This is a genomic window from Aquimarina algiphila, from assembly GCF_947494415.1.
Classification (GTDB): Bacteria; Bacteroidota; Bacteroidia; order Flavobacteriales; family Flavobacteriaceae; genus Aquimarina; species Aquimarina algiphila.
Map to the genome: position 1 here is coordinate 173,014 of NZ_CANLVC010000001.1, position 115,343 is coordinate 288,356.

Here is a 115,343-nt window from a genome sequence, read left to right on the forward strand (position 1 = left end):
TCTTATCTGCAACCAGATTTACAATATCACTTCCGTATTTAAAGTTTTTTGTTTTCCATTTATCTAATGTGGCAAAACTAGTTCCTGCATAATTTGCCTCATATCCAAGAACTCGATCAAGCTCCAGAGGGTGTCCTACAGATTCATGTATTGTTAATCCTAAATGATTAGGTTCTAAAACAAGGTCATATTTACCAGCGTCTACAGATTTGGCAGTAAGTCTTTCTTTGGCTTGTTTTGCTGCCATGGTAGCATCTTCTACCATATCATAACTTCCTCTATATAATTTTAGGCCAGCTGGGCCTTCAAGTTTTTCTGAATCTAAACCATCCATATATTCATACCCCATTCCCATCGGAGCACTCATTGCCTGACGTGATTTAAATTTGTTCGAAGCCCGATCTATAGCAGTAACTGTAAATGTTGGCCAAATACGATGTACATCCTGATCGATATAAGATCCTTCTGTAGAAGCAAAATACTTCTGTTCATTTACCATGAATAAACCAGAATTCACAAAGTTTGCTCCATTTTTTAATGCTGCTGCGTTAGCACTTAATAATAAATCTACCTTTTCTGAAATAGGAACTTCTTTGAAATCTTTCTTTATTGGCGTTTTCCAAGAAACCTCTCCATGAGAAGCTACCGGAGCTAACTTTACCGGTACTTTTTGAATTTTTGAATTGGCCTTTGCAATTGCTACTGCTTGATCTGTAGCTTTTTTAATCCCTTTTTCAGAAACTTCATTGGTAGAAGCAAATCCCCAAGTACCATTTGCAATTACACGAATTCCTATACCAAAGGATTCTGTATTAACAACATTCTGTACTTTATCTTCTCTTGTAAAAACATATTGATTTAAATATCTTCCGATTCGAGCATCGGCATAAGTCGCTCCTAAAGATTTTGCAGTATTAAGAGCTATATCTGCCATTCTTTTTTTGATTGCTATATCCATTCCCGGATGTAGTAATGCTTCTGCGGAAATATCATTTCCTAAGAGCAGGGATGGCATCATTAAAGCGCCTGCTCCTAATCCCGCGTATTGAACAAAGTCTCTTCGTTTCATATAAGCTTCCTTTTTTGATTGAGTGAATATTAGTTTATTATTAGTAAGATTCTTTATGATTACCTTAAAGAATTCTGTATATAATCTTTATTATAAAATTAAAAATAGTAGTACCCCCAAAGCTCCATCATCACTATTTTACCAACTTTTTTCAACATATAATTATTCATTGAAGTACTATTAAAATGACCTTTTTCAAGAAACATAACGTGTACATTTCAAAATACAGATCATTCTATATAATTCAATAAAAACCATTTAATACCAAGAAAAAGATAATTGTTTTATCTTTTTATAATTAGTATTGCACTAAAAATAGAAAAATTATATCAAATAACAATAATCATCAAAAACGCTTAAAGAAGGATTGTTTTTAAGTTTATCAGTATAAAATCAATAAAAAAACAAAATTAAATCACTCAAAAACAGATACTTAAATAAAAAAAAGTAAATATCACAGTGAATACATTTATAAAAGTACATGAATAAATCACGATGTACGGGCAAGGCTAAACTTTTGTTAAACTTTTGTACTCTTAATCTGACAAAACACATATCAAATTTGGCTTATAAAGTTTAAACAAAGTCAGGAGATGATTTACTTTGAATTAATTATTGATCAATAATTACACATTTAAAGAGTATTAAATAAGAGTTTTATAAGGCGTAAAAACCGAAATAATTAAGAAGCATTAACCTAACAACTAAAGATTATTCTTTATTTCCAATAGCAAATCGAATTAAAATCTCGTGGGTCCCTCTGGAAACATTTGCTATTTCATTTTCTAAAGAACCTTCATAAGCATAACCAAAATGCAGCCAATTTTGAATCTTTATGGTAGCAAAAGCACTAAACGCATTATCAGTTCTATAAGCTGCTCCTAGTTCGAATTTATTATAAAACAAAAAACCTCCAGTAAAATCAACCGAAAAAGGGGCTGTATCGACATATCTTAATAATACTGAAGGTCGAAATTCTATATTGTTACTTAATTTAAGATTATAACCGGCCATCCCATAAAAATGGGAACGCTCTGTAGCTGTTGTAACTATTCCAGACTCATCATCAATCCTATCATTATTTAACAATCTTGGAACAGAAATAGATAAAAACCAATCTTCATGTTTTAGATATCCACCAATCCCAATATTGGGGTTAAACTCATTAACATTTGATAATAAAGGGTCCTCTGTAGCTCCAAATGTGAGTAGTCCATTTGTATTTACATCATAAGAATTCCCCCCTGCTTTTAGCCCTAGAAAAAGATTTATTCGCTCATTTAACGGTAATTTATATGAAAAATCAATATAGATCCCCGTTTGCTTTTCTATAAAAGTTTGATCATTTACTACTGAAAGTCCAAGTCCCATGTTTTTACCTATGTTAGTATCAAAAGAAAGGCTCTGTGACTCTGGAGCACCTTGAACGCTTGACCACTGACTACGAATATTTGTAGTAAATTGTATATGACCTTCTGATCCTGCATTAGCAGGGTTTAGCACATTTTTATTATATCTATAAAGTGTATAATATGGTTCCTGTTGTGCATATACTCCCGTTATTGTTAAGAAGAGTAAAATGATTACTATATATATCTGTAGTTTCATGTTTTTGATAGATTGATTGTGTGCTTACTTTTTTTGAATTAATAATTTATATATAACCATCCATCCAAAGGTTTAACCCCATTCTTTAGGTCAACGATAAAATAATAAGAGCCTTGAGGTAGTTGATCACTTTTAGACTTGTATACTCCGTTCCAGTCATTTTGATATCCTTGTTTAGCAAATACTTCTTTACCCCAACGGTTATATACTTTTACAGCCGAATTTGGAAATTCTTCTATATCCTTAATAACCCAGGTATCATTTATACCATCATTATTTGGAGTCATAGCCTGCGCAATCGAAGTTTTTGAAATGGTCGGAGCTATATTATCTAAAACAATAGTTTCCTGATCATTTGCCTGGTTACCAGCTATATCGGTTACCTCAACATCTATGATAATACTTCCTTCTACAAACCCACTTATATCGACATCTGTTGCTATCCAGCTACCATCAGACTCTACAATAGCTGTTGTAGTCACAGAATTTGTACCGTCAGAAAAAGTAACCGTTACCATTTGTCCTTCTTCTACACTTATAGTTGTTCCGGTAATGGTTACATCCTTATCCTCGATATCATTAACAATATCATCCCCTTCTATAGGTGTAATAATATCAACACTTGGAAAATTTATGAGTACAGTTACAGTGGACATATCTGTAGTACAACTGGTTATCATATAATCAAAACTATAAGCCCCGGCAACTAAACCTGAGGTATCTAAAGTTCCGGCGCTTGAATCAAAATTAGTACCGGGAATACTTCCTGTAGTATCCAAACTCCATACCCCCCCAGTATCTGGCGCCCCCAACAGGCTAGAAAATAGATCAATCACTATATCCGGATTGTTAGTATTAATCGTATTATTATTCCCTGCGCTTCTTTCGGTTTGCACGGAAACGGTCACCGATGTTGTCGAATTGACTACACAAGGAGCTATTGGATTCACTGTATAATCAAATGTGTAAACACCCTCTGTTGCTGGATTATACGTTCCCATACCAGAATTAAAATCACTTCCTGGATTGTTTAGTGATAATGCAGAAACACTCCAAGATCCTGTTTCCTCACCAGAAAGTAAATCATTAAGATTGATAACGGTACCTCCAGTACAAGCATATAGATCAGTTTCAGTTCCTGAATTTGGCTTGTCAATCACTGTGATTTGTACAACATCTTCTGCACTACATCCTACCCCATTATCCATCTGTATTCTATACCAAGTTGTACTAGTAGGTGATACACTTGGTGTTATCGTTCCATTTTCAAAAGGACCACTCCAGGGTCCCGTTGATCCCGTTGTGCTATATGACCATTCATATCCTCCTGTATTACCTATACCAATGTTATTTTGTAAGTTGATAGTAATAGCATTTTCTATCGCTACGGATGGTGGTGGAGTAAAAGGTAGCTCATAAATTGTAGCCGTATTAGAAAAACAAGAATCATCTTTGATTGGTACATTAACAGCTCCACTATCATAAGTTACTATAGTTCCAGCTCCATTATTAAAAACCATAGTTACAGAGCTTATTTCTCCATCATCCAAATCCTGACAATCGTATATTTGTACTTTCCAACCTCCCCGGCTAATGTCATACCCTTCTACTGAAGACATGGTTATTGGTGTAGGACCAAAACCTCCAGAAAATGTTGCACAATTCACATTGTTATTAGAAGGGTTAGTATAATATGCATTATAGGTTCCTGTCAATGCTGGACCTGTCAAGGAACATCCATTATCTCTAGAAAACTTACAAATATCAAAAAACGGCAGTGTAGGAATAATTGTTGTATCATTAGTAAATGTTAAATTTTGTGCATTGGAAGACCCATAGCATGGACTTCCTCGTTCACTTACACCCAATCGAACAGTTACCATACCATCTGGAGATATTAAAGCATATCCTAGATCAGAAATATAGGTATGCGCAATATCAAAAGTAACAGAAAAAATAGTTGATGATGTAACTATAGTAGGAGTGTTTACAGGATCATAATACGTATATGATAAATTTAATCCTGTTCCTGATCCTATTAGACTTACTGCATCTCCATTACAAATAGTTTGTGAGGTTCCAGCATCTGCGGTGAGATTAGAATTCCATATCCAGGCTCTACCCTCTGTTATAGTTCCTGCATCATCTCTTATAATGAGATATCCCCCATCAGCCAAGTTTGTTTGTATTGGTGTAGAGTTTATCGCAAAGGGTACATATGAATTCGTAGCTTCATCAAAAAGGTACCAGTGATATTTTGCTCCTACTACTGTTGGACAACTTAATTCTCCATTATTTCCAGGGGTATCAAAAATATAGATTGGATCATCAGAGCCCGAAGAAAATGTAGCATCTGTGTATTCGGTCATTATAAAACCGCAAGAAGAAGGTGATGTTATTTCTAATTCTTTAGCATCTACAATAATAAGCACGACCTTAACGGATGACCCGTTACAAGGAGTTGTCCCAGTTACTTCATATCTAAACTCATAAGTGCCTGTTGTTAACGTAGTAATATCAACAACACTACCTGTAAGAGCAGCAGTTCCATCAACATCAATCCATGTACCACCAGCATCTTGAGAACCATCCAATCCATTTATTAAATCGGTTGAAGTATCAGTGCTCAAAACCACGATAGGACCTGATACTTTTCCTGAATTTGAAGCATTCACTAAACTTAAATTCCCTGTTGCAGCAATAGATGAATTTCCATAAATGTCAAATACAATGATTTCAATAGCTCTAGCCATGGTTGTATTTGGGTTTGTGGCCTTATTAATATAATATAATTCACTAATTATATCTTGAAAATCACTAGTCGTTGCACTATTTATATTTGTTGCGATTAAAGTACTGGTTCCATTTCCCGTGATTTGGATGTCTTGAAAATTTGCAGGTATTGATAATTCTTCAAAACCAGTATCCTGCATATTTGTAAGATTAACTTCTATTCGCTCAATCCCATGAGGTGCATTTACAATAATATCAGAACCCTCAAAAGGTTTCGCTCCGCTAGTACAAATAGTCCCATTAAAATCAATCCCTCCAGCTCCTGTAGAATTATTACTATCTAATCTAACCCAGGGATTTGGTGCTAAATCTAGCGTAAATGGTTCTCCAGAAACAACCTCTACGGGATCTGCAACATAATATTCAACCGATAAAGTAGTCAGTGCAATATTGCTTTCTACCGTCCAATAGGTTCCTGCTGTAGTGATAGTACTATTAGAACCAATATGAATCTGCGAAGTATTATTATTACTTACAAAATGACCAATCTGTCCTCCTGTAATACTCCCTGAAAATAATACCCCCGTATCTGGACTTGATATTTTAATATTTTCTGTTCTTATGAATTCACTATGCTCTTGCGAACTTAAAATAACCTGAACGGGTTCACTAAATGTATACGTATATGTATTACCCGAGACCCCAATGGTAGCTCTGCTATTATTAAAACTATTCCCTAAAATTAAACCTGGGGGAACAGCATTAATCTCTTCACTCACAGTTGCTGAACCTGATTGGGTAATATCTACTGTAATCAATGAAGTGCCATCTGCATTGGCAGATAAACTACTGGTTTGAAAATCGTTTTCTGGTAAAGTACCAGATAGAGTTCCCCAAGTGCTTATTATCTGTGCAGATACACTAGATGAAATCAATATCAAAAAAAATAGCATTGATATTATGTTTCTTTTTTCTGTATAGAATTGAGTATTAGTTTTCATTAATAATTATTTTGATGTGAGTTGCTCTCCATTAATTTTGATGAATATGTTTTTTGAACCAGATGTTATGTGAAGTACCAAAGATATAGGTGTGTGCATGTTGAATTCCGGGCAATCTTTGTTGAAAATCTGCCAATTCTAAGGTTTCCCCTTTTAGATCATATGGTTTTTGTTATGTATCTATCTTCTCCTAATTAATTCATCAAAATAAAACCTGATTGATCAATACCTTAACTTACCCCCCTTGTATTCTAATATCCAATAGTAACTCCCAATAGTATCCCTATAATTACGAATCAAATTTGTGTAATTAATAGACCTGTAAAAAAATAAATGAGTGAATAGATCAATTCTTTTAGTGAATGCCTATTAATTATGAGTAAAGCGAATTGTAGGTAAGAAATTTAAGAAACTTCTCTTCCGAAAATATGAGGTTTACCATATCAAATTCCAGACAATCTCTGTTGAAAAGTTGCCAATTTTAAAGTATCTCTATGTAATCTGTTCGATTCATTATACCTTGTAAAACCATAACAAGTATCTATTGATGATAAGAATCATAATCATTTTATTGTTTTTAATAACCACAAGCATTGCTAAAGGGCAGGCGTCTATAGAAATGTTATCTATTAGTGTTCATGAAGGGGATATTTCATCTAAAGATACTTTAGAAAATTTAGAATGGGAGTCTTTACAAGGGTTTGATACTATGGATAGCACAATCCCAGTATATTGGTTAAAAATAAGACATAAAGAATCCACAAATGATTCAATAAAAAGCGGTGTGCTTTTACTTTCAAATTTGTTTGACCACGTAGAATCCTATAATAGTCCTCATTCTGATTCTGTTATTGCTATTACGGGAAAACTAGTGGAATACCAAGAGCGATCCATTGTTAGAGGAATTAATAAAAATGCATTACCTCTTAATTTTAATGATACAGAAACATTATATATCAAATTGACATGTATTCGAACTGAAGCATTGCTTAAACGCTCTCTAACTGACTTAGAATATATTTCCCAAAAGGATTTTGATGAATATTTCATTAGGACTCATACTTTTTTTGTCCTATTTACAGGAATGGAAATACTTATTTTCCTGATTTTTTTATTCCTTATCTATATAAAACCAACAAAGGATAATATTTACTATGCTTTTATGGTTATTGTAAGTTTATCAGAAGTTATTATCCGCAATAAAGTTTTTGACTCTATTTGGGGGTTAAGTGGTCCATTCCTTGCTAAAATTGAATTTTGTCTTGTGATATTAATGCTCTATAGTTTTTCTGCTTTTATTGCGCATTACCTCGAGATACAGAAATACTCTAAATTTTGGTACAGAATAATGGCATGGCCATATATTCTTTTGGGTATTCCTGTATATCTGTATTCAGATTATCCATTTCTTAGTGATTTAAATAATTTTTATTTCCTGATGACTATCATTGGAGCTTCGGTTTGTCTTATCAAATTTCGAAAACAAAACCCTCATAGAGCTAATGTCTTTTTAATAGCTATTAGTCCAATTGTCTTAAACGGAATTTTAATAATTATGGCATGGAAGAAAATTATACCACACAATTTTTGGACACTTAACAGCTTGTTTCTAACTCTACTTTTTAGAGATGTTATTTTTATGATTGACCTGGTTTGGGGCTTTTTTCAAGATAAATCCTTAATTGCCATCAAAGAAATAGAAGTCAGTCAGCTTCAGGAAGAAAAAAAACAACTCAAAAAAATTGAGGAACTTAAAACCACTTTTTTCAATAATGTTTCTCACGAATTAAGAACACCACTTACCCTACTTTTGGGTCCATTAGAAAGTGTATTAAACAAAGGAAAACTAAATAAGGAAACAGAACAGGAATTAAAAATGTCTATGAAAAATGGAAAATACCTGTTGCAACTCGTTAATGAGATATTAGATTTATCTAAACTGGATCATGGACAATTAAGCATTATTAAGAAAAAACAAGATGTTATTCCTATTTTAAAAGGTATTATTGAATCTTTTAAAAAGTATGCTGCCGAAAATAAGCAAACGATCTATATCACGCATTCATCTGCACAAATATTTATAGATACTGATAGAGATATGTTTGAAAAAATGATGATCAACTTAGTATCAAATGCGATCAAATATAGCAAATCAACTGGAGAAATTCATATAACGGTAAAAGAGCACAAAGAATCGGTATCGATTACTGTGATTGACTCAGGAATTGGTATAGCTCCTTCTGACATAGAAGCTATTTTTAAAAGATATTATCAGGTGGATGGCAAGGAGTCTGTAAGCGGTACCGGAATTGGTTTAGCTATTGTCAAAGAATTCATTGAACTACATGAGGGTTCTGTAACAGTACAAAGTACTATAGGAAAAGGATCTTCGTTTGAGTTGAATTTTCCTGTAACATCAGATTCAAATCAATTGGATAAGCATATCATTCCATATGCAGTTAATCATACAGAATCTATTGATGTAAACAAATCATCAATCTTACTTGTAGAAGATAACCTCGATATGAGGCAATACCTAGAACGTCACTTAACCGAATATAATCTGTATCAGGCGGCTAACGGACACGAGGCATTAAGTCTCTTAAAATCTATCCAAAAACCAGACCTTATCATTACCGATTATATGATGCCCGTTATGGATGGAGTAGAATTTATTAAGAAACTAAAATCAGATGAAGATTTTTTAATGATTCCTTTAATTTTCTTAACCGCACGCACACTACAAAATGATAAAATTGAGGTATTACATATGGGAGTGGATGATTATATTATCAAACCATTTGATATGACAGAACTAAAACTACGTATCGATATTTCTCTCAAAAATTCTTTAAATCAAAAGAAAAGTATGCTGTCTACTATTGATAAGTTTTCATTATCAGAGATGGCACAATTCAAAAAAGAATTAGATACTTACATTATTACCAATATATCTAACACCAAACTAAGTAACATCGATCTTGCTTATCATTTCTCAATCAGTGAACGTAGTCTAATCAGAAAAATTAAATCTGCAACAGGGCAAACCCCAGCTGCTTATATCAGAGAAATTCGTCTACAATCGGCAAAGCGTAAGATTGAATACAATGAAAGAGCCAGTATAAGTGAAATTGCCCATGAGTTGGGTATGAGTAACCTTCCTCACTTTACTCAGGCATTTAAAAAAAGATTTGGAAAACTACCTTCTGAATATTTTAGAAAAGATGACTAGTCTTAAACTTTTGACCTTACCACGTAACATCTGCTCATAAATCCTTCATCTCTTTTTGTAACAAGATTATTTTCTCTCTAACTGACTGCATAGAAAAGATAAATAGGTTATCTACATCCAAAATCTAACTCTTGCTTATAATCGAGCACTTTGATTTTCAACCAAATATCCGCGAAAATCACGTATAAACACCTACGCATTACACCATAGCTATTTTCTACATTTGAGTTAACATTAATATATTCTAATTTAAACTTTTAAAATCATGGCACAAGAAAAACAACTAGTATCAATGGCACAGCAATTTACGGGCTTGCCTATGGATGACCTTATTGGTGGTCCATTAAATGCCGCAGCAAAAGCTAATTCTGCAATGGCATTAACTCAAACTCGATTTATGCTCGACACCTGTTTTTCATTTGACGATACCACAAAAGGGTATAGTCCAATAATGATTAATATGTCGCTTACCAGAGGAGTTATCATTCCAAGTGAAGAACCAAATGCTGCACCAGACATTAAGCCTATCACAACAAAGTTTGATTTACCAATTCTTACTGTAATACCTTTAAACTCATTAGCAGTGGATAATGTAGACATTAACTTCGAAATGGAAGTGAAATCAAGCTATGGAGAAGAGACCAGTGAAACTCAGGAAACAAAAATAGCTGCAGAAGCTAGTTGGGAAGTTAAAGCAGGTTGGGGTCCTGTTTCGGCCACAATCAAAGGAAGTGCTAGTTATGACAGTAGTGACAGCTCAAGTTTTAGCTCTCATTATGAAAAAAGTAACTCTGCTAAATACACAGTGAAAGTTCATGCTGGCCAGCTACCTCTTCCTAAAGGAGTTAATACCATTATTGAAGCATTTACCAAGGCAATAGAACCCTATGAAATGCCTCAAGAAAAACCTTAATAATTAAGTAGTAATCGATAAAATAAGATGTCTATTCTTATTTTATCGATTTCACTTCTCTAAACACAACAAAATGGCGAAAAAACCTAAAAAAGAAAACCAATATGATTTTACAGGTTCATTGATAAATGAACTTATATCTCAACCATTGGTTGCTGTTGCCAAAGCACAATCTAAAATGGCAGAGGAGCAAATAAGATCACTCCTGGATAATTGTTTTCATTATAATGGAAAACATTATAAACCAAAAATGCTGAAGATGTCGGTTACAAGAGGAGTATTAGAGACCGGAGATGCTATTAATTCAGAACCAGAAATTCAACAGATAACTACATACTTTAGTCTTCCATTGGTTACAATATTCCCATTCAGTCCATTAGGTGTAGAAACGGTTAATATTGATTTTAATATTGATGTCACTTCTCAATATAGTGTCGATGAAGATTGGAATCATGATGACTTTTCAGAAGAGAATACTTCAGATATTAACTGGACAAAAAAAAATCCTTCTGTAGAAATGTTAGGTAAAATAGCTCCTAAAAATAATATGCTTAAGAATACAGATACTAACATTAACACATATGAAAGCAATGATCTAAATGCAGCGTATTCTATAGGCGTAACTGCTGGTACTTTACCTCTTACAAAAGGGCTTCTAACGATCATTGATGTGTATACAAAAGCTATTGAACCTTTAGAAATGCCACTGGATAAAAATTAATATTGTAAAACAAACAAAATGATCAACGAACAAAAAATACCATGTCCCGTTTGTCAGGGTCAAATTCCATTCGATATAACCTCTCTTTTACAAGGTGTAAAATTTGCTTGCCCCTCATGTCAATCTGTTGTGGCTTTATCTCCTGAAAGTATTGATGAAACTAGAAATGCAATAGAAAAATATGAAGAACTTAAGCAGGCAGGAGCTAAACTAAAAAATAAATCTTATGATAAATTTTGATCAATTCATAAAAGCAATTAACGATGCTACGCTTTCTGCTAACTCGGCATTAATGGATGAAAATCTAAAAGTGATAGATCGATATTTTGAAAGTTCTGGTGGGACCGAACTAATTACAGGTTCTCTTGATGACGCATTACATGCAGCAAAAAAAATTCTCAGAAAAAAACGTCCTACCAAAGAAGAGTTAGAAGAAGCAATGCAAACTTTTGCTGATGCAAAAGAGGCACTCCAGGATGACAAGGGTATTTCTAAAACAAAAACATCTAATGCACTAAAGCCAAAAACAGTAGTGGTTCAGTATCCAGAACAAACTTCTAGCGGAGTTGTAATGAAGAATGTACATGTGCCCTTAATTGCATTAATACCTATTTCTTCATCTCAGATATCAGAGGTTCGTTTTAAAACAAATCTGGAGATTTTAGTAGAAAATGATGATTTAAAAGTTAGTTTCCCTACAAAAGACACAGAAGCTAATACTGAAAACAATACTCAATTACAAACCAGTAGTTTAGAAATCATTATGCAACCACAAAAAAGTCCTGAAGGACTTAAAAGTTTAATTCAGGGATATGAGAAAGTACTAAGAGCGCAGATTCCTAATTAAATAACTTTATTTTGGTTTTAGAATATTGCAAAAGGAAAATTAAGAAATGCCTTGCATGGTAAGTAACGTGGTGCCCCAAACTATTACTGAAGAAAAGAATATCCCCACGGTATTTGCCATAAAAGCTTTTCTTTTTTTGATTTTAAATAAGTATGATGCAATACTGCCTGCATATACTCCAGTTCCTGGTAATGGAATCATCACAAAAAACAGAAGACCCCAAAAGCCATATTTTTGAATTTTTTCACCAGATCCTACTTTGGCTTTTCGAGCAACATATATTGCGGCTTTTTTATAATAATGCCATCGTAATAAATAACTATTTACCTTTTCTAAAAAAAATATCATTAAAGGAAAAACAAGAACATTGGCAAGAAAACATACTACAAAAACCAAGTAAATGTTTACTCCATTGAACATTCCATATGGAATCCCAACTTTAGCTTCCCCAAAAGGAGAAATGCTCCATAAAATAGCTATAATAATATCCTGAATCACAAATTTACTTTTCTAAGAGAGCGCAAAGTTAATGTTCTAAATGATTCACACTTCATTTAAAATCATAAAAAACGTTTAAATTGTCAATTTTAGGGCATAATTCAACAATAAAAACAAAAATTAAGGAAAAAAGAACCCTATAAATTAGTTTATAGGGTTCTTTTTTACAAATATTAGAATTTAAAATTTATATCCTACTCCAAAACCAAATAACCATGGATTAATATCCACATCTGCTCCAACAGTAGCTCCCAATGCATTAGTCGCATTTACAGTTACATCGGTCTGAAGGAATAGTTTTTTCACATCAACATTTAAAAACCATTTGTCATCTAATGCATAATCCAATCCTGCTTGTAAAGCAAAACCAACACTATTATCATAATCTATATCATCTGCTATTGGTCCTTCATCCACCCCATAAAAAATAGTATAATTTATACCAGTTCCCAGGTATGGTTTAAACGCTCCCCCTGTAAAATGATATTGCACTGTTAATGTTGGTGGTAATAACCATACATCACCTAAGTCAATATTTCCAACCGCAGTAGAAATTGCTTCTACCTCATGTTTTGTTGTAGCCAAAATAAGTTCTGCCGCCCAATGTTCTGTAAAAAAGTAAGTAAAATCCAATTCTGGGACAAATGTAGTAGATATATCTACATCCCCTCCAATGGCATCAATAGAAGCACTTTCATCAGGAGCTACTGCTACCCCTCTAAGTCTTACTTGCCATCTACTAAAATTATTGGTTTCATCTGCTCCTTTTTCTTGTGAATAGGAAGAAAAAGATGCTACCAAACTAACGAATAAAATAACTCCAATTTTTCTCATTACCGTTCTAATTTAAATGATTTAATACAAAGGTAATTTCGAGTAAAAAAGTAAATTATGACGAATATCATATTTACATTTTTAGCCAGTAAATAGAGGCAAATAATCCGGTATTTACACCTATTAAAATTACTATGATTTATATCATTTTTAAACAAATCGATTTTGAATAGTTTTCGAAAATAATTTCAATTAAGCTATGTAACCTTTGTTACTGATAAGAAGATTTTGAAGTTTTACTTTTATCAAAAAAACAACATAATGTTTGGTAGAGGTTCAAAAATATACAGCATACTATTTTTAAAATGTCCCAGGTGTCATAAAGGAGAATTTTTAGAAGCCAATCCTTATAATTTAGGAAACTTTAATAAGGTAAAAGAAAAATGCCCTAAGTGTGAACTAAAATATAGTTTAGAACCAAGTTTTTACTATGGTTCAATGTATGTTTCATATGGTGTGGGAATTGCAATTAGTGTAGCTGTCTATATTTTGATAAGACTATTAAATCTTGATGTAACTCCTATGATCATTTTTGTAAGTATTGTTACTACTTTATTTGTTTTAATGCCATATATAGGGGCTATATCAAAATCTATATGGGCTAATTTTTTCTTCAATTATGATGAATCTGTTTCTAAACAAATAACACCAAAATCTAATAAATGATCCAGGAACTAAAAATAAGTTATGGGCATCTATTTGAAGATGCTTTGATAAATGACATATTACACGTTGGAACTTTTAAAGAGGTTCCAGCTGGATATAAGTTAATGGAAATTGGGGATTATGTTAGAGGAATGCCATTACTCGTATCAGGAGCAATTAAAGTACTTCGAGAAGATAAAGAAGGAGATGAATTACTATTATATTATCTGGAACAAGGAGATACGTGTTCAATGACAATGACATGTTGTATGGGACAAACCAAAAGTGAAATTCGCGCTATAGCAGAAACAGATACTAAACTTATTATGATTCCAATTAGAAAAATGGAAGAATGGACGGCAAAATATAAATCCTGGAGAAATTTTGTTTTTGAAAGTTATCATCATCGTTTAAATGAACTTCTCCAAACGTTGGACAGTATTGCATTTGATAGAATGGATGAACGTCTTATAAATTACTTAAGAGAAAAAGCTAGAATTAATAAAGAAGATATTATTCATAATACACATCAAGAAATTGCATATGAACTTCATAGTTCTAGAGTAGTAATATCTAGGTTACTTAAAAAATTAGAACAGATTAATAAGATCGAATTGTATCGAAATCATATCAAAATCCTTGATCTATCATAAGTTCATTACTAACAATACCAATAAAAAACACTCAATACCTTATGGATATAAACTTTTGATTAGATGTTAAAACAATACTTTCCAATTTTTCAGTGGCTTTCCACTTATAAAAAAACATACATATCTGGTGATGTCGCTGCAGGTATCACTGTTGGGATTATGTTAATTCCGCAAGGAATGGCTTATGCAATGATTGCTGGCCTGCCTCCTGTATTTGGGTTATATGCTGCATTAATCCCTCAAATTGTTTATGCAATACTAGGAACCTCTCGTCAATTGGCAGTCGGCCCTGTAGCTATGGATTCTTTATTAGTTGCTTCTGGACTAGGTGCTCTTGCATTATCAAGCATTGAAGAATACATTGCAATGGCTATTTTTCTTGCTCTTTTTATGGGAAGCATACAGCTTCTTCTGGGGGTGCTTAGAATGGGTTTTTTGGTAAATTTCTTATCTAAACCTGTAATAAGTGGATTTACATCTGCAGCAGCGATTATAATAGGATTAAGTCAGCTAAAGCATCTTTTAGGCACTGAAATTGAACGCAGTAATCAAGTACATATTCTTTTAAAAAATGCTTTAGACACTATTGATCAAATCAACATATATACTTTAATAATTGGAGTTATTGCAATTATACTTATTAAAAGTATTAAAAAAATAAATCAAAAAATGCCGGCAGCTTTGATTGTTGTCATTCTAGGAATTACAGCTATCTATAGTACTGACTTGAGTGATTCGGGAGTAAAAATAGTAGGAACTATTCCGCAAGGATTACCTGCGTTTGAAATACCATCTATTCAATACTCCAAGATTCCTGAACTCGTTCCTATTGCTCTAACTTTGGCACTTATCGCTTTCATGGAAGCAATATCTGTTGCTAAAGCTGTAGAAGAAAAACATAGCGATTATGAAATAGATGCCAATCAGGAATTAATTGCATTGGGAACATCTAATATTATAGGATCTCTTTTCCAATCATATCCTACTACTGGTGGTTTCTCAAGAACGGCAGTAAATGAACAAGCCGGAGCTAGAACAGGAATCGCAGCTATTGTTAGCGTAATTATTGTAGGAGCTACCCTCCTATTTCTAACACCCTTATTTTATTTTTTACCTAATGCGATACTTGCATCTATCATTATGGTAGCAGTCTTTGGGTTAATTGATACAAAATATCCTATTCAATTATTTAAAAATAGAAAAGATGAGTTTGCGCTATTGATTATTACATTTTTAATTACGCTTACTGTCGGAATCAAAGAGGGAATATTACTTGGAGTTCTGATTTCTTTATTGTTATTAGTTTATAGGATTTCAAAGCCACATATCGCAATACTGGGAAAAGTAAAAAACACTAATTATTTCAGAAATATTGATCGTTTTGGTTCTGATGTAGAGGTCTCAGAAGAACTTCTCATCATTCGTTTTGATGCACAACTCTATTTTGGAAATAAAGAATACTTCAAAAATGAACTTCACCGTCATATGGCTCAAAAAGGAAATAACCTTAAAACAATAATTCTTAATGCAGAATCCATTAATTACATTGACAGTAGTGCTATGCACATGTTACAACAGTTAATTAAAGACCTTAAAAGCAATCAAATACAATTTTTAATCGCTGGTGCCATAGGACCAGCAAGAGACATCATATTCAGCAGTGGGTTAATTAACATGATAGGAAGAGAACATCTTTTTGTAAAAACATATGAAGCTTATGATCATCATATCCATGCAAAACAAAAAACAGCTATTCAGAAAAAAATAGCGTTTCAAACCAAAGAAACATCTGTAACCTAAGTAGCTGTAAACAAGAAATATCAAAGTTAGCTTTATAGCATTAAACCTTAAAGAAAACAATTATGAAAGTAGAACAAATTTATACCGGATGCCTGGCACAAGGCGCTTATTATATCGAAAGTAATGGTGAAGTCGCTATTATAGATCCATTAAGAGAAGTAAAACCTTATCTTAAAAGAGCAAAACTTGATGATGCCAAAATCAAATATATCTTTGAAACTCATTTTCATGCTGATTTTGTAAGTGGCCATATCACACTTGCCAAGGAAACAAAGGCCTCTATTGTCTATGGACCAAATGCAAACCCAGCTTTTGAGGCGATTATTGCAAAAGATGGTCAAGAGTTTAAATTAGGAGATTGTATCATTAAAGTACTTCATACTCCTGGACATACCATGGAAAGTACAACATACCTTTTAAGAGATGCTAATGGTAAAGATTATGCCATTTTTAGTGGGGACACGCTCTTTTTAGGTGATGTAGGGCGTCCTGACCTAGCCCAAAAGGCAGCTCATATGACTAAAGAACAATTAGCAGAAACATTATACGATAGTCTTCGTACTAAAATAATGCCTTTATCAGATGATGTTATCGTGTATCCAGCTCATGGTGCTGGATCTGCTTGTGGTAAAAACATGATGAAAGAAACGGTAGATACATTAGGAAATCAAAAACAAGTGAACTATGCACTTCGTGCAGATATGAGTAAAGAAGAATTCGTTAAAGAAGTGACCGAGGGACTGTTACCTCCACCAAAATATTTTCCGTTAAATGTAAAATTGAATAAAGAAGGGTATGATGATATTGATATTGTTTTAGAAAGAGGAACAACTGCTTTATCACCAAAAGCTTTTGAAGCATTAGCTAATGAGACCGGAGCAATTGTATTAGATGTGCGTCGTCCACATGATTTTGCCAAAGGTCATATTCCTCGTTCTATCTTCATAGGATTAGACGGAAGTTTTGCTCCCTGGGTAGGTGCGTTAATTGTAGATGTAAAACAGCCGATTCTACTTGTAACTCCAAAAGGTTCTGAAGAAGAAACTATTACGAGACTTTCGAGAGTTGGTTTTGACAATACTCTTGGATATCTAGAAGGTGGATTTGATGCCTGGAGACAGGCAGCAATGGAATATGATACGGTTAGTACTATATCCGTAGATATTTTAAAGAAAATATTGGACGAAGAAAACATTCCCATTTTTGATGTTCGCAAAGAAAGTGAATACATTTCTGAACATATTGAAAATGCAAAAAATACACCACTAGATTTTCTTAATGAGCATTTAGTAGAATTCCCAAAAGACACATCTTTTTACATTCATTGTGCAGGAGGATATAGAAGCATGATTGCTTCTTCCATTCTTAAAAGTAGAGGGATCCACAATGTTATTGATATTTCGGGTGGTTTTGAAGCGATCAAAAATTCTGATATAGATATTACAGACCATGTATGTCCCACAACATTAAAATAGTTTCCAATTCCATTTAGATTTTTAGTTGGTTAGTAAAAAGAGTTGTCTTTAGAGATGACTCTTTTTTTATATAAAAATGCTCCAATGTAACCCATGTTACTGTATTACATAATAATGAGAATTAACTTTACTAAAAAATAAAAACCATGGATATATTAGACGAAAAAAAAATAACTATCCCCAGAATTGGTGATGATGCTCCAGATTTTGAAGCACTCACAACAAAAGGTAAAATAAAGTTCTCTGAATATGCTAAAGATCAATGGATAATCATGTTTTCTCATCCAGCAGATTTCACACCGGTATGTACTACAGAAATGAGTGGATTTGCAATAAGAAAGAAAGAGTTTGACGCTTTAAATACTGAACTTATAGGGTTAAGTATTGATAGTATTCACTCTCATTTGGGATGGGTAAACAATGTAAGAGAAAAAACAGGAGTGTATTTTGACTTTCCTATTATCGCAGATTTGGATATGAAAGTTTCAAAATTATATGGGATGCTTCAACCAAATGAAAGTGAGACTGCTGCTGTACGTGCTGTATTTTTTATTGACCCAGCAAAAAAGATACGTTTAATCATGTATTACCCATTAAATGTTGGAAGAAATATGGATGAAATTCTGAGGTCTTTAGAAGCTCTTCAAACATCAGACAAGTATAAAGTAGCTATGCCATTAGATTGGAAACAAGGAGATAAGGTGATTATCCCACCTCCAAAAACTTTAGAAGAAATGGAAGCCCGTATTAATGACGATTCTATTGAAAAAATAGATTTCTATCTCGCGAAAAAGGATATTTAATTCTAAAAAGGATCACAAAACAAATTTATTATTTAAAGGAGAAGGTGATATGTTATTAATGATCATCTTCTTCCTTATATCCAATATCTAATAATATAATCATGTCAATTTTTAATTTCATTTTTAAAAAATCCAATTCAAAATCTAGTGCTATTAAAATACTTGATGTTTCTTTTTTTAAAAAAGAAATAACAGAAAACAAAGATGCCCAATTAGTAGATGTTAGAACACCGAAAGAATATAACACAAGTCATATTAAAAATGCTATCAATATAAATTATTTTGAAAGAGATACGTTTCAATCTCTATTTCAAAAATTGAATAAACAAGAACCCATTTATATATACTGTAGATCTGGAAACCGAAGTCGTAAAGCTGCAAAACAATTATCTGATATGGGATTTGTGGAAATTAAAGATTTAAAAGGTGGCTATCTAAACTGGAAATAATTCAATATCGATGAGTTCTTCTTCTGACTAAAATATATTGAAGAAAACAAACATTTCTTTGCTTTGTGTAACATGAGTTACATAAATAACAAAAAGATGAAGGTATTTTTAACAAATTAGTTAAAAGAAGAACCAAATGAAATCACATCATCAAATTCTCATTATTGGAGGAGGTACTGCTGGAATAATGACAGCTGCACGCTTACTCAAAAAAGATAAAAACTTAGATATTGCAATTATAGAACCTGCAGATACTCATTATTATCAACCTGCCTGGACTTTGGTAGGTGCAGGAGATTATGATTACAAAAAAACAGCAAAACCCATGGCAGATATAATGCCTGATCATGTACAATGGATTAAGGATTATGCAACTGCTTTTGCTCCTGAAAGCAATATAATTTCTACAAAATCAAATGGAAACATTACATATGATTTCTTAGTGGTAGCTCCTGGATTAGTTATGGAACCTTCTATGATTGATGGTTTAAAAGAAGGTCTGGACAAAGGAATTGTTTGTAGTAATTACACAGATCCAGAGCATACCTGGGAAGTACTCAAAAATTTTAAAGGAGGTAACGCTGTATTTACTCAACCTACAACTCCTATTAAATGTGGTGGAGCACCACAAAAAATTGCATACCTGGCTGCTGATTATTTTAAAAAGCATAATCTTACTCATAAATCCAATGTCATTTTTGCTACACCTGGTTCAGTAATTTTTGGTGTAAAACCTATAAGAGAAACGTTAATGAAAGTTATAGGTCGTTATGGGATACATTTTAAGCCTTTTTATGCTCCGCATAAAATAGATTCTGAGAATAAAATTATCTATTTCAAACATGTAGATCCAGATGAAAATAAATGTGTTATTAATGAGGATCCTGCTATTGGAGAACTTGCTATAGAAGAGAACATTATTAAAATTCCATTCGATATGTTGCATATCGCTCCTCCACAAGTAGCTCCTAAATTCATAAGAGATTCTAGCTTGGTTAATACTAGTGGTTGGTTAGATGTTAATCATCATTCTCTTCAACATAACAAATACTCTAATATATTTGGACTTGGTGATGTAGCTGGACTTCCTACTGCAAAAACTGGAGCTGCTATTAGAAAACAAGCTCCCGTAGTAGTTGATAATATTCTTAAACTTATAAAACATCAGGAGGCATCTAATAAAAATTATAAGGGGTATTCTTCATGTCCTTTAGTAACTGGTTATGGCAAAATGACATTAGCAGAATTTGATTATGATAGTAATTTTACTCCAGATCCAAAATTAAAACGAATGTTAATCTTTAACAGTGCAAAAGAGCATTGGAGATTGTACATGTTTAAAAAAGTTATGCTACCCTATTTATACTGGAATAAAATGTTAAAAGGACAAGATGTGTAAGGTTTCTTTTTCATGTTAACATCAATAAAAAGTGTATTGATAAATAGTAGTTTACATTTCGATTTGACTTCCAATAATTACATCTTTTTCATTCTTTGGATGCTCTGGAAACGTATTGGCAATCAAAGAAATTTTTTTATTCTTTAGCCACATTAAATTCTAATCAGATTTGATCAGGAAATCTTTTATTAGAATGATTTATCTCTATTCTAACTACATAATAGACGTCAATAAATAATATTATAGAATATTTTATACCAATTTAGAGATGTAATGTCGTATTAAAGGCGATGTTATTTTCAGTTATAAAAACACTGTGATTGTATTGCATAGCTTAGCTATGAAATATATGGATAAGGCATTTATAGCTGAAAAGAATGAGATGACATGGGACATTATATCTCTAAATTAGTGTTAATCCTGCTAGAACAACTTGTTTCTCTATTTCTTAGATATAAGTTCAAATTTTTCTAACAGGAAGGCTATTCTTTTCTATAAATCTTTCCTCGGCATGAAGAGTCCCAGAACCCAATTCTCTAATAAATTAAAGAAAGTTCTACAAAAATAGATATCACAGTTTATAGGTAAATTTTTGTTCTTCTTTCGCAATTAGCTACAATGGATTTTCTATCAATTTATTTTATTTTCAAAATGATAAGAAGGACAGATCCAACAGATTAAGTTAGGTCTGACTCCTATGATGTTTTAGTGATATTACGCTGCTCTGATATTGATAAGAAAATCTGTAATTGGTATAAACCACAATACATAATTTTTTTTTATGCTATATATAATAAATATAAATAAAAATATATGCGTATAATTTTGTAAATTATTAGGATAAAATGATGCTTGACAACTCTTAAAAATTAGATCATGAAAACGTATAATTTCTTTTTATTAATTGCAATACTAATAATATTCTGCAATTGTGCAGTAATAAGACCTGGAGAAGCTGGGGTAAAACAAACTTTAGGAAAATTCTCTAATAAGGTATCCACACAAGGTACCATATTATATAATCCTTTCATCAGTAAAGTAATCAAAGAATCCACCCAAACGAATAACATAAAACTGATCTTAAGCTTGCCCAGTAAAGAAGGATTAAGTGTGAATTCTGAAATTTCAATCTTATACCGTTTACAACAAGATAAAATACCAACTGTTTTAGAAAATTTAGGTCAGGGTTATGAATCTATTATTACTAGTATTTTTAGGTCGGCCTCTTCTGATGTTTGTGCTCAGTTTTTTGCGAAAGATATGCATTCGGGAATGCGAGCAAAAATTGAAGATGAAATAAAATCAAAAATGACAGTGAACCTACAAAAACAAGGAGACGGAATAGAGCTTATAGCTGTTTTAATGAAAAGTATTCAGTTACCCAGAGGACTGGCTGGTTCTATAGAAAGAAAATTACAAGCAGAACAGGATGCTATGCGAATGGAATTTGTAATACAACAAGCAAAACTTGAAGCTAACAGAAAAATAATTGATGCAGAAGGAGAGCGGGATGCTCAAAAGATATTGTCAGAAGGATTAACACAAGAAATTATAAAAATTAGAACTATAGAGGCTTTTAATGAACTATCGAGATCTAACAACAGTAAAGTTATCATTACCGATGGTAAAACCCCTCTTTTAATCGAAACTGATGATTAATTCTCTAGGGCATATTCTTAAAACCTAAAGCCTCTATAGTATGATACCCAAAGTGCTATTTAATACAACGTATTTTATCAACCTTAAACAGTATATACATGAAATTAATAGACGAAGCATTAGCATTCGAAAGTAAGAAAATTGGTCATATGAGTACTAGTGATAGAGTATCTGCATCCAGAGAAGCTAAGGCATTAGTTCTTAAAATCAATGAAATTTATAAGATTACTAAAGACCCTAAACTTATGGAGATCATGAAAACAATTACCGTAAAAAAACGTAAAATCGAAAAACGTTTAAAAGGTCTACTGAACTCAGCTTAACATTTTAGATTTTCCTCTTTTCTTTAATGTAGTCGGGATATTGATGATGTTTTGTATACTCCCGGCTGCATTAATTAAGATTGCTCTATCTCAAAAGTTTATGCTATATAAGATAACACAGACAAGAAAAAGAATCTGTGTGAAAAAGTCAATTTTTAATTTTTTCTAGCTTTTGATTTTTATTTCGAAAATAAGCGATAACAGCAATCGTAACCATAAATAAAGCTAATATATATACAAAATCAGGAATGGGTATCGGATCCCCTGCTGCATAGCTATGAAGACCTGATAAATAATAATTCACACCAAAAGAAGTCATAATAATAGACCAAAATGCAAATGTACTGGCAACATTGAGCGTATAGCGATTCTGCAATCCACGAATAAATCGTAAATGTAATACAACTGCATATACTATAATACTTATTAGAGCCCAGGTCTCTTTTGGATCCCATGCCCAATATCTACCCCAAGATTCATTAGCCCAAACACCTCCTAAAAATGTGCCAATAGCTAATACAAACAATCCTATTGTCATAGAAATTTCATTAATATAAGTAAGCTCTTTAATACGAATATCAATTGGCACCTTTGTTTTTTCCGTTTTAATAATCATAAGTATTAATGCCATTAATCCCAAAATAGCCGATAATGCTAAAGGCGCATAACTACTAACAATGGTTGCCACATGTATTTTTAACCAATACGATTTTAAAACAGGCATTAAGTTCGTGATTTCAGGGTTTAACCAATCCAGATAACTTACAAATAATAGTGCTCCAGAAAATAGCGTAGATAATGGTAATGCAAAATCCGATTTTCTAAAAGTCATCAATCCACAAAGCATTAAAACCCATGATACAAAAACCAACATTTCATAACCATTACTCCAAGGTGCATGTTGAGCTACAAACCATCTTAATAAAATATTCCCGGTAAAAAACAAAAAACTTATTAATGAAATGAGAATTAGCGTATTCCATAAAAATTCTATAGCTCTATTATTGGCAAAAATTTTGACAATTGCTATTATTAATAATATACCACCCAGAGTAAAGAAAACCTGAAAAAGCCAAAAATTAAGATTCAGTTCATTGTACCATAACTCGGCAGCTACTCTTTTATCACTAGGAATAATATCTTTCCCTAATACATCTTGATATGTTTTTATATATGAAAGCTTATCTGTAGCAGCTTCCCATCTCTTTGAAACAATATCTTGAAAATAAGCGGGGATAATAGTTTGTACAAACTTACCGTCTTCAGCAGGGAAATCTCTAAAATGATGCGTATAACTATGCCAGGTATTATTATCATCATTACTATTAGGAAAGATTTTTAAATAGTTTCCGCTAAAAACATTAAATAAAATATTGAAACGTTCATCTACTTTTATAACTTCTTTATCAAATTCGTTACGTTCTGCAGGTTTTTTAAGATTAGCTTTTTCTACCACTTCTGATAAAATATACGCTCCTTTTTCATCCAACAGTCCATTAAAAGGTATTAATCCATCTTTACTAATAGATAAAGGTTTAAATAATACTCCCCCTTTTTGTTGGTCTATCTTTATTAATGGAATTTGCTGCCAGGTATTCGGATCTACATGCATTGCCAAAAATGCCTGGTTGGCATTCATATGTATCTCTATTTCATTAGTAGAATACTTAAAATATGGTTTTCGTGAAATTTTTCTTAGAAATTCTGAAGCAAGAGTGTTTATAGGTTTGATACGTCCATCTAGGTCTTGTACCATTAATCGGCCAAAAAGTTCTGCATGATAAGTGTCAATTTGTTGTTGTTTGACAAATTGTTTAATATCTGGATCTGTGGTGTTTGCAATAGAGGAACCGGTAACTAAAAGAAAAACAAATATCGGTGCTACCTGATGTTGCTTTAATTTTTTTAACTTTTGATTGATCATTTTAAACCTGGAATTCTTTCCAAACAGTGTAAAAAACATACCTAACCCCATACATAAATAACCCAGATATGTGACCCATGTCCCTATAACATCATGATTTACAGAAAGTACAGTTCCTAATTCATCTGTATCATAACTTGCCTGAAAAAATCGATAACCTTTGTAATCCAACACATTATTCATAAAGATTCGATACGGTATTTCTTCTTCATTATCCATAATGGTTACTTCACTCGCATATGCCGAAGGGCTAATCGAACCAGGGTATCTATCTAATTGAAAATCATCAAGGTGTAACAAAAAAGGAATTTGTTGTGCCTCTGCTCCATAGGAGAGTTCTATAGCCAACCCATTTAATTCAACTTGATGAATAGTTGGTAAAAATCCTTCACGATATAACAACGATACTTCTTTTATTTGATTAGCAACCTCAACATTAACTATCAATGCATCATCTTTGGTTTTGTCATTATTTTTTGGTTTTTCAGATTCACTTACCAAGGATATCGTTGCTTTGGGATGAAAAGAAAGAGGAACAAAAGAGGCATCTCCATCACGATATAAAGTTCGCAAGGTCAGTCGTTGCAAACTATCCTTTTTGATTCTCCCTGCGGTTTGAGAAGCCATAATAAAGAAATCCAGATCTCGGGGAGATTGTACACTAAAATCACCATCTTTCTCTATAATATTAATAATTCCTTCTTCATCACTATTATATCCAACTTTATGATGGTGTTCACCAATGCTTTCTACTTCTCCCCTTTCTAGGAAAACCGTTTCTCTTCCATTTCCAGATGAAACTACCAATTGTAAGAGTGCCTTTCCTCCTTCTACATCGTCCACTATTTTAGGGACAGCATCAGCAACAAACGTATTATGAAAAATCCGAATCGGAATATTGTCAAAATTTGTTTCAATCACAAAATCATTATTACCAATAGGAGAAAAATTTAATTGTTTTCGAACTACTCTTGTTTTACTTCCATCAGAGATATGTAGTTGCAGGTAATTACTATCCGAAATGATAACATTAGAAGCACTTCCTTCTCTTATACGCATAATACCACTATAGGAAGTATACCGTGTTATTCCGGCACCTAAAAGAATAACAATAAAAGCAATATGAAACAATAGAATGGACCATTTTTCTTTTCTCCATAGCTTGTATTTGTAAATATTAGTCCCAAAACAAATACCAAGTCCTATCATCACCAATTCAAACCACCATGAGTCGTAAATAATTTTCCATGCTGTAGATGTACCAAAATCATTTTCTACAAAAGTTGCAGTAGCCATTGCGATTGCAAATATGAGTAATAGTAAAACTGCCAATGCGGGAGAGGCAAAAAAGCGATATAATTTGTGCATCATGGGTGATTTTTGAAAAAGAAAGATACCTTCATAAATATTTTTTTCTCAGAAGGTATCTTATTTATAAAAGCTTATGTTTTATTGTTTTATTTTTCTTGCGTAGAGACAGTCTTAACATCTAGCTTTGCTTCTCTGGCTTTTGCTTCCTCTAACCATTTTGGTAACAAAGTTTTTTTGAATTCTTCTTTTTCTGCTTCTAATTTTTCTATATCAAGACCTATAAAAGCCTGTGCTTTTTCTTTTGATGATATATCAGGCATTTCTACGGGTTTGTTATGTCCTAAATCAGCTAAGAGGCGTGCTAATTTTACTCTGGCTTCTTGCGCTATATTCAATCCTCCACCAATAACCCGGGCAGTTTCTACCGGAGAATGAAAAGAAGCTCCATGAGAAGCTGCTGAATAATCCCAACGCCATTGTGCATGACGAATATCTATCAAAATAGCTTTCATCTGTTCTTCAGTAGCTCCAAGATCCCATGCTTTTTTAGCTTCTATATGTGCTTTTACTAAAAGATCTTCTAATTTTAGACGGGTTTCTGTAGACTTTTGTTGGCGCTCAAACACATTTGCCATTAATTTACTTCCCTCTTCTCTATGGCATACCTGACAAGCATTAGCCATATTATTTAATGGAGATTGGATATGATGATCGGTAAATTTTTGTCCTCCTTCACTTTTATAGGGCATATGACAATCTGCACAAGAAACACCTCGATCTGCATGAACCCCAGTAATGTAAGTTTCATAACCTGGATGCTGTGCTTTTAACATAGGAGTTTTACTTATTTTATGTGTCCAGTCTTTAAACTCCAGATCATCATAATATTTCTCCATATCTTCTACTGCCATTCCATTTTTCCAAGGAAATACAAGATAAGGAGTCCCTTCTTTCCCTGGTAAGTTTTTATTGAAATAGTATTCAACATGACATTGGGCACACACCAAAGAACGCATTTCTTGATGTGTTGCATTATTAATGTCCTTACCCATAGCATCAAAGGCTTCTACTAACGCAGGACGAGTAATACGAAGTTTCATGCTTTTGGGGTCATGACAATCTGCGCAACCAATATTATTTACAATTTCTGGGCCTTTATCGGCCCATTTCCCTTGATAAAACTCTTCAATTCCTATTTCGTTCATCAATCGCGGCACATCGGGACTTTTACAAGTCCAGCATGTAGCAGGCATTGGACCATCTCCTTTCCCTTTCGGGCCTCCAGTTCTTAATGTATTATGAATATCCTCAATTGCATAAGAATGACCACGTCCTTGATTATAATCTTTAGAAAAACCATAACCTGCAAATAATACGACTAAGCGAGGATCTTCTTCAAGCATATCTCGCATAGCAGAACCTCCCTGAAAGCTAGAAAAAGTTGTGTCTGCGGTTTGTAGAAAAGATTGATATTCTTTTTGATAATTTTCACCCCAAACTGCATTTCGAGCTTCATTTTCATTGATATCTACCTTTGGCACGTATTTATACTTTGCTTCACTCTTCCTATCAATAATACTCGAAGCAAGAAGTCCTAATAAAAAAACTACGATAACGGTAACAATAAATAATACTTTATTTTTCATAATTTATGGTCAGTATTTATTTTTCTTCGATTTCTTTTTGCAACCAATCCGGGATCACAGTCTCAACCTGATCTGTTGGTAATGGGGCAATATTATATTTGATCGTTGAAATCCCATGGCTGCGTCCATGCGGAATCTCACGATGGCAACTCCAACATTGTCTATCGGTTCGATTAGATGCATGACCATCTATCCATCCATCATATTTGGTTTGTGTTACTTGTTGAACATGACAACGAATACAATTATTCTGTACAACTTCCTGAGATGCTTCTCGCATAAAAATGACATCTGGCTCTGCCCGTAATGTAAATATAGAAGCATGATACAAACCATCCTTTGCTTTAAAATAATACATATTAAAGATATTATCATGAGGTACATGACAATCATTACATGATGCCCATTCACGGTGAGAACTATGCATCCAACTATTATACACAGGGGTCATTACATGACAATTAACACAAGCTTGAGGATCATCAGACATATAAGATACAACCTCTGCTTCTTTTGCCATAAACAGGCCTAACCCCAAAAGGATAGCGATAAGAAAGACAGCTGTCGTACGCCATCTGGATTTTTTGTTTGGTAATATTTTGTCTTGAAGTGCCAATTTTTATAAGAATTATGTAATCAAAAAATTAAAACTTTGTACTTTGAACCATTAATATATTAATTAATTTCTTTACTTATATTCATTTTTTCTCATTAAAACGTAATTTCCCAGTCTCGATTCCAATAGCGGTTTTGGCAAGTATTGTGAAAACAAAAGCACCAAGTGCCCAAATACCTATAGTAACTCCAATCTCTATTCCGGTAGGCATATATTCTGCAATTTTACCATATGGCCCAGGAATAAATCCAGGAACAATTAATCCAAACCCTTTCTCTATCCAAATTGCAATAAATAGAATAAAACAACAAAAATATAATACCTTAAAATTGTTACGCAGTTTACCAAATGTAAGTAAGATAGTAGCCAGAACGTTTAACGGAATAGCGGTCCATATCCATGGTAATAAGGCAGTTTTACCTTCCAAACCAAAAAATAAATAATAAGCACTTTCACTATGATGAGTGGGAGCATAAAATTCTTTAAATAATTCTGACACCAACATAATGAGATTGATTTGTGCTGCTACAGTAACAATCATTGCTATTTTCTTGATCGTTTTATCTTCGATTTTAAATGCCGTAAATGTTCTTATAACCGCTAATACAAGAATGATTAATGCTGGTCCCGCAGCAAATGCTGAAGCCAAAAAACGGGGACCTAATAATGCATTATTCCAAAAAGGACGAGCCTGTAATCCCTGATATAAAAAAGCAGTTACCAAATGGATTCCCACAGCCCAAAATACTGACATGATTGCTCCGGGAACATATACTTTGGGATTCGCGTCTTTTCCCTGATAATGTCTAAATAATATATATAGAGGAATACTTATATTAATAAACAAATATCCATTAAGAACAATCACATCCCAGGTAAGCATCGAATTAGGAAAATTAAAAACTCCTATCCCAGGTATCATATGCCATAAAACAGATGGGCCTCCCATATCTGCTACGACAAAGGCCAAACACATAATCAAGGCCGCTACTGCCAAACCTTCTCCTATAAGTACAGCTTGCTTAAAGTCAATATCTTTAAGTACATATGTTGGCATCACCAACATTACAGCTGCAGCAGCAACACCTACCAAAAAAGTAAAATTAGAAATATATAATCCCCAACTCACTCTATCTGTCATTCCTGTAACACTCAACCCTTCCTCTATTTGTATCGAATAACAATACATCCCAACTAACATCACAAAAGTCAAAAAAGCCATCCAAAAATGGTATTTTTTTGACCCTTTGGTAATAGTATCCAGGCTATCTTTAATTAAACTTCCAAAAACTTTGAGTGTCTTCATACTAACTATTTTTTTGGCGTTCCCTTCATTCTTCAGGTCGGGCTATACACGCTACATGGTAGCTTGTTCCTATCCCTTACGCGAGCTTATCTTTTTATTATTAATCCATAAAGTACCAGAACTTAGGTTCTGTACCGAGATCTTCTTTTAACCTAAACACTTTTTTATTTTCTAATACCCATCGTATAGTACTATTTGGATCTAATAAATTCCCGAAAATTCTTGCTCCCGTTGGGCAGGCCTCAACACAAGCAGGATCTTTACCAGATCTCGAACGTTGTACACAAAACGTGCATTTCTCCATGACTCCTTTTTTACGCATTCTATTTCCCAGATAGTGTTGATCTTTATTTACCTCTTCTTCAGGAACCTCGGGAGTGCTCCAATTAAATCGACGTCCATCATAAGGGCAAGCCGCCATGCAATACCTACACCCTACACACCAATCATAATCTACTACTACCAATCCATCATCTTCTCGCCATGTTGCTTGTACAGGACACACCTCTACACAAGGAGGGTTATCACAATGAAAACATTGCGTACCCATATAAAAATGACCTTCGGCAGGGACTTCGTGATAATAATTATCATCAGCTTCATTAAACTTAAATCCTTCTCCGTCTTTCATTTCATGAATACGGATATATTGCATTTCTGAGTTACGATCCTGATTGTTTTCTTCCACACAAGCATTTACACAATCCATATATCCTTGGCATTTAGAGATGTTAAATGCATATCCAAACAATACATCTTTTACTGCATCTGTGGATTTCATGGTTATAGTTGAATTTTTGCGCAGTTCATAGGACCGCACCAAACGATTTACCGTAGCATTTCGCTCCTCATCTGTCATTAATTTATAGTTTCCTTTAAACTGCTCTTCCCAATCTATTTGTGCTTTTTCTTTTGTATCCTCTCCAGTAGTGACACTACAAGATGTACTTACCGCTCCAGCTCCTATAAGCAAACTAGCGGTTAATTTTCTAAAAGCGGTACGACGATCCATTTGCACATCAAAAACCTGATCGAAACCATCTTTTTTACGTTCATTACCAATAGAAGCTTCAACTGCTGCTTTAAAAAATTCCTCATCATTAATCTCGGGTTCAGTATGAGAACCACATCCTCCTGAAGTGCTTCCACAACCACAAGATGTTTTTACAGGAGCTGGTTCGTTTACCTGAGAACTACAACCTCCCGAAGAACTTCCACAACCACAAGGTGATTCAGAGGTCTGTCTAATTGCACTATTTAAATTCAATTTAAAATATTTTCCAATCCCACTCATAATTTAAATTTTTATTATAATCACTCTAAAGTGATACTGGATTATTCTCTTTCTTTTACTTTTTGTGTATTAAATCTCGACGGCCATCTGGATTCTATATGTGGCTTATGTGGATTGTGGCAATTTACACAGGTCATCGCAGCTCTTGGGTTAGCCCACCCTCCTATATTCTTACCATGAGCACCACCTTTCCAATCCTCAAATTGTTGGGTATGACATTGACTACATAATTGATAACTTCTATTAAAATCAATCGCATTGCCTGTAAGGCTTTGTAAATTATCCATATCATTACCATTATGGCAAGTAGCACAATTCATAGTTGTTGTATTAGCATGCACTAATTCGATATCCCAATGTGCTTTTTTAAAATCTGCTCCCTTAATTTGTTCTAAAGGTTTAGAATGACATTCTGTACAAGCATAAGAAGTAATTTGACTTTTACGATCCGGAATTAAAAATGTATGCTTTCCTTCTGTAATTTCGACAGTCTTCATATCTCCTATATATGTTTCAGAAGAAATAGGAATACCATGATAATCTTTACTTTCTTCTTCTATTTTATCAGTGAGGCTATGATACTCTCCTTCTCCTCCATGCTTACAAGAAAACTGCATAAAAATGAACATGCAAACCAGAAGATATATATAATATTGTCTATTCATTTTGATGGGTATTAGTTCTTGTAAAAATTTCTGTATCTACAAGCTCACGAATATCGGGTACGTGACATTGGCGACAGTTTATTCTTTCAGGATGTGTAACTCTGATCTCTTTTGGCGCAGCAGGACCAGCATGACAGGACAGGCAATTCTCCCTCATCTGGATATCATGCGGCATCATTGGCGGACTGCCCGGCAAAGCACTATTTACACCTACTTTGGGAGGATGTATTTCTGCAAAATTAGTGTCTGTAAAAAGTGTCTGTGTATTTTGAGCTACATGACATTGTCGACAATTGATCAACTCGGGATGCGGAGTTACAGGAGCGTATGCATTAAATTTCTCTACAAATCCACCATTTTGATGACACTGTAAACAAGCTTTTCCGCCGATACCTCTTTCGCCTTTTAGTAACTCATGAGGAATACTTGGCGGCGCACCTGGATATGCCCGGTTATCATAATATGTAGCTAAACTACGTTGATGTTCTTCATCAATGGGCATATTAAGATATTCTAAAGCAAATTCTGATCGCGCAAATACCCCTTTTTCTGAAGGAATGGTAGAAACAGGAACTTCTTCAGCAATTGGAATATATGCTTCTTCTAATCCTTTTTTATAGCTAAAATTCCAGATCACTATAAAAGCTATGAATAAAAGTATAAACAATGATATGATACCTAGTCTCTTTTTCATAGCCTATGCTTTTTCGACTTTAACAGCACACTTTTTATAGTCAGGTTCTTTAGAAATTGGACAAAAAGCATCTAAAGTAACATCGTTAATCATCATGTTTTCATCAAAGAAAGGAACAAATACCTGCCCCTTGGTTGGCAAACCTCTTTCATTTATCGAAGCCGGTAATATACAAGACCCTCTGCGTGAAGTCACTTTTATATTTTCTCCATTTCTTATTCCCAATGCTTTTGCATCTTCTGGATGAAACTCTGCATAAGCACTCGGCATAGCTTTATGCAGTACAGGAATCCTACGTGTCATAGACCCTGTATGCCAATGTTCAATAACCCTTCCTGTATTCAACCAAAAAGGGTATGCGGCATCCGGGACTTCTGGAGCAGGTTCATAGGGTCGTTGCCAGATTACTGCTTTTCCATCTGGTTTCCCATAGAAATGAAAATCTTCTCCATTAGAACATGCCGGATCATATTTGGCATTGAAACGCCACTGTGTAGATTTTCCGTTTACATATGGCCATATGACTCCGGATTCTTTTTTCAGCACTTCCAGAGGAGCCATTCCGTGTTTTGCTCCTTCATGAAACTGTCTGTATTCATTATAAATTTCTTCAACATGATTTTCTTCACTGTAAGGAAATAAATCACCATATCCCATTCGTTTTGCAACTTCAATCGTCATCCATGCATCTGGTGTTGTTTCTCCCGGACCATCAACCATTTTGTCCCAATGTTGTGTTCTGCGCTCAGAATTCCCATACAATCCACTTTTTTCAATATGCCAGGATGCTGGTAAAATGACATCTGCCACATCAGAAGTTGGTGTGGGAAAAACATCAGAAACGACTACAAAACAAGAGTCTTTTTCCATACCAGGACGATACCTACTTGTCTTTGGTAATGAAACCAGTGGATTAGTAACTTGTGTCCAAATAAATCTAATATCTCCTCGATCAACTGCTCTGAACATTTCTGTTGCATGATAGGTCGGTTTAGCAGGAATACGTTCATAAGGTACTTTCCATATTTTTGCAGCCAAACGTCTGTGTTTTTCATTCGTTACCACTCCTTTTGGTAATTTATGGGTAAACGTACCCACTTCTCTTGCTGTACCACAAGCAGAAGGTTGACCAGTTAATGAAAATGGCCCATTTCCTGGTTGTGAAATTTTTCCGGTAAGTAAATGTATATTATACACTAAGTTGTTGATCCAGGTTCCTCTGGTATGTTGATTCATTCCCATACACCAATAGGAAACCACTTTTTTATTTGGATCTCCATATATTGCTGCCAAATACTTAATGTCTTTTACAGATACTTTGGAATATTTTGCTACTTTTTCTGGAGTATAATCTTTTAAAAACTCTTTGTATGCTTCAAAATCTATTGTTGAGGGCTTGTCATTAAACTTATAATTATCTTCTAAGCCATATCCCATATTAGTTAGCCCTTTACTAAAGTTACAATGCTTTTCTACAAAAGAGTTATTTACCCATCCATTATTTATAATTTCATAACAAATAGCATTAGCTACTGCCAAATCTGTCTGAGGTTCGAATAATATTGATCTATTAGATGCTGTGCTGGAACGCGTTGTTCTTGTTGCAAAATCAATGATTTGAGCCCCTCTTCTACTCTTTTGTTCTAACATTCTGGAGAATAACACGGGGTGCATTTCTGCCATATTATTTCCCCATGTGATAAAATAATCTGCATGATCTATATCCTCATAACATCCCATAGGTTCATCAGCCCCAAAAGTGGTTAAAAAACCAGCTACTGCACTTGCCATACATAGACGAGCATTACAATCCAGGTTATTGGTTCCTATGGCGCCTTTCATCAATTTAGATGCCACATATCCCTCTGGAATTGTAGATTGCCCAGAAGTATACATAGCAACAGCATCTTTACCATGCTCTTGAATAGTTTCTTTCATTTTATTAGCTACAATATCCAAAGCTTCATTAAGGGGAGTCTTTACATATTGACCATTTTTCTTCACCAATGCATGAGTAAGTCTATCTTTTGATTGAATACACATCGTTTGATGATACCCTTTTACACAAAGCAATCCTTTATTGACCGAAGAGTTAGGATCTCCTTTTACCGCTACTGCTTTTCCATTTTCGGTACCCACCAAAATACCACAACCTACACCACAAAAACGACAAGGTCCCTTTTTCCAGTCCAGATTAGCTCCATTAGGTATCCCTTCTTCTTGCTCATCTGCAAATAAAATCCCAGGAAACATTGTAGCCGCAGCTGTCATTGCAGACAACATTGCCATTTTTTTAATAAAATTTCGTCTGTCGGTAAGTATAGAATTGTACATATGCTATTTATCTTTAGGAGTATTAAATCCAGAAACCATTGCTAATAATTTCAGGCTTGAGATGGTTTCTAGTTTCTTAGTTAGAATATCCTCTTCGTATTCGTCTGCGGTATCTGTGACCAGAACAAGAATATCTTTATTTTCTGCGGGAAGTACTTCACACTTTTCTAATGTCGAAAGTGCAGTGATGAGTTCGTCTTTTTTTCCTTGGTGCGGATGTGCTAAATAACTTTTGATTGGCATGGTGGTATCGTTAGTGGTTTAGCCAAATCAAGATTTTAGGGTAGTATTCCAATAGTAAATGTAAAATTTAATCAACACCACTACCTTTTCTTATGATGATTTGTGATTAGTAAGATACAAAAATCGTGGTTTCATTAATACTAAAAACTGACATTTATCATATGTCTAGATTTTATAGTTTATTAAAAGTGATAGACCAATGTACCTTTTTTAATAGCTATGAAATTATATAAGAAGAAGTAAAACTCAATTATCAATTCGGGTCACAAAAATCTTAGAAGACAGTAAATCATATTTTATTCATTGAACTTAAATGATAATAAACTATCAATTTCAGATTAGTATTTTTAACTATTAAATACATCTCTAACGTTAGAACATTATCTCCTTAAAAATACAAACAATGAAAAACATATTTTATGTTATCCTCCTATGCTTTGCAAGCATTTGTCAAGCTCAGGATTTATCTCAGCTTTATGAAAAAGTAAATCCAGCAGTGGTGGTAATCTTTACTCAAGAAGCGAAATTAAAATCTGAGGGTAGCATTACCAAAACAGTTACTTCTGAAGGATTAGGATCTGGTTTTATGGTTTCAGAATCCGAAATCATTACTGCATCACACGTTGTTGATGCTGCCGAAATATTAAGAGTTAAATTTATTGATGGAGAAGTACGATCTGCAAAAGTGATTTCTACTTTCAAATCAGCAGATGTTGCCTTAATCAAACTAGATACACCCAAAAAGGATGCTATAACGGTAAACTTTGGAGACTCTGATCAAGTAAAAATAGGAGAACAGGTTTTTATTGTTGGCGCTCCATTTGGTTATAGTCATTCACTTTCTTCAGGTTATGTGAGCGGAATTATTAAGAACAAACTAGGGGCTAATCCATTTACTCAATCTGAGTTTATTCAAACAGATGCTGCCATTAATACTGGTAACTCTGGAGGCCCCATGTTTAATATGAAAGGTGAAGTAATTGGTGTAGTAAGCCAAATCCTTACCAAATCAGGAGGTTTTGAAGGTATTGGGTTCGCTGCGACTGCAAATATCACTAAAAATCTTATTGCAAACAATAGAACTCCTTGGTTAGGTTTTGATGCATACCCTCTTACCGGGAAGACTAAGCGATTATTCAATGTGCCTCAAAATAGTGGTCTACTGGTACAGCGTGTTGTTTTTGGATCTGTATTGTACAAAATGGGGTTATTAGGAGGTGATACCGAAGTTGTAATTGATGGACAAAAGCTAATCATTGGAGGTGATATTATTCTCGCTTTTAATGATGTAATATTTGATCTTACCGATGATTCTTTGGTAAAACTTGGTGAATTGGGCAAAAACTTAAAAACTACAGATGTCTTAGAACTAAAAGTACTACGTGATGGAAAAATTATAACTTTGAAAAAAGAGTAAACCCTATTTCGAATCTAACAGAAATTAATTGCATGCAAATACGTAGTTATAATTCATTAAAAATACTAGCTATTCTCTTTTTGCTGATTTCTAGCAATAGCATAAGTGGTCAGAAAAAAGAAAATGACACCATTGTATCTCCATTTCGTAAAGGAAAATGGCTTACGGGTTTATCGGGTACGATTAATTCAAGTACCATTGAATTAAGAAACACTAATGAAACTACAACCACCAACGAATATGGGATTAATCTCACTACCGGAAAATTTATAAAAAATCGTTTTTTAGTAGGAATCACAATTGCCGCTAACAGGAGCAATAACTCAGGAATTGTTGAGAGAACTACAGAGAATCTATTTATAGGTCCTTTAGTTTCATATTACCTCTCAAAGGTAGAGCGGGGATCACTTTTTTTTCAGGTATCTCCCGGATATGTACGTTACAGGGATAATACTCGGATAGAACAAACCAGTGGTTTTGTAGAAGAATTAGGTGAAGGAAGTGGTTTTGGAACACTACTCGGAGTTGGGTATTCTTATGCCTTTTTTGATCTAGTCACCTTTGATATCGGACTAAAAACCAACCTGTTATGGATCAATATCGATCAAGAATCAGCTCCAGCAAACACTATTATTTCAGAAGATATTTTTGTGAATAGTATTTCTTTTTCGTTTGGTTTTAACATTTTAGTAGATCAGTTCTAATGAGAAAACAAATTTCAATATATACAGTTGCTCTCCTACTATTATTTTCTAATAGAGTTCGGTCTCAAAGTAAAGAGACTGTATTTAAAACGGATACGATTGCAAGTACAAAAAGTATTCAATTTATTGGAGTTCCTATTGCGTTTTATACACCAGAAACTGAATTTGGTTTTGGTGGTGGTGGACAACTTTTCTTATTAAATAAAAAAAATATCTATAATGACCGTCAATCAAACATTCTATTTAGTGGAATTTACACATTAAATGAACAGTTTCTATTTGAAGTCAAACCAGAAATCTATTTAGGTAAAGGAGATTACTTTATTGATATAGACTATGCCTGGGAAATCTATCCCAACTTATTTTGGGGTATCGGGAATAGTACACCAGATAGAAATGAGGAAGTTTATAATATGACTTCGCATAAATTAAAAATGGGTTATCTAAGACGCTTACCTCCAAATCTTAATTTCGGATTTGAATATGTCTTCGAAAACCATGAAGTCACTGATGTTGAAGAAGGAGGAATTCTCGACTCAGGAAATGTTCTTGGCAATGACCGAGCAATTATTAGCGGGTTAGGTGTCACCTTCAATTTAGATACCAGAGATGATGTTGGTTCTCCCCTATCTGGTCGGTATTATAAGCTTAATGCACAATTTTCAAGTGAACTTCTGGGAGCTACCCATGGCTACAATAAATTCTTTTTGGATTTACGAACATATGAATCATTAACCAAAACGAGCATTCTGGCTATGCAAGTATATAGTGAAAATACTTTTGGAGATGCACCTTTTCAAGGTTTGGCTAAATTTGGTGGAAGCTATAGTGCCAGAGGATATTTCTATGGTAGATTTACAGACAGCCATATGTATATTATACAAACAGAATATCGATGGCGTTTTAGACCACGATGGACAATGGCAGCCTTTGGGTTGGTAGGTGAAGTAGCAAGTACTCCTGAAAATTTCTTTAGTATCAGTAATATGAAACCCAGTGCTGGGGCTGGTATACGCTTTAAGTTACTTAAAAATAAAAGTACCTGGTTACGATTGGATACCGGATTTGGAGAAAATGGAAATAGTGGTTTTTATTTTGGGATCAATGAAGCTTTCTGAAGTTATTTTAATGTAAAAGTATTATACTTTCTCTGTATTTACCTGGTGTAAAACCTGTCCATTTTTTAAATGATCGAATAAAATTTGGACTATCAGAATATCCTAAACATTCGCTAATCAAATTAATATTCATATCAGAAGTAGTTAAAAGGTCAACTGCTCTATCGTGAAGTATATTATTAAGAATATCAGAAAATTTAACCTGTTTTGATTTTAGCACCCTTTTTATACTGCTCTCTGAAGTATTAAAATGACTAGCAAGTGTTTTGAGTGAGGGAATACAACCGTACTTATAGCTCGATATCACATTTTCAATAATAGCTATAATATTTTTTTCTTGATATTCAGGTATTATAAAAAGATTCAGAGGATTTGTATACGTTTCATACTGCAATAATGATTTTGAAAATACAAATCGATATTCTGGTTGATTATATTTAATTGGATATTCTCCATGGGGTAACAAGGGTTTGATATCAGAAATCATTGCATTTGGTATATGTACAGCCATTGGATTCCAATTATGTCCTCCATATACATTAAACAACTGACATATAATAGCTAATAAAATATACTCTGATATTTTACCTCCTTTAGAATGTTGATCTAAAAATGAAAAAGATAATATAGCTTCATTTTTATGAATTTTAAAATCCGTTTTAATATTTGTCTGAAGTACATCGTTGAATTTGACAAACGCTAGTATAGATTTGTTTAAAGAAGAAAACCCAGCTAGATATGAACCATAACTGCCTAATTCTGAAAGACTGAAATCATTGAGGAAATTAACTACGAACGTATCCGTTTCACTATTTCTTCTTAATAGAGAAAAAAAATCGTGAACTACTGTTGTCGGAATATAGTTTTGTGAATTAGAAAGATCAAAATGTCGTATTTCGCTTTTTTGAATAAGTTTTTCGGTGTCAATACCAAAACTTTCTAATCTCATTAACAAGGGTTTGAAATAAGATACTTGATATACAAAATACTCACGTTTCATTATAGACAATTTGTGTGCAATTACTATTAAAACAATGATCCAAGCAATAAAACTCATTCATTAGATCACAATAAATGTATCTGATCTAAAATGGTAAAAAAAACAAAAACAAGTGAAGTGGCTAATTTTGAATTTTAACCGTACAAATTAGAACTTTAACCATTCATCAACCAGTTTTTAAAATCTTTAGATTTTTCTTTACTTATAATAATATTTTCATCAATTTCTGGTATCACAGTTACCTTGATCTTACCGTAAAATGGATAATTAATTTTATCAACCGCATCACGATTTATAATAAATTGTCTATTGACTCTATAAAACACTTCCGGATCCAAATCTTTTTCTAATTCCTGCATTTTTTTTTCCATTGTATAAGATCCAGCTAAAAACGTAACTCCTCTAACTACTCCTCTATTAATATAAAAGAATGCAAAATCTTTAACTTTGATTGGAATAATATCACCCCTGTTAGGGATTAAAAAAGTTGAGCAATAATGTTGCCTTTTAGTTTTTATATTCTCAAACAATACATCAAATTGTTTTTGAATGCTATTATAATTGTTTTTTTTAAACTTTAAAATGGCATTTGTGAGCTCTTTTTGTTGAATGGGTTTTAGTAAATAGTACATGCTATTCACCTTAAAAGTCTCAATAGCATACTGATCATGAGCCGTGGTGAAAATTATAGGTTTGTTTAGTTCAATTTCCTCAAAAATTTCAAAACATATACCATCTCCTAAATGAACATCCATAAAGATAAGTTCAAAATCCTGATGTTCTTTAAAATATCGTACGGTAGATTTTACGCTATCTAATACTGCAATAATTTCAATTTCAGGGTTTTCGCGATGTAGTAAATCAACCAGATTTTTGCTGGCAGCTAATTCATCCTCAACAATTACAGCTTTGATAATATTCATAATTAGCTAAATGGGAAGTTTAATGATAAAATGATCATTTTTATGAATCTGGATATTCTTTTCTTTTAGTAGTTCATATCGCTTAGATAAATTTGCTAATCCATATCCAGTGCTTTTTTCAGGATCACTTCGTGGTTGTATTTTATTTTTGACTATAAGATAATCATTTTCAAAATAAATGTTTATACTTAGAGGATACTCCTTAGAAATTTCATTATGTTTTATTGCATTTTCTATTAGTATTTGTATAGAAAGTATAGGAATCAAAATGGAGTGAGTAGTTTCTACAATATCCACATGTATTTGAATATTAGTACCATATCGTATTCTGGCAAGGTGCATATAGTTATTCAAAAATTCTATCTCTTCTTTTAAGGGAACAAGATTTTTCTCGTTGCTTTGTAAAACATATCTAAAAATAAAAGATAGCTTGTCCACAAAATCTGTAGCTTCTTCTGGAGAATTACGAATAATATAATTTAAGGAATTCAAAGAATTAAATAAAAAATGAGGATTTATCTGACTCTTCAATGCTATTAACTCATTCTGAATATTCTCTTTAATGAGTCGATCCTTTTCTATTTCATTTATTTTTTGTTTTAACTGAAATTTCAGTAACCACCCTAATAGTAGTGAGATAACTCCCATTACTATCCAAACATATGATATTCCATTTCTTTCTGGTTGAATTATTTCTACCAATAAAAATCCGTGACTTATTATAAAAATATGAAATGAGACTTTAGCCAGAACCACTATCAATACAATAAAAACAAATCTCCTTGCCGTTTTATTAAATTTAGGAAAAATGACTGTGTTGTTAATAGTAAAATACAAAATCGACCAACAATACGCTGTAAAAGCAAACATTCGAAATAAAAAGACAGGTATTGAATCACCTTCAACATCATTAAAATATGTTAGTTTAGGGTATACAATAGATAGCAGCCTATTAAAATTAATTAATAATGATATGACTACTGAAATAAGTAGTAACGTTTTTGTCTTTATTACTTTTTCCTTCAATTACTATACTTCTTTAGGCTATCCTTCATTATTCTTATTAACATATTTACCAACTACTATTGCGGTAAGAATGACTAAATAAAACTGGCCCATCATACCAATTAAGACTGCTGCTTTTTGTGCTAACCTAGAAACAGGAACAATTTCTCCATACCCAATGGTTAAAAGAGTGATATAACTATAGTACATTAATCTTTCTGTTAATAGTTCGGGTTGATTTATCGTGGCTAATAACCCCGTAAAAGATCCAGGGTAGGACATTTCTATAGTCAGACACATAAAAAAACCTATTAACCCTAGTGAAATGTAACCACTCATTAAGCCAAAAATCACATTCTTATTAATAATTTTTGTTCCCCAGATTTGTTTTATGATTTCAAAAGCGACTACTACATAAAACAAAAAATAAGTTCCCATGTTTAGAAAGTTAAGGAACTTTATCTCTTGTTTTTCCATTGCTTTTACTCCGAAAAAAATAATGGAAAATATAAGCAATACGATAAAAAACCACATTAACTTCTTATTTTTTGAAATGAGAAGAATTCCTGCTCCGAGATTCATTAAAAATAGTACTGGTGATAATATATTTTCGAAAAAATCAGATGGAAATAATAACGATCCGAAAAGGATAGCAATTTGACTAAAAAAGAAAAGTTCAAATCGATAAAAATATATCTTATTTTCAAACATAATATATTACTTTTATACTTTCTTAGTTTATCATTAGCATGTTAAAAATTGTATTTTGCTTTAAATAAACCATTTACTTGATATTTTTTTTAAGTGATTTTAGTTTTTCATTAAGTAAAGGAATTTCTAATCCCACAATAAACCTCCATCGTTCTAATTGTAAATCTGAAATCCCTTCTTCAAATTCATCTACAGGATCTATAGGAAAATTAATGGGTTGTTGAAACTCTGAATTCGTTCTTGAATAGGTACTTCCTAATAAAAAACTTCCCCATTTTAAGGATACATCAAACCCAAGTCCAAAATGCCAATAATCGGATTCATAATTAATCTCACCTTCATTTTGATTAATAACATTAAACAAATTAGTATTCTCTACATAGGCCGAAAAATCAGAAGAAAAACTAAGAAAACCGCTAAATGAGGGGGATATATAGATTTCTGCTCCTGCACCAAAATTAAATACAGATTTTAACTCTTCATTAAAATCTAGCTCAGATACGTCATCTACTCCAGCTGTAAAGTTGGGTAATGTAATACGTTCATATTTATCGACTCCATTATACCAATCTACATTTAAATGAATTCTGCTTTTTTGTATTGGGATACCCGCACCAACCGAAACTCCTAACGCTGTCTTTCTTTTATTTTTAAGATCTTCTACATTTATAAAATTAAAAAAATCTTCGGGTGCTCCTAAACCTGATAAAAACTCTTCTCCTTTAAACGAAGCGTCATCAATAACATTAATATAAGGAAGGTGAATATTCATTCCTAGTTCAACATCTGAAATTTTCCAGGAAGCTCCAATTTTAAAGAACAATCCATATGTTTTTTGTTTATAAAGCAGATCGCTTGTATACGTAACTACATTTTCATTTACACCTTCTGCGGTATACAATGTACTACCATTACCTCTCATTTCATACACAGAGATAAAGCTTGAAATACCAATACTAAAATTAGAGTTTATTTTTCTGGCCCAGGTTAATCCAAACCACTCTTCTTTTATCTCATCGTCCAGGTTTATTCTCCCCAAAAAACGTTCTGCACCATCTAGAGAATTTAATATATCTTCTTCCAAAATACCTGTATCATAATTAAGATTAATCGATGAACGATACCTGGAAATAAAAGAATACGCAAATTTATCATTTGGTAAAAATTCCAATGTAAATGTGCCCGCAATCATACTTGGAATACCATTAAACTCAGAAGAGTTTAAATTACGATTATCTCCAAAAGCGTTTTCAAGTCCTATACGAGTTAATTCAAAAGCTTTACCACTAATAGCAAAAGCGGGTTCATCTATTAACCCCAATCTGGACGGATTATAATATGCCAATCCTAAATCCTCTACACTCCCGGTTACATTTCCATTTAAAAGAATTGAACGATTTCCATAATTTTCTATTCTATAGTTCCCTTGACTATAACATATACAATTACAACTTAAAAAAAGTAACACTGTTTTTAAGACACAATTCACCCTTTGTGTTTTAGACATAATAATTGATTTTGCCTAGAATAAAAGCAAATATTCTTTACGATTTATTCTAATAATGCTTCATTAAATTCATACTCTTTATAATCTACTTTATACAACACACTATAAAACGCAGGAATAAATAGTAAGGTAATTACTGTACCAAATAATAATCCTATCATAATGGTTACTGCCATAGGTTCCCACATCTCTCCTCCTCCAAGATATAAAGGGATTAATCCTAACACCGTAGTAAAGGTCGCTAGTAGAATAGGCCGAAAACGTTGAATACAAGCTGCTATAATGGCATCCTGCGGTTTTCGTTTCAATTCGCTTTCTTCGATTTCTATACGATCTATCAGAACGATTGCATTATTAATTACAATACCAGCCAGAGAGATTACTCCCAAGAACGCCATAAATCCAAAGGGAACACCAAATAATAACAACCCTATTACCATACCAATAACTCCTAACGGAATAGTCGTTACAATCATTGTCATTTTTCTAAAAGAGTTGAATTGTATAATCAATAACATCACGATGATAAAAGCAGAAAGTGGTAAATATTTAGCTACAGCACCCATATTTTCGGCACTGTTTTCTGCATCTCCTCCCAATGTATAGGTATACTCCTTTCCCCATTCTGATTCTCGTTCTTTTAACCAAGGCTTTATTAATGCAGTAATCTCTGAAGCATTTCCGTCCTCAGTAAGTTCACTGGAAACATTGATAGTGCGCGTAAGGTTTAATCGCTTTATTTTGGAATATTGCCACTGTGGAATGATATTCGCTACTTGTAATAAAGGAACACTTTTTCCTGAGTTTTGACCGTAAATATTAAGCGTTTCTAAAGAAGCTAAAGATTGCTGCTTCCCTTGATTGCTGGTCATTACAATAGGAATAGACTTATCATTTTCTCTAAATTCTCCTGCCTGAAAACCATCCAATACCGTTTGTAATGATATTGCCACATCCTGGTTGGTTATTCCTGCTGACTGTGCTTTGTTTTGATCAATATCAATTACGAATTTCTTTCCTTTGGGTCCCCAATCATCTTTAATATTCTTTGTTCCTGAAATGCTAAACAATTTCGTTTTTATTTCCTCCGCTATACTGGCTAACTTATCTGGATTATTACCAGACATTTTAATTTCAATAGGGGTTCCCCCACCTCCTGATCCTAATAGTCCAACTTTGATATCAGCATTAGGAAATGTACCAAAACAAAAAGCATCCAGTTCTTTTACCATATCATTATTCACTAAAAAAGAAGAAGTGTTTACTAAGATATGAGCATAGTTAGAATTAGGTTCATCGACACTATATCCTAAGTCATAGGATGATGGACCTTCACCAATGTAAGAAGACCAATCTACGATACCATCTCTGTTTTCATCATTAACTTTTAAGTTTTTGGTTATAAATTCTTCAATAGCTAATATGGTTTCAGTAGTACTTTCAATTTTGGTTCCTTCTGGTAAGTTAATATCTATGGTTATCATATTACGATCACTATCGGGAAAAAATACAAATGCTAATTTTGTGAATCCATAAAGTGATAAAAAGAACAACGCTACAATACCTAATAATACTGTTCTTTTCCAAGCTAAAGCAATTAGGATAAGATCTTTGTATTTGGACTTCAATCCATTGATCATACGATCCAAGAAACCCACCTTATTATCTTTTTTATTTTTAATTTTAAGAAAAAATACACAGAATAAAGTAATGATACTTAACGAAATGATCCAGGAAGACAAGAGTGCAATAGTAATCACTACAAAAATAGGTCCCATAATATCACCCATTACAGACTCTGCCATAAAAAATGCAAGAAATGCTGCAGATGTTGTTAAAGTAGATATTAACAATGGCATAAATAATTCTGCACATGAATCAATAGCTGCCTTTTTTACTTCGATGCCATTTTCCATTTTCACCATAATAGATTCTGCAACCACAATAGCATTATCAACCATCATCCCCAATGCCATAATCAAAGCTGCCAGAGTAATCTGATTAAGACCTATATCCATAAGTCCCATGACCATTAATGTTGTAATCGTTACAATAGGAATCAAACTTGCAATAACCATCCCAGTTCGAAACCCAAGAAAAATCAACATCACAGCTAATACAATAGCTATAGCTTGCATCAAATTTCCAAGAAAATCGCTAATCTTAAGTTCAATATATTGATCTATAGATGCTAATCGAGAAACTTCTAATCCTACGGGGAGTTTTGCTTGCCATTCTGCTAATAATACATCTATTTCTTCTCCCAACTTGATGATATTCCTTCCTTCTTTTAAAGAAATATGAAGAGAAATCGCATCTCTACCATTAATCCGTACTTTTTGTGTTGGAGGATTTATATATCCTTTTTCTATGGCAGTAATATCTCCTAGAGTAACAACTTGTCCATTTTGCCCAATCGGGATCAACATATTCCTAATATCTTCAATGCTATTAAAATTACCTGTGGGTTCCAATATAATTCGTTCTTGTTCGATATTAACTTCCCCACCAGAATTCAGAATATTTGTATTTGCAATGATCCCTTGTAAACTACTAGAGGTTAATCCGTATGCTTTTAGTTTAGTATTATCAAATTTCACAAAAACCCTCTCCTCTTGTGCTCCATTGATTTCAACTTTAGCAGCATCTTCTAACTTGATCAAATCATTTCTTAGATCATCGGCTTGTTCTTTCATAGCTGCATAAGAAAAGCCATCACTGGTAATCCCAACAGCAATGCCGAATACTTCTCCAATACCATCGTCATTCAATTGAGGTTGTACATTATTAGGTAGTCCTTGAATCGTATTTAATTTACGTCGTAATCGATCCCAAACTGGTTGTAATTGTTCTGGGGAAACTTCCATTTTTAATTCTACCTGAACTACAGAAAGTCCGGTTCTCGAAGTACTGGTCACTTTTTTTAGTTCGGGAAGTTCCTGTGCAATCTTCTCAATCTTATCTGTAACCAATTCCTCGACACGTTCTGGACTTGCTCCTGGAAATGATGAAACGATAGATGCCACACGAATAGTATAAGGCGGCATACTATCTCTTGAAAGAGAAGCATAAAAAACCATACCCATGACCAAGATAACCGCAAGAATACTTAGAGCAACACGATTTTTTTCAATAGAAAATTTAGCAAAATTCATAGCTTATTCTTTTTGTAGCGATTATTGTAATTTCACCTTTTGACCATCCAATAAGGTTTGCAATCCTGCTGTAGCAATTCGTTGCCCTTCAGAAAGTCCACTTTTGATTTTAAAACCATCTGTTGTAAGTTCTCCAATTTCTATACGATGTTTTTTAACCATTCCCGTAGTTCCATCTTCAGATTCAATCAAAAAAACAAAATTACCCTCTCCATCTTCTCCTACAGATTTTACCGGAATAACAAGAGCGTTTTCCTTTGTAGTTTGAACATCTTCAAAATTGAAAGTCACATTGGCTGTCATTCCTGATTTTATAGCATTTGTCGGGTTTATAATTCCAATTGACGTAATATATGTCGCTGCATCACTATCAATTATTGGAGAAACTTCTAATACATTTCCTTTAAAATTTTCTCCTGTTATTGCTGAAAAAGAAATAACCGCTGACATTCCCAATTGTACTTTATTTACAATATTTTCTGGTAATCCGATTTCAATTTTCATCTGATCTCCAGCATTTAGAATAGCAAATTGATGTCCTGCGCTCACCGTTTCATTAACAGCTCCGTTAGTATCTGCAATCAGGCCATCCTGAGGCGCATATATATATCCATAATTGATTTGAGATTGTTGGATACCTTTATTTCGTTTTGCTGATTCGTATTGATCCAAGGCATTCTGATAAGAATTTTTTGCCGATTCATAATCACTTAATGAGTTGCTTCCTTTTTCATACAAGGATTTGATTCGATCTAAGCTAGATTTTGCTGTGCTCATTGCTGATTGAGCACTATTTAATGCAGAAACCGATTGCTCATACGCTAGGTTAGCCTGCACATTATCTAATTTGGCAATAAGATCTCCTTTCTTTACTTGCTGTCCTTTACTTACATTTATTTTTGTAATAACACCTCCACTTCTAAAACTTAACTCAATCTCATTCCCTGCTTTGGCTATCCCGCTAAAAGTTCTAGTTTTTTGTACGTTCGAATTCCCCACTACCTGAAATTCTACAGGTCGTAGTACCTCTTTTTTTTCAGTTTCTTTTTCTTTACAGGCATTCAGCATCAAAAATGCGAATGCGAACAGTAGTATGTATTTTATGAGTTTCATGGATTGCGAATTAGTTTTTATTTAAAATGTACTGGTTGGCTCTTTGAATAAAATTCTGGTTACTGGCTTCTGTATTCATTAGGAAGAAATATCCAATAGCTCTTTCTAACTGCATAGAAGTTAACAAGTAATTGTAATTAGCTGTTGCACTAGCAAGTTGTGACTGTAAATAATTGGTTTGCGCATCAATTAATTGGATAAGAGGTACAGCACCTTCTGCATAAGCATTTTGAGTAAGATCCAAACTCTCTTTGGCTGCCTCTTCTGATACTTTAGAGATTTCGATATTTGCAATTTGATTGATCATATCTAACAAAATATCATTTACATTCTTTTCAATATTCAGTTCTACATTTTCTTTCTGTATTACTAATTGATCTTCCTGAATTTTTGCGGTTTGTCTATTAATATTTCGCTGATTTTGTTGAAAAATAGGTAGGGATAAGTTTAACCCTACATTATATGTTCCATCAGGTGGATTAGGAAATCCAACGGGGATTGTAATTCCTTTACCAGATTCTGAGAAGGCAAGACTATAGCTTCCTTGCAATGCTACTGTTGGGATAAATCTCCCAGTTGTATTAAACCTATAATTTCTTTGTGTAGCCTCAACATTATAGTTGATATTTTTTAACTCTGGTGCATTTTTCTTTGCTTCCTCGACAAGAAACTCAATTAACGAAGGTCTTAGTTTCGGGTCATCCAAAATTTCTAAAAAATCCTCATACTTATAATCCTTGAACAATCCTTCAGAGATTTCTGCATCTTCAATATCGATTTCGGTAGCAATCGGATTATTCATCAATTGATTAATCGTATTAAGCGCCTGTAATCTCTGATTATCAGCATCTATTAAGCTCTGTGTGTTTTGCGCCATTTGACTTTTAAAACGTAACACATCTGATTTACCCGATTCTCCAGCTTCAAAATTTTGATTTGCAATCTGTAAGTTTTTTTTGGTTACCTGTAAGTTCTGATTTTGAATCTGCTCATTGGTTTTTAAAATCAAAGCATTAAAATAGGCCACTGAAGCATTTAGAATTGCATCCAACTCTGCAGCATTATACGTTTCTTGTTGTGCTTTTTGTATGTTCTCCTGAATTGTAATATTAGCACCTGCACTTTCTGAATAAATTACTTGTTCTAAAGCGATATTTCCTGAAGTTGAAAATTCTGGATTGGATCCATTAGAAATTTCTGCAACCTTAGGATCGATATACACTCCAGAAGCATTAGCTGTTACATTAGGCAAATAACTACTTTTTGCTGTTTTTACGTCCTGACTACTTAATGCTATATTTTTACGCTCAACATCAAGAGCTAAGTTCTTCTCTACTACCCCATTCATAATATCAATAATAGAATAAGAAATCCCCGACTTAATGTCGTTCTTTCCTCCGATAAAATCTGTGGTTCCTAACATACTATATCGTAATGGAAATCCGATTTGTTTTGCAGTATTAAAATTAATTGAAAGCTTGTTTTTATATTCTACATACATAGGTAACTCAGATGGATTCGTACCTCCGATAATGGATTCTACATCCAGTGCAATACGTCTGAAGAACTGATCTATATTAGTTTCTGGTTGATTAGAAGCCAAGATTCCTTTTTCGACATCTTCTATACTATAGGCCGAAAAAGAAGGGAGTTTTTTAGCATTAACAGCAGTAACTAATGAAGAAAACTCTGTATCACTTAAATAAAACCCACCGGTAAGATAGACCGCATCAATATCGTTAAAATTAGTTCCTATATCTGAAACATTCTTAAGCGGAATTAATGTGTATGATGATTCTCTCTTAGAAAAATAATCATCAAATAATGCTTTTACTGGTAATATATCGGGCATAAAATCATCTACTATAATTCCAATTTTTTTATAATCATATAGAGATTGAAAAGCCTCCAGATCTTTTGTATAAGAGAAAGGTGTTATAAGATATGTAATATTATCAACTCCTGATGTTTGCTGACCTTCTGGCAACTCATAAAAATCTCCATTTACAGCTCCAAAAACAATTACCGGTTTGGTATAGTTCTTTTCTTGATATAACACGATGGTATTAATAACTCCAAAAGTGAGAATAATATCTGTATCAGAATTTAATAGTGTTTGGTAATTTGCTTTTGCAGCCTCTATATTAAAATCGTTTTCTAACACTTTTTTAAAAACAATAGTTGTACTCTGACCGACTACTCCTTTTATTTCGTTTTGTAATTTTTCTAATAAGGGCTTTGTCTCTTGTGTTGATTTATCTGCAAGAATACCAACGGTTATTGTTTTTGAGGTTTGAGAATACCCTATATGAATAAAAACAAGTAGAACTATTAACGTTATTTTTTTCATAGGTTACTTATTAACGGATTGTAAGGTTTTTTTGAAACGATTCTTTGAGTTGTTATCTACAAATTGTAATATTCCGGAATGAAATTCTATTAGTTCTTCAATAAATTGATTAACTTCTTTATCTTCTTCATTTCGTAATTTCAAGGTTTCTCTAAATAAACGAGTTTGCATTTTGAAACCATCAATATAGCGTTGTATCCTATCGAGGTTTCCTTTAATATCCAAGTAAAAGTAACGCTTACGCTTATTATCCTTTAGAGTCTTATAGTTGACCTCTCCAAAATCAATAAGTAGCTTTAGTGCCTTACTTGTAGCACTTTTACTAGCTCCAACACCTTCCATTAATTCTTCAAACGTAAAATACTTTTGATTTGAAGTGAAAAATAATCCAACCATTTTTCCTGCAACGGGAGGGTAATTTTCTTCCTTATACGCTTCAGCATATAAGTCCAATATAGATTGAGTTTCTTCCATTTTAATATCTGAATTTCTGCAAATATATATTTTAGTTTCCATATATGGAAACTAAATAAAGAAAAATATTTTGGGAATATAATTAGGATAACTATTAAATACGTATAAATAAAAAACTCATAATCATGATAGCTATAGTTTTCTTACTCCTAAGGTTGCGCAATATAGATTGGTTACTATTTTCCCCAACCTTTTCTATTGTAAACGCTGGTTACAATCTTACTAAAGCTTTCTCTATGCATAGGATATTGTTCTTTCGTTAGAATTTCTTTGACTTCATCGTTAAGCTTAATCACCATAGCATCAAACTTTGTTTTTATCTCAGCTTCTGTATATCCTTTATTCTTGTCTCCAATACGCCTCATTTTATTGGTGTAATACAAAATGATTCCATAATAGTCATCTCTAAGGTCTTCTGTTAGTTTCATTTTATCCACTTGTTCTTTAAAAAAGAATTGTAGATTATCCTTTTCTCCTGATGTAAATATTTCTACCTTGTTTTTTTCTCTCTCTGCTTGTTTCTCTTCTTGTGTTTGTGAAAACACTGATATACAAAAGAATAGTAACAAGCCTGTGGTGATAATTCTCATAGTTAATGTGTTAATGATTTGATATTATGAACTCAAAAGATAATTATTAATTCAAATAATTACCTAATTTTAGCTTACAAAATATTTTAAAGGCATATTATGAAATCAGAGAGTACTTATCATTATCAATTTGGTGCAATTGTTAAAATAACCCTAAGAGATGGCAAAATTTCTGATGAGGAAAAAACATTTCTTTCTCATTTAGCAACGATCATGGAAATACCTAAAGAAGAATATGATCACATCATGCAAAACTATATCACCTATCCATTGGAGCCTACCACTACCTATAATGAACGATTAGGGAGCATGTATACCTTAACAAAACTAATTTCTGACGATAAAACTATTTCTGGAGAACAGCAAACCTTTTGGTTAGAAAGAATGGCCAAAGCAATCGGGTTTACTCCTGGAAATGTTAAATACATTGTTGCAAAATCATTAGCTGTTATTGAAAAAAGGATAGATCAAGAAACGTATAAAGAGGAAATCAAAAATATTAATAAATAATTCTACTGTTATTAGCTACTTCTTTAACTAAATTAGATGTATGATCATAACATTTTACGGTACAAGAGGTTCTATACCTGTTTGCGAATCTGGTTTTCAGGAGTTTGGTGGTAACACCACTTGTGTAACTGTATCGGGTAAAAAAGAAGGAGAAAGTATACTCATTTTTGATGCCGGCACTGGTATTAGAAAACTTGGAAAAGAACTCATTTCTAAAAATTTTTCTCCTGGGAATAAGATTTTTCTCACCTTCTCACATTTCCATTGGGATCATATTCAAGGATTTCCATTTTTTGCTCCTGCTTATGATGTAAACAAAGAAATCGAGTTTTTTATTATTGGAGATGATGCTCCCAGCATACATGATTTCAAAGAAATATTGGCTAAACAAATGGAAAGTACTTATTTCCCTATAGGTATAGATGATATGGGGGCAAATTTTACTTTTACCGTAAATCAAGGGAATAAGGTTACCTTTGATGGAGGTCAAATTACAGTTAACAAACATATGCATCCTGGTGGAGCATATGGTTATCGCTTAGAAACCGAAGGAAAAGTATTTGTATACTGCACAGATATAGAGCATGGTGATACATTGGATCAAAATGTTATTGATTTTTGTAAAAATGCAGATGTGTTGGTTCATGATGCTCAATATACTCCAGAAGAGCTCCTAAGTCACAAAGGTTGGGGACATAGTAGTTGGGAACAGGCTATTGAAATTGCTGAAACTGCAAATGTAAAACAACTCTATCTTACACATCATGATCCTGAACACAATGATGATTTCTTAAGAAAAGTAGAGCAGCAATGCCAACAGCGTTTTTCAAATTGTTTTTTAGCAAGAGAAGGGCTAGTGGTAAAAATTTGATTTTATAAATCCACCCATTTTTTAAATGCTGTTGCTTTTGCTTTACTTACTACAATACGTTCTTTAGCAATCGGGGTTATATTTACAATTAGCTTTCCATTAAAATATTGTTTAATGGTTGAAATAGCAATTTTATGAATTATAAATTGTCTATTCACCCGGTTAAAAACTTCGGGGTCTAATTCATCCTCTATATCTTCCAGTTTCTTATCAATAATGTATGCTTTATTCTCCAAAGTAATCGCCTTCACTATACCTGTATCTATATAGAAATAAGCAATATTTTAAGGATTAGATTCTACAACACTACCATCACTCATAACTATAGACTTAAAAATTGCCTTTAACCTTATTTTATACTGCTTACGATATTTTCGGGCTTGTTCCAATTTCTTGTAATTTGAATCTCGAATATCATATATCATTCTTGTCGTTATCTGATTTCCATCATATATATAGTCTGTTTGGTATTGAGTTATTGGAAATTTCAATTCGTGCGTAAAATCCTTAACGGTGTACAATATTTTGTTAAATTGATCTGATATTATTATATCATATCTTAATGCAATTATTGCTCTATGATCAAAAGGATCTTTTCTATAATAATGATGTACATCAATTACAAATTCCTTTTTGTATTTGGATATATCCTTCCAATGTACAAATGGTCCCTGATTTATCTCAACTAAATTATCAGGGAATTGATTCACTATTATTGAGTCTTTAATTCTTTCAATTTCTTTTTCGTATCCAATCATTTCATAGGTAACTATATCATATATAGTAGAAGCAAATGTGATATCTTCTATAGTTATACTACCATTATTTGTTTCCCAAGTTAGAAATCTTTTATTAATCTTTTGTTGAGGATATACAATATCTATTTTCTTGATTATCGTATCTGGTATACCATACCATGATCTATATAATTCCATGATTCTTTTAGCATTAGATAATTTAATGCTATCATTTTCATCGAAATTCAATATATCTAAGTTATTGAATTGAATCTCTATTTTTCTTAAGTTACCCAATCCATATTTTGGATTAATTTTCACAATTAGAGGTAAGTCACCTTGTTCATCTCTAAAAGAAAAATCAAAAATCAAGGTGTCTTTTCTTAAATCTAAAGTTTTCTTAGACTTTTCAAATTGATAATTAGTCTTCATTTTTTTGATGAATTTCTTTTTTGACACATTACCTAATTCTACATCTTTAAATGGATCTTTATTATTAGAACAACTGAAAATAAATAGTGAAATAAAAAAACAGAGGACAACTCTATTCTTCAATAATATTGGTTTTAATACTTTATATAGTCTCATCCGTTTTTAGATTTTCTGAAATCTAGTTTAGTTGATTATAAATGCTCAAGGTAATTTGTTTCCATTTCGTCTTCAGTAAGCTCTTTATTTTGATTTCTTTTGAGATTGTTCAGTACGGTGTGAATAAGTTGATTAAAATCTTCCGATTCATCTTGACCACTTAAAAATACAATTTGAAATCAATTTACAACCTGTATTCTGTGGTCTAAGACTCTTCTTTTACTGTAGCTCATCACGTGAAATCACAAAATAACCTCAGAAATATCTCCTAGCTCAACAACTAATAAAATTTATAGGTTTTATTCAGAGTTATTTTCGACCTCAATAGTACGAAACAACACCTTAATAGTAAAAACTCCAACTAATTCACCTAATTTATTTATATCATAATCAAGTTGTTCGAATACAATCAACAAACTATTTTTTTTTGTGTACCATAAATGTTGAAGTTTTGGTAAATCTTCATCTTTATTTCTCCTAAAGTCGGATTTTCCTAAAACTCGTTCAAACTTAGAAACTATGTTTTTAAAATCCTGTAATGCTACTTTAGCAATTTTTGCAGATGTCTCTTTATAGAATTTTTCATATTTAATAAGTTTAAGTTTATCTTCATAAAAATCATATCCTAACATTAAAATAGGAAAATCCACATCAAAAACTTGATTCAAATCTGTTTTTTCTTCCAACAAAAAATACAAATTATAAGAATCATCACTTCTATAAAACTTAACTCCATCGATTTCATAAGGCTTTGTACCAAATTTTATGGATTTAAAACCATTGTTAGAATCAAGTAATTCGACCTGCCCAAATGTAATATTGGATACTACAAGAATAAAAAACAAAAATAATCTCATCTGAATACAACTTTTAATTAATAGAATCCATCTAATGAAAAAGAAAACCTTATTCTTAAAAACCTACATACCTTAAAATTTTATTATTTAATATTTATAATAAGTAATTTTTAATCCTCCCAACCACAAAGCGTTCTGCCAAACTCTTTTGCTGTTGTTATATCTACTTCTTTTATTTTTGCTTTACAATTTGACAATCCTCTGCAGTCTTCCTCGTAATGATATTTCTTACTATATTTTCCTGTGCAGATATACACCGAAGTCGTATCTAAACTATTAATTATAAATGATGTGCTAATCAAAAATAGTATTGCGAGTGTTATTAGCTTTTTCATAAATCATATTTTAATATATTCTTGTGTCTCTCTTTGACTTTCTGGATAATCCCCTACTTCATTATCATTAAAATACTGGAATTCTAGCTTGCTCTTGGTTAAAGAAAGAATACGAGATTTTAAAATATAAGTACTACCATTAATCCCTTCATTAGGAATAGAAAAAGTAAATTCATCATCATTTACAGAATATTGAAAAGTTTTCGTGCTAAAATCACAAGGATCATTATCTACAAAATAATTTTCTATATTCCCATTATCAAAAAAAGTTAATGTTTCTTCTTTACGGCAATCACTTAGTATTACCTCGTCCATATTTCTGGTTACTTTTATAAGTTGCCATTTTCCTAGAATCAAATTTTGATCATTTGATCCATTTGAATCATCTGACGAACAGGATATGAATTGTGAAATAGTAATAATTGCTAGTAAAATATATGATAGTTTTTTCATAATATATTTATTTTCTAATTAAACTTTTACTCTCATTTCTTACACAAATGTACTTCTAGATTAGTTGTTATTCTTTGAATTTATAAGTGAAGTGACCAAAAATGAATGTGAAGTTTCTCAACTTCACATTGAAGTATTTTTTAACAAAGATTAAGTAGAGATAAAGTAGTTTTAAAAACTATAATCAAGCCTATAGAATAGAAAAACCTCTTCACTTTGGATAGTAAAGAGGTTTCGCTATTTTAATTTTAAATTAGGGTTTTTCTTTGTCAATAGTAACATTCATTAAGAATCTGTTGTTTAAAGTTTCTTATTATCTCTCAAAGGTAGAACGTGAATCACTTTTTTTTCAAGTATCCCTTGGATATGTACGTTATCGAGATAATACCCGAATAGAACAAGCCAACGGTTTTGGAGAAAATGGAGATAGTGGTTTTTATTTTGGGGTAACAAAGTTTTCCTATAATATTAATATTATAATGTAAAAGCATCATACTTTCTCTGTATTTACAAGCGGTAAAACCTGTCCATTTTTTAAATGATCGAATAAAATTTGGACTATCAGAATATCCACTAATCAAATTAATGTTCATGTTCGAGGTAGTTAGAAGGTCAACCGCTCTATCTTGAAGTATCTGACTAACAATATCAGAAAACTTAGCTTGTCTTGATTTTATAAATCCACCCATTTTTTAAATGCTGTTGCTTTTGCTTTACTTACTACAATACGTTCTTTAGCAATCGGGGTTATATTTACAATTAGCTTTCCATTAAAATATTGTTTAATGGTTGAAATAGCAATTTTATGAATTATAAATTGTCTATTCACCCGGTTAAAAACTTCGGGGTCTAATTCATCCTCTATATCTTCCAGTTTCTTATCAATAATGTATGCTTTATTCTCCAAAGTAATCGCCTTCACTATACCTGTATCTATATAGAAATAAGCAATATTTTCTGTTTTCACAGGAATCAATTCATCTCTGTGATGAACCAGGTATGTTGTTTTGTAATGTTTTGTTTTAGCTTGAAGTAATTGTAACATACCATGAATTTGGTTGTTTAAAGAACCATCTTCATTAGATCTATTTTTAAATTTTTGAATGGCTTCAGATAATTCATCTTCATCAATTGGTTTTAACAAATAATCTATACTGTTTACCTTAAACGCTTTAATTGCATATTGATCATAAGCAGTTGTAAAAATAATAGGAGTTTCTATTTGTACTTGTTCAAAGATTTCAAAAGAAATACCATCTGCCAGATGAATATCCATAAAAACAAGTGATGCTTCATGAGTATTAGAAAAATACTCAATTGCCGTTTTTACAGAATCTAACACCTTCAATATTTCAATATTTGGGTCTATAGCATTCAGTAAGAATGCGAGTTGATCACTCGCAGTTATTTCATCCTCGACTAGTACTACTTTCATATTTCATATTTTCAATTTATAGGCAGTTTCACTCTAAATATATTTTCTTTATTACTAATACTAATATGTTGTTTTTTTAGTAAAAAGTATCGTTTATCCAAGTTCATTAATCCATTACCAGTACTATCTACAAAAGAAGTTCTTTGTCGTATTTCATTTTCGACATAAATAATTTCATTTTTTGAATATATACTTACCTGTAAAGGATTCTTTTCTGAAATCTCATTATGTTTTACAGCATTTTCTACTAATAACTGTAATGCTAGCGGAGGAACCTCTCTTTGTAGATACTTATCATCTATTGCTATATTAATCGCAAAACGATCCCGGTATCTTGTTTTTACCAAATGAACATAACTATCTAAAAATTTGAGTTCTTCTTGTAAAGAGACTACATCTCTTTCTCCACTCTGTAAAATATATCGATACATAAAGGATAATTCTTTTATAAATGTAGTTGCATCTTTATTATCTCTCACTATTGAATTTAATGAGTTTAAAGAATTAAAAAGGAAATGAGGATTGATTTGATTTTTTAATGCTGTTAATTCCTTTTGAAGGTTTTGCTGTTTTAGTTTTTCATTTTCTAAAAGATCCTCATGATGTATCATTTGATATTTAAGAATTCGAGCTATAAAAATAGTAATCATCAAAATTACAAAGTACACAAAGTACATAAATCCGGTTTCGGATTCTGATAACTTCTGCCCTGTTACTAAAGGGTATATTGAAACAAGTAACTGAACTATACCCAAAAATAATATGGTATTGAGTACAATAGTTATACATGTTCTCAAAAAAGTGGAATACCGTGCATAAATATTTTTCCAATTGGTGTTAAGCTCAAGTGAAACTAATGACATCAAAAAAAGAAACAAAAACCGTACTATAATATCTCGTATTGAAACTTCTGTAAAAGAATCAACCAATTTCTTTGTGATATCAAACAATGATAATGTTCTTGGCAGATTGATAAGCACTGTAATTAGCAATGCTATCTTTAAAATTACAGTATGTTTTATTTTTCTCTCCCCCAATGTAAATAGTATCTTCATTGATTTGATCTTGTTAAATTTACGGAAAATTGTGCTGATCATATGATTATTAATCCTGCTTATATTTTTATTATTTGTTCCTGGAGAAGAAGAAGCCTCCGTATGGGAATTGGAGGCTTCTATACAGAAGTGAAGGTATGGGGGTACGCTTCACCTCCTTAATTAAATCAAATGTACTTTTATCGTATTTTTAACATGCCTTGAGTTGACTATTTACTATCTACTTAAAAAAGACAGCCGAAAACATATATTTAATCTCCGGCTGCCTAAAATCAACCTAATCAAATTGTGAAAAAACTACTCATCAAATTATCTGTTTAATTCTTTAACTACCTTTTTGGAAAAATCAATTGATACAACTCCTAAGGTTTTCGGGTTATCTATCTCGGTTGTAATTACTGATAACAATTGCTTTTCTTTAGGTTGTGTGAGGTCATAAACCACAGTCTCAAGGATATATTTTTTAGCATTCTCTGTTATTACTGTAACTGGCTCAGAGTCCATATATATAGTTCCATAATACCCATAAAACCCTCTATAGTATCCTAGCCCATAATACGAAGGGTATAGAAAAGAGTTATTGTTACTAATCATTTTTGTATACTCTTCACAATGTTTTAGTACCGTCACAATCACCACGTCTATGTCTTTATTTTTAAGGGTTTCTTTTATTTCCAATGTTTCAGATTCACTTAATTCTTTGGTAGGCGATGATTTTGGAAAAATAACATAACTCTCCACAGACTGGTATCCCTTTTTGTTTAGATTTTCAACTAAATCGTTTTCAAAACGTACTCTAGCCGTTTGATCATCAGTTTTACTTACCACCATTACTTTTTTATTCTTTATATCTGGTACTTCTAAGTTTTTCCAAGAATCTGTAATTTTCACAGATGAACAACTAGAAAAAAGTATCAATACTATCGCGGTTCCGAATAGTCTGTATAGTGTTTTCATGATTTCTAAATCTTTTAGATGAACAAAAACATATCATCATCATTATTCTTATATTCTAAGCTAAATTCTTCTAGATTTTTATATCCTTCTTTTTGTGTTATGCTATCCCAAATATTTTTTGAAATAGTAACTAAAACTGATTTTATCGTCTTCATCTCCTTATATTTTATTAATTAATAATTCTTCTGCTATTTAATTTCTAATTGCAGTACCTGCTGCAATACCTAACTGTTCTAATTTTTTATACCAACTTCTGACTTGTATTTCAAACCTATTAATAAACTGAGTCCTTCTATTCTGATTGATTAGAGTATTCTCATATTTGTTTTTGTGACTGTAAACAATTTTTAAATTTGCTGTTTCCATGATTTTCAATGTTATTACTTAATTGGGTTTTGCCCTTATTTCTTATACAAATGTACTTTGAGATTAGCTCTTAATTATTCGCTTTTTAGGTGAAACGACCAAAAACGAAAGTGAAACTTCCCGGTTTGAAACTGAAACATTTCTGACAAAGATTTTATACATTTTTTTGGGGAACACAAACATGTTTCTGGAACTATCAAATGCTTATTACAAGATTAAAACACGGTTATTAGGTATGAAGGAATATAATCGTCAAAGAAAAACACATCTCTTTACTCTCTTTTTTTTACATTTATGTTTTAACAAATCATTTTAAACTTTATCTACATGAAAAAAATAATAGTACCCATAGATTTCTCTAAATATTCTGAGTATGCCTTGGAAACTTCTGCAGCTTTGGCAAAAAAACATGATGCACAAATTATTGTTATTCATATGTTAGAATTATCAGAGGCGGTACTCTCGGTATCTGGTGCTGAGACACAGGCAGAAACACTATTTATGTTGAAATTAGCAAGCAAAAAGTTTGAGGAATTTTTACAAAAAGACTATTTAGAAGGTATAGAAATTGAAACAATAATCAAACATCATAAAGTATTTGATGAACTTGATCAAGTAGCCAAAGATATTGGAGCAGATCTTATTGTGATGGGATCTCATGGTCACAGTCGACAAGAAGGTATATTTTCTGGATCTAACACTGCAAAAGTCGTTAGACATAGTAATGTCCCCGTATTGATCGTTAAATCTAAACTTACTAATGTAGATTTTGATAAGGTAGTATATGCTACAGATTTTTCTGAAGAAAGTATTCCTGCGTTCAAAAAAGCACTAGACTTATTATCTACGATGAACAGTGAAACTACTTTATTGCACGTTAATTTGCCTTATTCAAATTTCCAAAGCACTACAGAAATAAAAGAACAAGCAAAAAAATTCTTAGAAAAAGCTGATGGAAACCTAAACAGGTTACCTACGATTGAATATATATCGGATTATTCAGTTGAAGCTGGAATTCTAAGTTATGCTAATAATACAAATGTGGATATGATTGCTATGTCAACTCACGGTAGAACAGGTTTGGTTCACTTTTTTGGAGGAAGCATATCAGAAGATCTTGTGCATCATGCAACCTTACCAGTTTTAGCTTTTAAAATGTAAAAAAAATCAGGCTATGATTATAAGATAAAGTTTCTCTATATTCACAAAAGCGAAGCGTTTTATATTCTTATCAAAAATTACCAGACTAAAATTATAGTACTAGTACTATAATTTTAGTCTGGTAATTTATTTCTAGGGATTTGAAAACCTCTAACAAGGTCTCTCTCTACACTTAATTCTTAATTGATTACTTTTAGGCAAGATATTTCTACCATTTTGCCCACCATACAAATTCCCGCCATAGCTTCAGCTTCTTTATACACTATGGATATCCTTGGCTCATTTTTCTTGTCAATTTCGAAATCAAACAGATTAACTGCTTGTAGTTTTTCACCAGTATCTAACTGAATTACCCAAGAGCATCCATCCAATCCTAACATATTTACCAAAGTACCATTTACTCCCTTAGAACAAGCTTGTTTTTCTGTACAAGATGCTATTAAAAAAAAACAAATACCGCACTTATAATATATCTTTTTATATATCTCATTATTGTAGTTTTTTACAAATTAAACATATGTTTTAAAATGAAGAATTATTCCTAAGAACACTTCAATCTATTTTTTTAAACACCATTAAGGCTTTATTTTCAGTATCAAGTAAAGACAAGGTGAGGTTTTCTATTTTATAATATCTAATTTCTCTGAGCAAGTTTTGATATTGCACTGAGGTTTTTGCTTCAATACATTTCATTCTGGTTGCTCCTATAGCATCAAATTCTAAATGTGTATTCGTTAGTTTTTTTAAATTTCCAAAAATTTGATTACAACCATCATTTCCAGTAAATTTATTCTCTCTATGATTAAATTCTAATTGTGGTCGTTTTTGAGCAACATTTTTATAGTCTTCGCCATTAATTTTTGTCATACTCCAAATATCATTTAGAAGAATTTTACTTTGGATAGCTTCATTTCCTTCTAATGATTTATTATTTCCCTGGGTACCTTGGCAGCTATATAGTATAAAAGCAAATACTACATAAATAAGAATACTTTTTGTCATAACTAGATATATATTATTGTGTAAAAGTAGATTAAGTTTATGAAGGAGGCTATAATTTTTCTTCTGAAACAGCAAAAAAGCATAGGTGAAACGTTCTAAATGAAAAGTGAGTATCAGTTGGATATCAAATGATTTATTTGTTTTGAGTATCAGCTATCTCAAGAACTACAGTATGTATATGTCAAGATTATAAAACATAAAACTAGTTTATATTATTTCATTGTAAACATAGGATAGTTCACCTTTATTTTTAGCAACTTGACCAAAGAATACCGTATGGATCTTTTGATTATCCAGTACTTTTAATATAGTCATTAAGAAATATTAGCTAAATCTGGAAATCATGAACCTAATTCGATACCTCCATATTGTTTTTGCTTCTTTAAGCTATGTAGCACAATTGAAAGCGCAACAAACACGACATTATGATAAAGAAGTTTCTTTAACTACAGATAACGATGCTTTGGTTGCTTGGCAAATTTCTGATCGCTATTACACCTTTGGAGTAGGAATACAATACGACTTCAGAACAGAGAGACTATTACGACTTGAAAAACTATTTCCTTCTAAAAGTGATTACTTTTTTGGAACCGAATTACGTTTAGAAGGGTATACTCCTTCTAACAAATCAATAGTCATAGAATCTGATCAACAGAGTGTTTCTAATTTTGACAGACCTTTTGCAGGTATATTATATGGGACACTTGATGCAACATATGTTTTCGAAAAATCCTTTTTTGAAGTTGGTCTTTTGGCAGGGGTTATGGGACCTTTATCCCAAGCTGAAGAGCTTCAGGGATGGTTTCACAATAACATAACAGGAGGATCTACTTTTGATGGGTGGAGATTTCAGATCCCAAATCAATTCATTTTTAACATAAACACTAAAATCGTATATGATTTTACACCTAAAAGCAAATTGTTTGATGTATTTGGGATGGTAGACACACGATTAGGAAATCTATATATTGACATTAGTCCTGCGGTAGGTTTACGTATTGGTAAATTCGGAGAACTATATAAATCAGCTGCTTTTGGTAATAGTATTCTATCTGATAAAAAATTTAAGTATTACTTAAAGTCAACGATTGGTGGTACTATAACAGGGTTTAATGCTACAGCACAAGGTAATTTATTTGATAGGGATTATGAATTTGCTTTAGATAATATAAGTAATAATCATATAACGCTTACCAATGGAATCTTTCTTTCTTATCATAATATTTCCATTGGCTTCGATCATTTTTTTACATTCGGAAAAGTAATACCTGATACACAACATTTTTATGCAAGATCGATCGTTAGGTTTCGATTTTGATCAAGAGTTTTTATTACATCTATATCAATTTTGAGACGGTAAAATTACCATATCATTGAGTAAGGACGCTACCATTTCGCTGGTAAAAGTTACTGCTGCATTTTGTGAAGAAGATGGGTTAATTAAAGCACTTTGACCTGACCATACCAAAGTATTTTGACCTTCTTGCAATTCTCCTGCAACATCATATAAAACAGCTTCTATTAGATATGATTTTTCATCTTGATAATATCCTGGGGTAGAAATATAACTATATGTTCTGTAATAATATCTGCCAAAACGTCTATATCCTAATGGGACTGCATACGTCTCGCCTGGCGTATACCTTTGTGATTCTTTCGTATTGATCAAACTCATCGTGATGACTCCATCAATATCATTATCCTTTAAAATTTTAATAAATTTTGCGTCTTCACCTTTTTTAGGAGACATCTTTGGTGGAAAAATAGTGATCCCCGTAATTGCATGAATACCATTGTCTTTTAGTAATTGAACAGCATTATTTTCGAAGGCTTTACGCGCTGCCAGATCTTCGCCGATACCAACAACTGCAATTTTAGTATATGTACGTCCTTTGTAGTCTTTTGATTTCCAGGTAGAGCCCAATTTTGGTGCACAAGATGTTACTATTAAAAAGATAGAAGCCGCATAAAGTAAAGTTTTCATATGTGTTTATATTAATTATAATGTAAAAGGTTTTCAACTATTTTTTTTATTTCTTTTTGATGATAAAAGTTGGTAAAGAAATACTAAATCTTACCGCCAAAACTCGTATAACAACCACTAATGCAATAGTGCTTAGATATGATATATTTTTATCGAATTTTAAGGAGTAAAGAATGATATAACATACTCCACCAGCAAGGGAAGCTAGTGCATAAATTTCTTTTCTGAAAAGTATTGGAATTTTGTTACACAAAATATCACGGATTACTCCTCCGAAACATCCCGTCATAATTCCAAGTACAACACTTACGGCTGGATCCAAACTTGCAGAAATTCCAATTTGAACACCGCTAATTGTAAATATGGCTAGGCCAATGGTGTCGAATATAAAGAGTGATTTCGTTAAAAAATAAATCCTATTTCGAAATACTATAGCCAAAATAACAGAAAGGCTAATAAAGTGTACGATATAGAAATGTCCCATCCACCAAACCGGCGTATTCCCAATAAAGACATCTCTTAGAATACCTCCGCCTAAGGCCGTAACGAATGCTACAATAAAGATACCGAAGAGATCCATTTGTCTTTTTATCGCAGCTAATGCACCAGAAATAGCAAAAGCAATCGTACCTAGTATATCAAGAACATCGAAAAAACTCATCCCTTTTTTTAGTATACTATTATTACTTACTCCTTACCATTTAAAAGGCTTAAAACCAAAACCATATTCTATATAATCTGCAGAACCTCCATCTAGTGTTTTAAGACCAATTTGTGCAAAGAAAGTTTTAGAAATATTATATCGTAATGCAGGTCGCATAAAATATCCACCTTTTCCTTTATCATCGGACACATACGTACCGATCTGAAATTTCATAGCTAATTTCCAGAATGAAAAATCATAACCAGCATGAACTCCTATTAATGTTCTTTCAGAAGCTTCAACATCTCGAAAACGATTATCGTAAAAGAAATCAACACCACCCGTTAAGGTATGTACTTCATTGAATTGATGTTCATAATCAAGCACTCCAGAAAAAGTTCCGAATACTGTATTGGTTCCAATTTCTCTATCGGTTTGTCCGACTCCTCCAGCTACATATACGCTTATATAATTTCCACCTGTTGTATCTCGAGCAGCGCGTAAAGGTCGTTTAAATCTGGCTGGCAATACATTATTTGTATATGGATCATTATCTTTCTTAAACTGAGCTGCATTATAATGATAGCGCATCCCTAAATTGATACCATACAGATTAAGACCTCTATTAGGTCTAAACGTAGAACCGTTACTAAAATGAGTAAAATCGAATCCATATAACAAATCTAACTCTCTTGTAAACTTATAGGTGAATCCAAGATCAATATTAAAATACACTGCTGCTCTGGCTCCTATAGAAGTGTTTAACTCATTGGTGTCTTCATCAAAAGGATTCAAATTATACGTAATCCCGAGAGAGGGTTCAATACTAAAAACATTTCTCTTATGAGACCCAGATATAGGAAAATTCATAAAACCATAAATAGCATTTGGATTTCCAAAAACATTAGCATCACTCAGAAATCCAACATACGCTCCAATACCATAAGATGGATATCCATATCTGCTAGCCCATCCATTTGGATTGGTTGGTTGCCATCCTAATTTCACGGTTACTCCGCCATAACCATTGTCTAAAATACCACTATTCCCTAAAGCATTATCTGATTTCAGAAAAGCACCAAAATGAGATTTTATCTCTATGAATCTGAACCTATTTTGGGGATTATTTTCAAGGTTATCCGAAGAAGATTGTGAATAGCTAAAAAAATATGTTAGTAAAGCAAGTATTAAATAAAGTTTTTTCATAACTGATATCATCATAAATAAAGTAATAGCTACCCAAAAACACCTAATAAAATCTTAATAATCAAAGCATTAGATAGATCAATAAAAAAAGCACCAACCAGAGGAACAACAATGAATGCCTTAGGCGATCCCCCAAACTTTTTAGTTACTGCAGTCATATTGGCAATTGCCGTAGGTGTTGCGCCCAAAGCTAATCCAGCATATCCTGCACTCATCACGGCCGCATCATAATCTTTACCCATAATTCTAAAAACAACTACAATTACGAAAACAGAAATCACTAACACCTGTACAATTACAATTAGGAATAGTGGTCCAGCCAAATCAGTCAGTGTCCACAATTGAAGACTCATTAATGACATGGCTAAAAAAAGCCCCAATGATAAATCCGAGGCCATGGCCAGAGGTTTTGATTTTTCAGGTTCCCAATGAAAATTTTTAGAAAATACCGGAATTAGGTTGGTAATGATAATGCCTGCAAACAATGCTGTGACAAAAGACGGGAGTGAGAGCCCTATCCATACGAGCAATTCATTAATTCCTATACCCAACCCTGCTGTTGAGAAAATGAAATAAATCATTTGCAAAACGTTATTATAATTCATTTCTACAGTATCCCCTTTACCATGGCGCACTCCTACCGTAACGGGTTTGCTATCTTTTGGTTTTAGATTGTGTTTTTTTATTAGAAATTTTGCAATGGGACCTCCTATAAAGCCTCCAAGTACTAAGCCAATAGTTGCGCAAGCAATACCCATTTCCATGGCATTTTCAATACCGAAATCGTTTTGAAAAGTAGGAACCCAGGCAATAGTAGTACCATGTCCGCCACTGAAAGAAACAGAGCCGCCTAAAATCCCTGTCACACTTGACATACCAGTAATATAAGCAATACCAATACCATTAAGGTTTTGGATAAAAAGATATCCTACCGCTACTACTAAAAGTAGGGCTAACGATTTACCTCCTTTTAATAGTGTTTTTAATCTTGAAGAAAGCCCTATTGTTATGAAAAAGATGATGAGAAGTGCATCCCTTAATTCAAGAGCAAAGTTTACCTCTATACCCGTAATAGTATAAAGAATACCAAAAAATATAGAGAAAATCACTCCGCCTGTCACAGGTTCAGGAATGTTATATGCTCTAAAAAAGGATATTTTCTTGTTAATATACTTGCCCAGAAACAGGACTAGACAGGCTATAACAATAGTGTCCCTAGGACCTATTTCCATAATCTATTTGGAGTTTATAATTTTATCCATAATCATCAGTTTATTTACCATTTTTACTCGTTCAAAACCCAAATCGAATCCCAACACCAAAAATACTTTGATTACGTCTATCTCCATTACCATCTTCACTGTAATCTATATTAGCAGCAGCAAAAACGTGACTTGATTTTTTGAAATTGTATCCTACTTCAGCAATTCCAAATTTGGTGTCAAAATCACCCAGGTTTTGATCATCATCTGGTTTTAAATAATTGAAACCTGCAGCAACATGCCATCGTTTATTAGTTGAGAATTTATATCGCGCATAGAATTCGATACCAGTAGCATCATAAAAAATATCACCAACCTGTTGATGTTGTTTTAAAATAGCATAGGACGCAGCTACTGTAAATCTATCTTTTTCAAAAGAAGCAGAAGTAACAAAAGCCTCATCACCATCTTTAGCTTGATTAGGTAATGGGTCTTCAACTCCATCATTCACTTTGTTATAACCGACTCCTATACCAAATCCTCCTATTTTATAATTAGCTCCAAATCCATAGGTGTCAACACTTTCACTATTCTCAGAGATGTTTCTCGCTTCTGCTTGAGCTCCAAGGCTTAATCCGTTCTTTTCATACTTTAAAATAAACACCTGGTTGGCACGACCTGTACCAGAAATTCCACCATCAGATATATTCCATACACCAATAGCAGCTCCTCCAAAGGCTAGGAATCGATCTATTTCTGTAGCTCCCATAGTATAATATACTGAGTTTTGTTTCCCGAATGTAAATTCAAAATCTTGATAAGATACTCCTACAAAACCTAATCTGGTAAACACCGCATCGCCTACTTGAGCGATTCCTGCTCCCGGATCTACGGCAAACTCTACCGTATCGTCTCTAGAGACCAGATTTACGCCAAACTCTATGCCTCCAATAACATTAAAATTTTCTGTTTCGTTATTCGACAAGGCATGTTTAAATTTTAATCCTATACGTGGGGCATTATTCGAAATTCCTATTTCGCCTTCTTCTGCAAAGCCAGCTCCAATTCGTATACTACCATAAGGTGTAACCCGGGAGGTGATTTCATCTATCCAATTTGTTTTTTTTTGTTCCGTTTCTGAAGCTTTTGTTTGTTCAGTATTTGTAGTGGTTTGCGCATATATTCCATTCATTAGGAATAAAGCCATAACAATCATTAATATTTTTATCAAAAGTAAATTAGTGTTTTTCATTATTATATAATTTAAAAAAAACAAGGTTAACCTAATAGTTTCGATTTAGTGTAACGAGCATTCATTTCTGCAATATTTACAATAGAAATTCCCTCGGGACATTCTAATTCACAAGCGCCAGTAAAAGTGCAACTACCAAATCCTTCAATTTCCATTTGATAGGTCATTTCTTGTACACGTTTGTGTTCTTCTGCTTTCCCCTGCGGCAGTCTATTGAGGTGATTAATTTTTGCCGAAGTAAATAATGCGGCAGAGGAATTTTTACAGGTAGCCACGCAGGCTCCGCATCCAATACATGCAGCAGCATCCATAGCATTATCCGACACTTCTTTAGGTATGGGTATGGCATTTGCCTCTGGTGCTGTTCCTGTTTTTGCAGTTATATACGCCCCTTGTTCAATGATTCTATCAAATGAAGAGCGATCTACAATCAAATCTTTAATTACCGGAAAAGAAGCAGCTCTCCAAGGTTCTACTACAATTGTATCTCCATCCTTAAAGCTACGCATATGTAGTTGACAAGTAGTCATATTATCATGTGGACCGTGTGCTCGACCATTAATAAAAACACCACACTGCCCACAAATTCCTTCGCGACAATCATATTCATAAGCAATTACTTTTTCGTCTTTAAGGACCAATAATTCATTTAAATGATCTAGTGCTTCCAGAAAAGACATATCTTCAGTCAATCCGTCAACTTTATAATCTCTAATCGCTCCTTTATCATTAGGGCCTTCTTGTCTCCAAATTTTGAATGTTACTTGCATAGTATATCATTTATAACTTCTAACCGAAGGTTTTACAAATTCAAATTCTAGTTCTTCCTTGTGCAACTTAAAATCACCATCATCATACTCCCATGCAGATACATAAGAATAGTCTTTATCTACTCTCACTGCTTCACCATCTTCGGTCTGGAATTCTTCTCTAAAATGCGCTCCACAGGATTCATCACGTTCTAATGCATCGGTACACATTAAAATTCCTAACTCAATGAAGTCAGTTAATCGTAAGGCTTTTTCTAGTTCTGTATTTAATTCATTACTACTTCCGGTAACTTTTACATCCTTCCAGAATTCATCACGTATCGTTTTTATTTGTTCTATCGCATTTTTTAGTCCTTTTTTATTGCGGCTCATAGCACACTCCTGCCACATCACTTTTCCTAATTCTCTATGGAAATGATCTACGGTTTTCGTGCCATTGATATTCAAAATTCTATCTATACTAGCTTCTACCTCTTTCTCAGTTTTTTCAAATTCAGGATGATTTGTAGTAGGGTGATCTTCTTTTAAAGCGCTTGCCAGGTAATTATTTATCGTATTTGGCAGCACAAAATAGCCATCGATACTTGCTTGAAGTAATGAATTTGCTCCCAATCTATTAGCCCCATGATCTGAAAAATTACATTCGCCTATCGCATACAATCCGGGTATCGTAGTCATTAATTCATAATCTACCCATAATCCCCCCATAGAGAAGTGCGCCGCAGGCGATATTTGCATAGGCTCTTTATAAGCATCAATCCCTGTGATTTTTTTATACATCGTAAAGAGGTTTCCATAGCGATCTTTGATGGTCTGGATTCCGAATTTTTCGATGGCATGTCTGAAATCCAGGTAAACCGCATTCTTTAATCTTCCAACACCATATCCAGCATCTATTCTCTCTTTTGCGGCTCTCGAAGCAATATCACGAGGTGCTAAGTTTCCGAAACTTGGATATCTACGTTCTAAATAATAATCTCGTTCATCCTCGGGTATATCGTTTGCTTTTCTGGCATCCTGTTGTTGTTTAGGTACCCAAATACGTCCATCATTACGAAGCGATTCAGACATCAAGGTAAGTTTAGATTGCGCTTCGCTAGATTGTGGCAATGCTGTTGGGTGAATTTGTGTAAAACTAGGAGCTGCAAATAAGGCTCCTTTTTTATGAGCCTTCCATAAGGCACTACCATTACATCCAATAGCCAATGTAGATAATCTGAAAACACGAGAATACCCACCAGTTGCGAGTACTACAGCATCTGCAGCATAGCGTTTAAGTTCACCTGTTACCAAATCACGAACGATAATTCCTTTTGCTTTTCCATCAATAACCACTAAATCCAACATTTCACTACGTGGGAACATTTTCACCTTCTTAGCACGTACCATTTTATACAACTGAGAATATGCAGCCATTAATAATTGTTGCCCCGTTTGGCCTCTGGCATAAAAAGTTCGTTGTACTTGTACTCCACCAAAACTTCGATTCACTAATACTCCTCCATATTCTCTGGCAAAAGGTACTCCCTGTTGTACGTAGTGATCAATAAGCGGAGCAGAGAGTTCAGCTAGTCTATAGGTATTCGCTTCGCGAGATCTAAAATCCCCACCTTTCAAGGTATCATAAAACATTCTCCAAACACTATCACCATCATGCTGATAATTCTTAGCTGCATTAATACCGCCTTGTGCGGCTACAGAATGCGCCCTTCTTGCAGAATCCTGGTAACAGAAGCATTGTACATCATATCCCAATTCTGCAAGTGTAGAAGCTGCTCCAGCTCCTGAAAGTCCTGAACCAACTACAATGACATTCAACTTCTTTTTATTGGCTGGATTGATCAATTGTGATTTAACCTGATAGTTACGCCACTTATCTTCTAGTTTTCCTTCTGGAATTTTTGAATCTAATTTCATACTACTGCTACTATTTGAAATAAACAATAAATGGTATAATCCCAAAACCGATACCCATAATGAGAGCGTACCCCAGAGAGATCTTTGCTATAATCTTTAATCCTTTTTTATGATAAAAGCCTAAAGTTTTGAAACCGCTTTTAAACCCGTGATATAAATGAAATGCCAGAGGCACAGACATAAAAGTATAAAAGATGACATAATATATATTTTGAAAAAGACTATATGTCACTGCATATACATCCTTATTTCCATTTACATCTAATGTTACAATATCACCAAATCCTAATTTGATACGCGCCCAAAAGTTTACAAGATGAATAACGATAAAAATTAAGATAAGAGAACCCAAAATTCCCATATTTCTAGAAACCCAGCTGCTATTTTCATTAGCGTGACTCACTACATATTTTTGTGGTTTAGCTTTTCTGTTCCTGATAGTAATCAGGAATGCATATGCCACATGAAGAATAATTGATAGATACAACAAATAAGCCACAATTTTTATCAATGGACTTTCTCTTAAGGTAGTCGAATACGAATTATACATTCCTCTCGCTATCTCTTCTGGCAATAACAGAATACAGTTAGCAGAGAGATGTACTATCAAGAACACACATAAGAATAGCCCTGTTCCTGCAACGAGTGTTTTCCTAAAAAACAATGGATTAAGTGCCATAATCTATTTCTGTTAAATTAATAGGTATCAAAAAGCTTTTGCATTTCATTCAATTTTTCACCCTCAGAAAGCGCAAGCATTAGTAAAATTCTCGCTTTAGCAGGGTTTAAATCTCCAGAGGCAATCGTATGATAATCGTCATCTTTAAATTCATTATCACGTAAAACCCATCCAGTGGCCGCACGGGTGCTTCTGACAATAATTACACCGTGTTCTTCATAGGCTTTCTTAGCCGCTTGCAAGATTGCATCTGTCATATTTCCATTCCCAACGCCAGCTATTACAATACCTTTGGCACCAGCTTTTACGTGCATATCTATTAAATCCGGAGACATATCAGCATAGGCATAAATAATATCCACACGAGGCAATTCTTTAACACCTGTTATTGAAAACTTACTGGTGTTCCCGTATTTTGTATTAGGCTTACGAAAAAAGCCCAATCTACCATAAAATACACCTCCTAACATTCCTTTAATGGGAGATTGAAAACTATTTACATTGGTAGTGTTCATTTTGCTTACATCACGAGCAGCATGTATTTGATCATTAAGGGATACCATCACACCTTTTCCCTTGGCTTCTGGGTTTGACGCTATAGCAACCGCATTGTATAGATTCAAAGGACCTTCGGCACTAATAGACGTTGAAGAACGCATAGACCCTGTAGTAACCACAGGTTTGTCACTTTTAATAACCAAACTTAGAAAATACGCCGTTTCTTCTTGTGTATCGGTACCATGAGTAACTACTATACCATCGACATCATTAGAGGCTAAGAGTTCATTAATACGATTTGCCAATTTTAACCAAATCTCGACTGTTATATCTTGTGATCCTACATTAGCAACTTGTTCTCCAGATATATCCGCTAGTTTTTCTATACCAGGCACTGCATTAATCATAGTTTGAATACCAATCTGACCTGCTGAATAACTCCCAGAAGTGGCAGACGAAGCCGATCCTGCTATAGTACCTCCGGTTGCCAGAATTTTAACATTTGGGAGGTCCGTGTCTTGAGCCAACCCAACAGCAGTTATAGCAACTGCAATTAGGAAAGCCATCATTTTTATATTTAGGAATTTCATAATAAAAGAGTTTGTATTTCTCTATTGTTTTTGAATACTCAATTCTATTTATGCAATGCTGCTGTGTATTTAGGATGCATCAAATTATCTACACTAAGAATTTTATCTAATTCTTCTTCAGAAAGCAACTCTTTCTCAAGTACCAATTCACGAATCGTTTTTCCTGTAGCAACAGCTTCTTTACCAATAACATCTCCCATATGATGACCTATATATGGATTTAAGAAGGTAATAATTCCAACAGAATTAAATACCATTTGCTTGGTATGCTCTTCATTGGCAGTGATACCATCGATACATTTTTCTGCAAGAGTAACACATGCGTTGGAGAGTAATTCAACCGACTCGAACATACATTGTGCAATTACCGGTTCCATTACATTCAATTGTAATTGTCCGGCTTCAGCAGCAAAAGAAATGGTCACATCATTCCCAATGATCTTAAAGCATACCTGATTGACTACTTCAGGAATTACCGGATTTACTTTTGCAGGCATAATGGAAGAACCTGCTTGCATTTCTGGTAAGTTAATCTCATTAAAACCACAACGCGGTCCAGAGGATAATAATCGCAAATCATTGCATATTTTTGAAAGCTTAACACCTGTACGTTTTAGTGCTCCTGAAATCATCACATACGCACCACAATCTGAAGTAGCTTCAATGAGATTTTCTGCTTTTACAAAACTCGCTTTTGTATATTGTTGTAAATAACCAATTGATAGTTGTGTAAAACCATCGGGAGCATTTACACCTGTCCCAATAGCAGTTGCTCCTAAATTGATTTCTAAGATAAGATCTCGGCAATGCTTTAGATTCTTTGTTTCTTCTTTTAAATTCGTCGACCAAGCTCCAAATTCATCTCCTAATGACATAGGAACAGCATCTTGCAGTTGTGTTCTTCCCATTTTAAGAACCTTCTTAAACTCAGCGGCTTTCTTATCAAGGCTTGTCGTTAAGACATTGATCCGTTCCAGTAATTGATTCATATAATAAAAAACAGCAACTCTGAACCCAGTTGGGTATGCATCATTGGTCGATTGCGATTTATTTACATGATCGTTAGGATGCAAAATATCATAACTCCCTTTTTCGTGACCGTTTAATTCAAGACCCACATTGGCAATCACTTCATTGGCATTCATATTAACCGAAGTTCCAGCACCTCCTTGAAATACATCTGAAGGAAAAAACTGTGCATACTTCTTTAAATTACTTAAAATATGATCACAAGCCTGTATGATCATATCAGCTTTATCGGCAGGAATGGTTCCTATTTCCTTATTAGCAGCTGCACACGCTTTTTTTGTAAGGACTAATCCTTTAACAAAAATCGGAAAGTCACCAATTTTAGAACCTGAGATATGGAAGTTATTAATAGCTCTCTGTGTATGTACACCGTAATATAATTCATCGTAAATTTCTAATTCTCCTAATAAATCTTCTTCTACTCTCGTTTTCATCTTTATATATTTTCTTGTTTTTTTATTGCTTTATAATATCATACTGCCAAAAAGAAACCCAAATACAACACTTGCTGCAATCGTTACTACTCCAGGAATAATGAAGGAGTGATTAAATACATATTTTCCTATTTTAGTAGAGCCTGTGTCATCCATTTCTACAGCAGCCAATAATGTTGGATATGTAGGTAATACGAATAAGGCACTTACAGCAGCAAAAGAAGCTATCGCGGCAATGGGGCTCACTCCTAATGCTAAAGCAGCTGGCATTAATGCGGTTGTAGTTGCTGCTTGTGAATACAGTAGCATACTTGCTAAGAATAAAACAACCGCCAGCATCCAAGAATATTCATTTAAAATACCTCCTGCTGCTGCTTTAATTTCTGTAATATGATTGCTCACAAAGGTGTCTCCTAACCAGGCAACACCTAGAACACATATAGCGGCACTCATACCTGATTTAAAAGTGGACATATTGGTAACTTCAGCAAGCTTTATTTTACAGACCAATGCAATCACCATAGCTGCCAATAACATAATGGCCATGATAGCATGATTTCTACCAATAGATGGATCTGGAATTAACCCCACTTTCTTAGAAATTAAGCTTGCATAGGTTACTATAATTAATATGGCAATACCAAAAATCCCTACAGACCATTTTGCACTTTTGGGGCTTTCGCTACGTTCCTCTGTTTTTTGTTTTATCAATCCAGACGCTACACGTCTTTGATATTCTGGATCTTCAGCTAAAGGTTTCCCTAATTTGTTAGCTACAATAGCTCCAACCATACAAGCTAAAACTGTAGAAGGAATAGCAACAGCCAAAAGTTGCAAATACGACACTCCTAAAGGCTCTAAAAAACTTGCAAAAATTACTACAGCTGCTGAAATAGGAGAAGCTGTAATTGCTATTTGCGAGGCCACCACAGAGATACTTAAAGGTTTAGAAGGTCTTACGCCGCCTTCTTTAGCCACTTCTGTAATTACAGGTAAAGCAGCATAAGCAGTGTGACCCGTTCCTGCCAATAAAGTCATCCAATAGGTTACAGTAGGCGCAATAAAGGTAACACGCTTTGGATTTTTTCTAAGAATCTTTTCAGATACATTAACCAGGTAATCCAATCCACCGGCTTTTTGCATGGCAGCAATAGCTGCTATTACAGACATAATAATGAGTATTACATCTACGGGAACAGAACCCGCTTTTAGTCCAAAAACCAACGTAAGAACAACAACACCAGCACCACCCGCATAACCAATACCAATACTTCCCAGTTTTGAACCTAGAAAGATGAAAAAAAGTACAACTAGTAATTCTATCCAAATCATAATATATTGAATTAAATGTTAAATAATATTTGAAGATGTAATTTATTGGCACTAATTCGTAGCCCAACCTTTTCTAAGAGTTACTCCTCTAACAATTGCTTCCCAACTATTCTTATGAATTTCGAATTGAGCTTTATTTAAAATGTCCTTTACATCTTCATTTAATAAATTCACTCGCGCTTTAAGTTTGGACTGCATTTCTGGACCAGTATGCGAACTGGCTATTTCGTCTAACTGCTTCATTTTAAAAACATGGTATTTCACTATTAATTGATATTGCTCCCGCAGTTTACCTTGAAGCATCATTTCATCCATTCTGTCTTCATACCACAAAGTCTGAAGTTCTTCGTCGTTATGAGTAAACATGTGTACTTTAAACTTTAAATCTTCTTTCTGTTGCTTTGTTAAATCTTGTGCCTGCACATTTAAAAAACAAAAGGAAACCAAAAAAACTGTGATAAAATGATTACAATACATATCTATATATGATTTTATAAATAAAAATGATGTTCGAATTCTTAACAAAAGTAATTCGATATTAATTTTGAATTACTAATCATTTAAGTGAAGTGACCTAAATCAAAAGTGAAGTGTCCAAACTTAATATTGAAACTTTTTTTCGCTATAAAGCTTAATATTTCACTTAAAATTAAACACTTTATTATACACTATAATTATCAATTTGGCTCAAGGTTATATAGATATTTATAATCTATGAGACTTTATAAAAAATCTATTAAGAGTGGGAAAATAAAAAACTAATATTTTTTTTGATTGTTGTTTACAAAGCAGGTTTTATGTCAAATATTAAGTAAAATCTCCCTTTATATAAAATAAAAGTTAATATTATATTCGTCATTTTATTTTTTTTGTAATGCCAGCAAACCTATGCTGTTTTTTCGTAACTCACTTCAATAACCAGTAAACTTTCGTAAATAAGAAATGGATATTTTAAGCATTTATTTTCCCTTTTAACCTCATTTTTTCCTTTTTGCACATTTTAGTTTGGTTTAATAATTTTTACAACCTTTATTTGAGGTATCAATTCCTATAGAAACAAAAAAAATGAAAGCACTATCTATTTACATTTGCCTGTTCTTACTATGCATATCATGCTCTAACGATGATGACGGTCAGGTATTAAGCGATCTTAATGAAATTACTTCATTTAGTATTAATGAGCAACAGGGCACTATAGATAATAATATTATTACCTTTGAGTTAGACACAGGAACAGATATTACGGCTTTGACTCCTGTTATTGAGCATACTGGAGCAAGTATAGCTCCTGTCAATGGAGCTACACAAGATTTCACAAACCCTGTAGTATATACTGTAGTTGCAGAAAATGGAGATACTAAAGAATTTGTTGTAATTGTGACCATAACAGAACCAGAACCAAGTGATCTTAATGAGATTACTTCATTTAGTATTAATGAGCAACAGGGCACTATAGATAATAACGCTATTACCCTTGAGTTTGATACAGGAACAGATATTACAGCTTTGACTCCTCTTATTGAGCATACGGGGTTAACTATAGTTCCAGCACTTGGTTCAGTACAAGATTTTACAGACCCTGTGGTGTATACTGTCGTTGCTCAAAACGGAGATACTCAAGAGTTTACAGTAACTGTTAGTGTTGGTTTAGGAACAGCATCAGGAATAGAATTTATAACGACCTGGTCTGCTGGCGAAATTACCATTCCCACAAATTCAGAATTCACTTATAACTATAATGTAGATTGGGACAACGATGGAATAGTAGATGAATCTGGAATAACTGGGGATACCACTCATATTTTTGATGCTAATGAGGAGCACACCATACGTATAACGGGTACTTTTCCTGCAATACGATTTATTGACGCTACAAATCTTGAGGCTAGTAAGATTATCTCAGTGGATCAATGGGGAACAGGAACGTGGTTATCTATGGAAGGAGCATTTGCAGAATGTATTAATCTTAAAGTTCCCGCAACCGATATTCCTGATTTGTCAAACGTGAGCAGTCTACGCTTCATGTTTATTGGTGCATCAATTGCAAATCCTGATGTAAGTAAATGGGATGTTAGCAATGTAACGGATTTACTTGCTATGTTTTTTAGTGCAAGATTGGCGAACCCTGATGTTAGTAAATGGGATACTGCTAACGTAACGGATATGAGTGAGATGTTTGCCACAGCTTCATCAGCAAACCCCGATATTAGTAACTGGAATATTTCTAAAGTGACTAAGGCTAGTCGTATACTTGATAATACAGCATTGTCAACAGAAAACTATGACAAACTACTCATTAGTTTTGCGAATCAAACACGACAAAATGATGTTGTTTTTGGTGCATCTAGAACCACTTTTTGTTCTAATGAAGCCGCTGCCGCAAGAGCTACCTTGATTAGTGAAAGTAATTGGGATATGAGAGATGACGGTCGTGACGTTGGATGTCAATAATCTTGCTAATTTGTATAAGAAGTATAAACACACACCTACCACATAAGTAGGTGTATGTGCTCTTATATTATTCATCACTATCGTTTCGCACTAACCAAGATTCTATCAATAGTGCTGTTGATTTCATTAATAGTATTTTCTAATCCTGATACTTGCTCATTGATATAAAAAGCATTGATTAGGATGTAGAATTTTTTTAATTCTGGTTTTAACAACTGTACAGATTCTTTATCTGTTATGGTAATGTTTGCTGCTTTATTTGCATTACGTTGGGCAAAAATCATTTCAAATTCTTGTTGATCTAGTGACAAATCCCCTACCCAGTCAGTAGTATTTGTAGTTACAAGATCATTTTTTGCTGTTTTAGTATTCAATGCTTCCTGTAAAGAATTAAATACGGTACTTTGCTCTACATATGGTAATTTATGCACATCTCGCCCATGGGTATTAATGATACTATTCAATCGTTTGCAGGCTTCGAGATACTCTACATTGCGATGGCGTCTTAATCCCGCATCAATATGATTGCGAAATCCAATAAAGGTAGCATCCCTATTGGTATCTGCCTCATACACTTTATTGGTTAATGCCTCCTTGGAAGATTTACCAACCGCCAACTCGGCTTGCTTAATAGTTGTGTTTAAATTGGTTATACTTTTACTAAATAATGATTCATCTGGGTGGTTGTTCTTAACGATTTTTGCAGATAATTCTGCAAGGCTAATTAAGTTTTCTGGATTGAGATAAGAATAATAAACTTCTTTGATCATAAGTATACATGTTTAAAAATTAAAATGAGCGCTAAATTAACATGAACATATGAAAGTTCTTTACAGAAATCTGTAAACCACATATAGATTTTGTACTGTAATAAAAACAAAATCAATCAATTAAGTTACATCTGGATTATGCATCAATCAAAATAGATTAAAAACACTTGGCAATTTCATGCTTTTTGCTCCTGAAATCTGAGGGAAACCAAAAAATCATTCTTTTCGCTCCTGAAATCTGCGAGAAATCATAGAACCATTTTTTTTACTCCTGCAACCTGAGAGAAACTAAAAAATCATTTTTTTTGTTCCTGCGATCTGAGGGAAGACAAAAAACCATTCTTTTCGTTCCTACGATCTGAGGGTAACCAAAAAATCATTCTTTTTGCTCCTACAATCTGAGGGAAACTATAGAATTGTTTTTTTATTCCGAAAAAAGATGGAAAATATAAGCAGTATAATTTTTAGGCATGGTATTTTTCATAAACTAAATGTAAACTATATAAACATATCTGAGATCTATTAATCATTTACAGATATGGTTTTAATCCTCACTTAGCTCTCATCCTATTATTTCGTTTATTATGCTCAACTTCAGCTAGCCCTAATGCTTCCATAAGTGGAGGAATATACATACCAACACGACCTCTAAGTCCTTTTTTAAGTCCGTACCAACCTCCTATCGGATTATCAGAAGATCGTCCCCAAAACTCTACAGTACCATCTTTTGCTTCTGCTTTTTCATCTTTACTACCTAACAGCATCCAATCCCCATGAGATTTCAACATTTCATATAAATCATTGATAATTCTGGCATCATAATGTAGTATAGTTTTCCCTACAGTACATACAATGATTTCTTTACCTTCTTTTTCATCTATATACATTTCGTATGTTGATGATTGCGGAGGAGTTTTTAGTTTCCATGGGTTGTCTTTTGTTCTTTTTTGCATCGGTATTTGTTATTAGTTTATAGTTTTTCTTCGATTTTACTCTCTTTAAGAAATTCTTCGATTTTGACACTAGGAAGTTTTAACATATATCTAATCGCCTCTTTTTTATCTTCTTGTTCTTCATAATAAGCTTTACAAATCTTATGTCCCATCCAATATCCTAAATCAGCAGGCCATTCTTCTGTTGCTGTATCAGCGTTTGATAACCAATTTCGAGTAGTGTTCGTTAATAACATTTCTTTTTTGAATCTTTCCCATATTTCAACTTCTTTTCCCTTGGCAAACTCATTTAAATGTTTTTTAGAAGTCGTTCCCGTAAACATATCAGCTAAAAAATCTGCTAACCCTTCTCCTATAGCTGCGTATAAAAGTCTTCTTTCTTCAAAATTTATATCTTGCTGAAAATGTACTAGTTCATGAATAACAATATGTGGAAGTTCATCAATATCTCTAAAGTTATTTTTTTCACCAAAAGAAAGTTCATGAGTGGGGATATTTTCTGATCTCGCTATCTGATCAATCCCGATCAATAAGCCTTTATCAGAAATAGTTCCTGCAGAATTGAAATTACCCACCATAAAATATACATTTGGAAAAATAACTTCAGGATACATTGTTTTAAACCTATTCATCCCTTCAGTAATTTGCAGTTTTTTAGTGTTTATATTATAAGTGTTAGATTTGATAGCTTTATATAAATCAGCTCTCTTTCTTTGGCCCTTTACAAAGGCTTCTGTAGAGTGAATTTTTTTAGAGAAATAATCCTTGAGTCCTGGGCTTGCTTTATCAAAATAATACGCATTAAAAATCGATATTGCATTTGCTGTATCCTTTTGAAAAAGCTCGTAAGCTTCCCAGTAGTTATCCAGATCATATGTTATAAGATTAGTATTGATTTCTAATTCTTCTTTGGTTTGCCCTTGCCCAAGGAAGAAAAAGAATGATGATCCAAATACTATATAAATACTTAGTAGTTTCATAAAAATATTGATTGATTTAAAATATAGATGTCTTAACTTACAAAGTGTTACACTTCTCTATTTTATAATCCCCCATGCCCAATCTATAATTTGTTGACTAATTTTTTCTTCCCATTTTCCTGGTTTAAAGTGATAACTGGCATTATAATCAGGATGAATCGTCGACCAATGATCCAATTTGGGATACTTGTAAAGTTTATGGTCCTTATGCCCAGCTTTTTTGAGAACATCAATAATCATATCATTATCTTTTTCAGACATTATCCAATCATTTGTTCCCCAACGTACTCTAACTGGAACTTTTAATTTTTCCCATTGCGCTGCAAAATTGAAATCTTGCACTTGATGATAATATTGCATGGATCTGCCATACATATGATATAATCCCTGTCTATGATATTTTTTATATAAAGGAGTTGTATCCAAAATTTCTTTATAACTCTTTTTTTCAATTAACATACCGTAATATAATGGAATGTATACTTCATTCATCAGTGTATAAATCTCTTCTTGAGATTTACCCTCTATTTCTAGTATTCTTCTCTCAATTTCAAGCATATGTTCAAACCATGATTTGAAGAATGTACCATCAGAAATTACCCCTGCAAGATCATATGTATTGGCCAGATATGGAGCTAATGCACTTCCCATACTATTACCATAAACAATAATCTTTGTTGTATCTACATAGGATTTGGATTTTAAAAATTTTACAGCAGATTCATACCCATTTAATTCTGTCAAAAAATCAATCTTTCCACAATCACCCTCACTATCTCCTACTCCAGGTTTCTCAACACGCAATAAAACCATATTCGATTTTTCTGCAAGATTCTTAATAAGTTTAACCCAATTATTACTTCTGCCAGAGTATTTTTCTACAGACGAGCAACTGAGTCCCTGTACCAGAAAGATTGCAGGAAACTTAGCATTACCTTTAGGTTTGGTTATAATTATTCGTTGTTTAATTCCGTAATCACTGGTAATAGTTTCATAAAAAGTATCTACTCCGGTATTATCCTCTTTTGGCAAAGCCGATAGTTTTACTTTTTTTCTTTGTATTGTATTTCCTCTTTTTGCTTCAATAACAACTTCTTCATCCGATCTTATTCCATATTGTATTGCGCTCCAGTCTTCATTATTCTCTACCAATCTATCGTTCACTTTTATCATGAGATCTCCAGGTTTAAAACCTGCTTTATCCAAAGGAGAATTTGGCGTGATTTCTTTTATTTCGGCTCCGGGAGTTTTTCTATTTGGGCCAGATATTTTGGCTTCAAAAGATGCTCTTCTTTTTAACTCTTGAGCATATATTCCATTAATTAGAAAAAAGATCCATACAATGCTTATAAAATATTTCATGATTTATATGTGGTATTAGCGTTTTATATTCACGGGCAATTTATATTTTTGGGACTAGTGAAATTATGAACTTATACCAAAACCACTGTATTTTATTTAAAAATGCGGTTTTAAATGATCCTATTGTAGCGTGTTTGAAAAACTAGATGAAAAAAAGAAAATAATGATCCAGGTTGTATTCTGGATCTTATACTACATATTATTTGGTTTTATTTGGGTTAAGGGCGTTGACTACAAATCCTCTTTTTATTTAGAGTTTATTTTACTTCCTATCAGAATTTTTGCGGTGTATTTTACTATTCTCTATTTAATTCCGCAATTCTTATTGCCTAAGAAGTTTTTAAAATTTGTAGTATCCTATATGGTTTTACTTTGTTTTGCTGGCATTGCACAACGGTTTTTTATTTATTTTTTCTTCGATGACCAAGAGGTATTTAATATTGCCCAAATATTGAGCGTAAAACTTATTGTAAGGTCAATAGTATTAATTAATAGTACAGTTTTCTTTGTTTCTTCTGTATATATATTGAATTTATATTTTATCGAAAAAGCAAAAAGTGAACCCCAGGTAACTAATACTATCGAACTAAAATCAAATCGACGTATCTATAGAGTGCAACCTAAGGACATTACTCATATTGAAGGATTGGGAAATTATGTCAATTATATCACTATTGATGGTAAAAAAATTACGGTCTATCAAAGTCTTAAAAAGAGTATGGAGCAACTCCCCAATCATTTTATGAGGATTCATAAATCATTTATCATCAATAGACATCATATGAAATCATACAGTACAGAAACAGTAGAAATGATTTCTGGTGAATTTATTCCTATTGGTAATTCTTTTGACCAAAACAAACTACAAACAGAATAAAGGAAATAAATCAGGCCTCATTCTTTTTGAGAATGAGGCCTAGCTGATACAACCCACTAACTAAAATAGTAACTAACTAAACTTACTGCATCAGTTTCTTTGACAGTTCTTGCAACTGTGTTGATTTTTCTTGCATATAATCATTTAACTTTTTAACATCATCTCCAGAAAGATTACCCATTACATCCTGAGCTTTCTGTCCTAATTCTTGTCCTTGCTCACCAAGTGCTGCAAAAGCTGTCATATCTTTACTTTCTACTGCTTTTTTATATTCTGCAATATATGCTTCATAAGCGTTCACATATTCCTGAACTTTTTCGTCACTAAAATTCGGAACACCATCTGCTGATTCTGTAGCGGCACTGTCTTCTTTTCTATCTCCAGAAGTTTCTGTAGTCTCAGTAGTTTCCTCAGAAGTTGAAGCATCAGATTTTGCTTCATTCTTACATGATACTGTTGCTAATATTGCTATTACTAGTGAAAGATTTAAAATTACTTTTTTCATGATTAATTTTTGATGTTAATGATTAGGATAAATTCTTATTTCAAATTGATAGTACAAATTTGAATTATCTTACCCCATTACCAAACACCTTTTTCCGTGAAAAAAGAATACCCTGTTTTCAGGGTATATAAAAATATTGAGTTATGCTATTTTAGGAAAAGAGACCTGTACGTGATTTATATACTTTTGTCGATAACTATTAGGAGTATCATCTATATTTCGTTTAAACAAACGATTAAAAAGAGACAAACTATTAAAACCACAATCAAAAGCAATAGTACCTATAGAAGCATCACTATTAACTAATAGATTACAAGCATTTTGAATTCTAACCTCTGTCACAGCCTGTTTAAATGTTTTACCGGTGCTTTTTACAAAAAATCTACAAAAAGAACTCTCTGTCATTCCTATTTTCTCTGCTACCTGACGAGTAGAAATATTAGTTTGATAATTATTCTGAATAATATCATATATTTCTTTCACTCTTCCGGTATTGACCACAGAAAGTGACAGATATTGTCTAGCATGTAAACTTTCATAGGAAACTTCAGCAAACTGTCGTAACACCTTAAACAACTTAAGGAGTTTTTCTAATGGAGGAAGATTTATCATTTGTTTTATTTCCTCTCCTATGATATGCTTTTCTTTATTATTAACACTCAATCCTGCTTGTGATTTTGTTAATAGCTCTCCAATACCATTAAATTCTTTAAAAAATTTACTGGCTTCCTTTATATCTTCTCCATTAAACTGGATCACATACTCCTCATAGTTATCGGACTCGAAACCAACATTAAAACAATTATGTGGAATATTGGGTCCTAACAAAACCAAATCTCCGTCAGTAAACTGACTAATTTTAGTACCTATAAACCTTCTTCCTTTACCCGAAGGCAAATATACAATCTCAAATTCGGGATGAAAATGCCAACGCCCACCATAAGGCATAAAAGGTGCCTTAAAATAAAATGCTTTAAAAGAAGAACCTTCAGGAGGTATTACTTTTTCAAATGATGCTTTATTCACACTCTTAATTATCTATCAAAAAACGTTTTGATGACAATTTAATGCAAAAAAATGCACAATGAGTTAAAAAGAATATAAAATCTTAACAATAGATTTGAAAAATAATTATTCAACTAGATTTTAATATAATATATATGCTCCATCTCCCAGAGATAAATTTGGATGAGTCGGGAATGTATAAATAGTATAATTATCAATAAAAAATAGGATTTTAAATTGTGATCATCCTTTTATATCGTCAGAGTTTTATCAAAATTGATCAATAAACCATTTGGTGTAGAATTAAAGATTACTAATCCTTTTACAAAGCTAATAAATCGTTAATTATGATGTTAAAAAACAAATGATCTTTTATATTTAGTTTTTCTTTTTTAAAGAATACTAAATATAAATACCCTTTACTTAATATTACCACAATACTAATCTATTTTAAAAATGTTTAAACATATACCATCATTAATTTCCTGTATTTGTGCTCTTTTTTTCCTTTGTTTTATTAGTTGTTCAAAAGAAAAGAAATCAACTAAAGAAACAATTACTATAGGTACTAAAAAGGAAGAGAAAAAGACCGGACTTCAAAATACTTCAACTGTTCCTGTTATGCTTGACAATAAAGGAATTGGTCCAATATCATCTATAACTTTTGAAGATCAAATTAATACAGAACTCTCTGACCGAGGGGCTCAGCTTTTTAAAGCAAAATGTACAGCTTGTCACAAGGCTCGTAAAAAAATGATAGGCCCTCCTATGGCAGGAATATATGAAAAACGAAGCCCAGAATGGGTAATGAATATGATCATGAATCCTGATGAGATGATAAAGAAAGATCCAGTTGCCATAGCATTATTTAAAGCCTATAATAATACAATAATGATTAATCAAAATATACCCGAAGAAGAAGCCAGAGCAATGGCAGAATGGTTTAGGACTTTAGAAGAATAAAATTACCCACTAACTGTTAATTTATGGAAAAAGAACCACAATATGATGCAATCGTCGTAGGAACAGGAATTAGTGGCGGTTGGGCCGCCAAAGAACTCTGTGAAAAAGGGCTAAAGACCTTAGTTCTGGAACGTGGTCGTATGGTAAAACATATCGAAGATTATACTACGATGAATAATGATCCCTGGGATTCAGAATTTAAAGGTAGACCATCTAGAGAAGACGTAAAACAACAAGAGAAACAACATCGCACGGGGTATGTAACCGATAAAGAACACAGCCACTTTTTTGTAAACGATCTTAAACATCCTTATAATGAAACTAAGCGTTTTGATTGGATACGAGGATATCAAGTTGGTGGTCGATCTCTTATGTGGGGACGACAAAGTTATCGATGGAGCGACATAGATTTTGAAGCTAATAAAAAAGAAAATATTGCCGTTGATTGGCCTGTGCGATATAAAGACATCGCGCCATGGTATGATAAGGTAGAAGAATTTATTGGAGTCAGTGGTGAGAAACTAGGATTAGAACAATTACCTGATGGCCAATTTCTACCTCCAATGGAACTAAACTGCGTAGAAGATCATTTAAAATCAAATATCTCCCAAAATTACAAAGACCGATTATTAACTATTGGTAGAACAGCACACATCACAGGGACAAAGACTTTTGAAGGTCGGATGAATTGTCAATTCCGAAATCGATGTATGCGAGGTTGCCCATTTGGCGCTTATTTTAGTAGTAATTCCTCTACTCTTCCTGCGGCAGAACGAACAGGAAACATGACTTTGCGTCCAAACTCTATTGTACATCAAGTATTATATGATGATGTAACAGGAAAAGCCACTGGAGTAAAAGTAATTGATACAGAAACTAAAGAAACTATAGAGTTTACAGCAAAAATTATATTCCTATGTGCTTCTGCAATAGCATCTGCAAGTATTCTAATGCAATCAAAATCAGAACGTTTCCCTAACGGAATGGGGAATGATTCTGGAGAATTAGGCCATAATATTATGGATCACCATTTTAAAGCTGGAGCTTTTGGTGTTACTGATAATTATCAGGATAAATACTATAAAGGAAGAAGACCAAACGGAATTTATATCCCCAGGTTTAGAAATATTGGAGGTGAAACGGATCAAAAAACATTCAAACGTGGCTATGGATATCAAGGAGGAGGTAGTAGAAATGATTGGAGAGAATCAATAGCAGAATTAGGTTATGGAGCAGAACTTAAAGAGAGCGTATTAAAACCCGGGAAATGGCAAATAGGATTACAGGGATTTGGTGAATGTTTGCCATATCATGATAATAAAATGACTTTGGATTATGACAAACTGGATGAATGGGGATTACCTACAGTCACTTTTGATGCAGAATTCAAAGAAAATGAACTTGAAATGAGAAAAGATATGGTTAAACAGGCCATGGACATGCTCAAAAAAGCTGGGTTTGAAGATGTAAGACCTTGGGATGATATCGGAGGAATAGGATTAGGAATACATGAAATGGGAACTGCAAGAATGGGTAATGATCCAAAGACATCTGTCCTTAATAAACATAATCAAATTCATGCTGTGCCAAACGTGTATGTAACCGATGGATCTTTTATGACCTCAGCTAGTTGTGTAAACCCATCACTTACATATATGGCGTTTACAGCAAGGGCAGCAGAACATGCTGCAAAACAAATTCAGGAAAACGCTTAATTCTATAGATTATGAACAGAAGAGAAGCCTTAAAAAACATTGGGTTATCAGCAGGTTATATTGTTGCTACTCCTACACTGCTTAGTATATTACAAAGTTGTACCAGTGAAATAAAATTAACATGGATACCTAAATTGCTTTCTGAAGATGAAGCAAAAGTACTTGATCAAATTGTCGATCTTATTATTCCAGAAACTGATATTCCGGGAGCCAAATCATTAAATGTCCCCATGTTCATTGACAGTTATATGAATGCAGTAGCAAAAGAAAAAGATGCTCAAATATTTAAGAAAACTGCTGATTATGTAATGAAAGCGTTAGGAGTAAATGAAGATAAACCCGTAAAAAAGATTAAGATCGAAGAATATGATGCTCTTCTAACAAAATATCTTAGATCTTCTAAAGAACAACAAGAAGCATATCAAAAGGAAATGTCGCAAGTAAAAAATCCTGATGATTTAAGTAACGCTTCTAAAGAAGCAATCATCTTTAATTACTTATCTGCTGTGAGATGGTTATCGATTTGGGGGTTTAAAACTACAGAAGAAATTGGCGAGAATGTACTTGCTTATGCTCCTGTACCAGGAGAACAAATTGGGTGCGACTCACTAGAAAAATTAACCAAAGGCAAAGCCTGGTCTCTTTAATCATGAGACTTTAAACCACAATTCATGCAACACACCATCTTAAAAGGGCTTATCGTATTTATGATCCTAAGCTCATGCAAACAAAATACTTCAGAAAATACAGAAACTCAAAAAGAAGAAGAATCCACCACTATGGAAGTTTCATCACAAGAATCCAAACCCTTTTTCAAATTATCACTAGCACAATGGTCATTACATAAAGCTATCAAATCAGGAGAAATGGATCCTAAGGATTTTGCTCAAAAAGCAAGTGAATTAGGTTTTGAGGGGATAGAATATGTTAGTCAGTTATATAAAGAAGATCTTAAAAGTGACCCAAATCCAGAAAAAGCGATGCAACAACTTTTGGAAACTTTAAAATCAAAAAGTGAGGAATTTAATATTCAAAATCTAATCATTATGGTTGATGGTGAGGGAGACCTAGCAGTTCTTGATGAAAAAGAACAAAATGAAACCGTAGAAAATCACAAGAAATGGGTAGATGCAGCACAATTTTTGGGTTGTCATTCTATTCGCGTGAATCTATTTGGCACTAATGATCCAGAAAAATGGGTAAAGGTATCTGTTCATGGTCTAGTTAAACTTTCAGAATATGCTGCATCCAAAAATGTTAATGTTATTGTAGAAAATCATGGATACCTATCTTCTAACGCGGCTATGTTAGCAGAAGTAATGCAAAAAGTTAATAAACCCAATTGTGGTACATTACCTGATTTTGGTAATTTTTGTTTAGAGCGTAAAGACGGTGAACGTTGGAGTACGAGTTGTATTAAAGAATATCCTAAATATCAGGGTGTAGAAGAAATGATGCCTCATGCTAAAGCAGTAAGTGCAAAATCTTATGATTTTGATAGTGAAGGTAATGAAACTACAATCGATTATAGAAAAATGCTGGAGATTATAAAAAAAGCTGAATATACTGGTTTTATAGGAGTTGAATATGAAGGAGAACGTCTTGGTGAAATTGAAGGTATTACTGCGACTCGTGATTTATTAATCAATGCGTCCAAAAACCTTAACTAAGATATGAGTACAATTAATAAAACGCAGCTTTTTACGGCGAGTTGCATTGCTCTTGTAGTTACGGCAATGACTTTCGCAATTCGCGCAGGTATTTTGGCACAATTAGGAACAGAATTTCGTTTATCTGATACACAATTGGGATTTGTAAATAGTATGGCTTTTTGGGGGTTTCCTATTGCAACTATTTTTGGAGGTTTGGTGTACAATAGTTTAGGTCCAAGAAAATTAATGATAATTGCTTTTATCTCACACCTTGCAGGATTACTACTTACAATTTTTGCAAGTGGATTTTGGGGGCTATTGATTTCTACACTATTTATAGGTTTTGCAAATGGATCTGTTGAAGCTGCATGTAATCCCTTAATTGCAGACATGTATACCAAAAACAGAACTACAATGCTCAATAAATTTCATGTTTGGTTTCCAGGAGGTATTGTTATTGGTGCTTTAGCCTCAAAATTTATGACCGATATCAATTTAGGATGGCAATTACAAATTGCATTAATGCTAATTCCTACTTTACTATATGGAGTTATGTTTTTCAAATTGACTTTTCCTAAAAATGAAAATATTGTATCCGATACTTCAGTGAATATTAAAAACTTATTTACCCCTTTATTCGTTTTCATTGCTATATGTATGACACTTACAGCAACTACAGAATTGGGAACCCAGCAATGGGTAGAACGTATTTTGGGGAGTTCTGGTGCCAGTCCTATGCTTATTTTAGCGATGGTAACTGGATTAATGGCCGTAGGACGTTATTTTGCTGGTCCTGTAATTCATAAACTTAATCCCACGGGAGTTCTTTGGTTTTCATCTATAATAGCCACTATTGCTATTTACCTAATGTCAAATGCTACAGGATCAATGGTTTATATTTCTGCTATTTTATTCGCCATTGGAGTTATGTATTTCTGGCCAACTATGATAGGATTTGTAAGTGAATATATTCCTAAATCTGGAGCTTTAGGCATGTCAATAGTAGGTGGAGCAGGAATGTTTGCCACCGGAATATGGCAACCAGTTATAGGTTCCTGGTTAGATACTGAAAGGGCAAAAGCACTTTCTTCTGGAATGACGCCAGAATCAGCTGAACTTGTGGCAGGACAAGCGACTTTAGGCAATATAGTATTCTTTCCATTATTGTTAATACTATTATTTGCTATACTTTTTTTCACTCGTAAAAAATTAGAATCAAGAAGAGTACCTCAATTAGATCATGAAAAATAAACCAATTAAGCTATAAAATGAGACATTTAGTTCGTTTCTTTTAATACCATATTTTGTATTTTTCGTATTCAAAATCATGTAATATTAGAGTGAATATCTTATTACATAAAAAATAGGAAAATTATTTATTACACCAACAATAACGTAAATGAATAAAAAATTAAAAATGGGAATGGTAGGTGGAGGAATCGGTTCCTTTATCGGTGATGTCCATAGAAAAGCTGCAGGTATCGACGGAATGATATCATTAGTTTGTGGAGCTTTTTCTAGTAGTGAAGAAAAAAGTATAACTTCTGCAGAAGCTATCGGAATATCAAAAAATAGAGCTTATGGTAGTTTTGAGCAAATGATCAAAGAAGAAGCTAAACTACCAGAAGATGAACGCATGGATTTTGTAGCGATCGTTACTCCCAATCACATGCATTTTCCTCCTGCAAAAATGGCTCTTGAGCACGGTTTTCATGTAATTTGTGATAAACCTATGACCTTAACCCTGGAGGAAGCTGTTGAACTTGAAAAAATTATAGCTGCATCTGGAAAAGTTTTTGCGTTAACTCATAACTATACAGGGTATCCTATGGTTAAACAAGCCAAAGCTATGATTGCTAAAGGTGATTTGGGAACTATTCGTAAAATCAATGTACAATATTTGCAAGGATGGCTCTCTACTGCCGTAGAAAAAACAGATCATAAACAAGCAGCCTGGCGTGTCGACCCTAAGCGATCTGGTATTGGTGGAGCTCTTGGAGATATTGGAACTCATGCAGAAAATCTGGTTGAATACATCACCGGAACACAAATTACAGAACTTGCCGCGGATCTTTCTGCTTTTGGAGAAGGTAGAACCCTTGATGATGATGGCAATGTCCTTTTACGATTTGCAAACGGAGCAAAAGGAATAATGACATTCTCTCAGATTGCTACTGGGGAAGAAAATAATCTCGGAGTAAAAATTTATGGTACCAAAGGTAGTATCGAATGGTATCAGGAAAACCCAAATGAATTGGTAGTACGTTGGTTGGATCAACCTAAACAAGTATTCACTCCAGGAGGTAACGGTGGATATCCCGAATCTTCTGATTATGTACGTATTCCTGCAGGACACCCTGAAGGATACCTTGAAGGCTTCGCTACCATATATAGAAGTTTTGCCAAAGAACTCTTATTAACCAAAGAAAAACAACCCTCTGCACAACATGATTTCCCTACTGCCAAAGATGGTGTACGAGGAATGAAGTTTATTTATGCTGCTGTTGAGAGTAGTCAAAATAATGCACGTTGGATAAAAATGTAACAACATGAAAACAATCAAAGGTCCTGCTGTATTTCTAGCACAATTTATGGACGATAAAGCTCCTTTTAATTCTTTAGATGGATTATGTAAATGGGCATCAGATTTAGGCTATAAGGGGATCCAGATTCCTACATGGGAAACACGACTTATCGATCTAGACAAAGCCGCTGAGAGTCAAACTTATTGTGATGAGTTAAAAGGACAAATTGCCAATTACGGATTAGAAATAACCGAACTTTCTACCCATTTGCAGGGACAATTGGTAGCTGTACATCCTGCTTATGATTTAATGTTTGATAATTTTGCACCTGATGATTGTAAAAACAATCCTAAGAAAAGAACTGAATGGGCAGTACAACAAGTAAAAAATGCAGCTACCGCCAGTCGAAGGCTGGGTATAAATGCTCACGCTACGTTTTCGGGAGCTTTGCTTTGGCATACTATGCATCCATGGCCACAGAGACCTCCCGGTTTGGTCGAAATGGGGTTCGAAGAATTAGCTAAACGATGGCTACCTATATTAAATCATTTTGACCAAGAGGGTGTTGATGTTTGCTATGAGATTCATCCAGGTGAAGATCTTCATGATGGAATTACTTTTGAACGTTTTCTGGAAGCTACAGGAAATCACAAACGTGTAAATATCCTTTATGATCCAAGTCATTTCGTTTTACAGCAATTAGATTATATTGAATACATAGATCACTATCATGAATTTATTAAATCATTTCACGTAAAAGATTCTGAGTTTAACCCTACCGGAAAAAAAGGAGCTTTTGGAGGATATAGTGACTGGGTTGACCGTGCTGGACGATATCGTTCTTTAGGAGATGGACAAATAGATTTTAAAACCATATTCTCCAAGCTTACACAATATGGATGTGATGTTTGGGCAGTAATGGAATGGGAATGTTGTATTAAATCTCCTGGACAAGGAGCTCGAGAGGGAGCTATATTTATTCAAGATCATATTATAGAAGCTACTCAGAAAGCATTTGATGATTTTGCTGGAGCAGCTATCGATAAAGATCAACTAAAAAAGATATTAGGATTATAACCAACAAAAACCCGCACCACAATGAAAAAATTAATCTACCTCCTTTGGGTACTTGTAATAACATTATCATGTAACAAAAAAGCAGATACCATTATTGTTGAAGATAAAGTAGAAAATGATAGCAAAAAAGAAGAAATCGTAGAAACACCAAAAAAGGAAATTACTGATCCTAAAGAAACCGAAGTTTGGGAACCTGAACCAAAAGTTATTTCTTTTAATGATAACAATATTCCGTCTGATGCTACTGTATTATTTGATGGTTCTAATCTTGAAGCCTGGATGTCTGCCAAAGATTCTACTGCAGCCGCATGGACCCTTAATACTGATAAAACAATGACCGTAAAACCAGGAACCGGAGATATCCAAACTAAGAAAAATTATGGTAGTATTCAGTTACACTTAGAATGGAGTGCTCCAGATGTTATTCAAGGTGAAGGTCAGGGACGCGGCAATAGTGGAGTATTTTTTCAAAACAAATACGAAGTGCAAATCTTAGATAGTTATCAGAACAGAACCTATGCTAATGGTCAGGCAACTGCTGTTTACAAACAGCATATCCCATTGGTAAATGCAACAAAAGCTCCTGATCAATGGCAAACTTATGATATTATTTTTCATGCTCCAGAATTTAATACAGAGGGTAAAAAAACAAAATCAGGTACATTTACTGTAATTCATAATGGTGTGTTGGTACAAGATCATGTAGAGATTCTTGGATCTACAGAATATATTGGTCCTCCAAAAAATGAAGCTCATAATAAAGGACCTATTAAATTACAGGATCATAGTAATTTGGTGCAGTATCGTAATATTTGGGTTAGAGAACTTTAGCTTTTTAAAGATCTATGATGTGAGTTTCAATACATAATAACCTCACAGATTTTTAAAACCCGTGAGGTTTGGAAGCTACGAATTTTAAATTATACTATTCTATAATGAGTTTTTTCAATTGTTTTTTTCCACCTGATTCAACTTGAACCAAATAAAAACCAGATTTTAGAGGATAAGAATTGAATTCGAAAACATATTCTGTATTTCCTGATTTCACCTCTTCAAATACTTTTCTCCTATCTAACAAATCAAAGATTTGAACTACTACAGGAGTTAGTTCTTTTGAAGAAATATTAATACTAAACTTACCATCCAGAGATGGGTTCGGATACATTGATGTTTTAAATAATTTTGATTCTTTATCACGTTGATTACTCAATATATTTTCATTTTTTTCAAGTAAAAGAATACTTTGATTTGATCTAATGGCATTTGTAGTTTGAACAACAGTTATTGTTGCAGAACCATTATTTATTCTACTTTCATAAATTTCATTTTTTGTAAAAACCTGGTGAAACGATGGAGAACTTACATTTACCAACTTTTCACTTGACCTAGAACTTCTACAACTCCCGAAACTGCTTCTCCTTCTGGAAACAGATCTAAACTTTACTCCCACTAAACGTTTATTTTCACTATATACCTGAGAAAAAGAATATGTTCTATTTCTAAACTGACCTCCTGGCTGATTAAACAAAAAGTCTTCTGACCCATCATCGAATATGGCTTTTATCCATTTTAAACCATTATTATTAGAACCGCAAGAAGATGGCCCCGAGCCAATATATCCACTTACTATCAATTGATAATCTTGTGCAAATGTGTTACATGCGATGAATAACATCAATAATAAAAATTTTCTCATGCTTTAGGTTTTAAGAGATTTATAAAAAAATTATTTGATTTGTTCTTTGTACCGAATATTATTATTTTAAAAATGATTCTATTCTTACTATTCAATAATTAGTTTTCTAACTTGACTTGCTGAAGATGTTTCTAATAAAATGAAATATATCCCTGAGGGTAATACAGACATATCATATTCAAAAGTATATTCTTCGTTTCCATCACCGGCTCTAGAATCTATAAGCGTATTATTAACTATATTAAAAATCTTTAAGTTGATTGGTTGTGATTTTGATAAATTCACATCTACTGTAAATCTTCCGGTAGTTGTAGGGTTTGGATATACTAGATAATCAATCGAGCTTTGGATATCGACACTATCCTCATCACCTTCTCCTCCTTCTCCATCGATTTCCTTTTCTACAACAATCACAGTTTTTGTCGTTGTAGCTGTACACAATCCTCTATACGTCTGTAGCATAATCTCATATTCTCCAGGTGTCTCAAAAATCAACTCTGCATAATTATCATCTTCATAGGTAACTTCTGCTTCCTCTGGGAATATCCAATCTAAAGTATCAGGTATAGGATCACTATTGTCCACTATAACAAATTTTTCTCCAACAAATACTTGAGTTGAAGCAATGAAATTTGCAGAGATAACTTCGGTAGTAGTATCTATAAAAATACTATCAGATGCTTCACACCCTTTAGCGTCAGTAACCAGAACATCATAAATACCTGCTTCACTAACCTCAATTGTTGGTTGATTACTGGTAAAACCATTTATTGACGTCCATTGATAATTGGCGTTTGGATCATTTATAGTTGCATTTAATACTATGGTTTGCTCAAAACATAAAGTAATGTCTTCCCCTAGATTTACAATTAATTCATCTGGGTTGCTTAGGATAATCTCTCTTCTCATCTCACAGCCTTTGACATCGGTCACAATAACATCATACGTCCCCGCACATACTACTGTTAAATCTTCTGTTGTACTGCCATTACTCCACAGATATGTATAAGGAGTAGCTCCTCCTTGTACACTGATATTAATTATTCCATCACATCCACTATAACACGTTGGGACTGTTAATGTTTCAGTAATTATTAATGGTTCTGGTACGTTAACAGTAACTTCTTCTGTTATACTACATCCTCTTAGATCTGTAATTTCTACACTGTATGTCCCTGCAACAATATTTTCTAAACGGTTTGTTGTATTTCCAGTACTCCATAAATAACTAAATGGACCTGTTCCTCCATTTATTTGAGGAATTATTGTCCAATCATTACCATCACCACAATTCACATAATCTGTATCAAAATTCACACTTAAAACATCTGGTTGTGTTAATCGAAATGTAGCACTGGTTACATCTGTTCCTGCCGCATCTGAAACTATTACATAATACTCCCCTGCAAGAATTCCTTCTAGTAAAAATCGATCCAGACCAATTGGAGTATTATCTTCTGCGTTGAACCACTGGTAATTATATTGTTTTGCTGCATTAAAAGGTACTCCTCCTTCTACAATAGCGCTCAAACTACCAGAGGAATCTCCGAAACAAGCAATTACATTTACGTGTTCTATATTAACTTGTAAAACCGGAGGTTCAAATAGATCTACATTATCAATAAATAAGACACACCCATTAGCATCTCTAACGGTTAAAGAATACCCTTCTACTCCAATATTACTAAGAACATTGGTTGTTGAAGATTGTAGTTCATTACTAAAATTTCTCCATTCATAAATATAAGAAGGTACTCCTCCTCCAATAGTAACCGTTATACTTCCATCTCTTGCCCCACTAGAAGAAGGTGGTATTCTAACTATAGCTCCATTCACAAATAATCGTGGTGGTTGAGTTACTTCAATTTCTCTTTGGAGTTGGCAATTATTTGCATCTGTGATTGTTACGATATAATTCCCCGCTCTTAATGAAGATAAATCTTCTGTTACTTGTCCATTACTCCATCGATATGAGTAAGGTGCTACTCCGCCAGAAACGCTAATATCTATACTACCATTAGCATCTCCTCTACAAACTACATTATCTACATTCTCTATGATAGATAGTATTTCTGGTTCTATTACTTCATAGACATAATCATCTGTATTACCGTTTTCATCTGTTACTACAACAGTATATATACCTGCTCTGACTCTGGTTGTAACAGGAGTTGTGAAAATCACTTCAGTTGGCTCTCCTTGCTCAAACCATTCATAAGTATATGCCCCAATACCACCCTGCGTTGTTGTACTCAAAGGAATTACGGTCTCTTCTCCAAAACATTGCACTCCTTCATCTTCAGAAATTGGTATAATTTCAACAATAAGCTGATTAGGTTCTGTTATCTCTCGAGTAACCGTTGTTGTACAATCATTCTCATCTGTAACTTCTAAAGTATATATCCCAATAGATAGGTTATCGATATCCTGGGTAGAAGCTGTATATGTAACATCTTCTGAATCTGTCCAGGAATATCTGTATGGCGCCGTTCCTCCTCTTACCTCGAGAGATATACTTCCGTTTCCTGTTTTGAACCCTGTTAAGTTAACCGGAATAACATCATATATTTCTAATGCTGCATCTGGTTGTCCTATTACAACAGGTTCACTAAGAGACGTTGTACACAAATTATCATCGATAACAACAACCTCATAAGTTCCTGCTGTTATATTTCTCAGATCTTCTGTTGAAGATTGAAAATCAGCGTCTTCTACTTTTGTCCACCTAAATGTATAAGGAAGATATTCTCCTGTATCTTCATCAACAGGACCACCTGTAACCGTTATATCAATGGTTCCTGTGTCTTCTCCATAACAAAGTATCTGCGTTGGGGGACTTGAAAGGGTAACCACTAAATCTTCTGGTTGAGTAATTTCAATTGTTGTTTCATCACTTACTCCTGTTATATCGGTACTCACTACTCTATATATTCCTGCTGGAAGATTATCTATACTATTGAGGGACAAATCTGTATTTATTGGAGTCACTGTAGTACCTTCTATGCGATACCATTGGTATTCGAAATCAGAAGGAACAGATACAATAGGAAAACCACCAGTAACAATTGCTCGAAGTTCTCCCAGACTATCTCCATGGCACAAAATGGGATTATCAATTTCTATACGTACTACCATTGGATCAGGTTCTATAACCCTAAATGTCCTGTTTTCTGTACAATCATTATCATCTGTTACTACAACGGTATAAGCTCCAATTGATAGGTTATCAATATCTTTTGTCGTTCTGTTAAAAGTAGCATCGTTTTCTTTTGTCCATACATAACGATAATCGCCAGTACCTCCTGTAACTTCAATAACCAAACTCCCATCAGAACCTCCAATAGTTGTTGCCGGGGATATAGTAACCGGGGTGATCACAATTTCCTCTGGTTGTGTAAGTGTTATCGATTGCGGAGTTGTTATTTCACAATTATTCGCATCTCTTAACCAGACTTCATAATCTCCTGATATCAAATTTTCTATTGTAAAATCAGTAAGGTCATCCTCTGAAATATAAGTTAATCGATTATCTATAGAAAAGGAATAAGGTCTGGTTCCTCCTTGTGGATTTAGAACAATTCTTCCATTACTTCCATTATAGCAAGAAATATTATCTCCTCTTGTAATTGACAAACTTAAAACATCAGGCTCTGTAAACGTAACACTCGCATTGTTAAATGTAAACCCATCCTCTACACGTACACTATAATTTCCTTGTTGAACATTATTAAATACCCTCGATGTTTCTCCATCAATTATTGCTCCGTCTCTAAACCATTGATAAGTATACGTATTTGATCCTCCGTTCACGACTGCAGATAAGGTTCCTCTTCCTTCAAAACATTGAATAGGGTTTGTTTCTTCAATAGATACTAAAAGTCTATCGGGTTGTGTAATCTCAATTCCTGATGAACTCACTTCACAATCACTTACATCTCTCACTATTGCTACATAATTACCCGCAATCAAAGATGAAATAGATACACCCGTATCTGCAATAGGAGTTCCATTTCTTTCCCAACGTACAGTATATCCTGGGTTTCCTCCAACAATACTAATCTCTATTTCTCCCTCATTATCTCCAAAAATATTATTTTGAACTACATTATCAGGAGTAATTCTAATCTCTGAAGGCTGACTTATAAAGCGTCTATCTGAAATTTCAGATAAACAATCATTAGCAACTCTATCTCTTACTCTAAATAGGTATCCTGTGGTTGTATTTGCATCTAAAGCAAATACATTACCGTCCTGCCAGGTCGTTGTTGGTCCCGTCCAAAGTGCATATTGGTATGTACCAGTTCCTCCTCCTGTAGCTGTGATAGTTACTCTAGACTGTTCCCCATAACATGTTATTGGTTCTATATCTATATTGGTAATTGAGATCGGTAGTGGTACATTATCAAACTGAATATTAGTTTGCTCTGCTCTCCCTGATCTATTATCTGTAACCAGTACTTCATAAGTACCTTGCCCTGCTTCAAAAGGATTTCTTGAAACATAACTCGCAGCGCCTTGTGCTCTCCATTGAATTCTGTAAGGAGGATACCCTCCTTCAATATCAATCGCGGTAAGTATTCCATCCCTTGCATCAGAACAACTTGGGTCTTCTTTTTGAACTCTAAATGTTACTGGCTGTGGATCTGTTATGGTTGGTAAACTAATTACAGGATTTATCGTACATGTGGCTGCACCAGTATATCTAATTTGATGATTTCCTGCCGGGAGGTCTTCAATATCATATCCTCCAGGAAAAGCCCTTCCTATTATTGTATTAGTCGCTGAGCCATTAATCAATACTTCATAATTATAATATGCAGGACCACTTCCTGTGATTGGAACCCCTCCTACAACACTTTGTATACGAATCATCCCATCTCTCGCTCTCGGAGCACTTGGTTGTATAATACCATTGACAGCAATAGTGTGTGTTATAGGATCCATTTCCTGTATAAGTACAGAAATACTTTCATCTCGATCAGATGCATTCTCTTTATCAAGACATCCTCTGGAATCTCTTACTTTAACATTATATGTCTGAGGGGATAAATTTTGAACTACATGAGGAGTCCTTGGTAATGTGTTCCAAGTTGCTCCGTTATTCAAGCTGTATTGATACGTACCAGACCCTCCTGATGCGGTAATTCTAATTTGACCATCATTTTCATCAAAGCAGGTTTCATCCTGAGCTGGTGTAGCTGTAAATCGTACTCGTTCTGGAGCTCTGACTTCAAAGAAATAATGAAATAATTCACATAAAGGAAGTAAACTTCCGTTCGCGGTTCTGCTTCCCGAAATTTCGATAGCATATTGTCCTTGTGTAAGATTACCACTCCATCGATAGGTATTAGTAGAAGTATTAAATCTAGGATGTGTATTTGTAATTCCTGTATTATTCCCAGCATCAATCCTATATCTGGAATTTACAAGGGCTAAATATTGATTTTGTGTTAATGCTTCTTGTGCTGGTGTTTTAGGATTCGGAAGAGCTGTCTGTCCTTCTGCTAATTTCTTCAAACTAATACTTAATACTTCTCCACTATATATAGTACGATCAAAAGGTATTGTAAATCCTGCATCATCAGAATACGAACATGTTGGTTGTTCTACACTTGGTGTTGTGGATATTGATGGTGCAGCAGGAAGATATTGTACCGTAACTACATTGGTTTCTTTACTAAATAATGGACCGCAAGCAAAATCAGTGTTCAATCTAATATTAATAGGTTTTCCTATAGCTTTTTCTCGAATTGGTAATCCACTTGGATCTAATGGATCTATAACATTATCAAACATATCCTCTAATCCAAGCGATATACTAGGGTTTCTTCTAAAAGATGTTAGTGTAACCCATCTATTTATTGGCACTATTTCTTCTTGTGGCCCTGTATACGCGTTTAAAGCAGCTCTTGCCTGATCTAAGGCATATTGAGCTCGACCTCTACATTCATTAAACCCAGGAGGGCATGAATCCAATGTTTGTTGTGCTCTTTCTACTGCTCTAACCAAACTTCGGTATGCAGCTGTCTGTTGCTGTATTAGTGTTACAGTATCAAAAAACTCCCAATCATAAGCATCAACAGGAAGGTTATCAGGATTCGTCGTAATATCGATATCAGAACCTATACATATACTATTAATAGAAGTAGCAGGGGTTCCATCTACAAAAGAGATATCTATATTGGGTTCTATGGTAATAAACATATTTCCCCTTCTAAACCTTCTTTCTAAAAAATCGTCTTTTTGATAACGTCTAGCAAAGCAAGGAGTAGAAACATCAATAAATTTTGTATCATGGTAGCTACGACTACAATCTCCAAAACTATTTCTATCTCTCGAAGTCGATCTAAACTCCAGACGAACTATTTTATTGGATTCATTAAAATTTACGGTATAATCAAAATCCCGATTTAAATAGCGTCCAAAATCATGAATTGTTCTGGGAGCACCTCTTTCATAATGTACTATTATTCTCTTTAAACCATTACTATTACTTCCACAACCTGATCTACCTTGTCCTACGTATCCATCTATAGTCAAAGTATAGTCATCTTGTGCTATCGTAGAAAGTATACTAAAAAATAGTATCAGTAGAGTAAATATTTTCTTCATACCCATATCTCTTTAATACGTTACTTCAATTTGTTTAAAAGGAGACTTCGTCCCTGAATCAAATACGGCTTGTAATATGTATGTATATTTGGTGTTGACCCTTAAGTTTATATCAAAGAACCTCTTTTCCTGCTCTTTAAAAACTTTGTACAATGTTGGTTTTGTTTCTTCTTCTGCTCTATACAAAAGATATTCTACCACATTATTTACTCCATATTTCCAGCTTAGTGTAATTTTTTTCTCTTCCCGATTTACCAAAGCCAAAAACTTATCGATTTCTGGTTTTGTTTTATTATCAGGTAAACTTATAGACAAAGGCGTTACGGGTTCTGACTCTAGACCAGATTCATCCATAGTAACCAATGTGTATAAATATGTTATTGTAGGTTTTGCAGTTGTATCGTTATACTTATTCTCTGGAATATTTGTTTCTGCTACGAGTACCCAAGGCGTATCGCTTCCCTTTTCTTTACGATACACCAATGTTTTTGCTGCATCTATACTGCTACTTGTGACCCATTGTAATGCAATCACTCCGTTATCTGCTTTAAAAGATTTAAAAACTGGTTTTGTAGGCGGAATAATATCGGGTTTCCTAAGCATTAGTATTTCAGAAAAACCAGAAGGATTATATCGCTTATCAAACGCCTGAACCTTATAATAGACTTTTGCATTAAGGGTTTTGATATTTACTGTGTCTATAATTTTATTTTGTGGCGTCGGACGGAAAGTAATTTGTGTAAACTCCTCATTCTCCAAATTTGCTTTAAACACTCGATATCCTAAAAAATCTGATTCGGTATTCGCCTGCCAGTTTAACGTTACAACACCTGTAGAATCTATTACTCCAGTTAAACCATATGGATTGTTAGGCGGTGTATCATCAACAGGTTGTACCATTTGTGGAAAAGAAACTCTCCTTGTACCATCGGCACCAACAGCCGTTATCGTAAAATAATTAATTACATTAAGATTCTTAAACTCTATGCTTCTGGTTTCTTTTGAGATATTAGGTACAACAACTTTATAACCTTCTTTGATTAGATCAGATCTATTTAGCTCAAAAGAAACAATAGACTCCAAGCCTTCTTCTGGAAATTCCCAGGTTATTCTTGCGGTACTATTATCAGCCAATAACTTAGCTTCTTGTATCGCTGGGTTATGTTGTAATTTTTTTCTTCCTTTTCCAGAAACCACTGTTGAAGAAGGACCTATTTGTCCAAAAGGAGAAATGCCTTTTAATCGATACTGATATTCTTTATTGTTTTGAGGTAACGTATCGATATAAAACATTCTATCAGAAGGTTCTTTCTCTCGTTCGCTTAAGTTTGCTATTGGAACATCCTCCAAAGCATTAAATGTTTTTCCGTTATCCTCAGATCGTTCGATAATATAGTTTGTATATTCTCTTTTTAATAATGTAAAGTTCCAACTTAACATTACGTTTTTATCTCCAAAAATTCCAACAAAATCCTGAGGTTTTGGTAAAGGGCGGTAATCATTCAGCCCAAGATATACTCCTCCAAACTTGACTTTCATTTTTTCTGAAGGGATTGCTGTATATACTCTATACAAATACCGTTCATTTGGTTTTACCTCTGTATCCACATAGGCTAATCCAGCATATTTTGCTACTTCATAATCCTGATCGGCCGCAAATAAAGTAAAAGAAAAACGTTGCTCTAATGCTTTTGCCTGGTTGATAATACTCATGATATCATTACCTCCATCTTCTAATTCTACGTCAAAGCTTTCTCCATAAATTGCTTGAGCTGCAATTGCTGCATTGTCGTTTTTATTTACAAAATCCTCCCATTCCATCATAGGTTTTGGTACTAATGGAGTTACTGTAAGTTTTTTTACAATTGGTTCTTTCAATATCTCTTCCCCTATGGCTATCGTTTTACGCTCAATTACATATCCATATTGGTTTGCTCGTTTCCATGCTAAAGGGGTATTTGCAGCCCAACGTAACATAATCGCATCTTTTGTAACTGTTCCTATAACCTTAACAGCCGGTTCCTGATCTCCAATAGGTTCTTGCGCAATTCCTAAAATCGGAAAACAAAACAATATCAACCCTATGATGTAACTGTATTTTAATTGCTTATTCATATAATGGATTATTATATTTTACAATATCATTTCCTCCATTTTTTACCTGTCCTGGTAATACATATTGAAGTTTTGTCTTATATTTTCCTTTTCTCATTATAGGAAAAGGGTCAATGATTAATGCCTTATATTTTGGCATTGTCTCCCATGGTAAATCAGAACTTATCAGTTGATATCTCAAATCTTCATAGTCCTGATAATAATAATGTGTAAGATTATAGCGGTATGGGTTATATACATTAATATCACTGGTACGGTCATTTTCTAAATATGTTAAGTACCAAGACATTGGTTCTACCCCTTCTAATGGAGGAACACTTATTTTGTCTGTATCTCTGGACACTGTTATAGTACCTTCTATAGGATAATTTTGATATAATAATGGGTAAATTTGATTTTGATAATATGAATTATCCAAAATTGCCCTTGCTACTACGAGCGGTTTGTTGCCAGAAAATCTATTTCCTACCAATTCAACCAAGTCAAAAGGTTCTAATGAATTAATTCCATTCAATAATGTTAATCCATAGGGATAAGTTACGTGCCTGTACAAATCTTTATTGGTTTTCATGGCACTCATCTTTTTATCAAATGTTGTGTATTCACTTGTTGCAAAATCAAAAGTTAGCAATTCACGTTCCTCCCCTTTTATAATTACCTCTTCTGCTTTTCTGGATTTGATTTCTACTTCATTTCCTGATTCTCCATCTAGTGCCTGAGTCGTATACGATTCTTTTATATTATTGGAATTATCATTTTCTTGAGGTACTAATTTAATCTTGACATTATACGCTGTAGTTGTAGACATCTCCTTTGGTAAATCAAATATCACTTGTCTATTAGCAGCATTATAAATGAAGTTTTTGTTCATCCCTGCTCCTGTATCCGATTTCATTACCATCGTTTTATTCCAATTTGGAACCGCATCGAATAAATAGGATTGTCCTCGTTTTAAATTAATATATCCTTTATCATATTCTTTGGTAAAGAAATTCTTTTGATGAATGGTCGGATACATATAAGCAATATTGCTTAGAGGTATTGTTTCGGGAGCTTCTCCAGTAGTAAAATTAACCTCTTTGGATTCGATAGATACCTTACCATCATCCATGATAGTCTCCCATTTTCCGTTTATTTTTTCTTCAAAATGTAATTGTACATAAGCCTTTAGGCTAGTATTAGGAGGTAAAATCTCATGCGAATAGAAAACAGCAATATCATTATTATTATTCCATTCTATCTCTCCAACGATAGGTTGTCCTTCTTTAGTGACTTCTAACTTATCCATCAAAATTCGGTATTTACGATCTCCTGTATCATCAGGTAATTCAAATACTCTATTAATTTGTAAGTTGAAAGGAACTTGAGGAGCCGCAAATACATCAACTTCTGTTGCTCCTTCTTTTGGTGCCATTTCTCCTATGACCACAATCCCATCAAGAGCACTGCCTCCGACTATTTCACATTTATCTCCCAACTCTACTTTAAACCTAAAACGTCCTTTTATCAGTCCTCCCAATAAGTTATATTTTCCACCGAGATACCCTCTAAGCCAAACTGGATTTGGTAGTCTTGCTTGCATCAATACAGCACCACCGCCAGCGAATATTGTTATTTTTTTCCTCTTTCCAAATAGTTTGAATTTTAGCCCAACCTCTCCCTGTAAATATGCATATGCTTGTCCGTTGGCATACCACCCATTGAGTCCTATTTGTTCTGAAGATCCTTTACAATGTGCATCTCCATAATCTTTTAACATAATATCAAAACCAACTCCGGCATCAAAACGTGCATAAAATATGAGGAATTTTAAATCTCCTGTAGACATACTCCAATTGGCCCCAAATGCTAATCCTTTGCCAGCTTCTAACATATTAAGGTCACGAGTATAATCGAGTTTTGAGACATCTACTCCTAATATATTAGCGACAATATCAGGAGGAGGGGGACTTCCTGGTAGCCCATCTCCCATCATAAAATAACTTTCGGTTCTCATTTTCACGATACCCAAATTCATTGCAACTCCTACCGGATCGCTTGGTGTTCCTATTAAAATATGCCATTCATCTGGGCCGACATAAAAATCCATCCACCCAGCTCTGCCATTAGGTCCTACTCCTTTCAGGATTCCGAAATTGATATAAAGTTCTGATGTCGCATGAAAAATATCATTTACAAAATCAAACTTTATAAATACATTTGCTGCCATTGCTCCTTCTGGTTGATATGCTGGGAGTATAGGATTATTCCCTTGAGAAATTACTGCTAACTTGTCTGCTAGTTTTTCATAAAAATCTCCAGGTATACTGGTGATCATCTCCCCTTCTCCTTTAAAGTAGATTTCCTGTAATCCTCCTGAATTTAGGAATGATATTCCGAATTCTAATGAGCCATGAAATAACTCTTCTGATCCGGTGGTTATAAGTCCGACAGAAGCTTTTAAACCAAAACCATTTTCTTTATATGGTTCATATATTACTCCAGAAGTTGATGCTCCTATTTGATTAAAAGCTGCATCTTTTTCATGCGTTACTCCTGCCATTTTCATATGGTTATAAAACCCTCCTCCGAATGAATTTATAGAAAAAGCTGTAAAAATAGGAATCCCAGTAGGTAGCGTTACCTGCGCATCGGCAAACCAATATCTAAAATCTTCTTTACGACCAAATAGTGCTTTTGCTTCTACTTCTAATTTCATTCCTACGCTGAATTTGGCTCCAACCGCACCGGCAAAGCCAGTACCATATGTTGGATCATCTTCAAAAATAAATATGGCTCCTTTGAGTTCCATTCCGGCGACTTCCATCTTAACAAAAACTCGCTCTAAGCGAATGCCATCATATTTCCATTTATCTCTTCCGTCACGATCTTCTAATTGTGCTTTGATCGCTAATTTTGCTCCACCGCCATTACCACCATCACTCTCTGAAGTCAAGTTGATATTAAAATCAAATACCAATTCTGCACGATCCCCAGACGGAGTTCGTAGTCCTATTTCATTAACAGTAATCGGAAAATTAGCTACGCTCATCTTTCCTCTATATCCAAAATAATCAACAGAAAACTTTGGTGATTCTGTTTGCAAAAGCATATTCTCAAACACAATTCCTTTAAAATCTACCGTTTTATCTCCTGATGATGATTTATTAAGCCCTGATTGGATGCTTACGGATCCGTTAAGATTTGCTTTAGGTCTAAATTTGCCTTCTTTCACCTTCATTTCTACATATGAGTCTTTGGTCAAAATCACTTTAGCACTCCATACATCAAAATCAATATCATTTGTATTGGTTACTCTAAAACTATATTCATCTGGCTGGATAATAGCAGCATATTTTAATCGGTCTTCTTTTGATACGGGAAGAAGTAATTCTCCTTCAAATTCTCCTGCTTTTAACCTATTAGTTTCTATATCCAGTAAAAAACGATCTAAAGAGAATTGCCATTTTGAAGCTGAACCTTCATCTATGGTTAGAATATTTTCTCCTTCAAACTTTCCTGTAACTCCTTTACCATCAATAATTAAGTTTGATGCTCCAAAAGAAATGCGTTTATCACTATTATTTTTACGGAATGCTTTGGGTAAAACAACTTCCAGCGTATTGATATACACTCCACGCCATAATGTTGGGTTTTCATTATAATATTTAGCCAGGTAATCTTGTGGCATAGCAGCATCATTACGCAAATCGCTAAAATCAAATATGGCCGTATTCAATTTAAATGTGGTTCCTTCAAGACCATGAATTCCGAACTCTGGAAGTGAAATATTAACTACGATATCATTCCAATCACTAACTACCGTTTTAAAATTTCCTTCTACATACCCCAGTCTTTCTTCACCATTTTCATCAACTGGATATAACAAACCATTAGAGAATTTTAAATCAGCATCTACTCCTAACTCTTTGAATCCAGAACAATCGATTAATGCATATGTACCAGGTTGTTCGAAACTACCATTAAGTGTTACCACCGCTTTACCATCATTAATATTAAAGGTAAACTGCGATATTAAGTTAAGTTTTGCATCCCCAATAATACCTCCTTCATGCGAGAGTTTTATATTAGACCCTCCTAATATCAATACTCCTCTAGCTGTTTCTATCTTGAGAAAAGCAGTAAGTTCTGTATACGCTGGTTTAAAAACAGCTTTGGCAATCCCAACCGTATATTTTACGTTACTGATTTCCATCGGGCGTATAGCCACCGGCAATTGCCCTAGGCTACTATCAGAAAGTAAATCGACATAATTTTGAGTTTGATCAATTGTAGTAAAGACATTATTCGCCATATCCAGCCATTTCTTATTCTGTAAAGAATCGACGGTATTAAATTGAAACCCTTCTTTAACTTTTAACCGGGTAGATTTTTTTACTACTACCGGAGTATCAAATTGCTCTAACGATTTAAATTTTCGAAAAGTTTTAACTGATTTTGAAGGAGAAATTATTTTATTAGCAGTAACGCTATTGTTGTTGTGTATACTATCTTTTATTGATTCAGTTTCTTTGTTCACTGAACCATAAATGTTCTTTGCTAACAAACCTGTTGTAAACAAACAAAAGCATAAGAATAATAGAGATTGTATTGGTTTATTCATGGTTTAAGAGTACTATTAGAGGCAATACAACATAAAACAAAAGTTATTTTATGTATTCTTGCTATCACTTACTAAACTATGGTACAAGTTTATTTATAATACAGATGAAAAAAATCACGGTTTTCAGTGAATTTTGGTACTTTATAAATTTTGAGTCATTTGGCTAAAATTTGTTTTGTTTAATCTTGCGATAATTTACCTGCATTTTTGTTTTCTTAAATGGAATGTAGTGAAGTCATTAGATTAGATATCGTTAAAAAATTATCTAGCCTTCTAGAAACTTTTGATAAGATACCTATACAAGAAAGACAGGTAAACTGATTTCTTTAGAAAGGACTAAGTGTTCAAATATTTAGAAGAAACTCTTTGAATTTTTAAAAAAACATATGTTATTCGCTATTAATTATATTATTAAAACTAATAAAAGAAAACAAATGAATTTATGGTCACCAGATATTTACGCCAAAGCATGGGAATTTGCTACATTAGCACATCAGGAACAAACTTATGGAGGAAAAACAGAAGGTATAAAAATTAACTACATTAATCATATTGGAAGTGTTGCCATGGAGGTAATGAACGCCATCCAATTAAGTTCTCATCATATTGACAGCAATTTAGCCATACAGTGCGCTTTACTTCATGATATAATTGAAGATACAAAATTTACATATAACGATATCAAAAATAAGTTTGGTCAAAATGTAGCTGATGGAGTTTTAGCATTAACAAAAAATGAAGATATATCATCCAAAAATTTGATGATGATCGATAGTTTAAACCGCATTAAACAGCAACCACATGAAGTTTGGATGGTTAAAATGGCTGATCGTATTTGCAATTTATATCACCCTCCATATTACTGGAACAATAAAAAAATCAACTCATATCGAGAAGAAGCTAAAACAATTTTTAATAATCTAAATATAGCAAATGAAACTTTGGCAAATAGACTTGATAATAAAATAAAAGATTATGAGTCCTTCTTATCCTAATTATTATCGAATAATATTCGATAATAATTAGGAAGATCCTCTTTAATGGGTGTTATATCAAAAATATATTTTTCTATTACACTTATAACCTCTATTTTTTTACCAGTAACCAAACGTGTTCGACAGTAGGAATTTAAATCCAATGCAACACTAAAAACCAGTGTGAGACCATCCTTATTTATATTTTCGATCTCTAGTTTAAAGAATAAAACCCCATGTCTCGAATGAATATATTCCTTGGATAACTTTACTGCTAGATCCGATTTTAATAAAATTAAGGCTTCCTTCATTAAAGATTTAATAATCTTCTCTTCAATAATATCATTTTTATTCATCTAAAAATATTTTAACATCTTCAAGACTAACGTTACCTGATTTTAATCCTTCTAATAGTTCATCTGTTTTCAACAAACTTTCAGCACTTAATTCTTCGGGGACGCCTACTGGTAACTTAACCAATTCTGGGCTTTCGCCTGATTCTAATTTTCGCGCGTTTTTATAAATTGAATTTAGATAGTCATTGTATATTTCTATTTGTCTCTCTGATAACTTTTCTGCAGGAATTCTAATTCTTTCAATCAAATTCTTTGCGGCATCTTTCACAGATACATTTTTAAAAAAATCCAAATATTCCTGATATGGTTTTCCTAAGAACGCATCATAAACCCAATGTTCTGCATTAGATATTTTCAAGGTTTTACCTCCTATAATTTGCAACTCTCCTCTAACATTATCTGAATATTTAACAAAAATTGTCCCAACAGTATAACCAGACTCATATTCTTTTGGTGCTGTCTTTATTTGTTTTCCAATAGAAGAAGACGCATCTTCTAATTGTTTGAAATGTTTAGAGGTTAAATAAGGGAAACCTCCTTTACCAGCCAAACTATTAACCATAACAACTTCAATATCTCCATTTCGTATAGCTTTCGATAAATTCGCTATTACTTGATCAACTTCATCTGGTGCTCCGTTTTTCAACACAACTCTCGTTCCTATTGCATCCCATATATTATCTAAGGCTTTGGTTATACTATTAATATTATCCACATATTCATCTGATACAGCTCTTTGTAATCTATTTGCGGCTGACTCAGCTCTTTTTGCTCTACCAGTAACTTCACCTAAATCATTTACTATAGATTCTATTTGTTTGATCGCATCAGGTAATTTTTTTGAATAAATTTTATGTGCTTCACTTGCATAGCTTAAGAAATCTTCATATGTCTTTGCAACTTTCCCTCCACCATTACCTATAAGCTCTTCAATTGTACTACGTACAGGTTTATTACTAAATAGTTCTTTAGGATCATTTACTTTACCTTCCTTTACAAACATATCCAGCAATACAACTCGATCTGGATTAGTAGTCAGCATAAAATCACCAAGATTAACTTCATCCAAAAACTTACCTTCTTTTGTCAATCTTTCTATAAGATCATCAATTGCTCGTAAGTGCGCAGATGTTACTTGAATAGGAAGATCTTCTCCTCTGGAGTTCATATTTTTTAATTTGGTCAAATCATGACCATCTATACGTTGCATTGCAACTGCTTCATACCATACACCATTCGTATCTTGTATGCGAACACGCCCTAATACTTGAGGTCCTCCATATGTTTCGAGCCCTTTGGCTACGTCTTCAATTTCTTGTACAGTGTCATAATCTTGTTTACCCGTTTTATCGAATTTAAACACCGCAGGACTTCCATCAAATTCTCCAGAAAAAATCCGCCCCAATCCTCCACTACCATTAGTGATTTCTGTCGCTACCACTTTTGGTAGTGCATGTACATTCTCTGCTTCTTTTAAAGCAGACAGAAGGACTTTTTTATCACTGATTTTAGAAGCCCCGCGAGCATTGATCAATTCCTTTACATAGGTTACTAATTCTGGATTTGTAGAATTTGCCAGAGTTAATAATTCTTCACCTATTTTACCTCTTAATAAATCAGATAGCGCTCTATAATCTTCAATTTTGACTATTTCATCTTTAACTGATTGTTGAAGATGTGATTCCTTAATCACCTTATGTAGGTTAGCAATCGGATCATCATATTCCTGAATAATATCTTCAATTTCTTCAAGTAACTTTTTATTAGCATCAGATATAATACCATCAGCTTGTTTCAACGCATCTGAACCAATTTTTTGGGTAATCTTTTCTAAATGTTCTTCGAGTACTTCTCTTGATGTAGTGTTAAGTGCCCGTGCCTGATCAATCTTATCGTCTAACTCTGTAATAACATTATCAAAGTTTTTATTGATCGTTGCTAATTGTGGTAAAGAGGCAACCAATGCCAAAATATTTAGCTTAAACCTCATATCTGCCGAAATCGCATCATCATTCAGGGCGTTAGCAAGCATTCCTGCCGAAGAACCTAGTAAATCTGATGCAACAACCACTTTTCTAACTGTATTCCCTACTTTAATAAATACAGCAACACTCCCTACACCAAAAGCCAATGAAACTACATCAACAACAAACCAGGCTCCTTTACCTAAGGCTATATTTCTATTGCTATTACTCATAGCAAACGCCTGAACCAAAGGAACATGTAAAACATCTCCTTTTTTAAATTTTTGATCTAAAAAAGTAAAACTACCTTCCACATATACCCAAACCATTTGGTTGTACTCTACCTCTTTGGAATCAATAGTTATACTTTTTTTAGCTATTCTTTCTACTGAAAAGTTTTGAAAACTAAATAGATTAGATTCTAGTTTTAGTAAATCATCTTTGCTAATTAGGGTACCATCTGGTTTTAAAATCTCTAATGGATCTGATTCTGCAATATGCCCACTATTAGTAATTTGAGCTCCTGTCCACGCTAAAAATTTACTTAATTGTTTTCCTGAAAGTTTATCATAAATCTTGTCTAATCCTATTTCTTCGATTGTAACCAGTACCTTAGTATTCGAGGGATCAAAACTAGTAACCAGTTTCATAAGAACGTCTTCTGTATTTTCATAATATGCTTCGGTATCAGAGATACCAAACCAATTATCACAATCAAACATTTTTACTAATAATTCTAATCGTTGTTGTTCATCTACATTTTTAAGCGATGTTGAATTTTCATTGGCATTAACATGCTCCATAATTTGATCTCTATTATCGCAATTGATAATAGCAGTCCTTTCCCAAAACTTATTATTATCATTTTGAGCATTATTAAAATGTTTAGATAATTGATCAAAAAAGATCTGGAAATATTCTAAGGGATCGGTTTCTAATACATCCTTTACATGTTTATTTTGATCTTCCTTCAAAAACTTAGACCAAATGTAGTAGTTGCTTAATTCACTTTCTTTGATTTCTCGATCACCTTTAAGTGTTTCTCTGATTTCAAAAACTACAGGACTGACCCATGAAAACTTCCATTTGCCTGCTACGATTCTTACTTTTTCATTATTAAGTAAAACTGTTGATTCTGATTGTGTAAAACTGGCAAATAACTCTCTATTAGAATTTCTTAACGTTGCAATGTCAAAAACTACCTCATAATCTTTTAAATCTTCACAATGATCATCATCAAGCATATTGATGAATAACTCAGTAATAGCAGGAACTTTATCTGCTATTACAGAATTTTTGTTCATTGATGCTAAAACTGTAGTAATTCCTTTCTTTTCAACATCTTCTATATCTCCATAATCATTATTTATGATATAGTTTACAATCTGCCATTTCTTAGCATCTTTATCTAATTTGGAAGTAACGTCAGCTAATGCATTTATAAAACGAGTATAGTTATTCTCTCTTCCTTTCCAAAGGACTCCTACTCCAGCATCATCTACATCTGCAAATAATTCTTCTAATACTTTGTTATCTTCATCTAATAAATAGCCTAAAAACTCATCATAATAAATGGTAATATCCTCTAAAGGCGATGTTTCGAACAAGTCCAGTATCAAATCTTCATAATACTCTGTGATATTTACACTTTTAACTATTTTGGATATAATTTGATATCTCTGCTCCGCTGTAAAATACTGTACTCCGCAATTTGCTATACTCTTAATTTTTTCAAAATCTTCATCTTCAAACTCATTCTTATTAAGAATTTCAACTAAAATTTCTTCTGCCTCTCTTTTAAATTGTGATTTATCTTCTGGAAATAAATACTCTCTTAATGCCTTTAACTCTTTTGGATCTGACCCCGTACTATGTCTAGGTGTGTATATTTCTACATTTTTATAAAGCAAACTATAGCGCCAAGGCTGATTTCCCGGATCATTTTTACCAATCTCTACAGGCTCATATACTGATTTTCCTTCAAAATTTCCTTGATCAATTTTGACCCATATCTTGTCTCCTTTCCATTCTGTATGAAATGTACCCGTTTTACCAAAAACCGATGTGTCAAAAGAAATAATATCGTTTGCATTGGAGTTTATATAGGCACACCGAATGATTTGAAATATCTTATCTGTGAATTCTGTATCTGTATATTCCCCTTCTTCATCACCTTGAAACCAATACAACTTGAATCCGGGAGCATGAATCTTTTTCCAATCCATGTGATTAAAGACAGTACCTCCTTTATAATCCATTAAAAACTCAGTAGATTTTTCTGGAGTTTTATATTCTACAAATGGATGTTCTAAACCAAAAACCCCATGTCCTAACTCGTGTGCAATGGTGGTAGATTGATCCTTAGATTTTTGGAAAACAAATCCAAACTGCCCTTTAAGTGGCATAAAACCTTCTAATTCTTCTTTGGTATAGCTGTTAACTGCTTTTAGGTCTGTTACAAACAGATAATAGGTTTGTTCGTTATAGTTTGTTTGTGTTTTGAAATATTCATGTATTGCTTTTTCTTCTTTAGAATAATAATTCAACACTCCACTTTCTCCTACATTAACTATTTGATCACTTTTGTCAATATCCCATACGCTTTCTGGAATTTGTAATCGATCTCCTGTAGTAATTTTAAAGTTAACTCCGGCTTTATTATAAATGGCATTAATATTCTCCCGTACTCTGGTATTGACATTTGCATTATTAACCGGTACAATCACTAAATTAATGGCATACATTTCTGGTTTTCCTAAGTGTACCAAATTGAATGCTCCTGCTATTTTATATTTTTCCGTTGAATCTTTTGGTTTTACAGTTGCGAGTATTTCCTCTATAAGATAATCTGACTTTTTCTTCAATGATAATGTTGCCATATCACCAGACCATTCTGCAGAAACCTCGATTCCTTCTTTGGTCTTAAAAACAATATCTTCTTTAGTGATGTTACTATCAGAAAATGTAGCCTTAGCTCTTATTTTATCTTCTCCTTTGATATCAGATATCACTTTATAAGGCATATGGTAGACCTCTCCATTTGCCATGGTTAGCGATTTGTATTTTGATCCCAATTGTTCCTTAACATTATTGGGCATTTCATCAAAAGCATAAAATCCAGATTTTTCAAAATCTATACGAACTCCTGTAGCAGATATTTCAGAAACATCTCCATTGGCTAATCCGGCAGTACTCTCTTCTGTTACCGGCCCTCCTTCTTCAACTTCTCCTTTGGTTATTGTACCATCTTCTCCTAACGTCCATGCAGTTCCACTTTCATCTCTAATCACTACATCCTGTCCTCCAGGAACAATAGCTTGCTCCCCATTGGTTCCTGTTATTACCCAGGCATTGTTTTCATCTGGTTTTATGTCAGCAATAACAAAATCCACCTCTGCACTAGAGAGTTCTCCCTGATCTCCGGTTATCATTTCGACAACATCAAGATCAACATCTACCGTCATACCTTCTCCTTCTCCAAAAGCAGGATCATATAAAGTGACAATTTCGCCTTCGGCCAATTGATTATCAGTATTGACCAAAACATTGTCAAACTTTACTCCAAATCGAGCGAATTTAAAATAAGGTACTTTTACATATCCTCTTCCTGTTATTCTTCCACTATTGTTACTATCTAATTCAGTAATTGTCATTACAAAATCACCAGCCGTGATACGATCCCCTATCTGAAGATTAGGGTGTGGTTCTCTATTCGTTATAGCAATTGCATCAGGAACAATACCGCAGTTATAATTTGCAGTTTCATCTTGTGCAGTGGCTGTTGTTATTTCCTGAATTTCAGAAAATAGTCCATATTGATATTTACATTTCCCTTTTACTTTATATTCATATGTTGTTCCGGGTTTTAAATCCCAAACAGTTGCCCAACCACTATTGGTTCGCATAGTAAACCATTCTGCATTGGGTTTATTAGCTTCTCGGTATGCTATGGTATATTCTGTATACACAGAAGGATCTTCATCCCAAAAGACATTAATCTTAGAAATTCCTTTGGGTTCTGCATATACATTAATGGGTACAGTACAAGGTGATGTTCTGGAAAACCAGAAAATTTCACTATTTCCTTCATTTCTAAAAAGACCAACTTCTTCTGCTCCCTGCAGTGCTTTTGCTCTTACTCTCCATGCATATCGTTTTTCTGGCAGTAATAAAGGTTGAGTCGGACCATATACAAATGAGGTAGACCTTGTTGTTGTTTCAAAAACAGGAGGTAATGATAAGAAAGCTGTTTGGGGATCAACAAAATCATCCCATATTTCTACAATGCTTAACTCATACTCAACATTACTTACATTAATATGCCTTGGTGTCCATTGAAAAACAATATTATCAACTTCTTTTGGCTCAATATTAACTCCATCAAACGGAAGATTTAATATTGGAGGTTCATTCTTAAAAATATAGGTACTAGCGCAGGTTTTTGAGGATAGACGGTTCCCGGTGGTGAAATCAAAAACTTCGAAACAGAACTGATAACTACCTTCTGGAATAGTTCTACTATAAATGTTTGGATTGATTCCTTGTAAATTTTGAAACTCAAAATAAGGAGCCAGCTCTGCATTTGTCAATACCAAAGGAATACCACCATCAATAAGTAAGGTAGGAGCACCAACTACAACATCTCTACTTTCAAAAGCGATCCCATTACCCTCAAAAGATACTTTTAATCGAATTTGTTCTCTGGATATCGTAATATCGCTAAGCAAGAATTGTACTCTTAACGGGCTGTTTATTGTAGTACCGTCGGCATAATTATAAAAATTCACGGGTGCCGGAGGGTTAACTTGCGGAATTACTGTTATAGGAAATCGTTGCGCTAAGGCTTGACCAAAACTATAAAGCAGTATAAATAGTGTAAGTACTAATTTTCTCATAGGTTAGTTCTTTTCTACGTATTTCAAATCAAATTTATCTGGATCCGTATACTTAAGGGATTTTTTAAGATAAAAATCAATAATCTGTGTAATGATATACAATTCGATTTTTTGATCATCTTCTTTTTTATCCTTCATACGGAATATATTTTCTTTCTCTTGTTCCATCAGCTCTCTCAGGAACTTATCTGGATTTTCAACTTTCTTTAGAGAATTATAACTTTTAATAATCGGTAACGTCCAGCGGTGTCCTATCAATCTAGCCAAGGCAGTATTAGAATTTTGTTGTAACTCCTTATACCGTTCTTGCAATGCTTTGGCACTATTTTGACGTTCTTCTTCTGTTCTTTTATGTAAACTATGATTATCTACGGCTATTTTGGCTTTGACAAAGGCTTTTTCAAATGCATAATCCAGACGCTGCATATCCCTTCTTAACTCTATCAATGTTTCAAATATCAATTGATTATACACTGCAAGAAAATCTTCGTAACTATATAATTCTTTCAGGAAAACAAAAGCTTTCACCCTGTACTCATTTTTATTTTTCTCATCAGCCACGATCTGGCGTAACATACTAAGTTCTCCTTTTTTATATCCAGGAATATGGTCAAAATGTGAATGGTTTTGAAGGTCTTCTAGTTGTACATTAATTTCTGCTCTTGTTC

Annotated in this window: 94 protein-coding genes (2 of these 94 only partly in view); 32 read left to right on the forward strand and 62 right to left on the reverse strand. The window is 33.4% G+C overall.

Translation table 11 applies throughout. From position 1 onward, the window contains the following. The 3 genes from PQF96_RS00725 to PQF96_RS00735 all read right to left on the reverse strand — a co-directional run. Positions 1-1,069: the 5' portion of a TldD/PmbA family protein gene (locus tag PQF96_RS00725; protein ID WP_109436634.1), read on the reverse strand. Its footprint begins 572 nt before the window's first position; only the first 1,069 of its 1,641 coding nucleotides appear in the window; its start codon is at positions 1,067-1,069; its stop codon lies beyond the left edge, outside the window. A gap of 711 nt (positions 1,070-1,780) precedes the next feature. Further along, on the reverse strand, positions 1,781-2,677 hold the full coding sequence (locus PQF96_RS00730) for a PorP/SprF family type IX secretion system membrane protein (protein ID WP_271764747.1): 897 nt from the start codon (positions 2,675-2,677) through the stop codon (positions 1,781-1,783). A 38-nt stretch (positions 2,678-2,715) separates the two neighbouring features. After that, complete coding sequence (locus PQF96_RS00735) at positions 2,716-6,411, reverse strand: T9SS type B sorting domain-containing protein (RefSeq protein WP_271764748.1); 3,696 nt, start codon at positions 6,409-6,411, stop codon at positions 2,716-2,718. Between the two features lie 547 nt (positions 6,412-6,958). Between PQF96_RS00735 and PQF96_RS00740 the strand changes: the two genes are divergently transcribed. The 5 genes from PQF96_RS00740 to PQF96_RS00760 all read left to right on the forward strand — a co-directional run bounded on the left by PQF96_RS00740 (position 6,959) and on the right by PQF96_RS00760 (position 12,124). Continuing rightward, positions 6,959-9,643 carry an ATP-binding protein gene (locus PQF96_RS00740; protein ID WP_271764749.1) on the forward strand — a complete coding sequence of 895 codons (2,685 nt, stop codon included), beginning with the start codon at positions 6,959-6,961 and terminating at the stop codon, positions 9,641-9,643. Positions 9,644-9,908: 265 nt separating this feature from the next. Continuing rightward, entirely contained in the window at positions 9,909-10,556 is a 648-nt protein-coding gene (locus tag PQF96_RS00745; protein WP_200825114.1) for a DUF2589 domain-containing protein, read from the forward strand. 73 nt (positions 10,557-10,629) lie between these two features. Further along, positions 10,630-11,277 (forward strand): DUF2589 domain-containing protein, encoded by a 648-nt coding sequence (locus PQF96_RS00750; protein ID WP_143917210.1) that lies wholly within the window; start codon positions 10,630-10,632, stop codon positions 11,275-11,277. 18 nt (positions 11,278-11,295) lie between these two features. After that, complete coding sequence (locus PQF96_RS00755; RefSeq protein ID WP_109436629.1) at positions 11,296-11,517, forward strand: hypothetical protein; 222 nt, start codon at positions 11,296-11,298, stop codon at positions 11,515-11,517. Beyond that, positions 11,504-12,124, forward strand: coding sequence for a DUF2589 domain-containing protein (locus PQF96_RS00760; protein WP_109436628.1), 621 nt, complete (start codon positions 11,504-11,506; stop codon positions 12,122-12,124). The genes PQF96_RS00755 and PQF96_RS00760 overlap by 14 nt, the downstream gene beginning before the upstream one ends. 39 nt (positions 12,125-12,163) lie before the next feature. On the opposite strand, the gene PQF96_RS00765 is transcribed toward PQF96_RS00760, so the two are convergent. Together PQF96_RS00765 and PQF96_RS00770 are read right to left on the reverse strand one after the other, a co-directional pair. After that, on the reverse strand, positions 12,164-12,622 hold the full coding sequence (locus tag PQF96_RS00765; protein ID WP_109436627.1) for a COG2426 family protein: 459 nt from the start codon (positions 12,620-12,622) through the stop codon (positions 12,164-12,166). A 180-nt stretch (positions 12,623-12,802) separates the two neighbouring features. Next, complete coding sequence (locus PQF96_RS00770; protein ID WP_109436626.1) at positions 12,803-13,456, reverse strand: OmpW/AlkL family protein; 654 nt, start codon at positions 13,454-13,456, stop codon at positions 12,803-12,805. 261 nt (positions 13,457-13,717) lie between these two features. On the opposite strand from PQF96_RS00770, the gene PQF96_RS00775 reads away from it, so the two are divergent. From PQF96_RS00775 to PQF96_RS00815, 9 genes are all read left to right on the forward strand, one after another. Then, entirely contained in the window at positions 13,718-14,122 is a 405-nt protein-coding gene (locus PQF96_RS00775; protein ID WP_109436625.1) for a DUF983 domain-containing protein, read from the forward strand. Next, entirely contained in the window at positions 14,119-14,754 is a 636-nt protein-coding gene (locus tag PQF96_RS00780; RefSeq protein ID WP_109436624.1) for a Crp/Fnr family transcriptional regulator, read from the forward strand. The genes PQF96_RS00775 and PQF96_RS00780 overlap by 4 nt, the downstream gene beginning before the upstream one ends. Before the next feature lie 63 nt (positions 14,755-14,817). After that, positions 14,818-16,554 carry a SulP family inorganic anion transporter gene (locus PQF96_RS00785; protein WP_271764750.1) on the forward strand — a complete coding sequence of 579 codons (1,737 nt, stop codon included), beginning with the start codon at positions 14,818-14,820 and terminating at the stop codon, positions 16,552-16,554. A gap of 62 nt (positions 16,555-16,616) precedes the next feature. Further along, the gene (locus PQF96_RS00790) at positions 16,617-18,029 is read left to right on the forward strand and encodes an MBL fold metallo-hydrolase (protein WP_271764751.1); all 1,413 of its coding nucleotides are present in this window, start codon (positions 16,617-16,619) and stop codon (positions 18,027-18,029) included. 146 nt (positions 18,030-18,175) lie between these two features. Continuing rightward, entirely contained in the window at positions 18,176-18,832 is a 657-nt protein-coding gene (locus PQF96_RS00795) for a peroxiredoxin (protein ID WP_143917206.1), read from the forward strand. 101 nt (positions 18,833-18,933) lie between these two features. Beyond that, entirely contained in the window at positions 18,934-19,281 is a 348-nt protein-coding gene (locus tag PQF96_RS00800; RefSeq protein ID WP_109436620.1) for a rhodanese-like domain-containing protein, read from the forward strand. 136 nt (positions 19,282-19,417) lie between these two features. After that, positions 19,418-20,680, forward strand: coding sequence for an NAD(P)/FAD-dependent oxidoreductase (locus PQF96_RS00805; RefSeq protein WP_271764752.1), 1,263 nt, complete (start codon positions 19,418-19,420; stop codon positions 20,678-20,680). Positions 20,681-21,556: 876 nt separating this feature from the next. Continuing rightward, entirely contained in the window at positions 21,557-22,339 is a 783-nt protein-coding gene (locus PQF96_RS00810) for a prohibitin family protein (protein WP_109436618.1), read from the forward strand. 98 nt (positions 22,340-22,437) lie between these two features. Beyond that, positions 22,438-22,662, forward strand: coding sequence for a hypothetical protein (locus tag PQF96_RS00815; RefSeq protein ID WP_143917203.1), 225 nt, complete (start codon positions 22,438-22,440; stop codon positions 22,660-22,662). 148 nt (positions 22,663-22,810) lie between these two features. Here PQF96_RS00815 and ccsA read toward each other — a convergent pair whose 3' ends face one another. The 9 genes from ccsA to PQF96_RS00860 form a co-directional block, all read right to left on the reverse strand. Next, positions 22,811-25,957: a cytochrome c biogenesis protein gene (ccsA, locus tag PQF96_RS00820; RefSeq protein WP_271764753.1), complete on the reverse strand. Its 3,147-nt coding sequence runs from the start codon at positions 25,955-25,957 to the stop codon at positions 22,811-22,813. An 86-nt stretch (positions 25,958-26,043) separates the two neighbouring features. Beyond that, the gene (gene nrfA, locus PQF96_RS00825) at positions 26,044-27,543 is read right to left on the reverse strand and encodes an ammonia-forming cytochrome c nitrite reductase (RefSeq protein WP_271764754.1); all 1,500 of its coding nucleotides are present in this window, start codon (positions 27,541-27,543) and stop codon (positions 26,044-26,046) included. A gap of 16 nt (positions 27,544-27,559) precedes the next feature. Beyond that, positions 27,560-28,159: a cytochrome c nitrite reductase small subunit gene (gene nrfH, locus PQF96_RS00830; RefSeq protein ID WP_271764755.1), complete on the reverse strand. Its 600-nt coding sequence runs from the start codon at positions 28,157-28,159 to the stop codon at positions 27,560-27,562. A gap of 82 nt (positions 28,160-28,241) precedes the next feature. Continuing rightward, positions 28,242-29,465, reverse strand: coding sequence for a sulfate reduction electron transfer complex DsrMKJOP subunit DsrP (gene dsrP, locus PQF96_RS00835; RefSeq protein WP_271764756.1), 1,224 nt, complete (start codon positions 29,463-29,465; stop codon positions 28,242-28,244). 100 nt (positions 29,466-29,565) lie between these two features. Further along, complete coding sequence (locus tag PQF96_RS00840) at positions 29,566-30,759, reverse strand: 4Fe-4S dicluster domain-containing protein (protein ID WP_271764757.1); 1,194 nt, start codon at positions 30,757-30,759, stop codon at positions 29,566-29,568. A 41-nt stretch (positions 30,760-30,800) separates the two neighbouring features. Then, positions 30,801-31,424 carry a cytochrome c3 family protein gene (locus tag PQF96_RS00845; protein ID WP_271764758.1) on the reverse strand — a complete coding sequence of 208 codons (624 nt, stop codon included), beginning with the start codon at positions 31,422-31,424 and terminating at the stop codon, positions 30,801-30,803. Beyond that, complete coding sequence (locus PQF96_RS00850) at positions 31,417-32,118, reverse strand: cytochrome C (RefSeq protein ID WP_271764759.1); 702 nt, start codon at positions 32,116-32,118, stop codon at positions 31,417-31,419. The genes PQF96_RS00845 and PQF96_RS00850 overlap by 8 nt, the downstream gene beginning before the upstream one ends. Before the next feature lie 3 nt (positions 32,119-32,121). Next, complete coding sequence (locus PQF96_RS00855) at positions 32,122-34,452, reverse strand: molybdopterin-dependent oxidoreductase (protein WP_109436612.1); 2,331 nt, start codon at positions 34,450-34,452, stop codon at positions 32,122-32,124. 3 nt (positions 34,453-34,455) lie between these two features. Continuing rightward, positions 34,456-34,695 carry a hypothetical protein gene (locus tag PQF96_RS00860; protein WP_109436611.1) on the reverse strand — a complete coding sequence of 80 codons (240 nt, stop codon included), beginning with the start codon at positions 34,693-34,695 and terminating at the stop codon, positions 34,456-34,458. A gap of 403 nt (positions 34,696-35,098) precedes the next feature. Here PQF96_RS00860 and PQF96_RS00865 point away from each other — a divergent pair, with 403 nt between their 5' ends. From PQF96_RS00865 to PQF96_RS00875, 3 genes are read left to right on the forward strand one after another with little or no spacing between them, the layout of a single operon-like run. Beyond that, positions 35,099-36,112 carry a S1C family serine protease gene (locus PQF96_RS00865; RefSeq protein ID WP_271764760.1) on the forward strand — a complete coding sequence of 338 codons (1,014 nt, stop codon included), beginning with the start codon at positions 35,099-35,101 and terminating at the stop codon, positions 36,110-36,112. Positions 36,113-36,144: 32 nt separating this feature from the next. Next, positions 36,145-36,816 (forward strand): hypothetical protein, encoded by a 672-nt coding sequence (locus tag PQF96_RS00870; protein ID WP_271764761.1) that lies wholly within the window; start codon positions 36,145-36,147, stop codon positions 36,814-36,816. Continuing rightward, positions 36,816-37,934: a BamA/TamA family outer membrane protein gene (locus PQF96_RS00875; RefSeq protein ID WP_271764762.1), complete on the forward strand. Its 1,119-nt coding sequence runs from the start codon at positions 36,816-36,818 to the stop codon at positions 37,932-37,934. Before PQF96_RS00870 ends, PQF96_RS00875 begins: the two co-directional genes overlap by 1 nt. A 7-nt stretch (positions 37,935-37,941) precedes the next feature. Here PQF96_RS00875 and PQF96_RS00880 read toward each other — a convergent pair whose 3' ends face one another. From PQF96_RS00880 to PQF96_RS00925, 10 genes are all read right to left on the reverse strand, one after another. Then, positions 37,942-38,883 carry a helix-turn-helix transcriptional regulator gene (locus tag PQF96_RS00880; RefSeq protein WP_271764763.1) on the reverse strand — a complete coding sequence of 314 codons (942 nt, stop codon included), beginning with the start codon at positions 38,881-38,883 and terminating at the stop codon, positions 37,942-37,944. 206 nt (positions 38,884-39,089) lie between these two features. Further along, positions 39,090-39,857 (reverse strand): LytR/AlgR family response regulator transcription factor, encoded by a 768-nt coding sequence (locus PQF96_RS00885; protein ID WP_271764764.1) that lies wholly within the window; start codon positions 39,855-39,857, stop codon positions 39,090-39,092. Between the two features lie 6 nt (positions 39,858-39,863). Further along, positions 39,864-40,883, reverse strand: a complete 1,020-nt coding sequence (locus PQF96_RS00890) for a sensor histidine kinase (protein ID WP_271764765.1) — start codon at positions 40,881-40,883, stop codon at positions 39,864-39,866. An 18-nt stretch (positions 40,884-40,901) separates the two neighbouring features. Then, positions 40,902-41,573, reverse strand: coding sequence for an ion channel (locus PQF96_RS00895; protein WP_271764766.1), 672 nt, complete (start codon positions 41,571-41,573; stop codon positions 40,902-40,904). Positions 41,574-41,646: 73 nt separating this feature from the next. Continuing rightward, positions 41,647-43,080, reverse strand: a complete 1,434-nt coding sequence (locus PQF96_RS00900) for a hypothetical protein (RefSeq protein WP_271764767.1) — start codon at positions 43,078-43,080, stop codon at positions 41,647-41,649. Between the two features lie 44 nt (positions 43,081-43,124). Continuing rightward, a complete protein-coding gene (locus PQF96_RS00905) occupies positions 43,125-46,235 on the reverse strand; it encodes an efflux RND transporter permease subunit (protein ID WP_271764768.1) in 3,111 nt (1,036 codons plus the stop codon). 21 nt (positions 46,236-46,256) lie between these two features. Next, positions 46,257-47,348: an efflux RND transporter periplasmic adaptor subunit gene (locus PQF96_RS00910; protein WP_271764769.1), complete on the reverse strand. Its 1,092-nt coding sequence runs from the start codon at positions 47,346-47,348 to the stop codon at positions 46,257-46,259. Between the two features lie 10 nt (positions 47,349-47,358). After that, positions 47,359-49,698, reverse strand: a complete 2,340-nt coding sequence (locus tag PQF96_RS00915; protein ID WP_271764770.1) for a TolC family protein — start codon at positions 49,696-49,698, stop codon at positions 47,359-47,361. A 3-nt stretch (positions 49,699-49,701) separates the two neighbouring features. Beyond that, positions 49,702-50,214: a GbsR/MarR family transcriptional regulator gene (locus PQF96_RS00920; RefSeq protein ID WP_271764771.1), complete on the reverse strand. Its 513-nt coding sequence runs from the start codon at positions 50,212-50,214 to the stop codon at positions 49,702-49,704. Positions 50,215-50,348: 134 nt separating this feature from the next. Then, positions 50,349-50,762 carry a hypothetical protein gene (locus tag PQF96_RS00925; RefSeq protein WP_271764772.1) on the reverse strand — a complete coding sequence of 138 codons (414 nt, stop codon included), beginning with the start codon at positions 50,760-50,762 and terminating at the stop codon, positions 50,349-50,351. 99 nt (positions 50,763-50,861) lie between these two features. Between PQF96_RS00925 and PQF96_RS00930 the strand changes: the two genes are divergently transcribed. Together PQF96_RS00930 and PQF96_RS00935 are read left to right on the forward strand one after the other, a co-directional pair. After that, positions 50,862-51,272, forward strand: coding sequence for a TerB family tellurite resistance protein (locus PQF96_RS00930; protein WP_271764773.1), 411 nt, complete (start codon positions 50,862-50,864; stop codon positions 51,270-51,272). 40 nt (positions 51,273-51,312) lie between these two features. After that, positions 51,313-52,143, forward strand: coding sequence for an MBL fold metallo-hydrolase (locus PQF96_RS00935; RefSeq protein ID WP_271764774.1), 831 nt, complete (start codon positions 51,313-51,315; stop codon positions 52,141-52,143). Positions 52,144-52,145: 2 nt separating this feature from the next. Here PQF96_RS00935 and PQF96_RS00940 read toward each other — a convergent pair whose 3' ends face one another. The 11 genes from PQF96_RS00940 to PQF96_RS00990 form a co-directional block, all read right to left on the reverse strand. Further along, positions 52,146-52,424: a LytTR family DNA-binding domain-containing protein gene (locus tag PQF96_RS00940; RefSeq protein WP_271764986.1), complete on the reverse strand. Its 279-nt coding sequence runs from the start codon at positions 52,422-52,424 to the stop codon at positions 52,146-52,148. A gap of 3 nt (positions 52,425-52,427) precedes the next feature. Next, positions 52,428-53,468: a hypothetical protein gene (locus PQF96_RS00945; protein ID WP_271764775.1), complete on the reverse strand. Its 1,041-nt coding sequence runs from the start codon at positions 53,466-53,468 to the stop codon at positions 52,428-52,430. A gap of 299 nt (positions 53,469-53,767) precedes the next feature. Beyond that, complete coding sequence (locus PQF96_RS00950) at positions 53,768-54,325, reverse strand: hypothetical protein (RefSeq protein WP_271764776.1); 558 nt, start codon at positions 54,323-54,325, stop codon at positions 53,768-53,770. Positions 54,326-54,435: 110 nt separating this feature from the next. Continuing rightward, entirely contained in the window at positions 54,436-54,660 is a 225-nt protein-coding gene (locus PQF96_RS00955; protein WP_271764777.1) for a hypothetical protein, read from the reverse strand. Positions 54,661-54,663: 3 nt separating this feature from the next. Further along, on the reverse strand, positions 54,664-55,113 hold the full coding sequence (locus tag PQF96_RS00960) for a lipocalin-like domain-containing protein (RefSeq protein WP_271764778.1): 450 nt from the start codon (positions 55,111-55,113) through the stop codon (positions 54,664-54,666). A gap of 338 nt (positions 55,114-55,451) precedes the next feature. Beyond that, entirely contained in the window at positions 55,452-55,802 is a 351-nt protein-coding gene (locus PQF96_RS00965) for a helix-turn-helix domain-containing protein (RefSeq protein WP_271764779.1), read from the reverse strand. Continuing rightward, complete coding sequence (locus PQF96_RS00970) at positions 55,787-56,548, reverse strand: LytR/AlgR family response regulator transcription factor (RefSeq protein WP_271764780.1); 762 nt, start codon at positions 56,546-56,548, stop codon at positions 55,787-55,789. The genes PQF96_RS00965 and PQF96_RS00970 overlap by 16 nt, the downstream gene beginning before the upstream one ends. A gap of 11 nt (positions 56,549-56,559) precedes the next feature. After that, positions 56,560-57,603 carry a sensor histidine kinase gene (locus PQF96_RS00975; RefSeq protein WP_271764781.1) on the reverse strand — a complete coding sequence of 348 codons (1,044 nt, stop codon included), beginning with the start codon at positions 57,601-57,603 and terminating at the stop codon, positions 56,560-56,562. 309 nt (positions 57,604-57,912) lie between these two features. Continuing rightward, positions 57,913-58,560, reverse strand: a complete 648-nt coding sequence (locus tag PQF96_RS00980; protein WP_271764782.1) for a hypothetical protein — start codon at positions 58,558-58,560, stop codon at positions 57,913-57,915. 14 nt (positions 58,561-58,574) lie between these two features. Then, a complete protein-coding gene (locus PQF96_RS00985; RefSeq protein ID WP_271764783.1) occupies positions 58,575-58,715 on the reverse strand; it encodes a hypothetical protein in 141 nt (46 codons plus the stop codon). Positions 58,716-58,752: 37 nt separating this feature from the next. Further along, complete coding sequence (locus PQF96_RS00990) at positions 58,753-58,926, reverse strand: hypothetical protein (RefSeq protein ID WP_271764784.1); 174 nt, start codon at positions 58,924-58,926, stop codon at positions 58,753-58,755. Between the two features lie 327 nt (positions 58,927-59,253). Here PQF96_RS00990 and PQF96_RS00995 point away from each other — a divergent pair, with 327 nt between their 5' ends. After that, positions 59,254-60,087: a universal stress protein gene (locus PQF96_RS00995; RefSeq protein ID WP_271764785.1), complete on the forward strand. Its 834-nt coding sequence runs from the start codon at positions 59,254-59,256 to the stop codon at positions 60,085-60,087. A gap of 179 nt (positions 60,088-60,266) precedes the next feature. Here the strand turns inward: PQF96_RS00995 and PQF96_RS01000 are convergent, their stop codons facing one another. Further along, complete coding sequence (locus tag PQF96_RS01000; protein ID WP_271764786.1) at positions 60,267-60,458, reverse strand: hypothetical protein; 192 nt, start codon at positions 60,456-60,458, stop codon at positions 60,267-60,269. Positions 60,459-60,639: 181 nt separating this feature from the next. Beyond that, positions 60,640-61,089, reverse strand: coding sequence for an META domain-containing protein (locus PQF96_RS01005; protein WP_271764787.1), 450 nt, complete (start codon positions 61,087-61,089; stop codon positions 60,640-60,642). A 343-nt stretch (positions 61,090-61,432) separates the two neighbouring features. Here PQF96_RS01005 and PQF96_RS01010 point away from each other — a divergent pair, with 343 nt between their 5' ends. Continuing rightward, positions 61,433-62,407 carry a lipid A-modifier LpxR family protein gene (locus PQF96_RS01010; RefSeq protein WP_271764788.1) on the forward strand — a complete coding sequence of 325 codons (975 nt, stop codon included), beginning with the start codon at positions 61,433-61,435 and terminating at the stop codon, positions 62,405-62,407. A 24-nt stretch (positions 62,408-62,431) separates the two neighbouring features. Here PQF96_RS01010 and PQF96_RS01015 read toward each other — a convergent pair whose 3' ends face one another. From PQF96_RS01015 to PQF96_RS01070, 12 genes are all read right to left on the reverse strand, one after another. After that, positions 62,432-63,073: a hypothetical protein gene (locus tag PQF96_RS01015; RefSeq protein ID WP_271764789.1), complete on the reverse strand. Its 642-nt coding sequence runs from the start codon at positions 63,071-63,073 to the stop codon at positions 62,432-62,434. 46 nt (positions 63,074-63,119) lie between these two features. After that, positions 63,120-63,734: a trimeric intracellular cation channel family protein gene (locus PQF96_RS01020; RefSeq protein WP_271764790.1), complete on the reverse strand. Its 615-nt coding sequence runs from the start codon at positions 63,732-63,734 to the stop codon at positions 63,120-63,122. A 33-nt stretch (positions 63,735-63,767) separates the two neighbouring features. Beyond that, complete coding sequence (locus PQF96_RS01025) at positions 63,768-64,922, reverse strand: acyloxyacyl hydrolase (RefSeq protein ID WP_271764791.1); 1,155 nt, start codon at positions 64,920-64,922, stop codon at positions 63,768-63,770. Positions 64,923-64,951: 29 nt separating this feature from the next. Beyond that, entirely contained in the window at positions 64,952-66,154 is a 1,203-nt protein-coding gene (gene gltS, locus PQF96_RS01030) for a sodium/glutamate symporter (protein WP_271764792.1), read from the reverse strand. Between the two features lie 61 nt (positions 66,155-66,215). After that, positions 66,216-67,376, reverse strand: coding sequence for a porin (locus PQF96_RS01035; RefSeq protein ID WP_271764793.1), 1,161 nt, complete (start codon positions 67,374-67,376; stop codon positions 66,216-66,218). A gap of 26 nt (positions 67,377-67,402) precedes the next feature. Next, positions 67,403-68,146 carry a succinate dehydrogenase/fumarate reductase iron-sulfur subunit gene (locus PQF96_RS01040; RefSeq protein WP_271764794.1) on the reverse strand — a complete coding sequence of 248 codons (744 nt, stop codon included), beginning with the start codon at positions 68,144-68,146 and terminating at the stop codon, positions 67,403-67,405. A gap of 6 nt (positions 68,147-68,152) precedes the next feature. After that, positions 68,153-70,063, reverse strand: coding sequence for a fumarate reductase/succinate dehydrogenase flavoprotein subunit (locus PQF96_RS01045; RefSeq protein ID WP_271764795.1), 1,911 nt, complete (start codon positions 70,061-70,063; stop codon positions 68,153-68,155). A gap of 10 nt (positions 70,064-70,073) precedes the next feature. Continuing rightward, positions 70,074-70,742 carry a succinate dehydrogenase cytochrome b subunit gene (locus PQF96_RS01050; protein WP_271764796.1) on the reverse strand — a complete coding sequence of 223 codons (669 nt, stop codon included), beginning with the start codon at positions 70,740-70,742 and terminating at the stop codon, positions 70,074-70,076. Positions 70,743-70,759: 17 nt separating this feature from the next. After that, on the reverse strand, positions 70,760-71,830 hold the full coding sequence (locus PQF96_RS01055) for a type II asparaginase (RefSeq protein WP_271764797.1): 1,071 nt from the start codon (positions 71,828-71,830) through the stop codon (positions 70,760-70,762). Between the two features lie 44 nt (positions 71,831-71,874). After that, the gene (aspA, locus tag PQF96_RS01060; protein WP_271764798.1) at positions 71,875-73,293 is read right to left on the reverse strand and encodes an aspartate ammonia-lyase; all 1,419 of its coding nucleotides are present in this window, start codon (positions 73,291-73,293) and stop codon (positions 71,875-71,877) included. A 30-nt stretch (positions 73,294-73,323) separates the two neighbouring features. After that, entirely contained in the window at positions 73,324-74,625 is a 1,302-nt protein-coding gene (locus PQF96_RS01065; protein WP_143917202.1) for an anaerobic C4-dicarboxylate transporter, read from the reverse strand. A gap of 51 nt (positions 74,626-74,676) precedes the next feature. Then, positions 74,677-75,102 carry a hypothetical protein gene (locus PQF96_RS01070; RefSeq protein WP_271764799.1) on the reverse strand — a complete coding sequence of 142 codons (426 nt, stop codon included), beginning with the start codon at positions 75,100-75,102 and terminating at the stop codon, positions 74,677-74,679. A gap of 588 nt (positions 75,103-75,690) precedes the next feature. Here PQF96_RS01070 and PQF96_RS01075 point away from each other — a divergent pair. After that, positions 75,691-77,076, forward strand: a complete 1,386-nt coding sequence (locus PQF96_RS01075) for a BspA family leucine-rich repeat surface protein (protein ID WP_271764800.1) — start codon at positions 75,691-75,693, stop codon at positions 77,074-77,076. Between the two features lie 77 nt (positions 77,077-77,153). Here PQF96_RS01075 and PQF96_RS01080 read toward each other — a convergent pair whose 3' ends face one another. The 4 genes from PQF96_RS01080 to PQF96_RS01095 all read right to left on the reverse strand — a co-directional run bounded on the left by PQF96_RS01080 (position 77,154) and on the right by PQF96_RS01095 (position 81,141). Further along, positions 77,154-77,846, reverse strand: a complete 693-nt coding sequence (locus PQF96_RS01080; protein WP_271764801.1) for a DUF6261 family protein — start codon at positions 77,844-77,846, stop codon at positions 77,154-77,156. A 551-nt stretch (positions 77,847-78,397) separates the two neighbouring features. Next, positions 78,398-78,799 (reverse strand): DUF6855 family protein, encoded by a 402-nt coding sequence (locus PQF96_RS01085; RefSeq protein WP_271764802.1) that lies wholly within the window; start codon positions 78,797-78,799, stop codon positions 78,398-78,400. 17 nt (positions 78,800-78,816) lie between these two features. Further along, positions 78,817-79,779 (reverse strand): gliding motility protein GldB-related protein, encoded by a 963-nt coding sequence (locus tag PQF96_RS01090; protein WP_271764803.1) that lies wholly within the window; start codon positions 79,777-79,779, stop codon positions 78,817-78,819. A 57-nt stretch (positions 79,780-79,836) separates the two neighbouring features. Next, the gene (locus PQF96_RS01095; RefSeq protein WP_271764804.1) at positions 79,837-81,141 is read right to left on the reverse strand and encodes a serine aminopeptidase domain-containing protein; all 1,305 of its coding nucleotides are present in this window, start codon (positions 81,139-81,141) and stop codon (positions 79,837-79,839) included. A gap of 163 nt (positions 81,142-81,304) precedes the next feature. On the opposite strand from PQF96_RS01095, the gene PQF96_RS01100 reads away from it, so the two are divergent. Continuing rightward, entirely contained in the window at positions 81,305-82,018 is a 714-nt protein-coding gene (locus PQF96_RS01100; RefSeq protein WP_143917196.1) for a LytR/AlgR family response regulator transcription factor, read from the forward strand. Positions 82,019-82,100: 82 nt separating this feature from the next. Here PQF96_RS01100 and PQF96_RS01105 read toward each other — a convergent pair whose 3' ends face one another. Together PQF96_RS01105 and PQF96_RS01110 are read right to left on the reverse strand one after the other, a co-directional pair. After that, a complete protein-coding gene (locus tag PQF96_RS01105) occupies positions 82,101-82,523 on the reverse strand; it encodes a hypothetical protein (protein ID WP_109436597.1) in 423 nt (140 codons plus the stop codon). 141 nt (positions 82,524-82,664) lie between these two features. Further along, positions 82,665-83,549, reverse strand: a complete 885-nt coding sequence (locus PQF96_RS01110; RefSeq protein WP_271764805.1) for an AraC family transcriptional regulator — start codon at positions 83,547-83,549, stop codon at positions 82,665-82,667. Positions 83,550-83,984: 435 nt separating this feature from the next. On the opposite strand from PQF96_RS01110, the gene PQF96_RS01115 reads away from it, so the two are divergent. The 8 genes from PQF96_RS01115 to PQF96_RS01150 all read left to right on the forward strand — a co-directional run bounded on the left by PQF96_RS01115 (position 83,985) and on the right by PQF96_RS01150 (position 92,291). Then, entirely contained in the window at positions 83,985-84,491 is a 507-nt protein-coding gene (locus PQF96_RS01115) for a cytochrome c (RefSeq protein WP_109436595.1), read from the forward strand. 23 nt (positions 84,492-84,514) lie between these two features. Then, complete coding sequence (locus PQF96_RS01120; RefSeq protein ID WP_271764806.1) at positions 84,515-86,206, forward strand: GMC oxidoreductase; 1,692 nt, start codon at positions 84,515-84,517, stop codon at positions 86,204-86,206. An 11-nt stretch (positions 86,207-86,217) separates the two neighbouring features. Then, positions 86,218-86,853 (forward strand): gluconate 2-dehydrogenase subunit 3 family protein, encoded by a 636-nt coding sequence (locus PQF96_RS01125; RefSeq protein WP_271764807.1) that lies wholly within the window; start codon positions 86,218-86,220, stop codon positions 86,851-86,853. A 24-nt stretch (positions 86,854-86,877) separates the two neighbouring features. Then, complete coding sequence (locus PQF96_RS01130; protein ID WP_109436592.1) at positions 86,878-87,876, forward strand: sugar phosphate isomerase/epimerase family protein; 999 nt, start codon at positions 86,878-86,880, stop codon at positions 87,874-87,876. A 3-nt stretch (positions 87,877-87,879) separates the two neighbouring features. Then, entirely contained in the window at positions 87,880-89,109 is a 1,230-nt protein-coding gene (locus tag PQF96_RS01135) for an MFS transporter (protein WP_271764808.1), read from the forward strand. A gap of 148 nt (positions 89,110-89,257) precedes the next feature. Beyond that, on the forward strand, positions 89,258-90,403 hold the full coding sequence (locus PQF96_RS01140; protein WP_271764809.1) for a Gfo/Idh/MocA family protein: 1,146 nt from the start codon (positions 89,258-89,260) through the stop codon (positions 90,401-90,403). 4 nt (positions 90,404-90,407) lie between these two features. Further along, positions 90,408-91,460 carry a sugar phosphate isomerase/epimerase family protein gene (locus PQF96_RS01145; protein WP_271764810.1) on the forward strand — a complete coding sequence of 351 codons (1,053 nt, stop codon included), beginning with the start codon at positions 90,408-90,410 and terminating at the stop codon, positions 91,458-91,460. A 21-nt stretch (positions 91,461-91,481) separates the two neighbouring features. Then, positions 91,482-92,291: a 3-keto-disaccharide hydrolase gene (locus PQF96_RS01150; protein ID WP_143917458.1), complete on the forward strand. Its 810-nt coding sequence runs from the start codon at positions 91,482-91,484 to the stop codon at positions 92,289-92,291. Between the two features lie 94 nt (positions 92,292-92,385). Here the strand turns inward: PQF96_RS01150 and PQF96_RS01155 are convergent, their stop codons facing one another. From PQF96_RS01155 to PQF96_RS01170, 4 genes are all read right to left on the reverse strand, one after another. Further along, complete coding sequence (locus PQF96_RS01155) at positions 92,386-93,156, reverse strand: T9SS type A sorting domain-containing protein (RefSeq protein ID WP_271764811.1); 771 nt, start codon at positions 93,154-93,156, stop codon at positions 92,386-92,388. 87 nt (positions 93,157-93,243) lie between these two features. Then, positions 93,244-99,768 carry a T9SS type A sorting domain-containing protein gene (locus PQF96_RS01160; RefSeq protein ID WP_271764812.1) on the reverse strand — a complete coding sequence of 2,175 codons (6,525 nt, stop codon included), beginning with the start codon at positions 99,766-99,768 and terminating at the stop codon, positions 93,244-93,246. Between the two features lie 12 nt (positions 99,769-99,780). After that, a complete protein-coding gene (locus PQF96_RS01165) occupies positions 99,781-101,883 on the reverse strand; it encodes a fibronectin type III domain-containing protein (protein WP_271764813.1) in 2,103 nt (700 codons plus the stop codon). After that, positions 101,876-106,486, reverse strand: coding sequence for a hypothetical protein (locus tag PQF96_RS01170; RefSeq protein ID WP_271764814.1), 4,611 nt, complete (start codon positions 106,484-106,486; stop codon positions 101,876-101,878). Before PQF96_RS01170 ends, PQF96_RS01165 begins: the two co-directional genes overlap by 8 nt. Positions 106,487-106,920: 434 nt before the next feature. On the opposite strand from PQF96_RS01170, the gene PQF96_RS01175 reads away from it, so the two are divergent. Continuing rightward, a complete protein-coding gene (locus PQF96_RS01175) occupies positions 106,921-107,481 on the forward strand; it encodes an HD domain-containing protein (protein WP_271764815.1) in 561 nt (186 codons plus the stop codon). Here PQF96_RS01175 and PQF96_RS01180 read toward each other — a convergent pair. The 3 genes in view from PQF96_RS01180 to PQF96_RS01190 are tightly spaced (at most 3 nt apart) and all read right to left on the reverse strand, a layout consistent with a single transcriptional unit that may run on beyond the window. After that, a complete protein-coding gene (locus PQF96_RS01180; RefSeq protein WP_271764816.1) occupies positions 107,478-107,816 on the reverse strand; it encodes a hypothetical protein in 339 nt (112 codons plus the stop codon). The genes PQF96_RS01175 and PQF96_RS01180 overlap by 4 nt on opposite strands. Further along, entirely contained in the window at positions 107,809-114,675 is a 6,867-nt protein-coding gene (locus PQF96_RS01185; RefSeq protein ID WP_271764817.1) for a fibronectin type III domain-containing protein, read from the reverse strand. The genes PQF96_RS01180 and PQF96_RS01185 overlap by 8 nt, the downstream gene beginning before the upstream one ends. A gap of 3 nt (positions 114,676-114,678) precedes the next feature. Continuing rightward, positions 114,679-115,343, reverse strand: the final stretch of a protein-coding gene (locus PQF96_RS01190; RefSeq protein WP_271764818.1) for a TonB-dependent receptor. It continues 1,906 nt past the right edge of the window; only the last 665 of its 2,571 coding nucleotides appear in the window; the start codon falls outside the window, past its right edge; its stop codon occupies positions 114,679-114,681.

Coding starts and splice junctions, on each gene's coding strand:
- PQF96_RS00990 (WP_271764784.1), bottom strand. CDS start 58,926: ATGGAAACAGCAAATTTAAAAATTGTTTACAGTCACAAAAACAAATAT.
- PQF96_RS01150 (WP_143917458.1), top strand. CDS start 91,482: ATGAAAAAATTAATCTACCTCCTTTGGGTACTTGTAATAACATTATCA.
- PQF96_RS00800 (WP_109436620.1), top strand. CDS start 18,934: ATGTCAATTTTTAATTTCATTTTTAAAAAATCCAATTCAAAATCTAGT.
- PQF96_RS00960 (WP_271764778.1), bottom strand. CDS start 55,113: ATGAAAAAACTATCATATATTTTACTAGCAATTATTACTATTTCACAA.
- PQF96_RS00855 (WP_109436612.1), bottom strand. CDS start 34,452: ATGTACAATTCTATACTTACCGACAGACGAAATTTTATTAAAAAAATG.
- PQF96_RS00950 (WP_271764776.1), bottom strand. CDS start 54,325: ATGAGATTATTTTTGTTTTTTATTCTTGTAGTATCCAATATTACATTT.
- PQF96_RS01165 (WP_271764813.1), bottom strand. CDS start 101,883: ATGAATAAGCAATTAAAATACAGTTACATCATAGGGTTGATATTGTTT.
- PQF96_RS01045 (WP_271764795.1), bottom strand. CDS start 70,063: ATGAAATTAGATTCAAAAATTCCAGAAGGAAAACTAGAAGATAAGTGG.
- PQF96_RS01025 (WP_271764791.1), bottom strand. CDS start 64,922: ATGAAAAAACTTTATTTAATACTTGCTTTACTAACATATTTTTTTAGC.
- PQF96_RS00815 (WP_143917203.1), top strand. CDS start 22,438: ATGAAATTAATAGACGAAGCATTAGCATTCGAAAGTAAGAAAATTGGT.
- PQF96_RS01020 (WP_271764790.1), bottom strand. CDS start 63,734: ATGAGTTTTTTCGATGTTCTTGATATACTAGGTACGATTGCTTTTGCT.
- PQF96_RS00840 (WP_271764757.1), bottom strand. CDS start 30,759: ATGAGTGGGATTGGAAAATATTTTAAATTGAATTTAAATAGTGCAATT.
- PQF96_RS01135 (WP_271764808.1), top strand. CDS start 87,880: ATGAGTACAATTAATAAAACGCAGCTTTTTACGGCGAGTTGCATTGCT.
- PQF96_RS00735 (WP_271764748.1), bottom strand. CDS start 6,411: ATGAAAACTAATACTCAATTCTATACAGAAAAAAGAAACATAATATCA.
- PQF96_RS00895 (WP_271764766.1), bottom strand. CDS start 41,573: ATGTTTGAAAATAAGATATATTTTTATCGATTTGAACTTTTCTTTTTT.
- PQF96_RS00870 (WP_271764761.1), top strand. CDS start 36,145: ATGCAAATACGTAGTTATAATTCATTAAAAATACTAGCTATTCTCTTT.
- PQF96_RS00790 (WP_271764751.1), top strand. CDS start 16,617: ATGAAAGTAGAACAAATTTATACCGGATGCCTGGCACAAGGCGCTTAT.
- aspA (WP_271764798.1), bottom strand. CDS start 73,293: ATGAAAACGAGAGTAGAAGAAGATTTATTAGGAGAATTAGAAATTTAC.
- ccsA (WP_271764753.1), bottom strand. CDS start 25,957: ATGATGCACAAATTATATCGCTTTTTTGCCTCTCCCGCATTGGCAGTT.
- PQF96_RS00910 (WP_271764769.1), bottom strand. CDS start 47,348: ATGAAACTCATAAAATACATACTACTGTTCGCATTCGCATTTTTGATG.
- PQF96_RS01170 (WP_271764814.1), bottom strand. CDS start 106,486: ATGAATAAACCAATACAATCTCTATTATTCTTATGCTTTTGTTTGTTT.
- PQF96_RS01155 (WP_271764811.1), bottom strand. CDS start 93,156: ATGAGAAAATTTTTATTATTGATGTTATTCATCGCATGTAACACATTT.
- PQF96_RS01075 (WP_271764800.1), top strand. CDS start 75,691: ATGAAAGCACTATCTATTTACATTTGCCTGTTCTTACTATGCATATCA.
- PQF96_RS00915 (WP_271764770.1), bottom strand. CDS start 49,698: ATGAAAAAAATAACGTTAATAGTTCTACTTGTTTTTATTCATATAGGG.
- PQF96_RS01130 (WP_109436592.1), top strand. CDS start 86,878: ATGCAACACACCATCTTAAAAGGGCTTATCGTATTTATGATCCTAAGC.
- PQF96_RS01140 (WP_271764809.1), top strand. CDS start 89,258: ATGAATAAAAAATTAAAAATGGGAATGGTAGGTGGAGGAATCGGTTCC.
- PQF96_RS00935 (WP_271764774.1), top strand. CDS start 51,313: ATGATCATAACATTTTACGGTACAAGAGGTTCTATACCTGTTTGCGAA.
- PQF96_RS01055 (WP_271764797.1), bottom strand. CDS start 71,830: ATGAAATTCCTAAATATAAAAATGATGGCTTTCCTAATTGCAGTTGCT.
- gltS (WP_271764792.1), bottom strand. CDS start 66,154: ATGGAAATAGGTCCTAGGGACACTATTGTTATAGCCTGTCTAGTCCTG.
- PQF96_RS00750 (WP_143917210.1), top strand. CDS start 10,630: ATGGCGAAAAAACCTAAAAAAGAAAACCAATATGATTTTACAGGTTCA.
- PQF96_RS01145 (WP_271764810.1), top strand. CDS start 90,408: ATGAAAACAATCAAAGGTCCTGCTGTATTTCTAGCACAATTTATGGAC.
- PQF96_RS00780 (WP_109436624.1), top strand. CDS start 14,119: ATGATCCAGGAACTAAAAATAAGTTATGGGCATCTATTTGAAGATGCT.
- PQF96_RS00770 (WP_109436626.1), bottom strand. CDS start 13,456: ATGAGAAAAATTGGAGTTATTTTATTCGTTAGTTTGGTAGCATCTTTT.
- PQF96_RS01035 (WP_271764793.1), bottom strand. CDS start 67,376: ATGAAAAACACTAATTTACTTTTGATAAAAATATTAATGATTGTTATG.
- nrfA (WP_271764754.1), bottom strand. CDS start 27,543: ATGAAAAATAAAGTATTATTTATTGTTACCGTTATCGTAGTTTTTTTA.
- PQF96_RS01095 (WP_271764804.1), bottom strand. CDS start 81,141: ATGAAATATTTTATAAGCATTGTATGGATCTTTTTTCTAATTAATGGA.
- PQF96_RS01175 (WP_271764815.1), top strand. CDS start 106,921: ATGAATTTATGGTCACCAGATATTTACGCCAAAGCATGGGAATTTGCT.
- PQF96_RS00875 (WP_271764762.1), top strand. CDS start 36,816: ATGAGAAAACAAATTTCAATATATACAGTTGCTCTCCTACTATTATTT.
- PQF96_RS01040 (WP_271764794.1), bottom strand. CDS start 68,146: ATGCAAGTAACATTCAAAATTTGGAGACAAGAAGGCCCTAATGATAAA.
- PQF96_RS01160 (WP_271764812.1), bottom strand. CDS start 99,768: ATGAAGAAAATATTTACTCTACTGATACTATTTTTTAGTATACTTTCT.
- PQF96_RS00885 (WP_271764764.1), bottom strand. CDS start 39,857: ATGAATATTATCAAAGCTGTAATTGTTGAGGATGAATTAGCTGCCAGC.
- PQF96_RS01070 (WP_271764799.1), bottom strand. CDS start 75,102: ATGTATTGTAATCATTTTATCACAGTTTTTTTGGTTTCCTTTTGTTTT.
- PQF96_RS01065 (WP_143917202.1), bottom strand. CDS start 74,625: ATGATTTGGATAGAATTACTAGTTGTACTTTTTTTCATCTTTCTAGGT.
- PQF96_RS01090 (WP_271764803.1), bottom strand. CDS start 79,779: ATGAAACTACTAAGTATTTATATAGTATTTGGATCATCATTCTTTTTC.
- PQF96_RS01120 (WP_271764806.1), top strand. CDS start 84,515: ATGGAAAAAGAACCACAATATGATGCAATCGTCGTAGGAACAGGAATT.
- PQF96_RS00745 (WP_200825114.1), top strand. CDS start 9,909: ATGGCACAAGAAAAACAACTAGTATCAATGGCACAGCAATTTACGGGC.
- PQF96_RS00755 (WP_109436629.1), top strand. CDS start 11,296: ATGATCAACGAACAAAAAATACCATGTCCCGTTTGTCAGGGTCAAATT.
- PQF96_RS00850 (WP_271764759.1), bottom strand. CDS start 32,118: ATGAAAAAGAGACTAGGTATCATATCATTGTTTATACTTTTATTCATA.
- PQF96_RS00930 (WP_271764773.1), top strand. CDS start 50,862: ATGAAATCAGAGAGTACTTATCATTATCAATTTGGTGCAATTGTTAAA.
- PQF96_RS01005 (WP_271764787.1), bottom strand. CDS start 61,089: ATGACAAAAAGTATTCTTATTTATGTAGTATTTGCTTTTATACTATAT.
- PQF96_RS00795 (WP_143917206.1), top strand. CDS start 18,176: ATGGATATATTAGACGAAAAAAAAATAACTATCCCCAGAATTGGTGAT.
- PQF96_RS00980 (WP_271764782.1), bottom strand. CDS start 58,560: ATGAAAACACTATACAGACTATTCGGAACCGCGATAGTATTGATACTT.
- PQF96_RS01050 (WP_271764796.1), bottom strand. CDS start 70,742: ATGGCACTTAATCCATTGTTTTTTAGGAAAACACTCGTTGCAGGAACA.
- PQF96_RS00760 (WP_109436628.1), top strand. CDS start 11,504: ATGATAAATTTTGATCAATTCATAAAAGCAATTAACGATGCTACGCTT.
- PQF96_RS00955 (WP_271764777.1), bottom strand. CDS start 54,660: ATGAAAAAGCTAATAACACTCGCAATACTATTTTTGATTAGCACATCA.
- PQF96_RS00925 (WP_271764772.1), bottom strand. CDS start 50,762: ATGAGAATTATCACCACAGGCTTGTTACTATTCTTTTGTATATCAGTG.
- PQF96_RS00775 (WP_109436625.1), top strand. CDS start 13,718: ATGTTTGGTAGAGGTTCAAAAATATACAGCATACTATTTTTAAAATGT.
- PQF96_RS01010 (WP_271764788.1), top strand. CDS start 61,433: ATGAACCTAATTCGATACCTCCATATTGTTTTTGCTTCTTTAAGCTAT.
- PQF96_RS00880 (WP_271764763.1), bottom strand. CDS start 38,883: ATGAGATTAGAAAGTTTTGGTATTGACACCGAAAAACTTATTCAAAAA.
- PQF96_RS00905 (WP_271764768.1), bottom strand. CDS start 46,235: ATGAATTTTGCTAAATTTTCTATTGAAAAAAATCGTGTTGCTCTAAGT.
- PQF96_RS00865 (WP_271764760.1), top strand. CDS start 35,099: ATGAAAAACATATTTTATGTTATCCTCCTATGCTTTGCAAGCATTTGT.
- PQF96_RS00860 (WP_109436611.1), bottom strand. CDS start 34,695: ATGCCAATCAAAAGTTATTTAGCACATCCGCACCAAGGAAAAAAAGAC.
- PQF96_RS00975 (WP_271764781.1), bottom strand. CDS start 57,603: ATGAAGATACTATTTACATTGGGGGAGAGAAAAATAAAACATACTGTA.
- PQF96_RS01100 (WP_143917196.1), top strand. CDS start 81,305: ATGATCCAGGTTGTATTCTGGATCTTATACTACATATTATTTGGTTTT.
- PQF96_RS01115 (WP_109436595.1), top strand. CDS start 83,985: ATGTTTAAACATATACCATCATTAATTTCCTGTATTTGTGCTCTTTTT.
- PQF96_RS01080 (WP_271764801.1), bottom strand. CDS start 77,846: ATGATCAAAGAAGTTTATTATTCTTATCTCAATCCAGAAAACTTAATT.
- PQF96_RS01125 (WP_271764807.1), top strand. CDS start 86,218: ATGAACAGAAGAGAAGCCTTAAAAAACATTGGGTTATCAGCAGGTTAT.
- PQF96_RS00740 (WP_271764749.1), top strand. CDS start 6,959: ATGATAAGAATCATAATCATTTTATTGTTTTTAATAACCACAAGCATT.
- PQF96_RS00785 (WP_271764750.1), top strand. CDS start 14,818: ATGTTAAAACAATACTTTCCAATTTTTCAGTGGCTTTCCACTTATAAA.
- PQF96_RS01185 (WP_271764817.1), bottom strand. CDS start 114,675: ATGAGAAAATTAGTACTTACACTATTTATACTGCTTTATAGTTTTGGT.
- PQF96_RS00970 (WP_271764780.1), bottom strand. CDS start 56,548: ATGAAAGTAGTACTAGTCGAGGATGAAATAACTGCGAGTGATCAACTC.
- PQF96_RS01015 (WP_271764789.1), bottom strand. CDS start 63,073: ATGAAAACTTTACTTTATGCGGCTTCTATCTTTTTAATAGTAACATCT.
- PQF96_RS01085 (WP_271764802.1), bottom strand. CDS start 78,799: ATGCAAAAAAGAACAAAAGACAACCCATGGAAACTAAAAACTCCTCCG.
- PQF96_RS00965 (WP_271764779.1), bottom strand. CDS start 55,802: ATGGGTGGATTTATAAAATCAAGACAAGCTAAGTTTTCTGATATTGTT.
- PQF96_RS00845 (WP_271764758.1), bottom strand. CDS start 31,424: ATGAATAGACAATATTATATATATCTTCTGGTTTGCATGTTCATTTTT.
- PQF96_RS00730 (WP_271764747.1), bottom strand. CDS start 2,677: ATGAAACTACAGATATATATAGTAATCATTTTACTCTTCTTAACAATA.
- PQF96_RS00985 (WP_271764783.1), bottom strand. CDS start 58,715: ATGAAGACGATAAAATCAGTTTTAGTTACTATTTCAAAAAATATTTGG.
- PQF96_RS00995 (WP_271764785.1), top strand. CDS start 59,254: ATGAAAAAAATAATAGTACCCATAGATTTCTCTAAATATTCTGAGTAT.
- PQF96_RS00900 (WP_271764767.1), bottom strand. CDS start 43,080: ATGTCTAAAACACAAAGGGTGAATTGTGTCTTAAAAACAGTGTTACTT.
- PQF96_RS00810 (WP_109436618.1), top strand. CDS start 21,557: ATGAAAACGTATAATTTCTTTTTATTAATTGCAATACTAATAATATTC.
- PQF96_RS00805 (WP_271764752.1), top strand. CDS start 19,418: ATGAAATCACATCATCAAATTCTCATTATTGGAGGAGGTACTGCTGGA.
- PQF96_RS01105 (WP_109436597.1), bottom strand. CDS start 82,523: ATGAAAAAAGTAATTTTAAATCTTTCACTAGTAATAGCAATATTAGCA.
- PQF96_RS00920 (WP_271764771.1), bottom strand. CDS start 50,214: ATGGAAACTAAAATATATATTTGCAGAAATTCAGATATTAAAATGGAA.
- PQF96_RS01180 (WP_271764816.1), bottom strand. CDS start 107,816: ATGAATAAAAATGATATTATTGAAGAGAAGATTATTAAATCTTTAATG.
- PQF96_RS00945 (WP_271764775.1), bottom strand. CDS start 53,468: ATGAGACTATATAAAGTATTAAAACCAATATTATTGAAGAATAGAGTT.
- dsrP (WP_271764756.1), bottom strand. CDS start 29,465: ATGAAGACACTCAAAGTTTTTGGAAGTTTAATTAAAGATAGCCTGGAT.